Genomic DNA, 112,271 nt, shown 5'->3' on the forward strand with positions numbered 1-112,271 from the left:
GGCCTCCAGCAGGCGGCTGCGCGCCGCCGCGCGGCGCTCGCGCACCCAGCCGGCCTCGCCCTCGGGCAGCGCCAAGGCGTGCAGCAGCGCTTCGGCCGCCTTTCTCGTCGCGTCGCTTGCCATCCCGCGCATCCTCACGCCACCGATTTCGCGATGTCGGCATAGCCCTCGGTCTCGACCCGCAGGGCGAGCTCGGGCCCGCCGGTCTCGACGATCCGGCCATCGGCCATGATGTGCACCACGTCGGGCCTGATATGGTCGAGCAGGCGCTGGTAGTGCGTGATCACGAGGAAGCCGCGATCGGGGCTGCGCAGCGCGTTCACGCCGTCCGCAACCAGCCGCATCGCATCGACGTCGAGGCCGGAATCGGTCTCGTCGAGGATGCACAGCCGCGGCTCCAGCATGGCCATCTGCAGGATCTCGTTGCGCTTCTTCTCGCCGCCCGAGAACCCGACATTCACCGATCGCTTGAGCATCTCGTTGTCGATGTTCAGCGCCTTGGCCTTCTCGCGCACCATCTTGAGGAACTCTGGGGCCGAAATCTCGTCCTCGCCGCGCGCCTTGCGCTGCGCGTTCATCGCGGTGCGCAGGAAGGTCATGTTGCCCACGCCGGGCAGCTCGACCGGGTACTGGAACGCCAGGAACATGCCCGCCGCGGCGCGCTCCTCGGCCTCCAGCTCAAGCACGTCCTCGCCGTCGAGCGTCACACTGCCGGCGGTGACCTCGTAACCGTCGCGCCCCGCGAGCACATAGGAAAGCGTCGACTTGCCCGAGCCGTTCGGGCCCATGATCGCGTGCACCTTGCCGGCCTCGACCGTGAGGTCGACGCCCTTGAGGATCTCCTTGCCCTCTTCCTCGAGGGTTACCCTGAGGCCCTTGATCTCCAGCATCCCGTTACCCTTTGTTCTTGCGGCCGTGGCCGCGCGTGTTCCCCGGCGCCCTGCCCGTACGGCAGGTGGCGCCTCAAATCCCTTCCGCCACCACGGCGGTGCCCGAAGCCGACACCATCAGCATCGAGTCGCCGACCACCTCATAGTCGAGATCGACGCCCACCACCGCGTTCGCGCCCAGCCGTGCGGCGCGCTGCTCCAGCTCGCCCAGCGCCGTCTCGCGCGCATCCTGAAGCTTCGATTCATAGGCGCCCGAGCGGCCGCCCACGACATCGGTGATCGACGCGAAGAAATCGCGAAAGACGTTCGCCCCCATGATCGCCTCGCCCACGACGATGCCGCGATAGGCGGTGATGCGGTGGCCTTCCAGCGCTCCCGTCGTCGTGAGGATCATGCGTCACCCCGTTCCGTCCCGACGCGGCGCTCGCGCCGCAGCCGCTCGACCAGCCGCACCCACCCGATCATCAGGCAGCCCCACGCCACGAACAGCATGAGGCTGAAGGCGATCTCGAGCGGGAAGATCAGGCGGCTCGAAAGACCGAGCAGCGCGACCAGCGCCTCGACGGTCTCCTCGTCCTGGATCGCGAGGGCGAAGACCAGCAGATGACCCAGAACCAGCCAGCGCACGCCGTCGTCGCTGCGCAGCCGCGCCGAATGGCCAAGCCCCATCAGGAGACCCTGCCGGTCATGCCCGTCAACGTGTCGTCCGGATCTGTACATCCCTGGCTTCTCCGCCCCCGCGCGCCCGTCAGCCCGCCCTCGTCGAGTGGGCGACCACGCGCTCGATCATCTTCAGGAACATGTCCTCGCCGCCCAGCCCGGTCAGGGTCTCGCCGTTCGAGCGCACCATCTCCCAGCTCTCGCGGCCCAGCGCCTGCACGCGCACGATGCGCGCGCCCTCTTCCGCCGGGAACACGTCGAAGGCGGTCATGTCCTCGTTCGCCGCGACGCTCACCGCGTGGCCGTGCTCGCGCAGATGCTTTTCCGCACTCTCGGCAAGGCTCAGCAACGTCGCTCCTTCCTTGACATCCGTCAGCATGAATTCGTCCTTTCTCGTGGCGGGCCAAATCGGGGACGCCCGCAAACCCCGTTCGGCGGCGGACCGGAATGGCCCGCGCCGGTGATCGCACGCGGAAGCGCGCGGTGTTCAGATCAGCCGACCGACCCTTCGAGGGAGATCGCGACCAGCTTCTGCGCCTCGACCGCGAACTCCATGGGCAGCGCCTGCAACACCTCCTTGCAGAAGCCGTTCACGACCAGCGCGACCGCCTCCTCCTCGTCCATGCCGCGCGAGCGGCAGTAGAAGAGCTGGTCCTCGGCGATTTTCGAGGTGGTGGCCTCGTGCTCGCACCGGGCGGTCGGGTTCTTGACCTCGATGTAGGGCACGGTGTGCGCCCCGCAATCCGAGCCGATCAGCAGGCTGTCGCATTGCGTGTAGTTGCGCGCATTCGCCGCGCGCGGATGCATCGAGACAAGCCCGCGATAGGTGTTCTGCGCGCGCCCCGCCGAGATGCCCTTCGAGACGATCCGGCTTTTCGTGTTGCGACCCAGATGGACCATCTTGGTGCCGGTATCGGCCTGCTGCGCGTTGTTGGTGATGGCGATCGAGTAGAACTCGCCCTGGCTGTCTTCACCGCGCAGGATGCAGGACGGATACTTCCAGGTGATCGCGCTTCCGGTCTCGACCTGGGTCCACATCACCTTCGAGCGCGCGCCCCGGCAGTCGGCCCGCTTGGTCACGAAGTTGTAGATGCCGCCCTTGCCTTCCTCGTCGCCCGGGTACCAGTTCTGCACGGTCGAGTACTTGATCTCGGCGTCTTCCAGCGCCACCAACTCGACCACCGCGGCGTGAAGCTGGTTCTCGTCGCGCTGCGGCGCGGTGCAGCCCTCGAGGTAGCTGACGTAAGCGCCCTTGTCGGCGATGATCAGCGTGCGCTCGAACTGTCCCGTGTTCTCGGCATTGATGCGGAAATAGGTGCTCAGCTCCATCGGGCAGCGCACGCCCTCGGGCACGTAGACGAACGAGCCGTCCGAGAAAACCGCCGAGTTGAGCGTCGCGAAGTAGTTGTCCGAGTTCGGCACGACCGAGCCGAGATACTTCTTCACCAGGTCGGGATGCTCGCGCACCGCCTCCGAGATCGAGCAGAAGATGACGCCGGCCTTGGCCAGCTCGTCCTTGAAGGTCGTGACCACCGAGACCGAGTCGAAGACCGCGTCAACGGCGACTTTGCGCCCCTCGACCGGCGCCGTCTCGGCACCCTCGACACCCGCGAGGATCATCTGCTCCCTGAGCGGGATGCCAAGCTTCTCGTAGGTGCGCAGAAGCTCCGGATCGACCTCATCCAGGCTCTTGGGTTTCTCGCGGAAGCTCTTGGGCTGCGCGTAGTAATACTGTTCCTGGTAGTCGATGGGCGCGATGTTCAGCATCGCCCAGTCGGGCTCCTGCATCTGCGTCCAGCGGCGGAAGCTGTCAAGGCGCCATTCGAGGAGCCACTCGGGCTCCTCCTTCTTGGCCGAGATCAGGCGCACGATGTCCTCGTTCAGCCCCTTCGGCGCGTAGTCCATCTCGATCTCGGAGGCCCAGCCATACTTGTACTTGCCCATCGAGTGGACCGTCTCGATCGTCTCGCGATCGACGCCATCCTTCACATTGGTGTCCAGCGCGGTCATCTCGCCTCCGTCTGCAATTCCTGCGCGGCCCCGGGCCGCGGTTCCTGTGTCATGCCCCATCGCTGGGGTAGCTCTGCGCCCCCGGGCGTCAAGCCCCGGGGCCTCGTTTCGTCTGCCGCCGCCCCCAGGACCTGGTCCGGGGCCGCGGCGCAATTCTCAGGCGGCCCGGCTGGCGCGCCGCCGGCAAAGCGCCTCCCACGCGTCGGCGAAGGCCATCACCTCGGCCTCGGTGGTCGTCGGCCCCATCGAGACGCGGATCGCGCTCGAGGCCGTCACCTCGTCGAAGCCCATGGCCGTCAGCACCCGGCTCGCCTTCCTGACCTTGCCCGAACTGCAGGCACTGCCCGCGCTCACCGCAAAACCCGCGAGGTCAAGCGCGATCACCTGCGTCTCGCCCGCCCATCCCGGCACCGCGAAGCACGAGGTATTGGGCAGCCTCGGCGCCTCGCGCCCGAAGATGATCAGGTCGGGCGCGATGGCCTCGAGGCGTTCCTCGAGCCGGTCACGCAGCTTCTCGACGCGATCCCAGGCCCCGGCGTCGAGATCGCGCTGCGCCGCCTCGGCCGCAGCGCCGAAACCGGCGATACCGATGACGTTCTCGGTGCCGGAGCGGCGGTTCTTCTCCTGGCCGCCGCCTGCCAAGAGCGGTTCAATCTGAATACCAGAGCGAACGATCAAGGCGCCGGCTCCCTTCGGACCACTAATCTTGTGAGAAGAGATCAGTCGAAAGTCCGCAGGGGACTCCAAATCATTCCATGTCGTCCGCTTACCAAAATACTGAACCGCGTCGACAAGCGTGCGAAAACCCGACTCACGACCGTGAAACACGATATTGAATGCGTTCTGCTCCACCCCTGTTTCGCTATTTGCGGACTGAATGCACAGGAGCGCTTCACTCGCCAACGATGCCCCGAGAAATTCTCTCAAGTAGTCGTCGGCGGGTAGGTACCCACCATTGGCAACTGGAATCCTTACAATGGCGGCTGAAGGATGAGCGGCGACCGCCTTCTCGACACAGTCATGCTCAAAGCTGGGAAGCACAATTTGCGACCACCGTCCACGAATAACCGTGCCAGCCCCTTCCGTCGCCCCGCTGGTAAACACCACCTCATCCGGCTCGCAGCCGACCAGCGCCGCGACTTGCTCCCGCGCCTTCTCGACAATCGCGCGGGCCGCCCGGCCCTCGGCGTGAACGCTGGAGGGGTTCCCCACCTCGTCCATCGCGGCCAGCATGGCATCGCGCGCCTCCGGCCTCAGCGGCGCGGTGGCGTTCCAGTCGAGATAGACGCGGCGGCCGTCAAGACCTGTCACGCCGGCGCCTCCTCATCCAGCAGGAAGGCCGAGAAGTCGGGCACCGCGGGGCACGGTGTCAGCTTGTCCCTGATCACGTCGGCAATCGTCACCTTCGAGAGGAACACGTGGACATGAGCCGAGAGCTGTTCCCAGAGGTTGTGGGTCAGGCAGGCCTCCTTCGACTTGCCGCAGCCCATGCCCTCTTCCCACTTGCCGGCGCAGCCCATCGCGTTCAGGCGCTCGTCGACCGCGACCATGATGTCCGAGATCCGCGTCTCGCCCGGCTCCTTGGCCAGCAGGTAGCCGCCACCAGGGCCGCGCACCGATTCGACCAGCCCCGCGCGGCGCAACCGCACGAAAAGCTGCTCGAGATAGGCCAGGCTGATATCCTGCCGGGCCGAGATGTCGGCCAGCGTCACCGGCGAGGGTCCGCCGTTCAGCGCGATATCCGCCAGTGCCGTCACGGCGTAGCGTCCCTTGGTGCTGAGCTTCATCCTTCCGTCCGCCCCGGTCCTGTGGCGGCCGGGCGCCAGGATGGCGTACGACCGCGGTTGCAAGCCCGCGCGACAGGCTCCTGCCACATCCGGCAGTTGACCGCAGGCGCGCAAGTCCCTAACTCGGACAGGCGCCCGTGCACATCGTGTCGCGGCTTCTTTAGAATGTTTCTAGGTTTCCTGACAGAAGAAGTCAAGCAATCGGGAACCCCGCGCGAGGTAAGAGCAGGCATGCCAGAGGTGATCTTCCCGGGGCCGGAGGGCCGGCTCGAAGGGCGCTACCATCCCCAGCCCGAGAAGGACGCGCCGATCGCGCTGATCCTTCATCCCCACCCCCAGTATGGCGGCACGATGAACAACCAGGTGACCTATCACCTGCATTATGCCTTCAAGGACCTCGGCTTCACTGTCCTGCGCTTCAACTTCCGCGGCGTCGGCCGCAGCCAGGGCGAGTTCGACCAGGGCGTCGGCGAGCTGTCGGATGCGGCCGCGGCACTCGACTACCTGCAGGCGCTCAATCCGAATTCCAAGGGCTGCTGGGTCGCGGGTTTCTCGTTCGGCGCCTGGATCGGCATGCAGCTTCTGATGCGCCGGCCCGAGATCTCGGGCTTCGTCTCGGTCGCGCCGCCCGCGAACATGTACGACTTCTCGTTCCTAGCGCCCTGCCCGTCCTCGGGCCTGATCATCAACGGCGAGGCCGACCGCATCGTGCCGATGGTCGAGGTCGAGAAGCTCTCCACCAAGCTCAAGGCGCAGAAGGGCATCACCATCACCCACACCACCGTGCCCGACGCGAACCACTTCTTCGAGAAGGGCATGGAGGAGATGATCGACATCGTGAAGGGCTACGTCCATGCCCGGCTGATCGAGGGCGGGCGCTGAACCGCGCGGTTCGCAACGGCCCCCGTGCATGGTAGCCTGTAAAGCCCAGCGAGGGTGGCGCCTGAAAGGGGCATCACCATGGGCGACAGCGTCTACAAGATCATCGAACTCGTCGGCACAAGCACCGAGTCATGGGAAAAGGCCGCGCGCAGCGCGGTCGAGCGCGCGGCCAAGAGCCTGCGCGATCTGCGTGTCGCCGAAGTGACCGAGCAGGACCTCGTCATCAACGACGGCCGGATCGAGGCCTACCGCTGCAAGGTCAAGGTCTCGTTCAAGTTCGAAGGCAGCTGACGGCGCCGCCGCGCGCAGAGCGCGGACAAAAGCACGTCTCAGGGCTGCGCCAGCCGGCCGCCGCAGACCGGCGCGGCGCAGCCCGTCGTCGCGGGCGCCGAAGTCGGCAGCCCCCGCAGGACCCGCACCGCGAGCCAGGCGAAGGCCTGCGCCTCCAGCATGTCACCGTCCAGCCCGACGGCCTCGACCGGGTCGACCGGCGCGCCAAGCCGCTCGGCCAGCCAGCGCATCATCGTCGCGTTGCGCCGCCCGCCCCCACAGACCAGCCATCGCGTCGGGGGCGAGGGAAAATGCCGCGCGCCCTCTGCCACGGCCTCGACGGTCAGCATGGTCAGGCTGGCCGCCCCGTCCTCGGTCGAGAGCGCGCCGATCCGGTCGAGGACCAGCGCGAACTCGTTGCGGTCGAGCGACTTTGGCGGACGGCGCTCGAAGAACGCGCCGGCCGAGTTGAGGCCGACCGCCATCCAGTCAACCTCGCCCGCCGCAGCCGCGGCGCCGTCGCGGTCCAGCCCCTGCCCCGTGCGCCTCAGCATCCAGTCGTTGATCAGCGCATTGCCGGGCCCGGTGTCGAAGGCCAGCAGCGCGCCCTGCGCCTCGGGCGCTGGCTGCGAGGGATCGACCCAGGTCACGTTGGCGACGCCGCCGATGTTGAGGAAGGCGAGCGGCCGGTCCGCTCCGATCCGGCGCGCCAGCGCGAAATGGTAGAACGGCGCCAGCGGCGCGCCCTCGCCGCCCGCCGCCATGTCGGCCGAGCGAAAGTCCCACACGACCGGCCGGTTGAGTGCCCGCGCGAGCGTCCCGCCGTCGCCCAGTTGCCAGGTCCAGCCCGCCTCCGGGGCATGGGCGACGGTCTGGCCGTGAAAGCCGATTACATCGGGCATCCGTGCTGCGCGCGCGAGCAGCCGGACAACGGCCGCGGCGTGGTTCGCCACGACCTCGCCCTCGGCCTCGGCCAATTCGGTCGCGTGGCCCTCGCCGGCCGGGGGGCGATAGCGGCGCCAGTCGCGGAACACCAGCTCGGTGAAGGTCGTGTCGCCCGGCCGGTAGTCCATCGCGGCCGCGGGACCGAAGGCCTCGATCGTCTCGCCATCGGTCAGGACCATGGCCGCGTCCACCCCGTCCATCGAGGTGCCGCTCATCAGGCCGAGTGACCAGACGGGCCTTCCGCGCGCGACGTCCACCATCCCCTTCCCTTTCCCGCCCCTTGGGCTATAGACAGCGCCCGAGAATAGGAGTGGCCAAGATGACCTACCAGCCGAAATCCGACTTCCTGCACGCCGTCGCCGAGCGCGGCTTCCTGCAGGACTGCACCGATCTCGAGGGCCTCGACGAGGCGCTGCTGGAAGGGCCGCTCACCGCCTATATCGGCTTCGACTGCACCGCGCCCTCGCTGCATGTCGGCCACCTGACCGGCATCATGATGCTGCGCTGGTTCCAGAAGACCGGCCACAACCCGATCGTGCTGATGGGCGGCGGAACAACCAAGATCGGCGATCCGTCGGGCAAGGACGAGGCGCGCCAGCTTCTGACCGATCAGGTCATCGGCGAGAACATGGCCAGCATCCGGCGGGTCTTCACCAGCTACCTCGACTTCGCCGAGGCCGGCGGCAGCGCGGTGATGATCAACAATGCCGACTGGCTGGACGAACTGCGCTACATCCCGTTCCTGCGCGACTACGGCCGGCATTTCACCATCAACCGGATGCTGACCTTCGAATCGGTGAAGCTGCGGCTCGAGCGCGAGCAGCCGCTTACCTTCCTCGAATTCAACTACATGCTCCTGCAGGCCTACGACTTCCTCGAGCTCTACAAGCGCACCGGCTGCCGGCTGCAGATGGGCGGCTCGGACCAGTGGGGCAACATCGTCAACGGCGTCGACCTCACCCGCCGGGTCGAGGGCGTCGAGGTTTTCGGCATGACCGCGCCGCTGCTGACCACCGCCGACGGCAAGAAGATGGGCAAGACGGCGGGCGGCGCCGTGTGGCTCAACGCCGACCAGCTATCCCCTTGGGACTTCTGGCAGTACTGGCGCAACGTGGCTGACGCCGATGTCGGCAAGCTCCTGCGCCGCTTCACCGAGCTGCCGATGGACGAGATCCGGCGCCTTGAGGTGCTCAGGGACCAGGAGATCAACGAGGCCAAGAAGATCCTCGCCACCGAGGTGACCGCCCTCTGCCACGGCCGCGAGGCGGCGGAGGCAGCCGAGCGCACCGCGCGCGAGACTTTCGAGGCCGGCGGTCTCGGCGGCGACCTGCCCGAGATCGCGCTCTCGCCCGCCGATTTCGCCGAAGGGGGGCTCTCGGTCGTGCAGCTCTTCCTGCGCGCGGGCCTTGCGAAATCCGGCAAGGATGCCAAGCGCCTGATCGCCGAGGGCGGCGCGCGCATGGATGACGCTCCGGTCACCGACGCGAGCCTGATGCTGGGGACCGACGCCTTCGCGGCCCCGGTGAAGCTCAGCGCCGGCAAGAAGCGCCACGCCGTCGCTCGACTAAACTGAGCACAGGGATCGCGGCGCCTCCGCACGTCCGCGCCGCATCGCTTGGATGTACGTTGGAGAAGGTGCGTACTGGCATCCGCGAACTCGCCCATGGGGCTAACATGAGCATTGGCAGCACCGTTACCTTGATTGTCTTCGTCGCGCTCATCGTCGCCGTGATCCTCTTAGTACGGCGGCAACGCGACGAGGCCCGACAGCGCAGGCTTTCCCAGACGCATTCCAATGCATGGCGAGGCGGCGGCCATGACGAGCAGGCGCGCATCCGAGACGGCGGCATGGGCAATCATGGCCTCGAGAAATGACCGCTGGACGGACGCTGCTTCTCGGCGATCCCCACCGCGTCCAGTTCCGCCTCGGTCTAGGGCCCCGGTGCGCGCTCCTTCGCTCGCAACGCGCCCTTTCGCGGGACTGCCTGGCTGACCGGCTGCCGGTCGATCGGGAACTGCCCTTTCTGTGACATCTTGCTCATTGATCGCTCGAACTTCATCGGGCCGGAGCCTGGTTTGGCGCTCTTATCGAACCGGCATCGCCGTCTCGACCAGCTTCGCCCAGTAGGAGCACCCCACCGGGATCACCTCGTCGTTGAAGTCATAGGCCGGGTGATGCACCCCCGCGGTGTCGCCGTTGCCGGTGAAGATCATCGCCCCGGGCCGGGCCTCCAGCATGAACGAGAAGTCCTCGGCGCCCATCAGTGGCGCGACCTCGCGATCGACCTGCCCCTCGCCCGCGACCGAGGCGGCGACGTCGGCGGCGAAGGCCGCCTCGGCCCCGGTGTTCACGGTCACGGGATAGTTGCGGCGATACTCAAGCCGCGCCTGCGCCCCGAACGCCCGCGCAGTGTGATCGACGATGGTGGCGATGCGCTCCTCGACCTGGTCCTGGACCTGCCGCGACAGGGTGCGCACCGTCCCCTTCAGCGTCACCGTCTGGGGGATGACGTTGAAGGCGTCGCCCGCGGTGTGCAACGAGCAGATCGAGACCACCGCCGATTCGAGCGGATCGACCGTGCGCGCGACCACCGATTGCAGCGCGGTCATCATGTGCGCGGCCACCAGCGTCGTGTCGATGCAGCAATGTGGCCGCGCCGCGTGGCCGCCCAGCCCCTCGATCTCGATCTCGACATGGTCGGCCGCCGCCATCAGCGGGCCCGGGCGGATCGCGAACTGGCCCACCGGCAGGCCCGGCATGTTGTGCATGCCGAACACCTGCTGAACGCCGAAGCGGTCGAGCATCCCGTCATTGACCATCTCGCGCCCGCCGCCGCCGCCTTCTTCGGCGGGCTGGAAGATCACCGCCACGGCGCCATCGAAATTGCGGGTGTCGGCCAGATACTTCGCCGCGCCCAGCAGCATGGCGGTGTGCCCGTCATGGCCGCAGGCATGCATCTTTCCCGGGATGGTCGAGGCATGCGGCAGCCCCGTCGCCTCCATGATCGGCAGGGCGTCCATGTCCGCCCGCAACCCCACCACGCGGCCCGAGCCGGTCTCGCGCCCGCGGATCAGGCCGACGACGCCGGTGCGCCCGATCCCCTCGGCCACCTCGTCGCAGCCGAAGGCGCGCAGCTTCTCGGCGACGATCCCGGCAGTGCGCTGGACGTCGAACATCAGCTCGGGGTGGGCATGGATGTCGCGCCGCCACTCGGTGATCTCGGGGTGCAGGTCGGCAAATCTGTTAACGATGGGCATCTCGCTCTCCAATCAGGTCAGGCTGCAAGTCGGTCGATCAGCCGGCGCATGAAGCTCTCGCCTGCCTCGAACTGCTCGATGGTGATGTACTCGTCGGGCTGGTGGGCCTGCGCGATCGAGCCCGGCCCCACGATGCAGGCGGAATAGCCGCCCTGCTGGAACTGTCCCGCCTCGGTCCCATAGGACACGACATGCTCGGCATTGTCGCCGATCAGCGCGCGCGCCAGCGCCTCGGCCATGCCGCCCTGTTCGCGCTGGCAGCCCGGGACGTGGTGCTTGCGGGTGATCTCGATGCCGGCTCCCGGACAGACGGCCTGCATCCCGGCCTCGACCGCGTCGGCCTGCGCGCGGTAGCGCGCGATCCAGTCGTCGACGCTCTCCTCGGGCAGCACGCGGAAATCGCTGACGAACCGGCATTCCTTCGCGGTGATGTTGCGCGCCGTCCCGCCCGAGACCATGCCGACATGCAGGGTCGTGTAGTTGGGGTCGAACAGGCACGCCGGATCGGCGGCGGCTGCGTTGGCCGCGGTCTGCTCGGCATGCCACGCGATCAGCCGGGCCGCCGACATCACCGCCGAGACGCCGCGCGGCGCAAGGCTCGAATGCACCTCGAAGCCGTGGACGACCGTGTCGATGCCGACGCTGCCCTTGTGCTGGGTGACCACCTGCATCTCGGTCGGCTCGCCGACCAGCACGGCCTCGGCCGGCGGCAGGCTTCGCGCCATCTCGGCAACCATCAGCGGCGCGCCGAGGCAGCCCACCTCCTCGTCATAGGACAGCGCGATCTGGATCGGGCGCTTCAGCCCCGCCGCAAGCATCTCGGGCACCAGCGCCAGCGCCAGCGCGTCGAAGCCCTTCATGTCGACCGCCCCGCGCCCGAACAGCTTGCCGTCGCGCTCGGTCAGGGTGAAGGGGTCGGTGCTCCAGTCCTGGCCGTCCACCGGCACCACGTCGGTGTGCCCCGACAGCACGACCCCGCCGGGAACCTCGGGACCGACCAGGGCGTAGAGATTGGCCTTGGTGCCGTCCGGGCTGGGCACGAGCCGGCTCTCGACGCCATGCGAGGCCAGGTAGCTGCGGACGAAGTCGATCAGTTCGAGATTGCTGTCGCGCGAGACGGTGGGAAACGCCACCAGGCGCGCCAGCATTTCCTTCGGTGTCAGTCTCGCGCCCATGTCCTGTTTCCCCTTCTCTCGGCGCGCTCATCCTGCGGCCTGCGGCGGCCGCGTCAAGAGACCGGCGCAGGCCAATCGACACTAAAGTGTTGCACTTGGCCGAAACGCTCGTTCAACTCTGCGAACCACACTCTCGACAGGAGCCCCGGATCGGATGAACTCCGCCCCCGTACTCGAAGTCGATGGCCTCAAGACGGTATTCGGCACGCGCGCGCTCGCGATCCATGCCGTCAACGATGTCAGCTTCTCGCTCCGCGAGGGCGAGCTTCTGGGCGTCGTGGGCGAAAGCGGCTCGGGCAAGTCGGTCACGATGATGTCATTGCTGCGCCTGTTGCCCAGCCCGCCGGCGCGGATCGAAGCTGGCCGGGTCATGTTCGAGGGTCAGGATCTTGTGCAGCTGGACGACGCCGGACTGCGCCGCGTGCGCGGCCGCGGGATCGGGTTCGTCTTCCAGGATCCGATGACCTCGCTCAACCCGGTATTCACTGTCGGCTTCCAGTTGATGGAGCCGCTGCGCACGCATCTGGGGCTCGATCGCAAGGCCGCCCGCAAACGGGCGGCCGAATTGCTTGCACTGGTCGGCATCCCCTCGCCCGAGGCCCGGCTCGACGACTACCCGCACCAGTTCTCGGGCGGCATGCGCCAGCGCGTGATGATCGCCATCGCGCTGGCCTGCGACCCCAAGGTGCTGATCGCGGATGAGCCCACCACCGCGCTCGACGTCACCATCCAGGCCCAGATCCTCGAACTGGTGAAGGACCTGCGGCGCAAGCTCGGCATGGCCGTGGTCTGGATCACCCATGACCTGGGCGTGGTCGCGGGCATCGCCGACCGCGTGATCGTGATGTATGCCGGCCAGGTGGTCGAACGCGCCGAGGTCGAGGCGCTCTACGAGAACCCCACCCACCCCTACACCCGTGCCCTGATGGAGACGCTGCCCGGCGTCGACGGCGCGCGCGGCCAGCGGCTTCGGACGATCGCCGGACAGCCGCCGATCCTGACCGCGCCGCCGGCCGCCTGCCCGTTCGCGGCCCGATGCGCCCATGTGCACGACCGCTGCCGCGAGGCCAACCCGCCTCTCTTCGAGGTCGTCCCGGGCCACGCCGCCGCCTGCTGGCTCGCGAGCCCCGAGAGCGGAGCCCGGAATGTCCTTTGACCACGCACAGCCGCGCGAGACCCTGGTTTCCGTCAGCGGACTGAGCGTGCATTTCCCGATCTATGCGGGCCTGATCCGGCGCCAGGTCGGCACGGTGCGCGCGGTCGACGGCGTGACCTTCGACGTGGCGCGGGGCGAGACGCTGGGCCTCGTGGGCGAATCGGGCTGCGGCAAGTCCACCACCGGGCGCGCCATCCTGCGGCTGGTCGAGGCCACCTCGGGCAAGATCCTGATGGCGGGCCAGGACATCGCCAGCCTCGGCGCCGAGCCGCTGCGGCGCATGCGGCCGCGCATGCAGATGATCTTTCAGGACCCGCATGCCTCGCTCAATCCGCGCATGACCGTCGGCTCGATCATCGCCGAGCCGCTGACCGAGCACGGCACCCTGCGCGGCCGCGCCCGCCAGCGCCGGGTCGAGGAGTTGCTCGACGCCGTGGGCCTCAACCCCGACTTCGCGAACCGCTATCCGCACGAATTCTCCGGTGGCCAGCGCCAGCGCATCGGCATCGCCCGCGCGCTGGCGCTCGATCCCGACTTCATCGTCTGCGACGAGCCCATCGCCGCGCTCGACGTCTCGATCCAGGCACAGGTCGTCAACCTGCTCGAGGAGCTCCAGGAACGCCTCGGCCTCACCTACCTCTTCATCAGCCACGATCTGAGCATGGTGCGCCACATCGCCGACCGGGTGGCGGTGATGTATCTGGGCAAGATCATCGAGCTCGCGACGCGCGACGCACTCTATGACGCGCCCAAGCACCCCTACACACAGGCGCTGCTCTCGGCCGTGCCGATCCCCAACCCCAGGGTCGAGGCGACGCGCCGGCACATCATCCTCAAGGGCGACGTGCCAAGCCCCGCCAACCCGCCCTCGGGCTGCCGCTTCCGCACGCGCTGCCCGATCGCCGAGGCACGCTGCGCGGCCGAGGAGCCCGCATGGCGCAAGCTCGAGGATGGCAGGCACGTCGCCTGCCATTTCGCCACCTGACGGCGCCCGGTGCGCCGCCCGGCAAATGGAAACCGCAGCAGAGGGAGGACAGACACCAGACGACCAAGGGCAAGTGCCGAAACGAGCACGCAATGCTTACGCGAATAACAGGGAATTGATCATGACACCGCTTCGACGCCTACTGGTGGCCAGCGTGGCCTGCGCCGCCCTGACCGCCACCGCCGCCCAAGCCCAGCGCGGCGCGGACGGCCAGCTCAACATCATCTACTGGCAGGCACCCTCGACGATGAACCCGTTCCTGTCGGGCGGGACCAAGGAGGTCGAGGCCTCCTCGATGGTGCTCGAGCCGCTGGCAAGCTACGACAACGACGGCAACATCGTGCCGCGGCTCGCGGTCCAACTGCCGACCGTCGAAAATCGTGGCGTCTCGCCCGATCTCAAGACCATCACCTGGGATCTCAAGCCCGGCATTAAATGGTCTGACGGGACCGACTTCACCGCCGAGGACGCCGTCTTCACGTGGAAATACTGCACCGCGCCTGACGGCGGTTGCGCGCAGGCGTCGTATTTCGAGGGCGTCGCCAACATGGAGGCGGTCGACGCGCTGACGCTGAAGATCACCTTCGACGAGCCCAAGCCCTTCCCCTACACCGCGCTGGTCGGCGCCGAGTCGCCGATCATCCAGAAGAAGCAGTTCGAGAACTGCATGGGCGCCAAGGCCCCCGAATGCACCGCCCAGAACTTCAACCCGATCGGCACGGGCCCCTTTGTCGTCAAGGAGTTCCGGGCGAACGACGTGATCACGCTCGAGGCCAACCCGAACTACCGCGAGGCCGACAAGCCGCGCTTCCAGACGGTGCTGTTCAAGGGCGGCGGCGACGCGGCCTCGGCGGCGCGCTCGGTGCTCGAGACGGGCGAGTTCGACTACGCCTGGAACCTGCAGATCGAGCCCGAGGTGCTGACCCGGATGGAAGCCGCGGGCAAGGGCAAGGTCGTGAGCGCATTCGCCACGTCGGTCGAGCGCATCCTGATGAACTTCACCAATCCCGACCCCGCGCTGGGGCCGGACGACCGCTCGGTCTACAAGGCCGATGGCTCGAACCCGCACCCGATCCTGAACGACGTTCGCGTGCGCAAGGCGCTGTCGATGGCGATCGACCGCCCGCTGCTGACCGAGATCGGCTACGGCCGCACCGGGCGGCCGGTCTGCAACGTGCTTCCCGGACCGGAGCAATACGCCTCGACCGCCAATGACGGCTGCCTCGTGCAGGACATCGAGGGTGCCAAGAAGCTGCTCGACGAGGCCGGCTGGGTGCCAGGCGCGGACGGGGTGCGGGTGAAGGACGGGCGGCGGCTCTCGCTGCTCTACCAGACCTCGACCAACTCGGTGCGCCAGTCGTTCCAGTCGCTGATCAAGCAGTGGTGGGCCGAACTCGGCGTCGAGACCGAGCTTCGCAACATCTCGGCCAGCGTGTTCTTCGGCGGCGATCCGGCAAGCCCGGACACCTTCCAGAAGTTCTACTCGGACGTCGAGATGTACACGAACAACTTCTCGGGCGTGGACCCCGAGGCCTACATGGCCCAGTGGCGCTGCGACGACATTCCGGGACCCTCGACCCAGTGGCAGGGCTCGAACATCAACCGCTACTGCAACCCGGAATACGACGCCCTGACCGTGCAGATGTCGAAGACGGCCGATCTCAACGAGCGCGCCGAGCTGGCCAAGAAGATGAACGATGTGCTGATGCAGGACTACGTGCTGCTGCCGCTCATCTACCGCTCGGGCACCTCGGCGCACAGCAACACGCTGGGCGGCGTTCGCATGAACGACTGGGACAGCGAGCTGTGGAACATCGCTGACTGGCACCGCGTGAAGTGACCATCTGCGGCGGCCCCCGCACGGGGGCCGCCCCTCACCCTCCGGGGAGCCGCCGATGGCCCGCTATGCCTTGCGCCGCCTGCTGATCGCGATCCCGACGCTGCTGGCGATCAGTTTCATCATCTTCGCTCTGCTGGATCTTGCGCCCAGCGACCCGACGGCGAACCTTCCGCTCACCATCCCGCCCGAGGTGCGCGAGAAGATCCGCCTCTCGCTCGGCATGGGCGAGCCCTTCGTGGTGCGCTACTTCAAGTGGCTCGAGCAGTTCATGGTCAACGAGCCGCTCAACGTGCTTGAGCAATGGACCGGCTGGACCATTGGCGACAGCGAGAACCGGCTGCGGGTGCTGTCGTGGGCCACGCGCTCGCCTGTCGTCGACCTGATCGTCGAGCGCCTGCCCCAGACCCTCTGGGTCGTCGGCATGTCCTACGTGATCGCCGTGGTGATCGCGGTGCCGATCGGGGTGATCTCGGCCTACCGGCAGTATTCGCTGTTCGACCAGATCGGGACCTTCATCTCGATGCTGGGCTTCTCGATCCCGACCTTCTTCACGGGCCTCCTGCTGATCGTGATCTTCTCGGTCTGGCTCGGCTGGCTGCCCTCGATCTACGACACCACGCACGTAGTCCGCGACTGGGACAGCTTCGTCTTCCAGGTCAAGCAGATGATCATGCCGACCATGGTGCTGGCGCTGGCCAATGCCAGCCAGATCAGCCGCTTCATGCGCGCCTCGATGCTCGACAACCTCACGCAGGACTATGTGCGCACCGCCCGCGCCAAGGGCCTGCGCGAGCGCGTGGTGGTGCTGACCCATGTGCTGCGCAACAGCCTGATCCCGGTCGTCACGGTGATCGCACTGGGCGTGCCCACGATCTTCGGCGGCGCCATCATCACCGAGCAGATCTTCCGGGTGAACGGGATCGGCCAGCTGCTGATCATCGGCATCGAGGGCGCAGACATCCCGCTGGTCCAGACCCTGACCTTCATCTTCGCGATCCTGATCGTGCTCTTCAACCTGATCGCCGACCTGATCTACGGCATGCTCGACCCGAGGATCCGCTATGACTGAAGCGACGCTCGCCGAACAGGGGATGAAGGCGCACCACTCGCTGTGGGGCGATGTCTGGCGCCAGTTCCGCGCCCATCGCGGCGCCATGGCGGGCAGCGCCGTCTTCCTCTTCATCGTGCTCGGGGTGACGGTCGGGCCCTACATCCACTCGATCGATCCGCAGTATCTGGACATGCGCGCGCGGAATGCGGGGATCAGCTGGGCGCATCCCTTCGGCACCGACAATGTCGGGCGTGACATGCTGGCCCAGGTGATGGCCGGCGGGCGGGTATCACTCGCGGTGGGCTTCGCGGCGATGCTGGTCTCGATCGTGATCGGCGCGCTGGTGGGAGTGCTCGCCGGCTACCTGCGCCGCCTCGACGGGCCGCTGATGCGGCTAACCGACCTCTTCCTCGCGCTGCCCATCCTGCCGCTGCTGCTGGTGATCCTGCTGCTCTTCCGCGACACGCTGCGCTCGCTCTTCGGGCCCGAGGCCGGCATCTTCCTGCTGATCGTCTTCGTGATCGGCATCACCTCGTGGATGCAGACCGCGCGCATCGTCCGTGGCGAGGTGCTGGCCCTGAAGGAGCGTGAATTCGTGCTCGCGGCCAAGAGCATCGGCACCCGCGGCCATCGCATCATCACCCGTCACCTTCTGCCCAACGTGCTCTCGCCGATCATGGTCTCGGCCACCATCGGCATCGCCAACGCGATCATCACGGAAAGCGCGCTTTCCTTCCTCGGCCTCGGCTTCCCGCCAGACTTCCCGACCTGGGGGCGGCTGCTCTATGACGGCAAGGACTTCATGACCCTGACGCCCGAGCGCGTGATCTGGCCAGGGCTGGCGATCTCGCTCACGGTGCTCAGCGTGAACTTCATCGGCGACGGCCTGCGCGACGCGCTCGATCCCCGCATCCGCGGGCGCTGAGCGGGCTCAGATCGCCGGCTTCGTCAGCATCAGCCAGATGATCACGAGCACCGCGCCGCGATTGATCGCGGGTACCGGCACGGCGCCGTGGGAAGCCGAAGGGTCGCCGAATAAAAATGGCCGCCCCGAGGGGCGGCCATCCTAAGTCTGGCGGGGACGAGCGCCGGCTCGGGGGCCGGCGCTCGCGGCCTCACTGCTGCCAGCTTTTCACCAGCTCGTCGTAGTTGACCGTCACGGCCTGCGGCTTCTCGTTCTCGAGCTTCGGCTTCGGCGCACCCGGACGCTCGAGCCAGACGCTCGGGTCCTCCTCGGGGTTCAGCTTCGGACCGATGTCGCCCTGCACGCCGGCACGCTCGAGCCGCGAGAGCACCTGCTCCTGCGCGGCGCACAGCGCGTCCAGCGCTTCCTGCGCCGACTTCGCGCCCGAGGACGCGTCGCCGATGTTCTGCCACCAGAGCTGCGCGAGCTTGGGGTAGTCAGGCACGTTGGTGCCCGTGGGCGACCAGCGGACCCGGGCGGGCGAGCGGTAGAACTCGACCAGGCCGCCCAGCTTCACGGCGCGGTCGGTGAAGCTCGGGTCGTTGATGGTCGACTCGCGGATGAAGGTGAGCCCCGTGTGGCTCTTCTTGAGATCCACGGTCTTCGACACGGTGAACTGGGCATAGAGCCACGCGGCCTTGGCGCGGTCCTCGGGGGTCGACTTCATCAGGGTCCACGAGCCCGCGTCCTGGTAGCCGACCTTCATGCCCTCCTCCCAGTAGGCGCCGTGCGGCGAGGGGGCCATGCGCCACTTGGGCGTGCCGTCCTCGTTCACGACCGGCAGGCCGTCCTTGACCATGTCGGCGGTGAAGGCGGTGTACCAGAAGATCTGCTGGGCGATCTGGCCCTGGGCGGGCACCGGTCCCGCCTCGCCGAACACCATGCCGGCGGCCGAGGGCGGGGCGTAGTTCTTCAGCCAGTCGACATATTTCTCGACCCCGTAGACGGCTGCAGGCGAGTTGGTGGCACCCCCGCGCGCGACGCACGAGCCCACGGGGCGCGAGTTCTCGTCGACCCGGATGCCCCACTCGTCGACCGGCAGGCCGTTCGGCTCGCCCTTGTCGCCCATGCCGGCCATCGACATCCACGCATCGGTGAAGCGCCAGCCCAGCGAGGGGTCCTTCTTGCCGTAGTCCATGTGGCCATAGACCGGGCCCGAGACGCCCATGTGGCTGAGATCCCGGCCGGTGAAGAACTCGGCGATGTCCTCGTAGGCCGACCAGTTGTCGGGCACGCCGAGTTCGTAGCCGTACTTGGCCTGGAAGTCGGCCTTGTTCTTCTCGTCGTTGAACCAGTCGTAGCGGAACCAGTAGAGGTTCGCGAACTGCTGGTCCGGCAGCTGGTAGAGCTTGCCGTCCGGGCCCGTGGTGAAGCTCGTCCCGATGAAGTCGTCGACCGCGAGCGTCGGCAGCGTGACGTCCTTGCCCTCGCCTGCCATCCAGTCGGTGAGGTTGCGGACCTGCTGGTAGCGCCAGTGCGTGCCGATCAGGTCCGAGTCGTTGATATAGGCGTCGTAGATGTTCTGCCCCGACTGCATCTGCGTCTGGAGCTTCTCGACGACGTCACCCTCGCCGATCAGGTCATGGGTGACCCTGATGCCGGTCAGCTTGCTGAACAGCGGCGCCAGTGTCTTCGACTCGTACTCGTGCGTGGTGATGGTCTCCGAGACGACCTTGATCTCCATGCCCGCGAAGGGCTTGGCGGCCTCCATGAACCATTCCAGTTCGGCCCGCTGCTCGGCCTCGGACAGGACCGATGGCTGCATCTCGGCGATGATCTCGTCGATCGCGCTTGCGTCCTGCGCAAGGGCCGCACCCCCGGCGAGGAGAGCGACGGTCGCGACCGTTCCCAGTATCCCCAGTCTCATTTCGTTATGTCCTCCCTATCGGACGTTCTGGTGGTCAGCCGGCGGCGCTGATGCCCCGCCGGAAGTGGCGTCACACCCAGCGGAACACGGCTGCGGCGTAGACGAGCGAGAGAGCAAGCGCGGACCAGAGCGGCGGGCCGGCAAGGCCCAGCCAGGCAAGGTTGATGAACGCGCTGCCCAGAAGCGAGATGAAGAGGCGGTCGCCCGGCGTCGTCTCGATGCCGAGCACCCCGATGCGCGGCGGCTGCGGCCTCAGGGCCTGCCAGACGGTCATGGCGACCAGCAGGCAGGCAATCACGCCGAAGAAGGTGGCCCCCGCCCAGGTCCAGGCCATCCAGTTGCCCGGGGCGATCGGCTGGCTGAGATCAAGCGCGCCGAAGACCGTACCGATGAGCCCGGCATGGTGCAGGCCGCCGAGCACGAGCCCGAGCCCGACCAACGCGGCCGAGATCTCGAGGTTGCGCGCGATCCCTTTCATCACACCCTCCCCAGGGCGAAGCCCTTGGCGATGTAGTTGCGCACGAAATAGATGACCAAGGCGCCGGGGATGATGGTCAGCACCCCGGCGGCGGCCAGCACGCCCCAGTCGAGCCCCGAGGCCGAGACCGTGCGCGTCATCGTGGCCGCGATCGATTTCGCCTCGGTCGAGGCGAGCGTGCGCGAGAGCAGCAGCTCGACCCACGAGAACATGAAGCAGAAGAAGGCGGCCACGCCGATGCCGGACGCGATGAGCGGCATGAAGATCCGCACGAAGAAGCGCGGCCAAGAATAGCCGTCGATGAAGGCGGTCTCGTCAATCTCGCGCGGTACGCCGCGCATGAAGCCCTCGAGGATCCAGACCGCCAGCGGCACGTTGAACAGGCAGTGCGCCAGCGCGATCGCGATATGCGTGTCGAAGAGCCCGATAGACGAGTAGAGCTGGAAGAACGGCAGCGCGAACACCGCCGGCGGCGCCATCCGGTTGGTCAGGAGCCAGAAGAACAGGTGCTTGTCGCCGAGGAAGCGATAGCGCGAGAAGGCATAGGCCGCGGGCAGCGCCACGGTGATCGAGATCGCCGTGTTCATCACCACGTAGATGATGGAATTGACATAGCCCATGTACCAGCTCGGGTCGGTGAAGATCACCGCGTAGTTCCTGAGCGTGGGCTGGCGCGGCCACAGCGTGAACGAGGAAAGGATCTCCTCGTTCGTCTTGAAGCTCATGTTCACCAGCCAGTAGATCGGCAGCATCAGGAACAGGATGTAGAGCGCGCAGACGATCCCGCTGCGGCTGACGCGCAGGCCCGGCAGCGCGAGCGTCGGGCGGGCAGCGACGGCCTCGGTCATCGCTTGCTCTCCTTCGCGTCCTCGGCCGTCATCACCGTGTAGAAGACCCAGCTGAGCAGCAGGATCACCAGGAAGTAGATGATCGAGAACGCCGCCGCCGGGCCAAGGTCGAACTGCCCCAGCGCCATCTTCACGAGGTCGATGGACAGAAGTGTCGTCGAATTGCCCGGGCCACCCCCGGTGACCACGAATGGCTCGGTGTAGATCATGAAGCTGTCCATGAAGCGCAGCAGGATGGCAATCAGCAGGACGCCCTTCATCTTGGGAAGCTCGATGTAACGGAACACCGCCCAGCGGCTCGCCTGGTCGATCTTGGCGGCCTGGTAATAGGCGTCCGGAATCGATCTCAGGCCCGCATAGGCCAGCAACGCCACCAGCGACGTCCAGTGCCAGACATCCATCACGATGATCGTGACCCAGGCATCGATCGGGTTCTGGGTGTAATTGTAATCGATCCCCAGACCCGCCAGCGTCCTGCCCAGGAGCCCGATGTCGACCCGCCCGAAGATCTGCCAGATGGTGCCGACGACGTTCCAGGGGATCAGCAGCGGCAGCGCCATCAGGATCAGGCAAGCCGAGGCCCATACGCCCTTCTTGGGCATGTTCAGCGCGATGAAGACGCCCAGCGGCACCTCGATCGCAAGGATGATGCTCGAGAACAGGATCTGGCGCAGGAAGGCATTGTGAATGCGCGGATCGGTCAGCGTCTTCTCGAACCAGTCGGCGCCGGCCCAGAAGAACTGGTTGTTTCCGAAGGTGTCCTGAACCGAGTAGTTCACCACCGTCATCAGCGGCAGCGCCGCCGAGAAGGCGACCAGCGCCACGACCGGCAGCACCATGAACCAGGCGCGATGATTGACCGGCTTGTCGTTCATCACGCGGCCTCCCTCTCGCCGCCCGGGGCGACGCGCCAGCCATCGGCATACACATTGATGGCCTCGGGCTCGAAGCGCACGCGCGGCTCGGCGGGGATCTCCGCGCCTTCCGGCACCATGATGTCGATGGCCCGGTCGGCCAGGTCCGCACGAACGATCTTGTGACGACCGACGTCCTCGACCCGCCGGATCCGGACGGGGAGGCCGTCCCCGGTCACGCGGATGAATTCGGGGCGGATGCCGATCTCGACCTCGCCGCTCAGCGCTGGATAGGCCGCGCCCAGCGCGACCTCGCCGGCGGGGATCCGCGCGACGCTGCCCTCGACCTGGGCGGGCAGCAGGTTCATGCCGGGCGAGCCGATGAAATAACCGACGAACGTATGCGCGGGGCGCTCGAACAGCTCGGCCGGCGTGCCGATCTGGACGACCTCGCCCTCGGTCATCACCACGACCTTGTCGGCGAAGGTCAGCGCCTCGGTCTGGTCGTGGGTGACGTAGATCATCGTGTGGCCGAACTGGCGGTGCAGCGCCTTGAGCTGGGTGCGCAGCTCCCACTTCATGTGCGGGTCGATCACGGTCAGGGGCTCGTCGAACAGGATGGCGTTCACGTCATTGCGCACCATGCCGCGTCCGAGGCTGATCTTCTGCTTGGCGTCCGCCGTCAGGCCGCGCGCCTTGTCGTTCAGCCGGTCGTCCATGCCGATCATCCGCGCGATCTCGCGCACCCGGGCGTCCGCGGCCTCGCCCCGCACACCGCGGTTGCGCAGCGGGAAGGCAAGGTTCTCGTAGACCGTCATGGTGTCGTAGACGACGGGGAACTGGAACACCTGGGCGATGTTGCGCTCGGCCGTCGCCATGTCGGTCACGTCGGTGGCGCCGAAGAAGATCCGCCCCTCGGATGGCTGCAGCAGCCCCGAGATCATGTTGAGCAGCGTGGTCTTGCCGCAGCCGGAGGGACCCAGCAGCGCATAGGCGGCGCCGTCTTCCCACTCGTGGTCGATGCGCTTCAAGGCATAGTCCTTCGGCCCCTTGGGATGGGGCAGATAGGAATGCGCGAGGCCGGACAGGGTGATCTTTGCCATCTCGCCCTCCTCCTCAGGCCGCGACCGCGTAGGGCGCGGCGGCCACCAACCGCTCGTCCTCGCCGAAGACATAGACGTGAGCGGGATCGAGATAGACGGGCTGCTCGGCACCGGCCGGAAGCTCGCGCACGCCATGAACCAGCGCAACCCAGCGGTCGCCGCCGTGATCGACATGGATGTAGCTTTCCGAGCCCGTGATCTCGGTGATCGCCACGCGGGCGCTGAACTCGAGCAGATGCGCACCGCGCGGCTCGATCCCGAGGTGGTTAGGGCGGAACCCCGCGACGTAGCGCCCGTCCGGCAGCTCCGCCAGCGGGCCCTTCGCGTCGATCTCCTGCCCGCTGCCGAGACCGAGCCGCGCACCGCGCTTCTGGACCCGCAGGAAGTTCATCGGCGGGTCCGAGAAGACCCTCGCGGTGATCGCATCGCCGGGCTTGCGGTAGACCTCGGCCGTCGGCCCGAACTGGGTGATCCGCCCCTCCCAGAGGCAGGCCGTGTTGCCGCCCAGAAGCAGCGCCTCGTGCGGCTCGGTCGTGGCGTAGACGAATATCGAACCCGCCTCCTCGAAGATGGCCGGGATCTCGGCGCGCAGTTCCTCGCGCAGCTTGTAGTCGAGATTTGCCAGCGGCTCGTCCAGCAGCACCAGCCCGGCATTCTTGACCAGCGCACGCGCCAGCGCACAGCGCTGCTGCTGGCCGCCCGAGAGCTCGAGCGGCTTTCGCTGCAGCATCGGCGTGAGCTTCATCATCGCAGCGGCCCTGGCCACGCGCTCCTCGATCTCGGGACGCGACAGCCCCGCGATCCTGAGCGGCGAGGCGATATTCTCGAAGACGCTCATCGAGGGGTAGTTGATGAACTGCTGATAGACCATTGCGACGCCCCGGTCCTGGACGCGCAGGCCCGTCACGTCGCGGCCTTCCCACAGGATCCGCCCGCCGGTCGGCTGGTCGAGCCCCGCCATCAGCCGCATCAGCGAGGTCTTGCCACTCAGCGTCGGCCCCAGCAGCACGTTCATGCTGCCACGGCTCAGTGTCAGCGACACCGGGTGGATATGGGTCTCGCCCCGCACGACCTTCGAGACGCTTTCGAGCGTCAGGGTCATCGCCTCTCGTCTCCTCCGTCCGGCGCCGTTGACCGGCGCCTCGTCATTGCTGCCGGGAACGCATTCCGGCTTCTGTCGTTCATGCCGCGGCCGTGGACCCGGCAACAAGTGCACGATGCTCGACCATCCAGGCGTCGAGCGCGACCGCCTCGTCGGGCGTCAGCCGCAACCCCAGCTTACTCCGGCGCCACAGCACGTCATCAGCCGTTCGCGCCCATTCGCGCGTCATCAGCCAGCGCACCTCAGCCTCGGTGAGGTCGTGGCCGAAGTTGCGGCCGAGGTCAGCCTCGGTTTTCGCCTCGCCCAGAATAGCGCGCGCCTCGGTGCCGTAGGCCCGCACCAGCCGCAGCGCCCAGGCGCGGTCGAGGAACGGGTAGCTCGCGCACAGATCGTCGACGAGAGTGTCGCGCGCATCGACCGCGAAATCCCCACCCGGCATCGGCACGCGCGCGGTCCAGTCGGGCCCCATCCGCGGGAAAAAGGGCGCAAGCTTTGCCAGCGCGGCTTCGGCCAGGCGCCGATAGGTCGTGATCTTGCCCCCGAAGATGTTCAGAAGCGGCGCCTCACCCGGCCGCCCCTCGACCTTGAGCACATAGTCGCGCGTTGCGGCCGTGGCCGAGGTGGCCCCGTCATCGTAAAGCGGCCGCACGCCGGAATAGGTCCAGACCACGTCATCCGCGGTCACGGGCGTGGCAAGATAGTCGGACACCGAGGCGCAAAGATAATCGCGCTCCTCGTCCGTGCACCGCGCCGAGCCCGGGCCATCCTGGTGATCGCGGTCGGTCGTGCCGATCAGCGTGAAGTCGGTCTCGTAGGGGATGGCGAAGACGATCCGCCCGTCCGCGTTCTGGAAGATGTAGGCCCGGTCATGCTCGAAGAGCCGCCGCGTCACGATATGGCTGCCGCGCACCAGGCGGATGCGATCCGACACGTTCTCGCGCACGCGGTTGCGGATGACATCGTCAACCCAGGGGCCGCCCGCATTGACCAGCGCCCGCGCACGCACCTCATGCACCTCGCCGGTGACGGCGTCCTCCAGCGTCACGTCCCAAAGCTCGCCCTCGCGCGAGGCCGAGGTGCAGCGCATGCGCGTGAGCACCTTCGCGCCACGCGCCACCGCGTCGCGCGCATTCAGCACCACCAGGCGCGAATCCTCGACCCAGCAGTCCGAATATTCGAAGCCGCGCGCGAATTCGGGTTTCAACGGCTTGCCTGCCGGATCGCTGCGCAGATCGAGCGTCCGGGTCGGCGGCAAGAGCTTCCGCCCGCCAAGATGGTCGTAGATGAACAGTCCCAGCCGAAGCAGCCAGGCGGGCCTCAGCCCCTTGTGATGAGGCAGGACGAAACGCAAGGGCCACGAGATATGCGGCATCGCCACCAGCAGGGTCTCGCGCTCGATCAGCGCCTCGCGCACCAGGCGGAACTCGTAGTATTCGAGGTAGCGCAGCCCGCCGTGGAACAGCTTGGTCGAGGCCGAGGACGTCGCGCCCGCCAAGTCGCCCTGCTCGCACACCAGCACCGACAGCCCCCGCCCCGCCGCGTCACGCGCGATGCCGGTCCCGTTCACGCCACCACCGATGATGGCGAGGTCGAAAACCTCGATGTCCCGCGAGGCTGATGACGGCAAGGCATTGCTCCGCAGAGGCTGTCGGGCGCGAACTCCACGCCATGATCGACAGCGCGCGAAAGGAGTCAATGGGATTTTCGTTTTCGCGCATTTTTGTTCGATATTGATCGTGGCTCGAAGTGGCTATTGGCGGCATGCCACTTCCAGACTACTGTTTAAAAAAGATAATATCCCTCCTCCGAGATAGGGCGCCCAAAGTTTCACGCTTGATCGTCACGCTTGGCGGTGCAATTCTTGCGCGAAATCGAAATCGGGCATCGACCGCGCATGATCCTCTCCTTCCGTCAGCACGAGATCGTCGAGCTTGCGCGCCTCCATGGACGCGTGGTGGTCGAGGAGCTTGCCGAGCGCTTTGCCGTCAGCCCGCAGACGATTCGCCGCGATCTGGGTGAGCTTTGCGACGCGGGCACCCTGCAGCGCGTTCATGGCGGCGCAGTGCTCGGCTCGGGCGTCGCCAATCTCGGCTATGACGCGCGCCGGACCCTCGCCAGCGCCGAGAAGGAGGCGATCGGACGGCTCTGCGCCAGCGCGATCCCCGAGAACGCGTCGCTCTTCATCAACATCGGCACCACGACCGAAGCGGTCGCCCGCGCGCTCGCCGGTCATCGTGACCTGATGGCGATCACGAACAACCTCAATGTCGCGAACATCATGGCCGCGAACCCGAACATCGAGGTGATCGTGGCCGGCGGCGTGCTGCGCCGATCGGACTGCGGGCTGATCGGCGAGGCGACGACCGACTTCATCCGGCAGTTCAAGGTCGATCTCGCGATCATCGGCGCCTCGGCGCTCGACGAGGAAGGCTGGCTGCTCGATTTCGATTACCGCGAGGTGCGGGTGAGCCGGGCGATCATCGAGAATGCGCGCGAGGTCTTCCTTGTCGCCGACGCCTCGAAATTCGCGCGCTCGGCACCCGTGCGCATCACCGAGATCTCGGCCGTGACGGCCTTCTTCACCGACCGACCTCCTCCCGCCGCGTTCACCGCACGCTGCGCCGAGGCAGGGGTCAGAATCGAGATCGCGGAACCATCCGAACAGGCGGCGGGCTGACCGCGACGCCCGACGGCTCAGATCACGGCAATGTCGATCTCGCCCACGCCCTCGACCGAAGCGTGCAGTTGATCGCCGCGCTGCACCGGGCCGACCCCCGCAGGCGTGCCGGTAAAGATCAGGTCGCCCGGCGCGAGCACGAAGAACCGCGAGAGATAGGCAATCATCTCCGGCACCTTCCAGATCATCTGGGCAAGATCGCCCTCCTGCCGCCGCGTGCCGTTCACGTCCAGCGCGATCACGCCGCATTCGGGATGCCCGGTCTCGAACACCGACTCGATGGGACCGATCGGGGCGGAATGCTCGAAGGCCTTCCCGATCTCCCAGGGCCGGCCCATCTTCTTCGCCTCGCCCTGAAGGTCGCGGCGCGTCATGTCGAGCCCGACGGCATATCCCCAGACATGCTCGAGCGCCTCGTCCTCGGCGATGTTCACACCGCCCCTGCCGAGGGCGACCACCAACTCGATCTCGAAATGCACGTCCGAGCTCATCGGTGGATAGGGAAAATCTGCGCCGAACAGCAGGTTGTCGGGGTTCTTCTGGAAGAAGAAGGGCGGCTCGCGGCTGGGGTCGTGCCCCATCTCGATCGCGTGATCGGCATAGTTTCGGCCGATGCAGTAGACCCGGTGGACCGGGAAGAGCCCGCCGCCCCGCACGGGCACCGTCACAGCCGGCGGCGGCGCGATCACAAAAGGCTCGGGAGTTTCGGCCCCGGCTTCCTCGTTCTCGGCGCTCATGAGGCGGTTCTCCTCGCTTCTTGTCCGGCCCGGCATCGGGGGCGACTCGGCCCGAAACCGGCCGCAGTTTTCCATGGGATCCTGCCCGCGTATATCCCCGGCCGCGACCCGCACGAAGCCCTCATCGACGACCGAGCAGGGAAATCCATGCACATCGTGATGCCTGCCCCGGCGTCAGGGCACCGGTTCCGTTTGACACATCCGACAAGCTTGGTCAGCTATAGGCAGCTTAGCCGGGGATGCTCGACTGCAAGCGCCCCGATGTGACAGGGAGAAACAAGAATGAAACGGCTACTGGCCTCATTGATGCTGGGTAGCGCCGCGATCGCGATTGCGGCCACCGCGAACGCCGAGACGCTGCGCTGGGCGCGCGCGGGCGACAGCCTCACGCTCGACCCCCATGCCCAGAACGAGGGTCCGACCCACACGCTGGCGCACCAGATCTACGAGCCGCTCCTGCATCGCGACATGGCCGGCCAGATCGTGCCCGCGCTGGCTACCGAGTGGGCGCCGACCGAGGACCCCAGCGTCTGGCGCTTCAAGCTGCGCGAGGGCGTGACGTTCCACGACGGCGCGCCCTTTACCGCGTCGGACGTGGTGTTCTCGCTCAATCGCGCCATGATGCCCGACAGCGACATGAAGGAGCTGCTGGCCTCGGTGAAGGAAGTCACGGCGGTCGACGATCTGACGGTCGACATCACAACCGACGGGCCAAACCCGATCCTGCCGTCGAACCTCACCAACCTCTTCATCATGGACGAGGACTGGTCCAAGTCGAACGGGGTCGAGAAGCCGCAGGACTTCGAGGGTGGCGAGGAGACCTTCGCCGTGCGCAACGCCAACGGCACCGGCGCCTACATGCTGGCCGAGCGCGCGCCGGATTCGAAGACCGTGCTCAAGCAGAACCCCAACTACTGGGGCAAGGGCGAGTTCCCGCTGGAAGTCACCGAAATCGTCTTCACGCCGGTCCAGAACGCCGCCACCCGCGTGGCCGCCCTGCTCTCGGGTGAGGTCGACTTCATCCAGGACGTGCCGGTCCAGGATCTCGGCCGGGTCGAAGCCGCCGACGGGCTGGTCGTGCGCACCGCGCCGCAGAACCGCACGATCTTCTTCGGCATCAATGTCGGCGATGCCGACCTGAAGTCCGACAATGTCGACGGCAAGAACCCCTTCGCCGACAAGCGCGTGCGCGAGGCGATGAACATGGCGCTGAACCGCGACGCGATCCGCCAGGTCGTGATGCGCGGCCAGTCGCAGCCGACCGGCGTGATCATGCCTCCCTTCGTCAACGGCTGGACCGAGGCGCTTGACGCCGTGCCGCCGACCGACGTCGCCAAGGCCAAGGAGCTGATGGCCGAGGCCGGCTATGGCGACGGCTTCTCGGTCACGCTCAACTGCCCGAACGATCGCTACATCAATGATGAGGCGATCTGCCAGGCGGCCGTCGGCATGCTGGGCCAGATCGGCATCAAGGTTGCGCTCGATGCCAAGCCCAAGGCACAGCACTTCCCGCTGATCAACAATCTCGAGACCGACTTCTACATGCTCGGCTGGGGCGTGCCGACCTTCGACTCGGAGTACATCTTCAACTTCCTCGTCCACACCAAGGGCGAGAAGTACGGCTCGTGGAACGGCACCCGCTACTCGAACCCCGAACTCGACAAGATGATCGAAGGTCTCGCCTCCGAGACCGACCTCGCCAAGCGCGATGCCATGATCGCCGAAATCTGGAGCACGGTGCAGGGCGAGACGATCTACCTGCCGCTGCATCACCAGGTGCTGAACTGGGGCATGAAGACTGCGATCGACTTCCCCGTCCAGCCCGAGGACCAGCCGCACTTCAAGTACCTGACCTACGCGAAGTGAGCTGATCACGCGGGGGGCGCGCCCGGCGCGCCCCCTCAGCCTGCCCCTGCGGGGCGCGCGGCAGGAAAGGCCACCGCCATGGCACCGACACCCCAAGCCGTCGCCGAGATGGCCGCGCGCTACGCGGCAGCCTGGAGTGCCCATGTTCCGGCCGACGTCGCCGGCTTCTACGCCAGGGACGGGCACATCACCATCAACGACGGCGACCCCGTCGTCGGGCGCGCCGCGCTGACCGGGATGGTCGCGGGGTTCTATGCCGAGTTCCCGGATATCGTCGTGCATATGGACCTTGTGCGCACGGCCGGGACACACGCAATCTTCGCCTGGACGCTCGAGGGCACCCATGCGCAGACCAGAAATGCCGTGCGTGTCTCGGGCTGGGAAGCCTGGACATTGAACGACGACTGCGAAATTGCCGCCTCGCGCGGCCATTTCGACGCTGACGAGTACGAGCGCCAGATCGCCGAGGGCATCTGAGCCGCGCGCCGCCCCGTGGAGAGGACCCGATGCTCGCCTTCGTCATCCGCCGCGTGTTCCAGTCGCTGATCGTGCTCCTCGTGGTGGGGCTCGTCGCCTTCTCGCTGTTCCGGTTCGTCGGCGATCCCGTGGAAAACATGCTCGGCCAGGAACGGACCCAGCAGGACATCGACCGGCTGCGCACCCAGCTTGGCCTCGACCAGCCCTTCCCCGTGCAGTACTGGCGCTTCCTCAAGAATGCGGCCGAGGGCAATTTCGGCGTGAGCTACCGGCAAGGCCGGCCGGTCACGGATCTCCTGATCGAGCGCGCACCCGCCACGCTCGAGCTCGCCTTCGTCTCCGGCGTCTTCGCGCTGGTGGGCGGCATCGCGCTGGGCATCTATACCGCGATCCGAAAGAGCGGCTGGCTCGCGCAGTTCGTGATGACGGCCTCGCTCATAGGGGTCTCGCTGCCCACCTTCCTCATCGGCATCCTTCTGATCTGGATCTTCGCCGTCGAGCTTGGCTGGCTCCCCAGCTTCGGGCGCGGCGAGACGGTTGCGATCGGCTGGTGGACCACGGGCTTTCTGACCGCCAGCGGCCTCAAGGCGCTGATCCTGCCGTCGATCACGCTCGGCCTCTACCAGATGACGCTGATCATGCGCCTCGTGCGGTCCGAGATGCTCGAGGTGCTGCGCCAGGATTACATCCGCTTCGCGCGCGCACGCGGGCTCAGCGAGCGGGCCGTCAATTTCGGCCACGCCCTCAAGAACACCCTCGTCCCGGTCATCACCGTAACCGGCCTCCAGCTCGGCTCGATCATCGCCTTCGCGATCATCACCGAGACGGTGTTCCAGTGGCCCGGCGTGGGCCTTCTGTTCATCAACGCGGTCCAGTTCGTCGATATCCCGGTGATGGCGGCCTATCTGATGCTCATCTCGTTCATGTTCGTCGCCATCAACCTGATCGTCGATCTGCTCTACGTCGCGATCGATCCGCGCCTGCGCGTCGATCGCGCGGCTGCGGCGAAGTGAGGGTCCAGCGATGAACGCCATGCGCCGCGCCTGGGAAAGCGACCTCAGCTACTCCTTCCGCCACAGCCCGATCACCGTGCTTGCGGCCTTCATGGTGATCGTGCTGTTCGCCGGCGCGATCCTCGCGCCGCTGATCGCGCCCTACAGCCCGTTCGATCCGGCGACGCTCAACCTGATGAACGGCTTCACCCCGCCGATGACGCCCAACACCTTTACCGGCGAGACCTTCTGGCTCGGCACCGACGACCAGGGGCGCGACATGTTCTCGGCCATCCTCTACGGCATGCGGATCTCGCTCTTCGTCGGCTTCGCAGCGGTCCTGCTCGCGCTCGTTCTGGGTGTGGTGGCAGGGCTGGTCGCGGGCTATGCCGGCGGCTGGGTCGACACGATCATCATGCGCATCGCCGACGTGCAGCTGACCTTTCCCTCGATCCTCGTCGCCATGCTGATCTTCGGCATCGCCAAGGGCCTCACGCCGCCCGACATGCGCGACCAGATGGCGATCTGGGTGCTCATCGTCTCGATCGGCCTCAGCGACTGGGTGCAGTTCGCCCGCGTCGTGCGCGGCGCCACCTTGGTCGAGCGCAACCGGGAATACGTGCAGGCCGCGCGCCTGATCGGCCGCAGCCGGTCTGCCATCATGTTCCGCCACGTACTACCCAACGTGACCTCGCCCGTACTGGTGATCGCGACCATCGGGCTTGCGCTCGCCATCATCGCCGAGGCGACCCTGAGCTTCCTCGGCGTGGGCGCGCCGCCGACCCAGCCGTCTCTGGGCACGCTCATCCGCATCGGCCAAGGCTATCTGTTCTCGGGCGAGTGGTGGATCCTGTTCTTCCCGGCCGTGACGCTGCTGGTGCTGGCCCTATCGGTCAACCTGCTCGGCGACTGGTTGCGCGAAGCCCTCAACCCGAGGCTCAGATGACCGAGACGCCCATCCTGTCCCTGCGCAATCTCGTGGTCGAGATCCCGACCCGCCGCGACGTGCTGCGACCGGTCGACCGCGTGTCGTTCCAGATCGCGCGCGGCGAGGTGCTCGGCGTGGTCGGCGAATCCGGGGCCGGCAAGTCGATGACCGGGACGGCGGTGATCGGCCTGATCGACCCGCCGGGCCATATCGCTGGCGGCAGGGTCGAGCTCGACGGTCAGCGCATCGACAACCTGCCGGCGGAAAAGATGCGCCGCATCCGCGGCAAGCGCATCGGCATGGTGTTCCAGGACCCGCTCACCTCACTCAACCCGCTGATCCGCATCGGCGACCAGCTGACCGAGACGATTCTGGCCCATCTCGACGTCTCGGAAGCCGAGGCCCGCCGCCGCGCCGTCGCCGCGCTCGAGGAAGTCGGCATTCCGGCCGCCGCGCGGCGCATCGACAGCTATCCGCACGAATTTTCGGGCGGCATGCGCCAGCGCGTGGTGATCGCCCTCGCGCTGGCGGCCGAGCCGGACCTCGTGATCGCGGACGAGCCCACGACGGCGCTCGATGTCAGCGTGCAGGCCCAGATCATCGCGCTGCTCAAGCGCCTGTGTCGCGAGCGCGGGACCGCGGTGATGCTTATCACCCACGACATGGGCGTGATCGCCGAGGCCGCCGACCGGGTCGCGGTGATGTATGCCGGCCGACTCGCTGAGATCGGCCCGGTGGCCGAAGTCATCGCGCACCCGCAGCATCCCTACACGCGCGGGCTGATGGCCGCGACGCCAATGGCGACCCCGCCCGGCGAGCGGCTGAACCAGATCCCGGGCGCGATGCCGCGGCTCGACGCCATTCCCGCCGGTTGCGCCTTCCATCCGCGCTGCCCGGTCGCCGAGGCCGGATGCAGGGTGGGCGACCCGCCTCGCGTCGAGGAATGCGGCGGCCGCGCCGCCTGCTGGGTCGTTGCCCGCGAGGCGGGGCTCGTGCGCGCATGACCGCCCTTGTCCGTATCGCCGGCCTTGTGCGCCGCTTCGATGTCTCGAAGCCCTGGCTCAACCGCCTGATCGAGCGTGCGCCCCGCCAGATCCTCACCGCCGTGGCCGATGTGAGCCTCGAGATCCCCGAGCGCGGCGTCTATGCGCTGGTCGGCGAATCCGGCTCGGGCAAGTCCACCATCGGCAAGATCGCGGTCGGGCTGCTTGCGCCCTCGGAGGGCGCGGTCGAGATCGGCGGCGTCGACCTGCACCGCGAGCGCGACCCGGCCCGCCGAACAGAGACGCGCGCCCATATCCAGATGATCTTCCAGGACCCCTACGCCTCGCTCAACCCGCGCTGGCGGGTGCGCGACATCATCGAGGAACCCGTGCGCGCGCGCGGCGACCGGAGCGAGGGGCTCGCCGAGCGCCTGCTCGAGCAGGTCGGCCTCTCGGCGCGCGATGCCGACAAGTTCCCGCACGAGTTCTCCGGCGGCCAGCGCCAGCGCATCTGCGTGGCGCGCGCGCTTGCGTCCGAGCCGCGATTCATCGTGTGCGACGAGCCCACCTCGGCACTCGATGTCAGCGTGCAGGCCCAGGTGCTCAACCTGATGAAGGACCTGCAGGAGCGGCTCGGCCTGACCTATCTGTTCATCAGCCACGATCTCTCGGTCGTGCGCTACATGGCCGACCGCATCGGGGTTCTCTATCTCGGCCGGCTGGTGGAGGAGGCACCGCGCGACGCGTTGTTCGAGACGCCGCGCCACCCCTATACCCGGATGCTGCTCGAGGCCGCACCCCGCATCGACGCCTTCGGGCGCGAGGTCGATCCGCCCAAGGGCGAGATCCCCGACCCGATCAATCCGCCGACCGGCTGCGCCTATCACCCGCGCTGCCCCTTCGCCGACGAACGTTGCAAGCGCGAGCGCCCCGCGATGCGCGACGCGGGCGCGAGCCGCGCCGCGTGCCATGCCGTCGAGGAAGGCCGCCTCTGAGGCGCCATCGCGCACGGCCATTCACCGACGCCCGCTCGGCGCGCCTCACCCGCCGCGGCGCCAGCGTGCGTTGCGGCGCAGGACTTCGCCCATATCGCCCATTGCGGGAAGACGCGCGCCATGCGCCGCGGCCGCGCTGCTTCCTCCGGAAAGCCCGCCATGCTGGCCCGACGCGGCCTCGCGCCACCTGTCCTCCGCGGCCTGACGCGCCGCTTCGGCCTCGCGAAGGACCTCGGCCGAGCCGGCTACCCTGACCGCGCCAGGGCCGCCGATGCGCGCATCGGCAAGACTGAAGCTCGCGGCCGCCATCGCCTGGTGGGCCAGCATCCGCCCCGCCGTTGCCGCGGCCGCCCCGATCGTCGGCGCAAAGCGCAGGATCTCGCGATCCAGCACGATCGGTTCGGACAGCTGGCGCGCCACTTCCTGGGCGCGTTCCTCGAGCTCGGCATCGTCCAGGATGTCGGTGAAGACCACGGCATAGCTTGCGCCGTCGAGCCGCGCCACGATGTCGTCTCCACGGCACATGCCCGACAACCGCGCCGCGATCTCGGTCAACACGGCCTCGGCCGCGGCGCGCCCCCGCCGGCCCGTCTGCTCGTCGAATTGCATAAGCTGGATCTCCAGCACACCCACCAGCTGCCCGCCGAGACCCGGATCCTCCATGGCGAGGTCGAGTTGCAGCATCAGGCTGTCCCGGTTCGCAAGGCCGGTCAGCGGATCGTGGAACGCGGCGTGCTGAACCGCGTCATGCGCTGCGATCAGGCGCCGCATCTGCCCCCCGATCCGGGCGACCAGCGGCCTCAGCAGCAGCCCCGAGATGGCCGCCAGCGCCGCCAGCCAGCTGACCGCGAAGGCCTCGTTCAGGCGGCGCACGACCAGCGCCGCCCTGCCCGCCTCATCCGCCTGGACCGCGCGCGCCAGCGCCAGCCCATCCGCGACCCTGCGCAAGGCGGTGAGATCGACCGGCACCGCGCCGGGTCGCGTTGCCGCCTCGGCGTCTGCCATCGCATCGGACAGGCGATGCGGATCCGCGAACAGCATTGCCGCGAGCCGCCCGTCACCGGGAGCCGGGATGCCGCGCGCCGCATCGCCCTCGCTCAACGCCCGGCGATTCGCCGAGAACCGCGCCCGCGCGGCCGCGCGTTCCTCGGCCCCGGCTTCGTCGTATAGCCCGGCGGACAGCATCAGGCGCTGCGCCTGGATCTGCTGATCTGCCAGAATGGCCTCGAGCCGCGCCGCGTCCCTGGCGCTCGAGACCGCCCAGCGCCCTGCCAGCACGTCGGCAAGCCCGATCGCCAGCAGGATCCCCCCCGCCACCGCGAAGACTGCCACCATCCGGCGCTCGACCGCGCGGGGTTCCGCGTCAAGCGCGTGGGACAGTCGAGCCTCGCGCTTGTCGTCCATGCTCGTCATCACGCGCCCCCGCACCACACACCAACCGGACCGATCCTGCGGCGCGAGACGTAAAGGATCGGTTTGCGACGCTCGCTGTCGCAAGGCTCGATTGACAGGACTGCGCTGGCATTGTCTCACTGCGCGCATCGTCGCGGAGCCAGCGGCCAGAGAGGGGATTGCATTCATGAAAAGCCATGCGCGTGTCGTCGTGATCGGGGGCGGCGTCGTCGGCTGCTCGGTGCTCTATCACCTGACCAAGCTGGGCTGGACCGACGTGATGCTGATCGAGCGCTCCGAGCTCACCTCGGGGTCGACCTGGCACGCCGCGGGCGGCTTTCACACGCTGAACGCCGACACCAACATGGCGGCGCTGCAGGGCTACACCATCCGCCTCTATCGCGAGCTCGAAGAGATCACCGGCATGTCCTGCGGCCTGCACCACGTGGGCGGGCTGACGCTTGCCTGCGACCGCGACCGGCTGGATTTCCTCAAGGCCGAGCATGCCAAGCATGCCTACATGGGGCTCGACACCCGAATCGTCGGGCCCGAGGAGATCCGCGAGCTCTCGCCCATCACCAACACCGACGGCGTGCTGGCCGCGCTCTACGACCCGCTCGACGGGCATCTCGACCCGTCCGGCACGACCCACGCCTACGCCAAGGCCGCGCGCATGGCCGGGGCCGAGATCGTGCTTCGCACCCCGGTGATCGCGACCCGCCCCCGGGCGGGCGGCGGCTGGGACGTCGTCACCGAACAGGGCACCGTGACCTGCGAGCACGTGGTCAACGCCGCCGGCCTCTGGGCGCGCGAGGTCGGCGCGCTGGCCGGGGTCTACCTGCCGCTGCACCCGATGGAGCACCAGTACCTGGTGACCGAGGAGACGCCCGAGGTCTACGAGCGCGACACCGAGCTTCCCCACGTGATGGACCCCGCGGGCGAGAGCTACCTGCGCCAGGAAGGGCGCGGCCTCGTCATCGGCTTCTACGAGCAGGCGGCCGAGCACTGGGCCGTCGACGGCACCCCGCCCGACTTCGGGCACGAACTGCTCAACGACAAGCTCGACCGGATCGGCGACAGCCTCGAATTCGCCTTCCGCCGCTTCCCGGTGCTCGAGCGCGCCGGCATCAAGCGCGTGATCAATGGCCCCTTCACCTTCGCGCCCGACGGCAACCCGCTGGTCGGCCCGGTGCCCGGCCTCCCGGGCTACTGGACCGCCTGCGCCGTGATGGCGGGCTTCAGCCAGGGCGGCGGCGTCGGCCTCGCGCTGGCGCAGTGGATGGTCGAGGGCGAGCCCGAACGCGACTGCTTCGCCATGGACGTCGCGCGCTTCGGCGACTGGATCACGCCGGGCTACACGCGCGCGACCGTGATGCAGAACTACCAGCGGCGGTTCTCGATCTCCTACCCGAACGAGGACCTGCCGGCCGGGCGCCCCCACAACTGCACGCCCGCCTGGGGCATCTGGGACGCCCAGCGCGCGGTCTGGGGCGCAGGCTACGGCCTCGAGCATGTCAACTACTTCGCACCCGCGGGCGAGCCTAGGGCCGAGATCCCCTCGTTCCGCCGCTCGAACGCGCATCCGGTCGTGGCCGAGGAATGCCGCGCCGTGCGCGAGGCCGTGGGCATCAACGAGATCCACAACTTCGGCAAGTACGAGGTGACCGGCCCGCGCGCCGAGGCCTGGCTCGACCGCATCATGGCCGGCCGGATGCCCCGGCAGGGGCGGCTCACGCTGACGCCCATGCTCAGCCCGCGCGGCAAGCTGATCGGCGACTTCACGGTGACAAGGCTGGGCGACGAGCGCTTCCAGCTGACCGCATCCTATGGCGCGCGCGCGTTCCACATGCGCTGGTTCCTCGACCATCTCGAGGACGGCGTCGAGATCCGCGACATCTCGCTCGAGCGCATCGGCTTTCAGATCGCCGGCCCCCGCGCGCAGGAGCTGCTGTCGCGCGTCGCGCGTGGCGACGTGTCGACCGCCGCCCTGCCGTTCATGGCGGTGCGCGAACTCGACATCGGCACCTCGCAAGCCATCGTCCAGCGCGTGAGCTACACCGGCGATCTCGGCTACGAGATCTACGTCCCCGCCGCCGAGCAGGTCGCGCTCTACCACCAGCTTGCCGCCGCGGGCGCCGGGCTGGGCCTGCGCCCCTTCGGCATGCGGGCAATGATGAGCCTGCGGCTCGAGAAGGGCTTCGGCTCGTGGATGCACGAGTTCCGCCCCGACTACCTGCCGGCCGAGACCGGGCTCGACCGCTTCGTCGCCTACAACAAGCCCGCCGACTTCATCGGCAAGGCGGCGGCGCTGAAGGAGAAGGCCGAAGGCCCCGGCCGGCGCCTGTGCGTCTTCGAGGTCGATGCGCTCGACGCCGACGTCGTGGGCGACGAGCCAATCCGCGTTGACGGCGAGCTCGTGGGCTTCTGCACCTCGGGCGGCTACGCACATTACGTCGGCAAGTCGGTCGCCATCGGCTTCCTGCCGGTCGGGCTGATCGAGGAAGGCCGCGCGGCCGAGATCGACATCCTGGGCGAGCGCCGCGCAGCCCAGGTGGTCACGCGCCCGCTGTTCGACCCCGAGGCACAGCGGATGCGCGGCTGATCGGCGGCGGCGGCTCGCTCAGCCGCGGCCGACCGTCGCGCCGGGCGTGCCCAGTTCGCGCCCGATCTCGACCAGCCGCGGCCCGTGGCGCTCCATCAGCTTCTCGACCGGGGTCGAGAAGGACGGCCCGCCGCAGTTGAGGCCGTAGATGCGCTGTCCGTCGGGCGCCACCACGGGCACGCCGACGGCGTTCACATCACCCTTCCAGTCGCCGAACGAGGTGCAGAAGCCCTGCGACTCGATCTCGCGAATCGCCGCCGTCACGCCCTTCTCGATCGCGGGGAATTCGTCGGGTGTGCGCTCGCGCACCGCGCGCATCAGGTAGTCGCGCTCGCCGGCCGGCAGCACCGCCAGGATCGCCCGACCCATCGCCGTGGTCGCCAGCGGGATGCGCGAGCCCGCCTCGAGCGACAGCGTCACCGTCGCCGGGCCCTTGAAGCAGTCGAGATATACCACCGACAGCCGGTCGCGCGCGCCCAGCGCCACCGAGCAGGACGCCTCGTTCGCCAGCGCCTGCAGCATCGGCCGCGCCCGCTCGCGGATCTCAAGCCCCGCCAGCATGGCATAGCCCAGCGCCAGCACGCCCGGACCCAGCGAATAGGACCCCATCCGCCCGTGATCGACCAGGTAACCCAATTCCCGCAGGGTGTTGGTCAGGCGCGAGACGGTGGGCTTGGGCAGCCCCGTGCGCTCGGCCAGTTCCTGGTTGCCCAGGGCGACTTCGCCGGGGCGGAAGGCGCGCAGGATCGAAAGGCCGCGCGCCAGCGCGGTGACGAACTGGCGGTCCTTCGACGCGTCCTCACCTTCGGCTTCAGTCGGTCTGGGGGTCTCTTGACTGGTCATGATGTGGCCTCGCGATGGCGCGCACGGGCATAAAGGATCGGACCTGCCGCAAGCAAGAGGCCGATGCCGCTCAGCTCCCAGTGGCCCAGCCCGATCAGCTCCGACCCCGGCGCGGCGAAGAACAGCCCCGCCACGCCAAGAAGAACTCGCAGCGCGTAGCCCGGCGCGGTGCGGCCGAACCCACCAACCAGGCTCAGATGCCCCTGCAGCGAGGCCCCGATGAACCACACGCCGATCACAGCGGTCGCCAATACGGCCAGCACCTCGCCGGCCGGCGCCTCGCCCACCAGCGCGGGGTTCAGCACGAAGAAGAAGGGCGCGACATAGATGACGCCGCCCAGCCGCATCGCCTCCCAGCCGGCGCGGAAGGGGGTCGTGCCCGCCAGCGTCGCGGCGGCGAACGCGCCCAGCGCCACCGGCGGCGTGATGAAGCTGACCATGCCCCAGTAGAGGATGAAGAGATGCACCGCCAGCTGGTTGAGCCCCGCCTGCTCGAGCGCCGGCGCCAGCACCACGGCAAGGAAGATGTAGCAGGCGGTCACCGTCATCCCCATCCCGAAGACAAAGGCCGTGAGCGCCCCCATCAGCAGGAGTGCGATCGTCGAGTTGCCCGCCATGAACACCAGGTCGTTGACCAGCGTGCCTGCAAGCCCCGTGGCCGAGAAGGCGCCCACGATCAGGCCCACCCCCAGCAGCACGGCCGTGAGCTCGGTCAGGGCGCGGCCGACCCCCACGATCAGGTCGCCGGCCGAGCGCCAGGTGAAGCGGTGCCCGCGCATCATCTGGTTGATCGCCAGAAGCAGGGCTGTCGCGTAGAACGGGGCCAGCGTCTCGATGCGCCATGCCAGCATCAGGAAGATCAGCACGGCGAATACGGCGATGTAGACCCAGCCCTCGGCCAGCGCCGTGCGCATCGACGGCAGCTCTTCGCGCCTCATCCCGCGCAGTCCGCGCCGCGCGGCATAGGCGTCGATCTGAACGAACAGCGCCAGGTAATAGAGCAGCGACGGGATCGCCGCCGCCAGCGCGATGTCGATATAGGGCCGCGACAGGAACGAGGCCATGACGAAGGCCGTCGCTCCCATGATGGGCGGCATCAGCACGCCGCCGGTCGAGGCACAGGCCTCGGTCGCCGCGGCATAGCGCGGCTCGAAGCCGGTCTTCTTCATCGCCGGGATCGAGACGGCGCCCGTGGTCAGCACGTTCGAGATGACCGAACCCGACATCGAGCCCATGAAGCCCGAGGCGAAGATCGCGACCTTGGCCGCGCCGCCGCGATAGCCGCCCACCAGCGCCAGCGCCAGGTCATTGAAAAACTTGCCGCCGCCAGTCTTCTGCAGCACGGCGCCGAACAGGATGAACCCGATCACGAGATTGCCGAAGGCATTCATCGGAATGCCGAACGAGCTCTCGGCCGACAGGATGTGATAGGGGATCGCATCCCAGAACGGCTGCGAGAAGCCGTTCAGCGGGTCGGGCACCTTGTCGGCAAAGGTCGGGTAGAGCGAGACCAGCGTCACGATGACGAAAAGCGCCGTCCCCCCGGCCCGCCGCGTCGCCTCGAGGATCAGGAGCCAGACCACGACCGACAGCCACTGGGCCGTCTCGGGCGGCGCGTATTCCCAGCCGGATTCGAGGCTCGTCTCGGCGGTCCAGGCGAACCAGCCCAGCGCACCCAGCGCGACGGCCGCGCAGATCCAGTCCGGCAGCCGCGCGCCCTTCGACCGATTGATCGGAAACACGAGGAAGGCCGTCGACAGGAAGATCCCGCCCAGCAGGTAGAGATAGCGCCCCTCGATCAGCACGATCCCGCCGATGCGCAGGTTGAAGAGCTGGTGGATCGCCAGGGCCACCGCCACCAGCGTGGCGACGATCACGACCGCCCGGGCGGGGACCGACATGGGTGCGACGGCGGATTCGGCTGCGTTATCGCTCATCGGGTCTCGCTTGCGGCTTGAGCTGCGTCCGGGCCCGGTGTAACGCGCGCGGCCATTGCGGCCGGGATGCCGGCGGGGCGGCCCGTGCAGATCCGGGCGCCGGGGTTCGCGTCATCCCCGGCCCGTCCGCAACGGACCGGGGTGACCCAGGCGGTCCGCCGGAGAAGCGGGCCGCTTGCGGCGAGGCGGATCAGAAGACCACCTCGAAGCCGCCCTCCGTCAACGCCTCGCGCCGGCGCGCGTCCCACGCCGCTTCCCACTCCGCCGGCTTCTCGGCAGCAAGCTCGTCCCAGGCCGCGCGCAGCGCGTCCTGGCGGGCGACCAGGCGGTCGTTATGCGCCTGCGCGGCGTCCGACCACTTGCCCAGCTCCTTGAAATAGCGGATCGCACCGCCGTGATAGGGCACGACCCATTCGAAGTTCTGCTTGTCGATGTTCCAGCCGCCGATGCCCGGCGCGTTGCCGTCATATTCGGGGAACAGCTCCACCATCGCCTTGGTCATCTGGTAGACGAGTTCCTCGTCCTGCGTGTTCATGGCGATCAGCACCGGATAGGCATAGCCCGCCGTCGGTGTGCCCGGCCCGCCATCGATCGACGCCCCGACCGTCGCCGTCATCGGCGCGAAGAAGGGCGCGATGTCGCGCATCCGCTTCAACCCTTCGGCATTATCCGGGTCGATCGGCGGCCAGTAGAGACCGCGCGCGCTCGCCGCCGCCTCGTAGGCCTTGCCCGAGTTGGTCGAGGCGAAGGCCGCGTCGACCTCGCCACTTACCATCGCGGCCCAGGACGCACCGAAACCGCCGAACTCGACCATCTCGACATCGTCCCAGGTCAGCCCGCCATAGGCGAGGTAGGCAGTATTGTTCACGTTGAGCGCCGGGGCGCCCTTGACCCAGGCCACCTTCATGCCCTTGAGGTCGGAATACTCGAACCCCTCGCAGCCCGGCTTGCCGGCCTTCTCACAGACCTCGGCCGCGACGCCCATGGCCAGACCCACGGCGCCGCCATTGTTGGCCACAAGAACGCGCACGGGCTGCGGACCCCAGTTCTCGGCGCCGAACTCGAAGACGCCCTCCTGCGCCATGAACGAGCCGCCGACGCCGGTGGCCGAGAAGTCGACCTTGCCCTGCCGCAGCGGCTCGGAGCGTGCCACGTCGTTCTTGCCCGGCAGCACGCGCAGGTTGGTGCCCGTCGCGTTCTTCAGCGCGGCGCCGATCGCGACCGCCTGGTTGTAGCCGGCCGAGCCCGTGTCATAGGCGGTCCAGGCGAGTTGTCCGGGCAGCTTCAGCTCGGCCGCGCCCGCCGGCGCCGCGATCAGTGCCGCTGCGCACGCGCCAGCCAGTACGGAAGTGATCCGCGTCATGTGTCGTCCTCCCTGAGTTGACCCCGGCCATTGCTGCCGGGCCGCCCGCATCTCCGGGCTTGCGAAACAGGATTTCGCATTTGAGAGTGGTCGTCAAACACGAATACGGGGGAGATGCACGATGCGCGCGGCTGATCTGATGGTGGAATGCCTGGCGGCCCAGGGCGCAGACCGGATCTTCTGCGTCCCCGGCGAGAGCTATCTGGCGCTGCTCGACGCGCTGCGCGACGACGCGCGCATCGACACGGTCGTCTGCCGGCACGAGGGCGGCGCCGGACTGATGGCCGTGGCCGACGCCAAGCTCACCGGCCGGCCCGGCGTGGCCGCAGTCAGCCGGGGCCCGGGCGCGACCAACGCCTCGATCGCGATCCACCTCGCCCAGCAGGACGCGACGCCGCTCGTCGCCCTGATCGGCCAGGTCGCCCGGGACGAGCGCGGCCGCGGCGCCTTTCAGGAGGTCGATTACGCCGCCATGTTCGGCACCATCGCCAAGGCGGTGTGGGAGGTCGCGGATGCCGACCATCTGCCCGAGGTGCTGGCCCGCGCCTGGCAGACCGCGCAGGCCGGAACGCCGGGGCCCGTCGTCATCTCGCTGCCCGAGGACATGCTGGGCGACGAGACGTCGGTGCCCGTGGTGCCGCCGCTGCCCCTGCCCTCGGCCCGCCCGGCGGCCGACGAGGTCGCGCGCGCCGCGGCCCTGCTTGCCCGGGCCGAGCGCCCGCTCCTGATCGCGGGCGGAGCGCTCGCGCATGGCACCAGCAGGGCGGCGCTCGCCCGCGCGGCGGCCGCGCACCAGATCCCGGTCGCGCTGACCTTCAAACGGCAGGAGATCTTCGACAACGCATCGCCCCTGTTCGCGGGGCACCTGGGCTTCAAGATCCCGCGCGCCCATGTCGAGGCGCTGGCGCGCGCCGACCTGGTGCTGGCCGTCGGCACGCGGCTGGGCGACACGCCGACCCAAGGCTACACCTTCCCGCGCGCGCCCGTGCCCGACCAGCCGCTGATCCATGTCTACCCCGACCCCGGCGTGGTCGGGCGGCTGCACCGCGCCGAGATCGCGCTGGCCTGCGACCCCACCGCGTTCCTTGAGGCGCTGGCGGCCTCCCCCGCCACGCCGTCCGAAGCGCGAAGCGCCTGGGCGGCCGAGACCGGCGCCAAGGGTGCCGCAACCAAGGGGTACGCGCCCCGCAGCAATCCCGACGGGGTCGACTTCGGCGCCGTGGTGGCCGAGCTTGCCCGCAACGCGCCGCCCGACACCGTGATCACCACCGATGCCGGCAACTTCTCGAGCTGGGTGCACCGCGTTTGGCCCTGGGATGGCGGCAGCCTCGCGATCGGGGCCGCGGGCGGGGCGATGGGCCTTGGCATTCCCGGTGCCGTCGCGGCCTGCCTGCGGCTGCCCGACCGGCGCGTCATCGCCTTCTCCGGCGACGGCGGGGCGATGATGACCGGCAACGAGCTCGCCACCGCCCGCGCGGCCGGCGCGAGGCCCATCATCGTGATCGCGAACAACGGCAGCTATGGCACCATCCGCCAGCACCAGGAGCGCGCCTATCCCCACCGCACCGCGGCGACCGACCTCGCCAACCCCGATTTTGCCGCATGGGGCGCGGCCTTCGGGGCGCTGGGGCTCACCATCTCGCGCGACGACGAGGCGCCCGCGGCGGTCGCCCGCGCGCTGGCCCATGACGGGCCGGTGGTTATCGACGCTCGCACCTCGCTCGAGGCGATCTCGGCGAACGCCACCCTCACCGCGCTCCGGACAGGCTGAGGCCCGCTCTCGTCACGACCGCTGCAGGGCGAGGTTCGCCCCCAGCCCGATCAGAAGCGAGCCCCCGACCCAGCGCGCCGCGCGCTCGGCCCGGTGCGAGCGGCTCAGCCGCTGCGTCACCGCGCCGGCCAGCATCACGCAGACCAGATCGGCCGAGCTGAAGGTCAGGTTCACGATCGTGCCGAGCACGACGAACTGCGCCCAGACCGGCAGCGCGGCGGCAGGATCGACGAACTGCGGCAGGAAGGCCAGGAAGAACAGCGCCGCCTTGGGGTTCAAAACCTCGACCGTGACGCTCTCGAGGAATGCGCGGCGGCCCGTCTTCACCGCCACCTGCGGAACGGCATGCGCGGCCTCGCCCGCCACATGGGTGCGGATCACGCGAAAACCCAGCCACGCCAAGTAGATCGCGCCCGCCGTCTTGAGCACGACATAGGCCACCGGCACCGCGTGGAAGATCGCCGAAAGCCCGGCGGCCGCGGCCAGCACATGCACATAGCCGCCCGCATGGATGCCGAGCGCGGCCATCAGGCCCGCACGGCGCCCGCGCGCCAGGGTCTGCGCCGCGGTGTAGAGCATCGCGGGCCCCGGCATGTAGGCGAAGACCAGCGTGGCAAGGGCAAAGGCGACGAGAAGCTCGGCAGAGGGCATGGCAGGTGGCTCCGGCGGTGGGGTGCGCGATCATGCACCAGCGCGGGCGCGCAGTCACGCCCCCTCACGCCCCCTCACGCCCTGCGCCCGCCTGCCCGCCTCAGCTGCGCCAGGCCGGTGGCCACAGCGCCCAGTCATCGACCTCGAAGCGGCGCCGGATCGCCGGGCTCAGCGCCAGCAGCACCAGCCCGATCGAGAACAGGCACCAGATCGCGGGCATCTCGTTGGGGTTGTCCGTCAGCAGCCTGGCAAGGACCGGCCCCGCCAGCGCATGGAACAGGACGAAGCGCCAGGCGCCATAGAGCAGCGGTAATACGAAAACCGTGAGCAGATAGGTCGGGAAGGCCGAAGCCAGCATGTCCGGCAGTCCCAGCTTCATCAGCAAGCCGTTATAGGGAATGTCCCAGGCGATGTGCCATTCACCCGACACGAGGCAGAGCCGCGCACCGCACAAGATATCGCCCGGCCGGCAACGCCCCAGCGCCTCGATCGGCAGCAGTTGAGCCAGCATCACGCCTGCCGAAACGGCGCAGGCGCCGAAGACCAGCCACCGCATCCGCGCCTTCACCGGTGCGGGCACCAGTTCCATCATGAAGGCGTTGATGACGAAGGGCTGGAAGGCGATGTGCAGATACGACAGCAGCGTGATCGCCCTGTTCGCCGGGCTGCCGCAGTCGTCCACCACCTGGTAGCCGGCGAACTGCAGCGCCTCCATCACGGTGAAGTAGCCCAGCGCGACCGGGATCGCCGCCGGCTCGCGGCGCATCATCGTCACGCCTGTCGCAACCGCGCCGATCCCGACCATGCCCAGGGATGCCGCCTCGCTCCAGCACATCGGCAGGTCCTCCGATCGCCTGCACCACGCGCGGATCTTCCCCGGGCTTCCGCCGCGACGGAAACGCGGCGCCCATTCTGCTCGTTCTGCGCAAGGCGATCCGCATGGCCGACAAAGCCTTGCCGCGTTTCAGCATATACTGCCCGGCACCGTGCGGCAGCGCCTCGTGCGGATGTGCCGCAGGGCGGCGCCCCGCGGCATCCTCATTCGCCGCGAAACGCGGGGCGGCGCTTCTCGATGAAGGCCGCCATGCCTTCCTTGCGGTCCTCGGTCGCGAACAGCAATTGGAACGCCTTGCGCTCGAGCGCCAGCGCGGCATCGAGCGAGGCGTCCGCCCCCTTCACCACCGCCTCCTTGATTGCCTGCACCGCCAACGGCGGCATGCGCGAGATCGAGCCCGCCATCTTCAGCGCCGTGTCGAGGACCTCGTCGTCCGGCACGCAGTCGCAGGCCAGCCCCATGCGCAGCGCCTCGGGGCCGGTCACGGGCCTGGCGGTCAGGCACATCTTCATCGCGTTGAACTTGCCCACGGCACGGGTCAGGCGCTGCGTGCCGCCCGCGCCCGGCATGATGCCCACCCGCACCTCGGGCTGGCCAAGGCTGGCGCCCTCGCCCACCACGATCAGGTCGCAGGCCATGGCAAGCTCGAGGCCCCCGCCCAGCGCGTGGCCGCGGATGGCCGCGATCACTGGCTGGGGCGTCGCCGCCACGGTGTTCCAGTAGCGCTCGGACCGCCGTTGCATGATTTCGACCGGCGTCGCGGTGGCGAATTCCTTGAGGTCGGCTCCCGCGGCAAAGGCCCGATCGTCGCCCGTCAGCACCACCGCGCGCACGCCGGCGTCGTCGTGCAAGGCCGCGAATGCCTCGGCCAGCGCCTTGCGCGTCGCCATGTTCAGTGCATTCATTGCCTCCGGCCGGTTCAGCCGGACCAGCGCGACGCCGGGCTCGGGCCGCTCGGTGATGACAAGCTGGTCTGACATGGTTTCCCCCTTCCGCGTTTTGACTGGCAAAACACTATTCCATGTCTGCTTGGCTCTGCTAGTCTCCCGGGAAAACGGCCGACGGGAGGAAGGCGCAAGATGAAACCTGCGGATGCAGCCGATTACGTGCTGGGCGTCGCCGGCGCGGGCGCCATGGGCCAGGGCATCGCCCAGGTCGCGGCGGCGGGGGGCATGCGCGTGCTGCTGCTCGACGCGCGCGAGGGCGCGGCTGCGTCCGCGCGCGACACAATCGCCGGTCGGCTCGCGCGCCTTGCCGAGAAGGGCCGCATCTCGGCCGACGACGCCGAGGCCGCGGCGGCGCGCATCGAGCCGGTCGCAAGCGTTGCCGCCCTCGCCCCCTGCGATGCGGTGGTCGAGGCCGTGTTCGAGGATCTCGAGGTCAAGCGAAGCCTCTTCGCCCAGATCGAGGAAGCCGTCGCGCCCGACTGCATCATCGCCTCGAACACCTCGTCGATCCCGATCGCGCTCATCGCCCGCGCCTGCCGTTACCGCGCGCGCATCGCGGGGCTGCATTTCTTCAACCCCGTGCCACTGATGAAGCTGGTCGAGGTGATCCGCGCCGCCGAGACCGGCGACGAGGTGGTGGAAACGCTGGTCGGCCTCGGCCGGCGCATGACCCGCGTGCCGGTGGTGGTCAAGGACAGCCCCGGCTTCCTCGTCAACATGGGCGGGCGCGCCTTCACGACCGAAGGCCTGCGGATCGCGCATGAAGGCGTGGCCACGCCCGCCCAGATCGATGCGATCATGCGCGACTGCCGCGGCTTCCGCATGGGGCCGTTCGAGCTGATGGACCTCACCGGCATCGACGTGAACTATCCCGTGAGCCAGATCGTGTGGGAGGGCTATCAGCAGGACCGCCGGCTCGCGACCTCGGCCAATCACAAGGCGATGTTCGATGCGGGGCTGCTGGGCCGCAAGACCGGCGCGGGCTGGTACCGCTACGCCGGCGCCGACCAGGTCGACCCGCCCTCGCCCGATCACCAGACGCAGGCCGAGCCCGCCCGCACCGTCAGCCTCGCCGAGCAGGACGAGGCCCTCGCCACCTTCGCGGAATCCCTCGGGCTGCGCATCGCGCCGGACGACGGCACGGCACCGATCCTCGCCGCGCCCATCGGCGACGATGCAACCCATACCGCACTGGCCACCGGCGCGGATTTCCGGCGGCTCGTCTGCATCGACCTCGCCTGCGACACCTCGCGGCGCGTGACGGTCATGACCGCGCCCGGCGCGGACGCCGCGGCCCGCGACGCGGTCGCGGCGGCCATTGCCGCCTCGGGACGCAAGGTCACCGCGATCGGCGACAGCCCCGGCTTCGTCGCCCAGCGCATCGGCTCGATGATCGCAAATCTGGGCTGCCACATGGCCGAGATCGGCCTCGCCACGCCCGCCGACATCGAGACCGCGATGCGCCTTGGCCTGAACTACCCGCTCGGCCCGATGGGGCTCGCGGACGATCTCGGCCATTCGACCTGCCTGCGCATCATGGAGCGCCTGCAGGCGATCACCGGCGACGACCGCTATCGGCCCGCGCTGTGGCTCAAGCGCCGGGCCCTGCTCGGCCTGCCGATCGACACACCCTCCTGACGGGAGCGCATGATGTCCCGCGACCACGTCCTCGTCACCGGCGTCAGCCGCGGCATCGGCCGCGCCATCGCCGCGCGCCTCGCGGATGACGGCTTCACCGTCATCGGCATCTCGCGCCGTCCCGTCCCGGATTTCCGCGGCATCCATCGCGCCATCGACCTCACGGCCCCCGAGGCGCGCGAGGCCCTTGGCGCCATCGCCGCCGAGTTCGCGCCGCTGCGCCTCGTCGCCAATGCCGGCGTGGTCGAGGCCGCGCCCCTCGACGGCGTGACCACGGCGCAGTTCCAGCACGCGATGCGCGTGAACCTCGAATCCGTGATCTGGGCCATGCAGGCGCTGGCGCCGGCCATGCGCGGCGCCGGGTTCGGCCGGATCGTGACGCTGGGCTCGCGCGCGGCACTGGGCAAGGCCGAGCGCGCGGTATACGCGGCGTCGAAGGCGGGGGTTGCCGGCCTCACGCGGTCGATGGCGCTGGAACTCGCGCCGCACGGGATCACGGTGAACTGCGTGGCACCCGGCCCCATCGACACCGAGATGTTCGCCGAGAACCAGCCCGAGGGCTCGCCCGCGCGCCAGGCGCTCGTCTCCCGCGTGCCGCTCGGCCGGATGGGCGCGCCCTCGGAAGTGGCTGCCGCCGTCGCCTTCCTCGCGTCGGACCAGGCCTCCTACGTCACCGGGCAGACGATCTATGTCTGCGGCGGCTACAGTGTCGGAGGGGGTGCATGACCACGCTCGAGGACCTGCTCTGCCCGCGATCGATCGCCATCGTCGGCGCCTCGGACGACCCGACCCGCATCGGCGGGCGGCCACTCTCCCACATGATCAACCAGCGCTTCGACGGCGCGGTCTACCCGGTCAATCCCAAGCGCGAGACGGTGCAGGGATTGCCCGCCTATCCGACGCTGGCCGAGGTGCCGGGCGAGGTCGACTTCGTCCTCGTCGCCGTGCCCGCCGCGGGCGTGGCCGAGGTCGTCCGGCAGGCCGCCGAGAAACACGCCAGAACGGTCCTGATCTTCTCGTCGGGCTTCGCCGAGATGGGCGGTGATGGCATCGCCATGCAGGCCGAGCTCAGCCGCCTCGCCCGCGAGACCGGGGTGCGCGTCATCGGCCCCAACTGCCTCGGCGCCTTCAACTCGGCGACTCGGTTCTACCCGACCTTCACCTCGACCATCGACCGCGCGACGCCCGTGCCCGGCGGCATCTCGATCGCCTCGCAGTCGGGCGCCTATGGCAGCCACATCTACATGGTCAGCCACCTGCGCGGCCTCGGCATCCGCTACTGGCTGACCACCGGCAACGAGGCGGACCTGCACATCGCCGAATGCATCCGCCTGCTGGCCGAGAACGACGACGTCCACACCATCATGGCCTATGCCGAGTCGGTGAAGGACGGCCCCATGCTGTCCGAGGCGCTCGAGACCGCTCGCGCCGCCCGCAAGCCGGTGATCTTCATGAAGGTCGGCCGCTCGGCGGTCGGGGCGGCGGCGGCCTCGTCGCACACGGCCTCGCTGGCGGGCGAGGACGCGATCTACGACGCGGTGCTGCGGAGCCACGGTGCATGGCGGGCCAGGTCGACCGAGGAAATGCTCGACATCGCCTATGCCTGCCGGCCGCGCATCTATCCCGCCGGTCGGCGGCTGGGGCTCGTCACCATCTCGGGCGGCGCGGGCGTGCTGATGGCCGATGCCGCCGAGGATGCGGGACTCGACGTCGCCCCGATGCCGGCCGACGCGCAGGCCGAGATCAAGCAGGTGGTCCCCTTCGCCTCGGCCCTCAACCCGGTCGATGTCACGGCGCAATTCTTCAACGATCTTAGCCTTGTGCCTCGTTTTACCAAGGCGATGCTGGAGCGCGGCGGCTATGACGGCCTGATCGGCTTCTGGACCTCGGTCGCGGGCTCGCCGGTGCTGGCAACGCCACTGCTCAAGTCCCTGACCCAGGCCATGAAAGGCCGCGAGGACCAGATCTTCCTGCAATCGGTCGTCGCGCCCGACGAGATCCGCAAGGCCTACGAGGACGCGGGCTTTCCCTGTTTCGAGGACCCCACCCGCGCGGTGAACGCAATGGCAGCGCTGATGGCCTTTGGCATCGCGTTCGAGAAGGGGCGCGCCGATATGCCCGAGGCGCCGGCCCTGCCCCCACTGCCCGATGGCCCGATGGGTGAGCGCGAAGCCAAGCGCCTCCTGGCGGAGGCCGGCCTGCCGGTGGTCGAGGATCGTCTGGTGAGAAGCGCCGAAGAAGCAGCCGAGGCGGCCCGCGAGTTCGGCCGGTCGGCCTTCAAGATCGCCTCGCCCGACATCCTGCACAAGACCGAGGCGGGCGGCGTTCGCCTTGGCGTCACGGCCGATGATGCGGCGGCCGCCTTCGAGCGGATCATGGCCTCGGCCCGCGCCCATGACAGCAAGGCGCGGCTCGATGGCGTACTGGTCTCGCCCATGATCGAGGGAGGCGTCGAGATGATTCTGGGCGCCCGGATCGACCCGGTCTTCGGCCCCGTGGTCATGGCGGGTCTGGGGGGCGTCTTTACCGAGATCTTTCGCGACGTCAGCTTCCGCCGCGCGCCGGTCTCGGCCGACACGGCCATGGAAATGCTCGACGAACTCAAGGGCTCCGCCCTGCTCAAGGGCGCCCGCGGCCAGCCCGCGGCTGACGCGAGGTCATTGGCCCAAGCCCTTTCCCAGCTCTCGATTTTCGCCGCCGCACATGCCAACACGCTCGAGAGCGTCGAGATGAACCCCGTCCGCGCCCTGCCCGACGGCGCGGTCGCGCTCGACGCCCTGATCGTCACGCGAAAGGACCGAGCGTCATGACCCTGCCCCCCGCCCTCAGCCGGCTGCGCCTGCCGGTGATCGGCGCGCCGCTGTTCATCATCTCGAACCCCGACCTCGTGCTCGCGCAGTGCAAGGCCGGGATCGTCGGCGCGTTCCCCGCGCTGAACGGGCGCGAGGCGCCGGGCGACCCGATCGAGCTCGAGACCTGGCTGCGCCGCATCACCGAGGAGCTCGACCGCCACAACCAGGCGAACCCCGACAACCCGGCCGCGCCCTTCGCGGTGAACCAGATCGTGCACCGCTCGAACGCCCGCCTGCAGCGCGACATCGAGATCTGCCACAAGTGGCGCGTGCCGGTCTGGATCACTTCGCTCGGCGCCCGTCCCGAGGTGAACGAGGCGGCCCATGACTGCGGCGCCATCGTGCTTCACGACGTCATCAACGACCGCTTCGCCCGCAAGGCGATCGAGAAGGGCGCCGACGGGCTGATCGCGGTCGCGGCCGGCGCGGGCGGCCATGCCGGCACCACCTCGCCCTTCGCGCTGATCCACGAAATCCGCGCCTGGTTCGACGGGCCCGTGGCACTGTCGGGCGCCATCGCCACCGGTGACGCGGTGCTCGCCGCACAGGCCATGGGGGCCGACCTCGCCTATATCGGCTCGGCCTTCATCGCCACCCACGAGGCCCGCGCCTCCGAGGCCTACAAGCGCATGGTCGTGGAATCGAGCTCGGACGACATCGTCTATTCGAGCCTCTTCACCGGGGTGCACGGCAACTACCTCAAGGGCTCGGTCCGCGCCGCCGGGATGGACCCCGACAACCTGCCCGAGAGCGACCCCTCGAAGATGGACTTCGCCTCGGGCTCGTCGAAGCCGAAAAGCTGGAAGGACATCTGGGGCGCGGGCCAGGGCGTCGGCGCGGTGCACGAGGTCACGGCGGCGGCCCAACTCGTGGACCGGCTTGCCCGCGAATACGATGCGGCGCGCGCGCGGCTCGGCCTCTCGTCGGCCCGCGCGGCCGAGTGAGGCGCGACACGAGGAACATCGAGGCCGCGGCCCGGTGCCGGGGCAACGCAGGAAAGACCCAGACGGGCGGGAGGAAGACGATGGAAGCTGGCTATTTCGACGGTCCGGGCCCCGAGGCCCGGTTCAAGGCCTACCTCGCCGAGGGGCGCTTCATGATCCAGCGCTCGCGCTCGAACGGCGCACATGTCTTCTATCCGCGCGTCGCCATGCCCGGCACCGGCGAGGCCGATCTCGACTGGGTCGAGGCCTCGGGCCTCGGCACCGTCTATGCCACCACCTGCAACCGCGCGCGTCCCGAGCATGGCGGCGACTACAACATCGCCCTCATCGACCTCGACGAGGGCCCGCGTATGATGGCCCGGGTCGAGGGCATCGCACCCGACGCGGTGACCATCGGGATGCGGGTCCGCGCCACCATCGGCGAGATCAAGGGCGAGCCCGCCGTCATCTTCCAGCCGGAGGGCGCGTCATGAGCCTGCGCGGAAAAGCCGCCTGTGTCGGCCTCGCCACCGCCGGCTGCGGCGAGGCGCCCGGCCGCAACGCGATGGAGCTGATGGCCGAGGCCGTGGTCAGGGCGCTCGACGATGCGCAAATCCCGCTCGCCAAGGTCGACGGCCTCTTCGCCGCCACCGCCTTCCATTCCATGGCCGCGATGTCCCTGGCCGAGCATCTGGGGATTCAGCCCAAGTTCTCCGACGGCTCGAACATCGGCGGCTCGTCCTTCATGGCGCATGCGCTGATGGCCGCCATGGCACTCGATGCCGGGCTGATCGAGGTGGCGGTGATCGCCTACGGCTCGAACCAGCGCACGGCTGGCGGCTTCAAGTCGATCTCCGAGCCGATGCCTTTCGAGGCGATCTATGGGCCACGCAACCCGATCACGGCCTATGCTCTGGCAACCTCGCGCTATTGCCACGAGTTCGGCGCCACTCGCGAGGATCTGGCCGAGGTCGCGGTCTCGGCCCGCGCCTGGGCGAACCTCAACCCCGAGGCCTTCGCCCGCGGCCCTCTCGGTGTCGCTGACGTAACCGGCGCGCGAATGATCTCGGACCCGCTGGGCAAGCTCGACTGCTGCCTCGTCACCGACGGCGCCGCAGCGATCGTCCTGACCCGCCCCGAGCGCGCCAAGGACGGGCCGCGCACGCCGGTCTACCTGCTGGGCGCGGCGATGGAGCATCACCACCGCATGATCTCGGCCATGCCCTCGCTCACCACCACCGCGGCGGCGGCGTCGGGCCCGCGCGCCTTCGCCATGGCCGGCTGCACGCCCGCGGACATGGACACGGTGCAGCTCTACGACGCCTTCACCATCAACACGATCCTCTTCCTCGAGGATCTCGGCTTCTGCGCCAAGGGCGAGGGCAAGGACTTCGTCAGGCGCGGCCGCATCGCCCCGGGCGGCGCGCTCGCCGTCAACACCAATGGCGGCGGGCTTTCTTGCGTGCATCCGGGGATGTACGGCCTCTTCGTCACCATCGAGGCGATCCGCCAGATCCGCGCCGCCGCCGGCGACGACGAGGGGCCGCGCGAACCCGGCGGCTGGATCCCCGGCGCCAGGCTCAGCCTTGCCCACGGCAATGGCGGCGTGCTCTCGAGCCAGGTGACAAGCATCTGGGGCCACGGCGACACGCTCTGAGGAGAACCGCGATGGAACTCACCTACAGCCCCGCCGAGCAGGCGTTCCGCACTGAGGTGCGGGACTGGATCCGCGAGAACCTGCCTCCCGCCCTCGCGGCCAAGGTCAGGGGCGGCAAACGCCTCTCCAAGGCCGATTACGAGCTTTGGCACGCCCGGCTCCAGACCCGCAACTGGCTCGCCTGGCACTGGCCGGTCGAGCATGGCGGGCCCGGCTGGACCCCGGTGCAGAAGCACATCTTCGACGAGGAGATGATCGCCGCCGGCGCGCCGCGGATCATCCCCTTCGGCGTCAACATGCTTGGCCCGGTGCTGATCGAGTTCGGCACCGAGGCGCAGAAGGCCCGCTGGCTGCCGCGGATCCTGGACGGCTCGGACTGGTGGTGCCAGGGCTATTCCGAGCCGGGCGCGGGCTCCGACCTCGCCTCGCTGCGCACCCGCGCGGTGCGCCAGGGCGACCATTACGTCGTCAACGGCCAGAAGACATGGACGACGCTGGGCCACCACGCGAACATGATGTTCTGCCTCGCGCGCACCGACCCAGATGCGAAGCCCCAGGAGGGCATCAGCTTCCTGCTGATCGACATGGCCTCGCCCGGGATCGAGGTCCGCCCCATCGTCACCCTCGACGGCGAGCACGAGGTCAACGAGGTCTGGCTGACTGACGTGAAGGTGCCCGCCAAGAACCTCGTGGGCGAGGAGAACAGGGGCTGGACCTGCGCCAAGTACCTGCTGGGCTTCGAGCGCACCGGCATCGCCGGCGTAGCATTCTCGAAGGCCGCGCTGTCGCATCTCAAGCGCGTGGCGCGCGAGCGCCGCAAGGATGGCCGCCCGCTGGCTGAAAACCCTTTCTTCGCCGCCCGCATGGCGCGGCTCGAGATCGACCTGATGGCGATGGACATCTTCAACCTGCGCATGATCGCAGCGGCCGCGCAGGGCAAGTCGCCGGGCCCCGAGGCGTCGCTCCTGAAGATCAAGGGCACCGAGGTCCGGCAGGAGGCCTCCGACCTGATCCGCCGCGCGCTGGGGCCCTACGCCATGCCCTTCCTGCCCGAGGCGCTTGACGAGGGCTGGAACGGAGAGCCGGTCGGCCCCGACTACGCCAACACCGCCGCCACCCAGTATTTCAACCTGCGCAAGACCTCGATCTACGGCGGGTCGAACGAGATCCAGAAGAACATCTACGCCAAGCTCGCGCTCGACCTCTGAGGGGGACCCATGGACTTCACGCTCTCGGAAGAACGGCGGATGCTGGTGGAAACGGCCCAGCGCTTCCTGCGCGACCGCTACGACATGCCGACCCGCCACAAGGCCGCCGCCGCGCCGGACGGCTTCGATCGGGCTTTGTGGGCCGACATGGCCGAACTCGGCCTGATCGGTGCGCTGGTGCCGCCCGAGGCCGGCGGCTTCGGCGGCGCAGGCGAGGACGTGGCGCTGGTGTTCGAGCAGGTCGGGCGAGGCCTCGTGGTCGAGCCATTCCTCGCGTCGGGCGTGCTGGGTCTCTGGCCGCTGGTCCGCGCCGGCGAGACCGCTCTGGTCGAGCAGGTGATGGCGGGCGAGACCATAGCCGCCTTCGCCCATGGCGAGCCCGACGGGCGCTACGGCCTGGCCGAGGTGTCGACCCGGGCCGCCGAGGGCGACGGCTGGCGCATCACCGGCGCGAAGGCGGTCGTGCTCAACGGCGACGCGGCCGACGTCCTGATCGTCTCGGCCCGCGTGTCCGGCGATGCGGATGCCGAGGACGGGCTCGGCCTCTTCCTGGTCGAGGCGGCGGGCCCCGGCGTCACCCGCCGCGGCTATGGCACGGTCGATGGCGCGCGCGCGGCCGAGATCGTCTTCGACGAGGCGCCCGCCCGCCCGCTGGGCGAGCCGGGCCGCGGCTTCGCGCTGATCGAGGAGACCATGGGCCGCGGCGTCCTCGCCCTCGCCGCCGAGGCGGTCGGGCTCATGGAGGTCTGCAAGGACACAACGCTCGACTACCTCAGGACGCGCAAGCAGTTTGGAAGGCCGCTCGGCGCCTTCCAGGCGCTGCAGCACCGCATGGTCGAGATGGTGCTCGAGATCGAGCAGGCCCGTTCGGCGGTGATGCTGGCCGCCGGAACCTTCGAGGCCGACCGCCTCACCCGCGAGCGCAACCTCGCCGCCGCCAAGCACCTCACCGGCCGCGTCGGCCGGATGGTCGCCGAGGAGGCGATCCAGCTTCACGGCGGCATCGCCATGACCTGGGAGTACCCGCTGCCGCATTACGCCAAGCGGCTGGTGATGCTCGACCACCTGCTGGGCGACACGGACCATCACCTCGAGCGGTTCATCCGGTTGGGCCGGGAGGACGCGGCATGACCGAGGGGCGCATCGGGCTCGAGCGCAAGGACGCGGTCCTGACCGTCACCAACAACGACCCGGCCACGCGCAACGCGCTGAGCTGGGATTTCTACGACGGCTTCCGCGAGATCCTCGACGAGGCCGCCGATGACGCGCGCACACGCGCCATCGTGCTGACCGGCGCGGGCGGTTTCTTCTGCTCGGGCGGCAATGTCTCTGGCCTCGCCGAGCGCGCCAGAGCCACCCACGCGGTGCGCCGCTCCTCGGTCGAGCGGCTCCACGGCATGATTCGGGCGATGCGCGGCTGCCCAAAGCCCATCGTCGCCGCGATCGAGGGGGGCGCGGCTGGCGCGGGTGTCTCGATGGCGCTGGCCTGCGACCTGATCGTCGCGGCGCGCGAGTCCTATGTCTCGGTGGCCTATGTGCGCATCGGGCTCACGCCGGACGGGGGCGCCACCGCGATGCTGGGCCGCGCCCTGCCCCGCCAGCTGGTCACCGAGATGGTGATGACCGGCGATCGCGTGGGCGCCGAGCGGCTGCATGCGCTGGGCCTCGTGAACCGCCTGACGGCGCCAGGCGCTGCGCTGGCCGAGGCCCAGGCCCTCGCCGCGCGGCTGGCCGAGGGGCCCGCTGGCGCGCTGGCCGCGGGCAAGGCGCTGATCGGCGGCGCGGCCGAGGAAAGCCTCGACGGCCAGCTCGACGCCGAGGCGGCGGCGATCGCCGAGGCCCTTGGCGGGCGCGAGGCGGCCGAGGGGATCGCGGCGTTCCTCGAGAAGCGCAAGCCCCGCTGGTAGCCGCCACGGGCAGCCGCCCTACTGGTGCGGGGCGCCGGGCCCGCCCAGCGGCTTTTCGAAATGGAACCGCCGGATCCCGCCGCCGACGGTCTTGTTGCTCGCGGTGTCCGCGACCTCCTCGCGGGTCAGGCGGTAACCAGCGCGGCGATAGAACGCCAGCGCGGCCTCCTGCACCTCCGAGGTGCTCAGGACCAGCCAAACCGCGCCCGCTCGCCGCGCCTCCGCTTCGGCCCGCGCCAGCATCGACCGGGCGACCCCGCCGCGCCGGGCCGCGGGTGCGACATACATGCGCCGCAGCTCGAATGCGTCCGGCCCGGCCCGCTCGAGACCGAACATGCCGACGACCCCGCCGTCGCGCAGCGTGACCCAGAACCCGCCGTCGCGCGCCGCGTAATAGGCCCCGATGCAGCCGATCTCCTCGGCCAACGCGCGCTCGATATAGCGCTCGAACGCCGCCTCCTGCCCGCTCGGCGCAAGCTCGCGATTGATCGCGACGAAGAGATCGCGGACTGCGCCCGCATCGTCCTCGCGGAACGGCCGGATCACGGGGTCACCTGCCATCTTCGGCCCCTTGCCCTGCCGGCCGCCGAATGGCCGCCGCGCGCCCAGCATTGCATGGCACGCATCGCGCCCGCGATCACAACGTCGTGGAGCAACGCTATTTTTTGAAAATCCATTATTATCAACATATTGATCGTGCTTTCACGTGTGAAAGCCTTGGTCTTTCACACCGGTGGGCGACAGGTGGTTGCGCCGCTCGCGGTGGCACGCCATCATCGCGGCCCCATCATCCGCGGACCGGTCCGATGCGCCTGCGCCTCAAGATCTGCTGCATCGCCTCGCCCGACGAAGCCCGGCTCGCCGCGCGCATGGGCGCCGACCTGCTGGGGCTCGTCGGCCCCATGCCCTCGGGCCCCGGCGTGATCGACCTCGCCGCCGCGCGGCGCATCGCGGCCGCCGCTCCGCCCTGGGCACGGCCGGTCCTGCTGACATCCTCCGAGACCGCCGAGGCAATCGCCGCGGATGCCACCGAGGCCGGCATCGACGCTGTGCAGATCGTCCGCCACGTCGCGCCCGCCGAACACGACCGCCTCGCCCGCCTCGCCCCGTCGCTTGCCCGCATCCAGGTGATCCATGTCGAGGGCCGCGCCGCGCTCGACCTGATCCCGGCCTATGCCATGCGCGGCACCCAGGCCTTCCTGCTCGATTCCGGCCGCCCCGGTGCGGCCGAGCTGGGCGGCACGGGCCGGGTCCACGACTGGGAGGTCTCGGCCGAGTTCGTCCGCCGCTCGCCCCTGCCGGTCTTCCTGGCCGGTGGGCTTGGCCCCGCCAACGCCGCCGAGGCGGTCGCCCGCGTCCACCCCTTCGGCCTCGACATCTGCTCGGGCGTCCGCAGCGGGGGCGCGCTCGATCGGGGCAAGCTTGGCGCCTTCGTCGCCGCGGCGTTCCAGGGAGGGGCGGCATGACCATCGTCAACCTGGGCTCGATCAACATCGATCATGTCCACCGCGTGCCCCGCTTCCCGGCGCCGGGCGAGACCCTGGCCGATCTCGCCTACAGCGCGGGCCTCGGCGGCAAGGGCCTCAACCAGTCGCTCGCGGCAGCGGCGGCGGGGGCGCGGGTGATCCACGCGGGCGCGGTCGGCGCAGACGGGGTCTGGGCGGTCGAGAGGCTGGCGGCCGCAGGGATCGACACCTCCGGCATCGCCACCGTGTCCGAGGCCACGGGCCACGCCGTGATCCTCGTCGACCCCGAGGGTGAGAACCAGATCGTCATCCACGGGGGCGCGAACCGCACGGTCCCGGCCGCGGCAGTCGAGGCGGCGATCGCCGGCGCCCACCACGGCGACTGGTTCCTCGCGCAGAACGAGACCAACGGCACCGTCGAGGCCGCCGCGGCAGCGAAGGCCGCGGGCCTGCGGGTCGCCTATTCCGCCGCTCCCTTCGACGCGACCGCCTGCGCCGAGATACTGCCTCATGCCGACCTGCTCATGGTCAACGAGGGCGAGGCGATCAGCCTCGCGGCCCATCTCGGCCGCGCGCCGCAGGGTGTCGCCATCCTGGTGACCCTGGGCGCGCGCGGCGCGCGCCACATCGGCCCGGACGGGCGCACCGAAACCCCGGCCATCCCGGTCACACCCGTCGACACGACGGGCGCCGGCGATTGCTTCTGCGGCTATTTCCTCGCCGGGCTCGATGCCGGGCTGCCGGTATCTCGCGCCCTTCGCCGCGCGGCGGCGGCGGCGGCGATCTGCGTGACCCGCCCCGGCGCCGCCGACGCGATCCCAACCGGCTCCGAGGTCGACGCCTTCCTCGCCACCCGCGACCCGGAGGTCTCATGACACCCAACCGCATCATCATCGACACCGATCCGGGGATCGACGACGCCATGGCCATCCTGCTGGCCATGGCCGATCCGCGGATCGAGCTGATGGGCCTCACCTGCATCTTCGGCAACGTCCCGGTCGAACGCGCCACCCGCAACGCGCTCTGGCTGACCGAGATCGCCCGCCATCCCTGCCTCGTCGCCCAGGGCGCGCGCCACCCGCTGATGCGCCCGCCCCAGGACCATCCCGACTTCGTCCACGGCGTCGAGGGTTTCGGCGCCGAACCCGCGCCAGCCCCCCGCGCAACGCCCGACCCCCGCGGTGCCGCGCGTTTCCTGTGCGAGAGCGTGGCCGAGCACCCGGGCGAGATCACTCTCATCGCCGTCGGTCCGCTCACCAACCTTGCCGAGGCCCTGGCGCACGACCCCGCCATCGCCCGCGGGGTGAAGGGCGTGATCGTCATGGGGGGCGCTCTGCGGGTCCCTGGCAACGTCACGTCCCATGCCGAGGCGAACATCTGGCAGGACCCCGAGGCCGCGGCGGCGGTGTTCGCGGCCGACTGGCCCGTGACGCTCGTCGGCCTCGACGTGACCGAGGCCGTTCACGGCACGGCCGCGGACTTCGCCGCGATCGCCCGCGCGGCCCCCGAGGCGGGTGGCTTCCTCGACCGCGCGGTGCAGTTCTATTTCGCGTTCCACCGCGACGCGCACGGTCTCGACGGATGCCACATGCACGACCCCACCGCGGTGATCGCGCTCACCGATCCCGGCCTTTTCACGATCCACGAGACCCCCGTCCGCGTGATCACCGAGGGCGCCGAGGCCGGCCGCACGGTCGAGGGCGGCACCGGCCCGCGGCTGCGCGCCTGCCTGGGCGTCGATGCGGCCGCCGTGATGGAGGTTTACCGATCAACACTTTCCAATGGGCGCTTGCCGTGATGCCCCCGGGGGATAAACTGGCGCATTCATCCTGACGACCCGAGGCCCACCCGCGAGCGCCGATGTTCACGATCCGCACCGTCTCATACACCGACCCCGCCGCGCCGGCGGCCTTCGCGCGCTCGCTGCGCGAGACCGGCTTTGCCGTGCTCACCGACCATCCGATCACGCCAGACCGGATCGAGGCGACCTACGCGGCCTGGGGCCGCTTCTTCGGCTCGGACAGCAAGTTCGACTACAAGGTCAACCCCGAGCGGCAGGACGGCTACTTTCCCTTCAAGTCGGAAAACGCCAAGGACAGCCGGGTCAAGGACCTCAAGGAATTCTATCATGTCTACCCGGACGGCCGGGTGCCGCCCGAGCTCGAGGCGCTGACGCGAGGCCTTTATGACGACCTCGCCACGATCGGCCACACGCTGCTTGGCTGGATTCAGGACAACACGCCCGACGATGTCCGCGCGCGGTTCTCGGAACCTTTGCCCCGGATGCTCGAGGGCTCGCGCCAGAACCTGCTGCGCATCCTGCACTACCCGCCGCTGACCGAGGCGCCCGAGCCCGGCGCCGTCCGGGCCGCGGCGCATGGCGACATCAACCTGATCACGCTGCTCGTCGCGGGCTCCGAGCCCGGGCTCGAGGCGCGCGACACCGCGGGCAACTGGCATGCCGTGCCCTGCGATCCGGGCATGATGGCGATCAATGCGGGCGACATGCTCGAAATGGCGTCCGGGGGCCACTATCCGTCGACCGAGCACCGCGTCATCAACCCGCCGGCGGCGCGCAACGTCGCGCGGTTCTCGATGCCGATGTTCTGCCATCCGCGACCCGAAGTGGTGCTGAAGCCCGGCACCACGGCCGACGATTTCCTCACTCAGCGGCTGCGCGAGATCGGCCTCAAGGCGTGAACAACCAGCCGCGCAACGACGCGGCACCAGACAGGGAGCAACGAGATGCGTGTGATCAGCCTTCTTGCCGGCGTGGCGCTTGGCGTCGTCGCGACGGCCGCCAGCGCGGCCGACTTCAAGCCCGCGGTCGTGTTCGACATGGGCGGCAAGTTCGACAAGTCGTTCAACGAGGGCGTCTGGAACGGCGTCAAGAAGTTCATGGACGAGTCCGGCGTCGAGGTCATGGAGTTCGAGGTCACCAACGAGACCCAGCGCGAGCAGGCCATGCGCCGCATGGTCAGCCGCGGCGCCACTATCGTGCTGGGCGTGGGCTTTGCCCAGGCCGACGCGATCGACAAGGTCGCCGCCGAGCATCCGGACATCCAGTTCGCGATCATCGACGTAAGCTGGCTCGACCGGCCGAACCTGCGGCAGTACGCCTTCAAGGAGCACGAGGGCAGCTACCTCGTCGGCGTCGCGGCTGCGAACAAGTCCGAGACGGGCAAGGTCGGCTTCGTCGGCGGCATGGACATCCCGCTGATCCGCAAGTTCGCCTGCGGCTATGTCCAGGGCGCCAAGGAAACGGCTGACGGCACCGAGGTGCTGCAGAACATGACCGGCACCACGCCCACCGCATGGAACGACCCGACCAAGGGAGCCGAGCTTGCGCAGAGCCAGATCGACCGCGGCGCCGACGTGATCTACCACGCGGCCGGCGGCACCGGGCTTGGCGTGATCCGCGCGACGGCGGATGCCGACAAGCTCGCGATCGGCGTCGACTCGAACCAGAACGGCATTGCCCCGGGGCATGTGCTGACCTCGATGGTCAAGCGCGTGGACGTCGCCGCCTATGAGACCTTCAAGGACGCGATGGACGGCAATTTCACGAGCGGCGTGAAGATCCTCGGTCTCGCCGAGAACGGCGTCGACTGGGCGGTCGACGAGAACAACGCACCGCTTCTGACCGACGACCTGAAGGCGGCCGTCGAGGCCGCGCGCGAGGGCATCATCGCGGGAACCATCAAGGTCCATAACTACGAGGACACGGGCTCCTGCCCGTACTGAGTCGCAGGTGAACCCCGACGACCGCGCCGGGGGCACGCCCCCGGCTGTGCGGCTCAGCGGCATTTCGAAACGCTTCGGCGCGGTGCAGGCCAACCGCGACGTCGACCTCGAGGTCGCTCGTGGCTCGATCCACGGCATCATCGGCGAGAATGGCGCCGGCAAGTCGACGCTGGTCTCGATCCTTTACGGCTTCTACGAGGCCGACGCGGGCCGCATCGAGATCGACGGGCATGTGGTGGCGATCCGGTCCTCCGCCGCCGCCATCGCGCAAGGCATCGGAATGGTGCACCAGCACTTCATGCTGGTCCCGACCTTCACGGTGCTGGAAAATGTCATGCTCGGGGCCGAGGGCGGCCCGCTGCTTGCCCGAGGCGCGGCGGAAACGCGGGCCGAGCTTCTCGATCTCTCAACGGCTTACGGGCTCGAGGTCGATCCCGACGCGAAGGTGGGCGACCTCGCGGTGGGATTGCAGCAACGCGTCGAGATCCTCAAGGCGCTGCGGCGCGGCGCCAGGATCCTCATCCTCGATGAGCCCACGGGGGTCCTGACGCCTGACGAGACCGGCCGGCTGTTCGACATCCTGCGCGGCCTGCGGCGCGAGGGCGTCACGATCCTTCTGATCACCCACAAGCTGCGCGAGATCATGGCGGTGACCGACCGGGTCTCGGTCATGCGCCAGGGCGAGATGGTGGCCCATCGCGAGACGGCCTCGACCACGCCCGAGGAGCTAGCCGAGCTGATGGTCGGCCGCCGTGTCGCCGCCATGCCGCGGCGCGAGCTCGTCGCGGCCCTCGGGGTCGACGCCGGCGGCGGCGGCACGCCACGAGCGCGATCCCGGCCGCAACCCAATGCCGGCGCGCTCGAGGTGCGCGGCCTGGGATGGCGCGATGCTCGGGGCATCACGCGCCTTTCCGATGTTTCCCTGACCCTGCGCGAGGGCGAGATCCTCGGGCTCGCCGGCGTCGCCGGCAACGGGCAGTCCGAACTGCTCGACGTCCTGTCAGGGATCGCCACCCCACAATCGGGCGTGATCCGCATCGGCGAGAGGATCATCAACCGCGACCGCCCAGCGGGCCCGGCCGAACTGCGGGCCCTTGGCCTAGCCCATGTCCCCGAAGACCGCCACCGCCGCGGTGTCGTGCTGGGCTTCACGGCACAGGAGAACGCCGTTCTCGGCTACCAGCACGGCCCGGCCGCCGGCGACGGTCGGCTCCTCAGCCCGGCCGCCCTCGCCTGCCACTGCGCGGCATTGATGAAACGCTTCGACGTGCGCCCCGCCGCGCCGGGCCTGCGGATGTCGGGCTTCTCTGGCGGAAACCAGCAAAAGCTCGTGCTCGCCCGCGAGATCGAGGCCGAACCGCGTATCCTTCTGGTCGGGCAGCCCACGCGCGGCGTCGATATCGGGGCGATCGAGTTCATCCATGGCGAGATCCTGAAGCTTCGCGACCAGGGCTGCGCGATCCTGCTCGTCTCGGTCGAGCTCGACGAGATCCTCGCCCTCGCGGACCGCGTGGCGGTGATGAATGCGGGTCGCATCGTCGGCGAGCGCCGCCTCTCGGGCATCGACGCCGAGGACCGATCCGAGATCGGGCTGATGATGGCCGGCATCGCGCGCATCCGCGAACCGGCAGCTGCCCGCCCGGCCGCCAGTCCCGAGGCCGGGAGCGCCGAGGCATGACCGGGCTTCCGAAATGGGTCGACCTCGGGTTGCTGCCGCTGATGAACCTCGCGCTCGCCTTCCTGATCGCGGGCGGCGTGGTCGCGATCATCGGCGAGAGCCCCGTCGAAGCGCTGTCGGTGATGCTCAAGGGCGCCTTCGTCTATGACGGCGGGCTCGGCTACACGCTTTATTACACGACGAATTTCCTGTTCACCGGACTCGCAGTGTCGGTCGCCTTCCACGCCATGCTGTTCAACATCGGGGGCGAGGGACAGGCCGCGATCGGCGGCCTCGGCGCCATACTCGTCTGCCTCGCGCTCGACGCGGTGATGCCCGGCTTGATCGTCATCCCCCTCGCGATCGCGGCCGCAGCGGTTTTCGGCGGGGCCTGGGCCGTCGTCCCGGGGTGGCTGCAGGCCTACCGGGGCAGCCACATCGTGATCACCACGATCATGTTCAATTTCATCGCCGCCGGCGTGCTGGTGTCGCTTTTGTCCGGGCCTTTGATGCGCGCGGGTCAGAGCTCTCCCCAGAGCCGCGACATCGCCGAGGCGGCCCAGTTGCCCTTCATCCACGACATCGCCCGGGCTCTGGGGTTCCCCGCCACATCGACGCCGCTCAACCTCAGCTTCGTCCTCGCGCTGATCGCGGCAGTTGGGGTGTGGGTCCTGATCTGGCGCACCCGCTGGGGCTATGCCCTGCGCGCGGTCGGGCAGTCCGAGCCGGCGGCCCAGTATGCCGGCATTCGCGTGCCTCGGACGGTGGTGGCCGCCATGGCGATCTCGGGTGCGCTGGCGGGCTGCATGGCGGTAAACGAGATCCTGGGCGCACAACACAAGATGGTGCTGAACTTCACTGCCGGTTACGGCTTCACCGGCATCGCCGTGGCGCTGATGGGACGCAACCACCCGGTCGGCATCTTCCTCGCGGCGCTTCTGTTCGGCGCGCTCTACCAGGGCGGCGCCGAGCTCGACTTCGAGTTCCAGACCATCACGCGCGAGATGGTGCTGCTGATCCAGGGGCTCATCATCCTGTTCTCAGGCGCACTGAGCCTGATGTTCGTGCCCGCCCTTCAGCGCGTTTTCCGACCGGGGCCGGCGTGATGGACTGGGCGGCGCTCTCGGAACTCTGGATCGACACGCTGCGCATCCTCGACGGCAGCTTCCGGCTGGCGACGCCCCTCATCCTGTGCGCGATGGCCGGGCTGGTGTCCGAGCGATCGGGCGTGATCGACATCGGGCTCGAGGGCAAGATGCTCGCCGCGGCCTTTGCGGCGGCGGCCGTGGCAAGCCTTTCGGGCAGCCCCTGGGCGGGGCTCGTGGCGGCACTGGGCGTGTCGGCTGCGCTCGCGCTTGTGCACGGGTTTGCCTGCATCACCCATCGTGGCGAGCAGATCATCTCGGGCGTCGCCATCAACATCCTCGCCTCGGGCGGCACGGTCGTCGCGGGGATCGCTCTGTTCCGGCAAGGCGGCCAGTCGCCGCCCCTGATGGCGGACGAGCGCTTCCGCCCCATCGCCCTTCCGGGGGCCGAGGCGTTGTCGGGCATTCCCGTGATCGGGCCCTTCTATGCCGAGCTTGTCTCGGGCCACACGCTGCCAGTCTATCTCGCGCTGATCGCGGTGCCGCTGGTCGCGTGGATGCTCGCGCGCACGACCTTCGGCCTTCGCTTGCGCGCGACCGGCGAGATGCCGCTCGCGGTCGATAGCGCCGGCGTCTCGGTGGTGCTGATCCGCTACCGCGCGGTGCTGATCGCCGGTCTGCTCTGCGGTCTCGCTGGCGTCTTCCTCTCGACCGCACATGGTGCGGGCTTCGTGCGCGAGATGTCGGCGGGCAAGGGCTATATCGCGCTCGCGGCGATGATCTTCGGCAAGTGGCGGCCCTGGCCCGTGCTGGGCGCGTGCCTGCTGTTTGGCTTCCTCGAAACCGCGGCGGCGCGGCTCCAGGGGGTCCAGCTTCCGCTCATCGGGGAAGCCCCGGTCGAGCTGATCCTGATGCTGCCCTACGTCGCGACGGTGGTATTGCTGGCGGGCTTCTTCGGCCGGGCCATTCCGCCAAAGGCGCTTGGTGTCCCCTACCGCAAGGAGCGCTGAGGCCTGCAACCCAGGCTCGGCTCGCGCAGGGCGGACTGGACGTCACATTGCCGTTGCGCTAACCGGCGCCCGTCAGACACGGGCCGGAGAGGCGAATGATCCGAAAGGCACTCAAGCGATGGATGGCTCGGCATGCCTCGGGCTGGCGCTCGACGCGCCATCTCGAGGCGCGGCTTCGCTTTCCCGGCATGGACTTCCACGAAGCCCTGATCCGCGTGACCTACAAGCGCGTCTTCGGCGTCTGGCCCGATCTCGAAACACCGCGCACGATCTCCGAGAAGATGTGCTGGCTCAAGATCAACGACCGAAGGCCGGTCTGCGCCGAGATCACCGACAAGTACCGCATGCGCGGCTATGCCGAGCGGCTGGGGCTCGGCCACATGCTGAACGACCTGCACGCGGTCTGGGACAGCGCCGAGGCCGTGGATTTCCGCGCACTACCCGACGCCTATGCTCTCAAGGTCACGAATGGCAGCGCCTGGAACGTGATCAAGCGCCCCGGCGTCCCCATTGACGAGGGAGCAGCGCGCCGCCGGCTCGATCTTTGGATGAACACCAACATGGCCGATCACAAGGGCGAGTGGTATTACGCGGCCTCGCCCTCGCGCATCATCGCCGAGCACTATCTCGACAATGGCGGCGGCGACATCCCCGATTACAAGCTGTTCGTCTTCAATGGCGAAACGCGCTTCGTCCAGTTTTGCGAGGGCCGCTACCAGAACCTGCGCAGCATCTTCATGAGCCCGGAATGGGAGCCGCTGCCCTTCTCCTACAAGATGTTCAAACCGTTCGGCCCGCCGCCCGAGCGCCCCGCGCATCTCGAGGAGATGATCGCGGCGGCGCGCGCTCTGACCGAGGGGTTCCCGCTGGTGCGCGTGGATTTCTATGTCCATGGCGGAAGGCTGCTGCTGGGCGAGCTGTCGCTCAACCCCGTCGGCGGCTACACCGTCTTCCGGCCCGATGACTGGAACCTGAGGATCGGCGACTGGCTCGACCTGCCCGACAAGGCGTCGCTGGCGGCCTGAGCCAGGCCCTGGGCCATACCCTCGGCCCGACAACGCCGCGCCGTCAGATCAGGTCCGGGCGCTCCTCGGCGATCTCCGCGCGCGCGGCGGCTTCGCGCTCGGCCGCGGCCTCGGCGGCGCGACTGCGCCGGATCCGCTTCTTCAGAAGCCGCCGGCCGATGACCATGAACAGCACGAAATAGACGACCTGGAAGCCCAGCATCCCGAAGCCGATGGCAATCAGCCCCATCGGCCCCAGCAGCGGCAGAGCGATCGCGACGAAGACCGCCGTGGCAATCAGCTGGAGCACCAGCAGAGTGCCCGCCTTGTTGGCCGACAGGAAGGCGGGCTCGAGCGCGAAGCCCAGAACCCGCAGGAGAGAGCCCGCGATGAGCAGGTTGAAAAGCCAGATTTCGGCGACCAGCTCGGGCCCGAAAAGCACCTCGATCGCATAAGGCAGCACCGAGAACAGGATCGTGGCAAAAACCACCAGTGCCGCCCCCGTCATCACCAGCTGCTTCTTCATGATCCGGCGAATGCTGACCCAGTCGCCGCGCGCGGCAAGGCGCGAGAACTCGGGGAACAGCAGCGGCCCAAGCAGCCTCGTGGGCCGTGCCAGCGCCGTGGAAAACTGCCGAGCGATGTCGAAGATCGCGGCCGAGGCAGCACCAAGCTGCGCGCCGACCACCAGGACCGTGCCGTAGTTCACCACCAGAGGCGCGGCGCTGGCCAGGTTCGACATCCACAGATACCGCCACACCCCCGGGAACGCGGCAGCTGCACGGCTCCAGCGCAGCGTGAGCCTGGGCTTGAGCGCGCGACGGCGCATCTCGACGAAGCTCGCGACATAGACCAGCGCGCCGCTCAGGACCGAGGCGCCGAACCAGGCCAGTACGATGTGCAGCACCTCGCCCCCCAGGAGCCAGGCGAGCAGGACACCCAGGAACCGCAGGACCGAGTTCGACGCGTATTGCAGCGCCAGCATGTCGACCCGGTCGAACAGGCGCAGGACGCCGTTGGGCGTGGCATGCGTGATGAAGATGATCGACAGCATGTAGAACGGCGCGAAATCGACCACCCCGGGCGGCCACTCGAACCAGACGCGCGCCCAGGGAATGAAGACGATCGCCCCCGCGATGGCGATCACGAAGCTCACGACGTCGATCGACAGCGTGAAGCCCACCAGCTTGCGGAACTGGTTCCAGTCGCCCTGTTCCTCGAGGATCGCGCCGAAGCGCAGCACCGCCTGCCAGGACTGGAACTTGACGATCTCCGAGAACAGGCGCGCATAGCTTTGCAGCAGCAGGACGACGCCCAGGTCACCCAGCCCGAAGGCACGGGCGACCAGCACGTTGGTGCCAAGGTTCAGGAGCCCGAAAACCACGCGGCTGCCGATGATCATGCCGGCATTCTTCAGGAACCGCCGGTAGAGCTCGCGCAGATCCACCCTTGCCCCCTGACCCTTGGCCGCGCCGGCACCGGGTGCGGCCGGCGCGCCGTCGCTCATTCCAGCGGCGACGGGCTCGACGCGTCGAAGAAGGTGCGGTTCTTGCCGAACCTGCCCTTCTCGTCGCAAGCGAGCTTCCATTCAACGCCCGGATAGCGCCGCGCCGCCAGCACCATCTGCGTGTGCCACCAATAAGGCGGCTGCAGCGTCGTATGCGCGTTGCGCCCGTTGGGCAGCGACTTCTCGGCGGGGTAGCACGCCGCGACGACAAAGACGAACCGGCGCGCGCGGGCAAACATCTGATCGATGACCCAGGGCACGTCGAAGCTCGCCAGGTGCTCGACCACATCGGTCGAGATCACGCCGTCGAACTGCTCGTCGGGCAGGGTGGCAAAGGGGGGATGGCCGGGATCGTAGCAGCGCACCCGCACCCCGGGCCATGCCGTCACGGTACGCCAGGCGCTGTCCTCGGGCTCGCCCTCGATACGCGAATACTCCTTGCCCTTGCCCGAGCCGTAATCGAGCAGCGTCGCGGCACCGGTCTTCTTGATGAGCTCGGCGACCGTCTCGACATGCTTGCCCAGGCGATGCCCGGCGAAGGTCTCGGGCGTTTCGTGCATCTGCTGGTAGAGACGCACCAGCTCGGCGAACTCACGGCTCGGATGCTCGGCGGTGAACATCAGGTAGCCTGCCTCGTCCGCCGCCTTCTCCATGTCGTGCCAGAGATACCCCAGCGCATTCTCGCCATAGCGCAGCATCTCGGGGAAGGGTTTCCAGGGCTGCGTGTGAAGGGTGGTGTAATGCAGGCACCTGATCTGCGGCACCGGATGCTCACCGTCGCGCGAGTTCCAGACGCCGGGCAGCTCGCCGAACAGCCCCGTCGCGGACATCACGCCCTTGAAATGGGCATGCCCCTCGCCCGCCTTGACCGCGTCGAGCGTCCAGTGCGGCGCCATCACCTCGCAGTCGATCAGCATGACCGAGTTCTCCTTCTCGGAGATCGCGAGCACGCCCTTGCCCTGCATGTCCAGGTCGAACATCTCCGCCGGGTCGGACAGGTAGATCTGGTCCACGTCGTTGTAGATCCCCCGCCCGGCGTTACCGGCCAGGTGCGGGATGGCGTAGCGGTAGTTGGTGAAGCCGGTCTTCCATCCCTCGCGCGGGATGCCGTCGAGGTCGGACATCAGCGTGATCTCGTAGGCGCGCGCCGGGTCGCGGTGCTGCATCACCGACCACACGAAGATGCGCGTGGCGCGGTACTGGCGCGGCTCGGTCCCGAGGAAGATCCGCACCGGCGGCTTGCCCGAGGGCTCGTGCCCCTCGACCGGGTCGAGGCGGATCACCTCGGGCGTCTTGTTCGTGCCCATCGGCCGATGCGGATCACGGTCGAGCCAGAATTGCGGCTGCCGGTGATACCAATGGGTCTTGTAGGGGTTTGCCATGTCGCGGCCCTCTCTCGGATCGGCGCTGTTTTAGTGACGTATGGGGCAACCACGCAAGATGCCGGGAATGCCCCCCGGCGCGGCAGATGCGCGCCCCGTCATGAGGCGGATACATGGGGTTCCGGCTCGACCAGCCGGAAGCGGGCGGCGGGGACGCTCAGCGCCAGCTCGGCAAAGGCAGGACTCAGCGTGGCGATCTCGCCCTCGTAGGCGGCGAGGCAGCCGCGGATGAAGGCCGTGTCGGTCTCGAGGTCGTGGCTCGGGGTATAAGCGTTCTCGGCCGGACCGCCCCCCGGATAGGCGCCGGCCGGATGGCTGAACATGTCCATCCCGGCGACGATGATGCGCTCGGGCCGCAGCGCGACCGCGGCGGCGAGCATGTAGGCGCCTGTCGTCGGCCTGAGCGGCCCCTCGATCGCGGGGACCACGCCGGCCGCGATCTCCTCGATCACCGCGTAGCTGAAGGGGCCGTGCCAGAACTCCAGCAGCCGCGCCGCGAATAATGCCCGCTCCTTGCGCGCAGTGGCGACCCCGATCGGACCCCGCCCGGCCGCGCGCATCGACCGCTTTACCCCGGCGAAGATCATGTCGGGCGTCGCCAGAAACCCCTGTGACTTCCACTGGTGATTGACGCGGAAGAGGGCGTCATGGGCGATCTGCTCGAGCACAGGCTCGGCGCTGGTCGGACCGTTGCCGAGGCACAGGATCGTGCGCGGGGCACCCAGTCGGCGGGACAGGGCCTCGGCCGTATCGATGCGCGCGACGAACCGACCCAGCAGGCGCCGGGCCGGCGGCGTTGCCAGCGTCTTCTGCACCCGGCGCGAGGCCGCGTCGAGCAAAGGCCCCTGCCCGCGCTCGATCCCGACGGCACGCGCCAGATGACGCACCATCGCCTCGAAATCCGCGCCCGCCGCCGGCATCGTCTCGGCCGCGACCGCCGAAAGCGGCCGGAATCCACCATCCGCCTCGGCACCCGAGGCAAGCCGCTCCAGCGTATCGGGCGGCAGGGCATAGACCGGAAGGCCGCGCCGACGCGCCCCGGCGACGAGGCGCGCGAGTTCCCGGGGAAACGCCTCGGGCGCGCCCACGACCACCATCGCGCGCGCCCGCAGACCGGCAAGGACCGCGCGCACGGGCACCGCCGTTGGCAGACGAGGCACACGGATTTGCAAGCGGGGCAGCGACGAGAGCGGCTGCAGGGCGCCCGCGCTCTCCCGCCGGGAAACCGCGGCGACCACGTCCAGCCGGTGGCTGCCATCCGCCAGCCGGGCCAGAAGGCCGCTCGCCGCGCGCGCCGCATCCGCATCCGGCAGGACGACGACCAGCGCCTCCTCGGCCGGCTTGGGTCCGTCCGCCAGACGGCGAAGCAAGGCCTTCAGTGCCATTCTGGCCCCAGCTCACCGGTTTCCATGAAGGTCGCGATCGCCCGCGCCCCGCGCGCCGAGGCGGGCTCGGGGCCGCGCAGGAAGGCATCGTCGCGCGCCGCTTCCTGCACGGGGCGGAACTCGGCGTCGAAGCGCTCGCGCGCGCCGGCAAGGGCGGCGCCCAGATCATGTGCCCGGTCGATCACGGGCCCGAACCGCCACGAGCGGAAGGCGGGATTCTCCTGCCAGTCGAAATCATGGGCGTTGAGGAAGACACAGGGACGCGGCCAGTTGATGAACTCGTAGATCTGGCTCGACAGGTCGCCCAGATAGATGTCCGCAGCCATCAGGTAGCTCAGGTCGACCGAGGCGCGGCTGCCAAGATCGATCCGCATGTGCGGCCCCGAGCGGTAGCGCCGCGGCAGCCGCGCGCCGCGGCTCAGCGCCCGCTTGAACAGCAACACGTGAGGCGCGAATATCAGGTTGTAGTCTTCTGATTTATCAAAGAAATCCAGGATCTCTATGCCGAACTTCCGCCACGACGTCGCGGCTGGCGTCTGGGTCGGATTGTAGAGCACCACCGGCCGGTCGTTCGTGAACAGGCGCGGGCGCTTGTCGTCCATGTCGCCGATCTCGAATTTCGGATAACCGGCAATGGCATAGGGCGTGTTCTCGAAGCGGCCCAGCCCGGTCAGCTCGGCGGCGATCCTGCGGCCCTGCAGCAGCACCATGTCGAAGCGGTCGATCCGCGGATCGAACATCCCGACATTGTTGTTGTAACCATCGCCCGCACCATGCCCGGTAAAGATCAGCTTCACCGCCGAAAGCCTTGGATCGTCGCGCAAGCCCAGGCTGGTGAGTTCGGGCACGATCAGCGCGTCGAAGGTTGCGAAAAGCGCGCGGTTGGCCTTCTGCACCGCAAGCTTTCGCGTGAAGGCGACGTGGCGGGCGACAGGGTCGATCGCCTCGGCCCAGAGCGGCGCGCCGATCCGCTCGATCCGCGCCGAGTGGCCCGGATAGCGCGCGCCGATCTCGGCGGCGAACTCGGCCTCCGCGCGCGTCGAGCACAGGATGCGCACGCTCCAGTCGGGCTTCAGGCGCGACAGCGCGAAGCCGTACGGCACCACGTGAGGCACCTGGTGCGGCTCGTAATGGTTGAGGAGAATGCCGATCTGCATGGCCCTGTCGCGCAGCGGCGCGCAACCTGCCGCGCGCCCGCCGCACAGCAACCCGCCGTCGCCGGCGGAGCCCTAAAGCAAATCCTCCTGCAAGGCAATCTCGGGGCCCTGCCGCGAGGCCGGCACCGGCAAGCCGCGCAACGCCGCGGGCTTGCAGAGACGGACAGGTCTGCTATGAGAGCGCCGCAAAGGAAACCCGCGCCTCGCGGCGGCGGGACATTTCTCATTCGCACGAAACATCGGGAGAGGCAGCTCGGGCATGGAGCCGGCAGTTGAGCGGGTCGAAGGCAACTTGGCGCACCGGCGCGGCGATTTTCCCACGCTGACGGCTGCGCTCGACTACGCCGCGCGCGGCACGGGCAGCATGCGCTTCCATGGTCCGCGCGGCGAGCTGGTCGAGGACCTGAGCTACGCGCGCCTCGCCGACGAGGCACGCGAGGCGGGTGCCCGCCTGCTCGGCCTCGGGCTCGAGCCAGGCGACCGCGTCGGCCTGATCGCCGAGACCGACGGCGACTTCATGCGCGGGTTCATGGGCTGCCTGCATGCGGGCCTCATCCCCGCGCCGATGCCGCTGCCCGCGGCATTCGGCTCGCGCGAGGCCTATGCCGAGCAGATTCGCCGGATCGGAGCGGTGGCGGGCATTCGCGCCGTTCTGACCCCCGAGGTCATCCGCGATTGGGTGGTCGACGCCTTCGCCGGATCGGGCCTCGTCTACACGGGGACGCTCGGCGCAATCCCCGGCGAGCCGCGCCCCCTTCCGGCCGGCACGCCTGCCTCCGACGCCATCGCCTACCTTCAGTTCTCGTCCGGCACCACCAGCCTGCCCAAGGGCATCGCCGTGAGCCACGCCGCGATGATGGCCAACATCCGCGCGATGGCCGAGCACGGACTGGACATCACCGCGGACGACCGCGGGGTGAGCTGGCTGCCGCTCTACCACGACATGGGCCTTGTCGGCTGCATGTTCGTCCCAATCGCGGCCCAGATGCCGATCAGCTACTACGCGACTCGCGATTTCGTGCGCCGCCCAGGCCTGTGGCTCAAGCTGATCTCGGACACGCGCGCGACGCTCTCCTACGCGCCCTCCTTCGGCTACGATCTCGCCGCACGGCGGGCGAAGGTCGACGGGCTCGACCTCTCCAGCTGGCGCATTGCCGGGATCGGCGGCGACATGATCAAGACGGGAACGCTCGCCGCCTTCGCCGAGGCGTTTGCCTCGGCCGGCTTCGATGCGCGCGCCTTCCTGCCGAGCTACGGCATGGCCGAGGCGACGCTGGGCCTGACCTTCGCGCCGCTGGGCCAGGGCTGCCGCGCGGTCAGCGTCGAGCTCGCACGCCTCGATCGCGGCGAAGTCGCACCCGCCGAGGCCGGCAGCCCCGGCGCGCGCAGTTTCGCGGTTTGCGGGTCGGCCCTGCCGGAGCACGAGGTGATCATCGCCGACGAGACGGGCGCGCCGCTCCCCGCTGGGCGGGTCGGTCACATCCTCGCACGCGGACCCAGCCTGATGACCGGCTATTTCGGTGACGAGCAGGCCACCCGGGCCGCGCTCTCGGCCGATGGCTGGCTCGACACCGGCGATCTGGGTTTCTTCGACGGCGACGAACTGGTGGTCACCGGACGCGCCAAGGATCTGATCATCATCAACGGCCGCAACATCTGGCCGCAGGACATCGAGTGGGCGATCGAGAGCGGCGCCGAGGGTGTCCGCGCCGGCGGTGTCGCGGCCTTCGGGGTCACGCCGTCTGACGGCGACGGCGGCACTGCCGAGGAGACCGTTACCGTGGTCGCCGAGTGCCGCGTGTCGGACCCCAACGCGCGGGCCACACTGCGCGAGCATATCCATGCGCTGGTTCGCGAGCGGATCGGCATCGAGGTCGAGGTGACGCTGGCCGGCCCCGGCGTGCTTCCGCGCACCTCGTCGGGCAAGCTGAGCCGTGCGCGGGCCCGCGAGATGTTCCTCGCGGGCGTCTTCGCGGCGTGAGCGAGGCGCTCACGGGCGGCACGACCTCTGGGCTTGCGGCCGTCACCGGCGCGACCGGCTTTCTCGGCGCGCACGTCATCGAGGCACTCGCAACGCGCGGCTGGCGGCTCAGGGTTCTGACGCGCCGGCATCCCGCCTTCTCGCACGCCGGTGCCCCGGTCGAGGTCGTCCCGGGCGATCTCGCGGACGCGGCCGCGCTCGACCGGCTGGTCGAGGGGGCGGACGCGGTCATCCATCTTGCCGGCGCCGTGCGGGCGCGCAACCCGGCCGGCTTCCTGGCGGCGAACGCCGAAGGAACCGGCCGGCTCGCCGCGTCGTGGCGGCGCCTCTCGCCGCGGGCGCATTTCGTGCTCATTTCGTCGATGGCGGCGCGCGAGCCCGAGCTGTCGCCCTACGCAGCGTCCAAGCGTGAGGGCGAGGCGCGCCTCGTTGGCGAGGCCGGTGCCGAGGGCGGATTCACCATCCTCCGCCCCGCAGCCGTCTACGGTCCCGGCGACCGCGAGACCCTCGGCATCTTCCGCGCCGCGACATTGCCGGTGCAGCCGATGCTCAACCACCCCTCGGCCCGGCTCTGCCTGGTGCACGGTGCCGATGTCGCCCGCGCGGTTGCCGCGATCGCCGAAATGGCGCCAGCGCGGCAGGTGCTCGAACTCAGCGATGCGCGTCGCGAGGGATATTCCTGGCCCGAAATCGCCGCGGCCGCGGCCGTCGCGCTGGGACATCGCCCCCGACCGGTGCAGGCGCCGCGCGCGCTGCTCGCCCTCGTCGCCCGCATTGGCGACATCGCGGCAGCGCGGGGCGCGGGGACAGGCATGCTGACCACGGCCAAGCTGCGCGAGATGCGCCATCCCGACTGGTCCTCTGGCCCCGAGGCACAGCCGCCCGCGGCGATCTGGCAACCCGGAATCACGCTCGATCAGGGCTTCGCGACGACCATTGCGTGGTACCGGGAACGGGGATGGCTTTGACTGGCGCATCCCGATGAAATGGCGCGCCGATCCCGTCGCGCGCAGTCGATCACGCGTTTCATGTCAATTCGCGAATGAAATCGCTGCCATTTGTGAGAAGGCGTGAGCGGTTCGAGGCTTGAGTGGCGAAAAATTGTAACTATTCTGTCGTCAAAATTGAGGAGAGAGCGGTTCCTCCATGACAAATGCTGTGATCTTGAGCGCCGGGCAAGGCAAGCGTCTCGCCCCGCTGACGGATACGCGTCCGAAATGCCTCGTGAAGGTCGGCGGACAGCCGGTCCTCTATTGGCAGCTTCGCGCGCTTGCCGCCGCGGGGGTCGAGGACGTTACCATCGTGACGGGCTTCGGCGCCGAGATGGTCGAGACGGCCGTCCGCACGATGGACCTGCCGCAGCTGCCCGAGTGCCTCTACAACCCGTTCTTCGCGGTCGCCGACAACATCGGGTCGTGCTGGATCGCGCACGAGCGCTTTGGCGAGGACACGATCCTGCTCAACGGCGACACGATCGTCGACCCGCGAATCCTGCGGCGCGTGCTGTCCGAGGCGGTCGATCCGATCAGCGTCACCATCGACCGCAAGTCGGGCTATGACGACGACGACATGAAGATCCGCCGCGAGGGCCGCCGCCTCACCGCGATCGGCAAGACGCTGAGCGCGCCGGTCGATGGCGAGTCGATCGGCCTGCTGCGTTTCCTTGGCGATGGCGGCGAACGCTTCGTCTCGGCCATGCGCACGGCGCTGAGCGACCAGGCGGCGCTCAAGCGGTGGTATCTTTCGATCATCGATCAGGTGGCGCAGACTGGGGCTGTCGGTACCGTCTCGATCGAGGGCCTTCCCTGGACCGAGATCGACTTCCCGCGTGACCTGCCCATCGCGGAGAGCCGCGTGACCCGTTTCGACTGGAGCGGCGCACATGCCGGTGTCGGCGTTGCCGCGAGCCTTGGCTCACCGCAGGGCGGCGCCTGATCTGGACACGAGACGTGCGGAGCATTATCTGCGACGCCTCACGATCGTCGCTGGCCCGGGCGTTGGACGCCCCGGCCAGCGCAACACCTTTGGCTTAGCGGCGCGACCACGCGCGGGCTGCGCCTCATGAATTGAAAGACGATGGGCATGACCACGGCCGACGAGATCGAAGCGCGCATTCTTGATCTGCTCTCCGCCAAGGTGAAGTCGGAGACCGCGGTGACGCGCGAGACGAACATCGTCGCCGACACCGGCCTCGACTCGGTCAGTGTCATGGACTTCGTGCTCGAGCTCGAGGACGAGTTCGACATCAACATTCCGCTCGACCGGATCGCCGAGGTGAAGACGGTGGCCGATCTGGCGAAGGCAGTGCAGGACCTGGGCAAGACGAGCTGAGGGCGAAGAACCCCGGGCAGCGACCCGAAGTGGGGAAGGAACGAGACGATGGGACTCAAGGACAGGATTGCCGCGGTCGAGGCAAATTACGGGCGGTTGCGCGCACTGGGCCGCGACCCCAGCCGACTCGAGTTCCAGAACGTCTGGTCGCCGACCGAGGCAACGCTCGAAGGCCGCCCGATGATGTTGTTCGGAACCAACAACTATCTGGGCCTGACCTTCGATCCGAACGTGCTCGAGGCCGCCACCGCCGCGACCCGCGCCCTGGGTTCGGGCACCACCGGCTCGCGCATCGCCAACGGCAGCTATGGCGGCCACAAGGCGCTCGAGGCCGAGATCGCTCGCTTCTACGCCAAGCAGCACTGCATCGTGTTCTCGACGGGCTACGTCGCCAATATCGGCATGATCACCGCGCTCGGCGGCAAGGACGACGTGCTGCTGATCGACGCCGACAGCCATGCCTCGATCTATGACGGCTGCAAGATGGCCGATGCCGAGACCATCCGGTTCCGCCACAACAGCCCCGAGGACCTGGCCAAGAAGCTGCGCCGCCTCGAAGGGCACCCGGGCGACAAGATCATCATCGTCGAGGGCATCTACTCGATGCTGGGCGACACCGCCCCGCTGGCCGAGTTCGCGGCCGTCAAGCGCGAGGCCGGCGACAACGTCTACCTGATGGTGGACGAGGCGCATTCGCTGGGCGTGCTGGGCGAATCGGGCCGCGGCCAGTGCCAGGCAGCCCATGTCGAGGACGACTGCGACTTCATCGTCGGCACGTTCTCGAAGAGCGTGGGCACCATCGGCGGCTACTGCGTGTCGAATGTCGAGGGCTTCGACTGGATCCGCTCGTTCTGCCGCCCCTACATGTTCACCGCGTCGATGACCCCCGGCACGGTCTCGACCGCGCGCGCCGCCTTCCGGCGGATGGCCGAGCGACCCGAGCTTCGCGCCAAGCTGTGGTCGAATTCGGCCGCGCTCTTCCGCGGCCTGGGCGATCTGGGCTTCGAGACCGGCCCCGAGGTCAGCCCGGTCGTCGCCGTGAAGCTGCCGGCGCCCGAGGTTGCCGTGGCGCTCTGGAACCGCCTGATCGACGAGGGCGTCTACACCAACATCGCGATCCCGCCGGCCACGCCCAACGCGCTCTCGCTGCTTCGGGTCTCGGTCTCGGCCGCGCACTCCGAGGCGCAGATCGAGCGGGCCCTGGGGGTATTCGCCTCGGTCGGTGCCGAGCTCGGCATCATCGAGCCGGGCACGGCGCGCGGCGAGCGTTTCCAGGTGATCACCGGAGGCGCCGCTGCCAAAGAAGCCGGGCGAACACGAACGGCGCAGCAAGGATCGGCCAACGCCGCTGCCACCCGCTGAGCTCGACCGGGCGGCCGCTGTGCCGCTCGACCTTTGACAAGGCATAGGCAAGGCCGCCGCGGAACGTCGCGGCGGCCTTTGTCAATCGCACGGCATTGATCAGCTTGCCGACCCGACGTCGCCGCGCCCACATCCCCTCCGCGCGCCGACGCGCCGCCGCTTTCGGGAGGGGGGCGCCGGCGATCAGTGCGGCATACGCCCCCTCGAAGAACTCCGGATGCGCGTCCAGGATCGCGTCGGCCCGCGCCGCGCTTTCGACCCGCAGCTCGGCGCCATAGGTCCGCGCATAGAGGCCGGCCCAGCAGGCGCGCCACCCTGCCCCATCCTCGGCGAAGTGCCGCGCCCACCATGCCGCCGCACCAGCCGCGGCCGCCAGTGCGTCGAGCACGGCTTCTCGCGCCGCCGCGTCGCGGGCATATGCCAGCACGACCGGCTGCGAGAACCGCGCCCACAGCGTCGTATCCCAGCTTTCGGCCCGCATCCGCGCGCCGAAGGCGGCCAGGCGCATCACCGCGACCTTGGCATGGACCGGCCCATCCTGCCCCGGCAGCTCGACATGATAGACATTGGGCGGCAGCAGGCGGCACCCGAGCGCCGCAAGCCCCGGCCCGGACCAGTCGGCGTCGCGCTCGGTCAGGCAGTAGAAATCCAGCAGCCCGCCGGCCGCGGTGTCGCGCAGCATGTTGCCGTAGAAGAGCACCGCCAGCACGCCCGGCCGCGTGGCCAGATGCGCGGCCATCGCGGCCGCCGCGCCGTGCAGCGGCCGGTCGGCCGCAGCCGCGACAAGCGCGCGAAGCTCCGGCCCGGGCGGCTGCCCGGGTGCCGTCACTTGCGCTCGCTCATGCTCTCGAGGATCTGGTCGGCGCGCCGGGTGGCCGCCTCGAAACGATCCTCGAAATCGGCGATGTTCTTCTTCGGCTCCTTGTAGAACGCCGTGAACTTCATCGCCCGGATGAACAGCTGTGTCACCATCCGCGCCGGCCAGCGCATCGGCCGGTCGAAGTCGAACAGCAGGATGACGCGCTCCTCGTCGGTCTCGTTCCAGACCTCGTGCTCGTAGGTGTCGTCCAGCACGATCACCTTGCCCGCCGCCCAGGCGCGGATCTCGTCGCCGACGCGGATGCGGCACTTCTCGCGCTCCTGCGGGATGATCAGCCCCAGATGCGCGCGCACGATCCCCTTGGTCACGCCGGTATGCGCCGGGATGTGGTAGCCCGGCGCGAGGATCGAGAACCACGCCGTCTGGATCATTGGCACCCGCGACAGGATCTCGGCGGTCACCGGCGCCTGGCGGCAGTTGCGCTCGAGCCGCAGGCCGAAGCCATAGAGGATGAAGGTGCGCCAGTTCTTGGCCGTGGCGATGCGGTACTGGTCGGGCGAGATCTCCTGGAACGCCGGGATCGCCTCGCGAAACTTGAGGATCTCACGCGCTTCCGCCTCGATCTCCTGCCAGCGATCCTCGAACTCCTTCAGGAAGGGGAAATGCTCGTTGCCGATGAAGGGTGTGTCGGGCACCAGGCTCTGGCGCGCCTGGAACGACGCCATCCAGCGCGTGAGCCGCTTGCCGAGGCGCTTGACGCGCTTTCGGATCGGGCTCTTCAGGGTTGCCGGCTTGGCCCCCGGCGCGGGCGCGGGCTGCATCTGGTTCATGCGCGTCTCATATGCCCACGCCCGGGAAAAGTCGAGCGCGGGGGCGCTCAGGCATGCACGAATGTGACCGAGCGGGTCACCGAGAACCGAACGCGTCCCTGCGGGCCCGCGGCGAAGCGCTCGCCATCGATCACCAATCCGCCCTCGAGCGCGAGATCAAGCCGCTCGGCGCGGCCCGAGCGGTAGCCGGCCTCGCCCATCCACCGGCGCGGCCGGCCCATCAGCGCGAAGGGTGCGGCCAGCACCAGCCGCCGCGCCGGCGCCGCGACGTCAAGCCAGCGCAGGCCCCCCTCGCCCTCGCCCCAGAAGGGGTTGAGCCCCATCACCAGCCGGCCGGGCAGGCTCGTCACCAGCCCCGCGAAGCGCGGCCCGCCGGGCAGCTCTTGGCCATCCACCCGCAGCGAGGCGGGCACGCCGCGCCGGATCGCCGCCGCCTCGCGCCCGACCAGCGCACGACGCAGCATCGACAGGACGGCGAGCGCCACCTGACCGCCGCCGCGCGCCGCGATCTCCTCGGCGGCAAGCCGCGTGCCTGTCTCGTAGACGCCCCAGCCGGCGATGAAACCGCGGACCGTTGGCGCGCCCTCGCGCTCGATCTCCAGCATGTCGAGCCGGCGGTCGGACAGCTTTCCGCCACGCGCCGCCGCGATCAGCTGCGCGAGGCCCTCCTCCCCGCGCGCAGCGCCGGTCTTGCGGGCGATCAGGTTTGTGTTGCCATGCGCCAGCAGGCCCAGCCTCGGCAGAGCGCCGTTCCAGATGTCGGGAAGGCGCGTCACCACCTCGCGAACCGTGCCGTCGCCGCCATCGAGGATCAGCAGATCCGTCCCCGCCGCGTGCAGCGCGGTCAGCGCACCGGTCAGCTCGTCGAGGCTCCGCGTCTCGTGGAACAGGACGCCCGCGGGCGGCGCGCCCGAGGCGGCGCGCCGGTTGCGCGTGCTTGCGCGGTTGCGGATCAGGCCGATCGACAATGTCACGCGGCCGTCATCCACGAGGTGAGCGGTCCCTTGCGCCGCGCGATCTCGGCCTGCGCGACACGGACCAGGTGAACCGCGAAGCAGATACCGGTCCACCATGCCACGGCGATCAGCCCCTCGCGCGGCGCGCCGAAGATGGTGAACGCCATCAGGATCAGCAGGTTGGGATTGCGCCGCGCGGTGATCTCGCGGAACAGGCTGTCGAAGCGGCGCCAGATATGCATCTCGATGCCATAGCGCGCGATGAACCAGCCTTCCTCGAGCCGCTGCGCGACATAGCCCCCGACGATCACCCCCATCACCAGCGCGAAGTCCTCGATGGGGTCGCCGATCGCGGCGCAGCCCACCGCCCAGGCCCACCACCAGAACGGCGGGTGGATCAGGTCGATGCCGTGATCGAGCACATCGCCCAGTTTCGACGCGGTGACGGTCACGCGCGCCAGCTTGCCGTCGACCGTGTCGAGGAAGGTCATCACCCAGGCCACCACCAGCCCCAGCGCGAACTGCCCGGTCCAGAACAGCCAGAAGGCCAGGATCACCAGCGCGAGGCTCGCCCAGGTCACCTGGTTCGGCGTGATGCCCCTGAGCGCGCAAAAGCGCGTCACGGCCAGCGCGGGCCGCGGCCAGACATGCTTGGTGACGAGATCCGTGACCCCCTTGTAGGACGCCCCAAACAGCGCCCGCTCGACCGCCACGCGGTCCCGTGCCGGCATCACCAGCGGATCGGCCTTTTTCCTCAGCTTCTGGTCGTAGCGCCCGGCCAGCTCGACCCCGGTGAGCGCGCGCGCGCCCGGCGCCAGCCCCTCGGCCGCGCCGTGCCCGCCCACCAGCGCCCGGGCCCAGTCCCGGCTTTCGTCGTCGATGCGGGCGCCGACCGCGCGGCCCTCGGCGTCAATCAGCACCGTGCCCGGCGCCGCCTGCGCCAGCGCGGTCAGCACGCCCGCGCCATAGACGTGATCGGCGCGCAGCAGCACGCTGGCCTCGGCCTCGTCGCCGGGGCGCATGCCCGCGCGTGGCAACTGCCGCGCCAGCCGTGCCGCGCCGCTCAGCCCGAAGGCCGCCTGCCCCTCGGGACCAATGATCGCCGCGATCATCTCCGCCAAGGCTCGCCTCTCCCGTCCGTTCATCCTTGCACGCCGCTGCCCGCACGCCTAAGCCATGCGCGAACGGGCGGCGCATGACGGGCTCTTACCCGCTGTGCGCGGCCCGCGAAAGGCGGAGATTGCCCCATGGACGGCGAAATCGTCGTCGCGCATCTGACCGACCCGCATCTCGACCTCGGTAGCCCGCGGGGCGCCGAGTTCCTGTCCAAGCGGGCCCTGAGCTGGCTGAACTGGAAGCGCAAGCGCCGCCGCATCCAGTCGCCCGCGCTGTGCCGGATGATCGTCGACGACATCCACGCCCGGTCACCCGACCTGATCGCGATGACCGGGGATCTCGTGAACTTCGCGCTCGAGGAAGAGTTCCGCCGCGGCCGCGACTGGCTCGAACGCCTCGGCCCGCCCGAGCGGGTCGCCGCAGTCCCCGGCAACCACGAGGCGCTCGCACCCGGCATGGCCGACAGGCTCGCGACCGCCTGGGGCCCTTACCTCGCCGGCGACGATGGCCAGCCCGGCTTCCCTTGGCGGCGCGAGCTCGGCCCGATCACGGTGGTCGGCATCTCAACCGCCGTCGCCACGCCGCCCTTCTTCGCCACCGGCACGGTGGGGCCGGCACAACTCGCGCGGCTCGACGCCATGCTGGGGGCGATTGCGGCCGAGGGCCGCTTCGCCCTCGTCCTGATCCATCACCCGCCGACCCCGATCACGGTCTGGCGCAAGCGGCTCACCGACGGGCCCGCCGTCTGCGCCTGCATCGCGCGCCACGGCGCTGGGCTCGTGCTGCACGGCCACACGCACAAGCCCGAACTGTCGTGGATCGACAGCCCCGCAGGCCGCATCCCCGTCCTCGGCGCGCCCTCGGCCAGCTGGAAGCCCGGCCCCAAGCGCGACGGCGCCGCGTGGCGCTGCCTGCGGCTTTCCGCCGACGCCCGCGGCTGGCGGCTGACCATGGAGGAACGCGCGGCGACCGAGGACGGCATCGTCGCCCGCACCCCGCTCGAATTCGTGCTGCCCGCCCCGGCGGGACGCGACGCCCGCGCCCCCCTTGTGAGCGCCGAGCCAGCGGATAGAATGCCGCGCAACGCCGCCGGGCCACGGCCCTGACAACGCCGCGCGGCGCCCAGGTCCGAGCGAGCCGGGAGAGAGCATGCCCAACCAGACGATCCGCAACTTCGGCTGGCCCGAGACCCACATCGCCGAGACCGATCACTGGATGGTGCTGCTGCGCCCGGCCCAGCCGACGCTGGGCGCGCTGGTGCTGGCGGCGAAGTCCGACGCGACCGCATGGGGCGCCCTGCCCGCCGCCGCGCATGCCGACCTGGGCCGCGTCATCCCTGCGGTCGAGACCATGCTGCGCAAGGCCGTGGGTTACGAGAAGATCAACTATCTCATGCTGATGATGGTCGATCCTCACGTCCACTTCCACGTGCTGCCACGTTATCCCGGCAGCCACGAGGCCGAGGGGATCGAGGTCCCGGATGCCGGCTGGCCTGGCCCGCCCGCACTTGGTCAGGCGGTGACGCCGGACGCCGACGCACGCACCCGGCTGGTGGCCCGCCTCGTCGCCGCCTGGCCCGGCTGAGGCGCCGCGCTTGTCGCCCCTCCTCTCCCGCCGGCTGGTCGACCGCTACCTGCTGCGGCTGATGCTGCCGCGCATGGGGGCGGCGCTGATCGTGACGCTGGTCGCGCTCCTGCTCGAGCGCATGCTGCGCCTCTTCGACCTCGTGACCGGCCAGGGGGCGACCATCGGCCCGGCGCTGGGCATGGCGATCAGCCTCGTGCCGCATTATATCGGCCTCGCCATGCCGGCGGCCTTCTGCATCGGCGTGCTGACCTGCCTCGCCTCGCTCAGCCAGCAGAACGAGATCGACGCGCTCGAATCCGCTGGCTGGTCGCTGCGCCGCATCGGCGTGCCCTTCATCCTCTGCGCGCTGGTGCTGATGCTGTTCAGCCTCGCGCTCTTCGGCGTGATCCAGCCCTATAGCCGCTATGCCTATTACGAGATCCGCCACTCGGTCCTGACCTCGGCCTGGAACGGCCGGATCGAGCAGGGCGTGTTCGTCGAGGCGGGCGAGGACCTCACCCTCTCGGCCGCCGCCATCGACCCCACCGGGCGCGTGCTCGACCGTGTCTTCGCGATCCAGAAGGACGTCAAGGGCGAGGTCGTGCTCACCGCCCGGCGCGGCCTCGTGGTGCCGGAAGACGGCGGCAAGACGGTCCGGCTCCTGCTGAGCGACGGCGTCGCGATGACGCCGGACGGCGGGCGGCTCGACTTCAACGAACTGGCGCTCGAGCGCCGCTTCCCGGCCGACGCGAACCCGTTCCGCCCGCGCGGCGACTCGGAGCGCGAGCTCACCATGGCCGAGCTCTTCACCCTGATGCGCGGCGAAGGCGTCCTGCCCCCCGATCCGCGCTATGCGGCCGAGTTCCATGCCCGGCTGATCCGCGCCGTCTCGCTCATCGGCGTGGCGCTCCTCGCCGTGCCGCTGGGGGTGGCGCGCAAGCGCTCTCCCGCCTGGCCACGCATCGCCATCGCCATCGGGATCCTTGCCGCCTATGACAACGTCATCAAGATGGTCGAGAGCATGGCCGATCTCGGCAAGATCGACCCCGCGCTTGGCCTCTGGGGCCTCTGCGCGGGGTTCATCGCGCTGACCGGGCTCGTCTTCCTGCTGACGCCCGGACAGGGCGCGCTCTCGCCGGTGCGCAGCGTGCTGCGCCTGATCGACCTTGTCATCGGCGACGTGCGCCGCCTGCTGCGCCGGTCCGGCGACACGGATGAAAGCGAGGACTCCGCCGGGGCCCGCGGATGAGGCTCGCCCTCTACATCTCGCGCCAGGTGGGGCTCGCGATCGCCGGCGCGGGCGGCGTCCTGCTGGTGCTCGCGCTCGGGCTTGACCTCCTCGACACGGCGACCGAGCTGCTCGACCTCGGCGGCTTCGCGGCGCTCGCGCGCTACTCGGCGCTGCGGCTCCCGCTGATTGCGGTGACGGTGCTGCCGATCGCGGTGCTGACCGGCGGCGCCATCGCCTTCTTCGCCATGGCCGCGCGCAGCGAGTTGGTGGTGATCCGCGCCTCGGGCGTGAACACCTTGCGCATGATGCTCCTGCTCGCGCCGCTTTCGGGCCTGATCGGGCTCGGCTACGGGTATCTTTCCGACGCTCTCGCCGCGCGCGCCGAGCAGGCGCTCGTGCGCAGCTTTCCCGAGCTGGTCGGCACACCCACCGCGCGCATGGTCTGGGCGCGCGCGCCGAACGAGATCGTGCGCATCCGCAGCTCGATTCCCTCCGGCGGGACGCTCTCGGGCGTGTCGATCTTCGACCTCGACGACGACGGGCTGATCCTCGGCCGGACCGACGCCGAGGGGGCCGAGTTCCGCGGCGACGGCTGGGAGCTGACCGGCGAGGTCACCGTCACCGGCCTCGGCGGCGTCAACGGCCCCGGCGGCAACCGTCACTGGATCACGCGGCTGAGACCCGCCGACGTGCGCACGCTTGCGGCCAAGCCCGAATTCGTCGGGGCCCAGCGCGCGGCCCAGGTGCTGGCGGGCATCGCCTATGGCGCGCGCGGGGCGCCCTTCTACCAGACCCGGCTCTGGCGCGGCTATGTCGCCATCGCGGTGCCCGCGATCATGCTGCTCTTCGCCGCCGCCGCGGGCTTTGGCCTTATCCGCTCGGGCGGGCGCGGCTGGCTCGCCGCCGGCGGCGTGGCCACGGGGTTCCTGTTCATCGCGACCGACGGCTTCCTGATCTCGCTGGGGGCAAGCGGGGCGATGGACCCGATGCTCGCGGTCCTCAGCGCGCCGGTCCTCTTCGCCGGGCTCGGGCTGTGGAGCATCATCCTGCTCGAGGAATAGCCCCCTTGGCCCGCGGCGCCGCAGTCTGGTAACGCTGCGCTCGACGCGCCCCAATGGAGACCCCGCGCCCCGCATGCCCGCCGAGATCGAGATCCGCCCCGTCGCCACGCGGGCCGAGCGCGAGGCCTTCATCCGCCTTCCCGGACGGCTGATGGCGGATGACCCGGCCTGGGTCGAGCCGTTGCATGCCGAGCGGCGCCAGCACATCGACCCCGCGCGCAACCCGTTCTTCCGCCACGCCGAGGTCGAGCTCTGGCTCGCCTGGCGCGGGACCGAGCCGGTGGGCCGGATCAGCGCGCAGCTCGACCGCCTCGCCCCGCCGGTCGAGGGCCGGAGCGTCGGCTTCTGGGGTATGCCCGCCGCGTGCGACACCGAGACCCTCGGCGCCCTGCTCGCGACCGCCGAGCGCTGGCTCGCGGATCGCGGCGCCGGGCTCGGGCGCGGGCCGTTCTCGCTTTCGGTGAACGAGACCTCGGGCCTCCTGGTCGACGGCTTCGACACGCCGCCATACCTGCTGATGGCGCATGACCCGGCCTGGATGGGCGCCGCGGTCGAGGGCTGCGGCTGGTCGAAGGGCCGCGACCTCGTGGCCTATGTCATGGACGTCTCGCGTGGCCTGCCCGACCGGCCGCGCCGGATCGCCGAGCGCAGTCTTGCCGAGGGGGTGACGCTACGCCCGCTCGACCGCCGCCGCTTCGCCGACGAGATCCGCATGGTCACGGCGATCTTCAACGACGCCTGGGCCGGCAACTGGGGCTTCGTGCCGCTGACCGAGGCCGAGATCGACGCCATGGCCGCCGAACTCAAGCCGATCCTCGACTCCGAACTGGTGTGCATCGCCGAGATCGACGGCGCGCCCGCGGGCTTCATCGTGCTCCTGCCCAACATCAACGAGGCGATCGGCGATCTCGGCGGTCGCCTGCTGCCCTTCGGCTGGGCCAAGCTGCTGTGGCGGCTCAAGGTCCGCGGACTCAGGACCGGGCGCGTGCCCCTGATGGGCGTGACGCGCCCGGTCGCCGCGACCGTTCTGGGCAAGACGCTGCCGCTCCTGCTGATCTATGCGCTCGAGGAGCGGGCACGCGCGCGCGGCATCGACGAGATCGAGCTCTCGTGGCTGCTCGAGGACAACCTGCCGGTCCGCCGCCTGATCGAGTCGCTGGGCGGCCGTCTGACCAAGACCTGGCGCGTCTACGAGAAGGTGCTGGCATGAGCTGGACCGCGCTGATCCTCGCCGGCTCGCGCGGGGCCGCCGACCCGGTCGCGCAGGCCGCAGGTGTCAGCCACAAGGCCTTCGCCGAGCTGGAAGGCCGGACGATGCTGGCGCGCGTCGCCACGGCGCTGTCGGCGGTGCCGCAGGTCGGGCGCATCCTCGTCTCGATCGAGCCCGGCGCACCCGCCCTGCCCGCGGGGCTCGAGCGCCTCGATGCCGCCCCCTCACCCGCCCGGTCGGTGGGAGCGGCGCTCGCCACCGCCGCGCCCCCGGTGCTGGTCACGACGGCCGACCATCCGCTTCTGACCCCGGACATGGTGGCCGACTTCATCCGCGGGGCCGAGGCTGCGGGCGCCGACATCTGCGCGGGCGTGGCGACGCGGCCGGTGGTCGAGGCCGCGGGCAATCCCGCGCGCCGCACCTATCTGCGGTTCCGCGACGCCGAGGTCAGCGGCTGCAACCTGTTCGCCCTGCGCACGCCCCGGGCCGAGGCCGCGGTGCGGTTCTGGCAGCGCCTCGAGACCGAGCGCAAGAAGCCCTGGCGCATGGCCCTCGCGATCGGGCCGCTCACGCTTGCGTCCTACGCCGCGGGCCTGCTGACGATGGCGGGTGCGGCGGGCGCGATCGGGCGCGCCGCCGGGTGCAGCGCGGCTCTGGTCACTCTCGACCATCCCGACGCCGCGCATGACGTCGACAAGCCCGCCGATCTCGTATTCGCCGAGACGCGGCTGCGCGCGCGGAAGGCAGGCTAGAGGCCGCTGCCGTCGTCCGGCTCGCAGCCCGGCAACTCGCCATTCGCCCGGGTCCAGATCTCGGTCTTGCCCAGCAGCTTCACACCCAAATAGGCGCGTACCTTCAGCGTGTCATCGCCGTTCTGGCGCATCTCCAGATCAAAGGTCTTGCCTTCCTTGGGGTAGTAGAAGCTGCCATCCTCCCAGTCGCGGCCGTCGGGGCGCAGGCCGCTGATCACCTCGATGCCGCACCAGGGGCGCTCGCGCAGGGCGGGGTCGGGATTGCGCTCGTCGCGCTTGAGGGTGCCCTCGCTCCAGCGCGGCTTCTCCAGCCAGACGATCTTGCCGCACATCCGCTCGCCACAGGGATAAAGCTCGACCGCGACTTTCCCCTTCTCGGTCAGCCAGACGCCCTCGACGCCGGCCGCTTGCGCCGCGGCGCTGCCAAGGCCCAGCGCGGCGGCAAGCGCGAAAACTGCGGAAAATCGGGTCATGTCATCCTTCCTCCCGGCCCGGCCGGGGACGTGGCGACGGTCGTGATCCTGCGGCGCGCGCCGCAAGCGTTCAAGTCCTGCAACGGGAGGCCGGCCCGTCTCCGTCGCCGCTTGACGCGGTTGCCGCACCTTGCAACGCTCGACCGCGCATCACCGCATCTGGAGGCATCCGCATGGCACGCCCCGTCCTCATCGCCACCGTGCTCGTTCTTGGCGCCGTCGCCGCACCGGCCCGCGCCGACTACAGCCTGACGATCCTGCACACCAACGACTTCCACAGCCGTGTCGAGCCGATCAACAAGTATGACTCGGCCTGCGGCGAAAAGGATGCGGCCGAGGGCGCCTGCTTCGGCGGCTCAGCGCGGCTGGTGACCGCGATTCGCGCGCGGCGTGCGGCGCTCGCGAACTCGATCCTGGTCGATGGCGGCGACCAGTTCCAGGGCTCGCTGTTCTACACCACCTACAAGGGCCGGGCCGCGGCCGAGCTGATGAACGCGCTGGGCTACGAGGCGATGACCGTCGGCAATCACGAGTTCGACGACGGGCCCGAGATCCTGCGCGACTTCATGGCGGCGGTCGAGTTTCCGGTGCTGCTGGCCAATGCCGATGTCAGCGCCGAGCCCGCGCTCGCCGACGTGCTGCACCCCTCGGCCGTGATCGAGAAGGCGGGCCAGCGCATCGGCCTGATCGGGCTCACCCCGGCCGACACCGCCGAGCTGGCCGCGCCCGGGCCGAACGTCACCTTCTCGGACCCGATCCCGGCGCTGTCGGCCGAGGTCGCGCGCCTCACCGCTGATGGCATCGACAAGATCATCGTGCTCAGCCATTCGGGCTACCGGCGCGACCTCGAGATCGCCGCCGCCGTGCCGGGCGTCGACGTGATCGTGGGCGGCCACAGCAACACCTTCCTGTCGAACACCAGCAACAAGGCCGACGGCCCCTACCCGACCTGGGTCGACGGCCCCGACGGCACCCGGGTGCCGGTGGTGCAGGCCTATGCCTATGGCAAGTTCCTGGGCGAACTGGCGGTAACCTGGGACGACGCGGGCCGCGTCGTCTCGGCCGAGGGCGAGCCGATCCTGATGGACGGCCAGATCGCCGAGGACGCCCCCCTCAAGGCCCGCATCGCCGAACTCGCCATGGCCTTCGACGAGATCCGCAACAAGGTGGTGGCCGAGACCGCGGCCCCGATCGATGGCGAGCGGGACACCTGCCGCGCCGCCGAATGCCAGATGGGCAACCTCGTGGCCGACGCGATGCTCGACCGGGTGAAGGGCCAGGGCATCCAGATCGCCATCGCCAATGGCGGGGGCCTGCGCGCATCGATCGAAGCGGGCCCGATCACGATGGGCGAGATCATGACCGTGTTGCCGTTCCAGAACACGCTCTCGACTTTTGCGCTGACCGGCGCCGACGTGATCGCGGCGCTCGAGAACGGCGTGAGCCAGGTCGAGGACGGCGCCGGCCGCTTCCCGCAGGTCGCGGGCATGCGCTACAGCTTCCAGCGCTCGGCGCCTCCGGGCGCGCGCATCCGCACGGTCGAGCTGCGCGAGGGTGACGCCTGGGTGCCGCTCGATCCCGCGCGGACCTATGGCGTCGTGTCCAACGATTACGTCCGCCGCGGCGGCGACGGCTATGCCGTGTTCGCCGAGCGTGCGATCGATGCCTACGACTACGGTCCCGCGCTCGACCTCGTGGTGGCCGAATTCCTGATCGCCGGCGGCCCCTACCAGCCCTATATCGACGGCAGAATCACGCCGCTCGACTGAGCCCGCGGCCCGTCCGAGCCGGGCTCACTCGGCGGCGCGGGCTGCCTGCCCGGGGCGCCCAGCCGCACGATCTCGGCCGCCAGCGCGTCCATGGCGTCAAGCACCGGCGCGCCGGGCGCGATCGCGCCGGCGATCACGGATAGCTCGGTGCAGGCGATCAGCACGGCGTCGGTTTCGGCCCGCAACTCCTCGGTCACTGCCGCCAGGGCGGCGCGCTCGGCTGGGCCCGTCTGCCCGCGCTTGACGGCGCGGATCAGCTCCATCACCGCCTCCTGCCGCGCGGGGAAGACCGGCTCGAGCCCCGCCTCGTCCAGCGCGCGGTCATAGAGGCCCAGCATCCGCACCGCGGTCGATGCCAGCAGCCCCACCCGGCGGACGCCGGGCATCGCCGCCAACCGTGCCGCGCTCAGGCCCAGCATGTCGAGCACCGGCACGCCGACCGCTGCCCGGATCTCGGCCAGGTAGGCGTGCGCGGTGTTGCAGGGCATCGCCAGCGCGACCGAGCCCGCCGCCTCCAGCCCGCGCGCCATCGCCGCCAGCACGGGCGCGGGGCTCTCGCCCGTGCCCTCGATCACCGCCTTGATGCGCGAGGGCACCTGCGGGTTCTGATCGACCAGAAGGTGGACGTGATCGGCGTCGTCCGCCGCGGGCGTCGCGGCGATGACGCGCGCCATCAGGTCGACCGTCGCCTCGGGGCCCATTCCGCCGAGGATTCCGATCACCGGCCGTTGCTGCATGCCCGCTCTCCGTCGCGCGGGGGCCTTCGCCGCCACCGGCCCGGCCCGTCACCTTCGATCCGGCCCGAGGATAGTGCGCGACGCCCGGCCCGCGCAAACCCGTTCGCGGCCCGGCCCGGCCGCCGCGCGCTGCCTCGCGCCTTTGCGCAACGCCCGGCGCACCATGCCTATCCTCGGCGCACTCCGTCCCTCGAAAGCGTCCGCGGGGCGGCGCGGGCCTGCCCCACACGCCAGCCCGCGCCTTCGCGCCCCGCGGACGCCGAGACATCCCCAGATCGCAGGAGCCCCCATGACCTTGCCAGGACCCTCACGCCACCTCCGCGCCGCCACCGCCATTTCTCTCGGCATCGGCGCCCTCGCGCTCGGCGGCTGCGCCACGCTCGCGCCGACCCTGAAAACCGCCGCCGAAGGGGTGCGGGTGACCGCGATCACCGCCTCGGGCGGCGACGACCGCACCGCGGCCACGCGCGTCGCCCAGGGCATCGCCGCGGGCCAGGCCGCCGTCACCATCGGCTGCGCCATGGTCAGCGACGCGGCCGAGATCGCGCTCTTCGACGGGCTGCGCGACTACTGCGCCGCGCGGGACTGACGCCCGCGCCCTTCAGCCACCGCCGCGCCGCCAGGGCTCGAGCAGGGCCTCCGCCGCGCGGCGGCCCTCGTCGGTCAGCAACAGGGCCTCGCCCTCGCGCCGGACCAGTCCCGCGGCGACACCCTTGACCAGCACCTCGCGCGCCCGGCGGTCGGGCCAGTCGAGGTGCAGGCGCAGCGCCGCGGCGACGTTCTCCTCGCGCCGCGCCGCGGTGTCCTCGTGCGTGGCCAGGTGGACGACCAGCGCGCGGGTCTCGTTCTCGCGCCGGCTCCGTGCTCGGCGCAGCATGGCCGCGACCACGCCATGGCGCGGCGCGGCCAGCACGGCCAGCCCCAGGCATGCGCCCGTCACCACAGCCATCATGCCCGAGATCGACACGTCCCACTGCAGGGCCAGCCCATAGCCGCCCAGGCTTGCGATCCCGGCCACGGCCACGCCGATCGGCACCATCCGCTCGAGCCGGTCGGTCAGCAGGTAGGCGGTGGCGGGCGGCATCACGATGAAGGCGATGAACAGGATCGCGCCCACCGCGTCGAAGGCCGCGACCGCAGTGCCCGATGTCAGGAACAGCAGAACGTAGAACAGCGCGCGCGGCGCCAGGCCCATCGCATGCGCCAGCACCGGGTCGAAGGTGCCGATCTTCAGCTCCTTCCAGAACAGCGTGATGAATGCGAGGTCCGCCGCCGCCGCAGCCCCCATCCACACCAGCGCGCGCGGCACCGACAGGCCCGCCACCTCCAGCGTGTCGAGCCAGACGAAGCCGATCTCGCCCAGCAGAACGGTATGCGTGTCGATATGGACGTCCGACGCATAGAGGTTCAGCAGCAACACCCCCGCCGCGAACAGCGCGGGGAACACCAGCCCGATCGCGGCGTCGCTCTTAACCCGACCGGTGGCGGCGATCATCTCGGTCAGGACCACGGTCAGCACGCCGGTCAACGCGGCTCCCAGGATCTGCAGCGGCCCCGATACCGCGCCTGTGAGCAGCCAGACCGCGACGATGCCAAGCACGATCGAATGGCTGATAGCGTCCGACAGCATCGCCGCGCGGCGCAGGATCAGGAACGGGCCCAGCATGGCCGCGGCCGCCCCCACCAGGAAGCCGGTGGCCATGATCGAGAAGCCCGGATCGTCGAACAGCGCCTGCATCACGGCCGGTCTCCCTCGCCGCCTGCAAGGATGTCCTCGGCCTCGGCCTGGCCCTGGGGCGTCAGCACCCAGTGCACGCCCTCGGTGCGGAAATGCGCCGCACGCCTGACCGCGCCGCGGGCCTCGAGCCGGTCCAGCGCCGCCGCGGTGCCGCCGCCGAAATACACGTCGAGCATGCTCTGCTCGGCCGGGTACTCGGGATCGCCATGCTCGGCCGCCAGCGCGTGGATCGCGGTCAGCACCCGCTGCCCGCCCAGCGCGCGCCGCTCGGCCCGCCGCTTCATCCAGTCCCAGATCACCCCGCGCCCCGGCGCCAGCAGGATCGAGACCAGCACCGCGGCCGACGCCGCCAGCACCACCAGCGGCCCCGTCGCAAGGCCCCGGCCCATCGCGCTGATCAGGGCGCCGGTCACGCCCGCGCCCATCCCGATCGCGGCCGAGATCACGACCATTGGCCCCAGCCGCGTGACCCACTGCCGGGCCGCCACCGCCGGCGCCACGATCATCGCGGCCATCAGCACCACGCCGACCATTTGCAGCCCGATCACCACCGCGACCGCCACCATCACGGTCAGCACCGCCTCGAGCGCGACCACCGGCAGGCCCAGCGTGCGGGCGAAGACGGGGTCGAAGGTGACCAGCTTGAACTCCTTCCACAGCAGCGCCACCGCGCCCAGCGAGGCCAGCGCCAGCACCCCCATCACCTGCAGGTCCTCGCGCAGGATCGCCGCCGCCTGCCCGAACAGGAAGGCCTCGAGCCCCGCCTGCCCCGCGCCCGCCTGCCGCTGGATCAGCGTCAGCAGCACGATGCCGAGGGCGAAATAGAAGCTCAGCACCGAGCCCAGCGCCGCATCGGTCTTGAGCCGCGTCAGCCGGGTCATCGCCATCACCGTCAGCGCGGCCAGCGCCCCCGCCGCCAGAGCGCCGCCCAAGATCGCGCCCAGGTCGCGGCTACCGGCCCAAAGGAACCCGAGGCAGATCCCCGGCAGCGCGGCATGGCTCAGCGCATCACCCATCAGCGACTGCTGGCGCAGCACCGCGAAGGCGCCGAGCACGCCCGACACGGCGCCCAGGATGGCCGCACCGATCGCCACGGTCTGCAGGGTGTGATCGCTGAGGATCTCCACGAGGCCCACGGCGCGCCTCACATCGTCCCGGCGCCGGCGGGCGCCTCGGGCGCGGCGTCGATCAGCGCGATCTGTCCGCCATAGGCTCGGCGCAGGTTCTCGGCGGTGTGCACCTCGGCGACTGGCCCCTGGGCAATGACCCGCACGTTCAGGATCACCATCCAGTCGTAGTAGCGACGGACGGTCTGCAGATCGTGATGCACCACGACCACGGTCCGGCCGCGGTCCCGCAGCCCCTGCAGCAACTTCACGATCGCGCGCTCGGTGGTCGCGTCGACCCCGGCCATCGGCTCGTCCAGCAGGTAGAGGTCGGCCTCCTGCACCAGCGCGCGCGCTAGGAACACGCGCTGCTGCTGGCCGCCGGAAAGCTGGCTGATCTGGCGGTCGGCATAGGCGGCCATGCCGACCTGCCCGAGCGCCGCCATCGCCTGCGCGCGCGTCTCGCGCCCCGGGCGGCGCAGCCAGCCCAGATGCCCGTAGCGGCCCATCATCACCACGTCGAGCGCGGTGGTCGGGAAATCCCAGTCGACCGAGCTGCGCTGCGGCACATAGGCCACGCGCTTGCGCGCCCGGGCATAGGGCGCGCCGAACACGCGCACATGCCCCGCCGTCTTGGGCACGAGCTCGAGCACCGCCTTGATCAGCGTCGACTTGCCCGCGCCGTTGGGCCCCACGATCGCAGCCATCACGCCGGGCGGAACGTCGAGGTCGATGTCCCACAGCACCGGGCGCGCGTGATAGCTGACCGTCAGGTCCTCAACATGAAGGGCAAGGCCGGGCTCGTGCAGCCGGCCCTGGACCTCGGCGCGGGGACGGAAGAACACCGGCCTGCCCCCTCAGCCCGCGACGCCCCAGCGCACCGCCCAGGCGCCAAGCGCCTCGGGCAGCGGCGCGGGAGTGCCGCCCAGCGCGCCCACGATGGCGCGGACATTGGCGTGGATCATGCCGATATAGGTGCCCTCGCCCGTGCCCGCCCCGCCCATCGCGTCGGCATAGAGCTCGGCCCCCACCGTGACCTCGTGCCCCTCGCGGCGCGCGGCCTCGATCACGGCCTCGACGGTGCGCGGGCTGATGGTCGACTCGACGAACAGCGCGGGCACCTTGCGGCTGACCACAAGGTCCACCACCGCGCGGATGTCGGCAATTCCCGCCTCGCTCTCGGTCGAGACGCCCTGGATGCCGACGACCTCGACGTCATAGGCACGGCCGAAATACTCGAAGGCGTCATGCGCCGTGACCAGCAACCGCGCCCCTTCCGGCACCGAGGCCAGGCTCTCGCGCACCCAGCCGTCCAGCGCCGTCACGGCGCGCGCGGCGTCCTCGGCCCGTGCGGCCATGTCCGCGGCGCAATCGGGTGCAAGCGGCGCCAGCGCCTCGGCGATCACACCGGGCACCCGCGACCAGAGGCTCGGGTCCATCCAGACATGGGGGTCGACGCCATAGCCCTCGCCGGTCAGGATGCGCTCGGCCTCGGGCACCGCGCGCTCGGCGACGGCGACGGTCACGACCCGGCCCGACAGCCGGTCCAGCACCTCGCCCAGCTGCCCCTCGAGATAGAGGCCGCTGTAGAGTATCGCGTCGGCACCCGCGAGCCGGCGGACATCGCCCGCGCTGGGCTTGTAGAGATGCGGGTCTACGCCGGGCCCCATCATCACTGTCACCTCGGCGCAGCCACCGGCCACCTCGGCCGCAAGATCGCCGATCATGCCGGTCGTGGCGACCACCTGCACGGGTTCCGCGGCGCGCGCCGGCAGCGCGGCACCCAGCGCAAGCGCCATGGCAAGCGGGGCCGCGCACAGCACGCGGGCGGTGAGGGGGGCGCGGTCTTTCGATCGCATGTTGGTCTCCGGGCTCCTGTTGTCTCCTTCGAGTCAGAGCTAGGCAGAGGCTCAAATTTCGTCAACGGGCTATAAATTTTAGCTTGCACTAAATTTTGTCATCAGTCATTGCATTGCTTCGCGTCCGGAGGATCACATGCCCGCGAAACGTCCCAGCCCGACCGTCCTGCGCGAGGCCACGCGCCAGGCGCGCAGCTTCGAGCGCGTGCGCCAGGCCCATCAGCGCGAGGTGGCCGAGGATTACGTCGAGCTGATCGCCGACCTCATCGACGTCACCGGCGAGGCCCGCGCCGTCGACCTGGCCGAACGCCTCGGGGTCACCAACGCCACGGTGAACGCGGCCCTCAACCGCCTCGCCCGCGACGGGCTGGTGACGCGCCAGCGCTACCGCTCGATCTTTCTCACCACCGAGGGGCGAAGGCTGGCCGAGGAATCGCGCGCCCGCCACCGCATCGTGCGCGATGCGCTGATCAAGCTGGGCGTGGACAGCGAGACCGCCGAGATCGACGCCGAGGGGATCGAGCATCACATCAGCGCCCGCACCTTGGCCGCGCTGAGGGAATTCCTCGAAGGCGCCGGGACGCCCTGACACGCAAGCCCGCGCGGCATGCGCCGGATGCGGCGTTGCGCCCCGCCCGGGCACTCCTGGGCAGTGGTAGAATGACCACGCGGGCGATCCATGGAATCATCGGCGCAGTCCGCCGCCGAAATTCGTGCCGAGGTGAAGATGATTGGTCGCGTCGCAACCGCCATGGCCCTAGCCTTCCTATCGTCACCCGCCGCCGCAACCGGCGTCGGAGCCGACGCCGGCGCCAAGCAGTATGCCGAGCACTGCGCCATCTGCCACGGCGCGGCGGCGAAGGGTGACGGCCCGCTGGCCGAACTTCTCATCGCGCCGCCACCGGACCTCACCGGGCTCTCGGCCCGCAATGGCGGCACCTTCCCCGAGGAAAGGGTCTACCGGACCATCGACGGCCGGGCCGACATCCGCGCGCATGGCACGCGCGCGATGCCGGCATGGGGCTCGGCCTTCCGCGCCAAGGCCGAGGAAGCCGCCGATCCCTCGACGGGCCCGGTCAACCCCGAGAACGTGGTGACCGCGCGCATTCTCTCGCTGGTCCGCTATCTCGAGAGCATCCAGGAGTGACACCCCGCCCAGCGTGGCACGCAATCGTGATGCGCGGCGGCGTGGCGCCCGGCTAATCTCGCGCCCCGGCCACGCGGCCCCGGACACACTGGGATCCGCCGGCACCGGCCGATCAACGCCCGCCACGGTATCGAGATGGACCGCCCGCCAGACCCCCGGCCAGAATTCCGGAGATCCACCCGCAAGCCCGGCGCCCCCCGGATCAGCTTCACCCGGCTGACCGGGATCGCGCTGGACGAGATTGTGACCCACATGTCCGACCCGCGGCTGGCCGCGCACATGCCGCTCCTGACCGGCCCCTGGGACCGCGACGCCGCCGCCAGCTTCGTCGCCGCCAAGGAGGCATGCTGGCGCCGCGACGGCCTTGGCCACTGGGCGATCCTTGCCGACGGCCGTTATGTCGGCTGGGGCGGCTTCCAGAGGGAGGGCGCCGACTGGGATTACGGCCTCGTGCTCAGGCCCGAGGCCTTCGGGCTCGGCGCGCCCATCACGCGCAAGGCGCTTGCCTTCGCCAGGGCCGACGCGCGCATCCCGCATGTTACGTTCCTGCTGCCCCCCTCGCGTCGCAAGCTCGGCGCGCTGGGGCGCCTCGGCGCCCAGCTGGTGGGCGAGGTCGATTACGACGGCGCCCGGTTCAGGAAATTCCGGCTCGAGACGGCCTGATCGCCGCTCCGGCAAACACCGCGTTGTCCGCCTCGGGCCCGCGATGCTAGAGTGCCGCGCGATCCGGACGCAGAACCATGGGACCGGCAAACCGCATGTTCAGCAAAGTCACCACCGCAGGGCTTGCCCTGCTTCTCGCCATGCTCGCCCCGCGCGAGGCCGCCAGCGCGCCCCAGGAGGGCGAGGACATCATCGGCGAGACCGGGTATTACGTCACGCGCTACGAGGACACGATCCCGCAGCTCGCGCGGCGCTTCGACCTCGGTTTCGTCGAGCTGATGGCTGCCAATCCCGGTGTCGACCCGTGGCTGCCGGGCGCGGGCCGCCAGCTCCTGCTGCCGCTCAGGCGCATCCTGCCGGACGTGCCGCGCAAGGGGATCGTCATCAACCTCGCCGAACTGCGCCTCTATTACTTCCGGCGCGACGGCAGCGTGGTCACCCATCCCGTGGGTATCGGGCGCGATTACTGGCAGACCCCCGAGATCAGGTCCACCATCTCGCTCAAGCGCAAGGATCCGACCTGGACCCCGCCTGCCTCGATCCGCGCCGAGCGCCCCAACCTGCCCGCCCAGATCGGGCCGGGCCCGGATAACCCGCTGGGCGACTACGCGATGAACATCAACTACGGCGCCTATGTCATCCACGGCACGAACAAGCCGCTGGGCGTCGGCCGCCGCGTCAGCCACGGCTGCATCCGACTCTATCCCGAGGACATCGAGGCATTGTTCGCCGAGGTGCCGACCGGCACCCCGGTCCATATCATCGATCACGAGATCAAGCTCGGCTGGTCGGGCGGCGCGCTCTATCTCGAGGCGCATCCCGGCCAGAAGCAGGCCGACGCGATCGAGGCCGGCGAGACCCCCGACTACCATGTCGACATTCCGGGGCTGATGATCCGGCTGCTCGAGATCCCCGGCGCGAGCGACCTGCAACTCGACTGGACGCTGATCGAGGCCACGCTGCAGGAACGCCGCGGCGTTCCCGTGCGCATCTCGCTGGCCCCGGTGGGCGGGGACGTGATGCCCCTGCCCCCGCTCGATTAGATTACTTGCGCAGCGACTCGCGATAGATCCGGTCGGCACGCTCCTGGGCCGCAAGCGCGGCAGCCTCGGCCGAGGCCGCGCGCTGCTTCGCCTCGGCGGCGTCGGCCTGCGCCTGCGCCACATCGGCCCTCAGGGCATCCACGTCGGATTTCGAGGCGCAGGCGCTCAGCAGGGCCAGCGCGGCGACGGCCGCGACACGCGGCATCGTATGCCTGAAGGTTCGCATTCGGTGATCTCCCAGAATTGGCTGCCTCGGCGTGGCCGCGGCGCAGCGAAATATCTGCCCGGGGCCGGGGGGATCATACGACAATCGGCATGCCAGTTGAAGCGCCAGCCCCGGCGGCGCGGCAGCGCGTCACGGTCGGATCTCGATCGGCGTGCCGTCGTCCACCATCGCCCAGATCTCGTCCATCTCGGTATTGGTCACGGCGATGCAGCCCTCGGTCCAGTCGAATCGGGCGTGGTCCGCGCCAATCCAGCCCCGCCCGTTGGGCAGGCCGTGGATCATGATGTCGCCGCCCGGATCGACCCCCATCGCGCGCGCGCGCTCGCGATCCTCGGGGCCGGGATACGAGACGTGGATCGAGCGGTAGAAGCTGCTGTTGGGGTTGCGCCGGTCCAGCAGGTAATGACCCTCGGGTGTGCGCCCGTCGCCGCTTTGCCGCTTGGGCCCCTCGGGAGCGAAGCCCAGCGCGACGGGGTAAACCCGCAGCGTCTGCGACCCGGCCAGCAGGTGCAACTCGCGCTCGCCCTTCAGCACCACCACCCGGTCGGCCTTGTCCGGCAGCGGCGCGGGCGCGACGTCGGGCTGCGGCTTCTCGCAGCCGACCAGCAGCACCAACGCCGCGAGCCCCGCCAGAACTCTTGCCTTCGACATTCGCCGTCTTCCGCTCGAAACCTTGCCTCGGCGGCCAGTCTACCCGCTCCCAACGCGCGGCCCAAGCCGAGACGCGCGCGCATCGGCAGGCGATACGGATTTCTACATTAAATCATACGCTTGATGTGGATTTCACGCGTGAAAACGGTGCCATTCTCGCGCGCAGGGGGCCTGCGTCACTCCGGCAAGGTCACCTCGAACTTGATCGACGCATACCAGGCCGCAAGATCCGCGATATCCTCGTCGCTCAGGTCTTTGGCGATCACCGACATGATCTCGTGCTCGCGCTTGCCCGACCGGAAGGCCTTGAGCTGGGTCTCGAGATAGACCGAAGTCTCGCCCGCGATATGCGGCGCGATCGGGATCCTGGCGACGCCGTCGATCCCGTGGCAGACGGCGCATTGCTTCGCCTTGACCTTGCCCGCGGCGGCATCGGCCGCGTCGGCAGGCTTGGCAAGGCAGACGGCGCCGAGCACGGCGAGGCTGGCCGCAAGGCCGCGGAAGAAAGGGATCATGGGGTCTCCGGGTCCGGGAAATGGCGAGGGCACCGCGCGCCCCCGCCCCGTCCCTCCCCGGTAGGGGAGGGAAATCTGCATGCAGTTCGCCGCGCCTCAGCCGCCCGTGTACGAGATGCGGTAGAGCGCACCCGCCAGGTCGTCCGAGACGATGATCGAGCCGTCAGGCAGCTGCGCCACGTCGACCGGCCGACCCAGGTACTCACCATCTCCGGTCAGCCAGCCCTCGGCGAAGGGCTCCATCGTGGCCGAGCCGTCCTCGCCGATGAAGGTCACCATGACCCGCGCGCCGACCGGATCGGTGCGGTTCCACGACCCGTGCTGGGCCGAGAAGATGGCGTTCTTGTATTTCGACGGAAACTGCTTGCCGGTGTAGAACATCATGCCCAGGTCGGCGGCGTGGGCGACGGTTTCGACCGCCGGCATCACGACGTCCACGGGAACCTCCTGGCCCTCGTACTCCTTGGTCCGGACCGAGCCGCCGCCATACCACGGGTGTCCGAAATGCTGCCCGGCCGCGGTCTGGTGGTTCAGCTCGCCCGGCGGGATGTCGTCGCCCATGCCGTCGACCTGGTTGTCGGTCCACCACAGCTCGCCGGTCTCGGGGTGGAAGTCCTGCCCGACCGAGTTGCGCACGCCATAGGTATAGACCTCGCGGCCGGTGCCGTCGGTGTTCATGCGGATGATCCCGCCGATGCCGACCTCGCGGTAGAGGTCGAGCTTTTCAGGCGGGGCCACGTTGAAGGGCTGGCCGAGCGAGATGTAGAGCTTGCCGTCGGGGCCCACGTCACAGACCCGCGCGGTGTGGTTGTAGCTCGCCTCGTCCGGCGGGATCAGGTTGCCCTCGGCCACGACGTTGAACGCGGCGACGTCGGGGCTCTCGTAGAAGAACTCTGCCGCTGGAAAGACGAGCACGCGGTTCTGCTCGGCGATGTAGAGGAACCCGTCCCTCGAGAAGCAGGGCCCGTTCGGGATGGTGAAGTCGAGCGAGGGGGCGAAGTCCTTCACCTCGTCCGCCACGCGGTCCTTGTCGCGGTCGGTCACGGCCCAGACCTTGGTCTTGCGGGTACCGACGAAGGTCACGATGCCTTGCGGCCCCACCGCGATGTGCCGCGCGTCCGGCACCAGCGCGTAGAGCGAGATCTCGAAGCCGGCGGGCAGCTTGATCGCCTTCAGGGTCTCGCGGATCTGGTCGGCGCGATCGCCGCCCTGATCGACGTATGTGAACTCGGTAACGCCGGTGGACTTGAACTGGCCCAGCTTTTCGAGGTTCGACTGAGCCGCGGCCGTCCCGGCGGCAAGCGCCATCATGGCCGTCGCCCCAAGCAACGATTTGAGCATTATTCTCCTCCCCATGGTCGCGGGCGGTTCATTCTTCGCCCGTCCTGCGACACTAGAACCGAGAATCGGCGGTCAGTAAAGCAGACCAATTGCGACAATCTCTCGCCGAGCACCCGGACGCCGTCTCGCACGCGCCAAAGGCCGAAGAACGCGGCCCGGACAAGCGACCGGGGAGAGCGCAGAAGGCCGGCAGGACATCAAGAGGCGAACTTGTCCTCGTCGAGCTGAAGCATCGGGCGGCCCCCGCGCGTGATCGAGCTTCCAAGGCCGTCCTCGATCACCGTCGCCCCGCGCTCGCGCGTAATGGTAAGATCGTCGATCGACGGGGCGTCGTTGCCCGGCAGATCGAGCGGCAGCAGGATGCGGTCGATGACATGCACGATGCTGTTCGTTGCCGCGATGTCCGTCGCAACCAGCGAGGGGTCCGCGATATCGGGCTCCAGATCCACGAGCACGGGCAGATCGGTCGAGATCACCTCGCCCGCCAGGGTGTCGATCTCCTCGAGATCCGAAACCGCGATCGCGTCCTTGGCACCTGTCGACACCTGGTAGAGCAGGACCTGCTCGAGTACAGCCGCATCGACATTGGCAAGCAGGTAGTCGCGCGATCCGGTCTCGTCATCGCCCACATCGCCAAGGTCCTGGGCCAGCTGGACGAATGCCGCATCCGTCGGCGCAAAGACCGTGAAATCGCCCGATAGGTCGTCGAGGTCGTCGTCCAGTTCGAACGCTGCAAGGGCCTGACCGAGAAGCTCGAAATCGGCCGAGCCCTCGACAATTCCAGTGATCGTCTCCGCGGGCATGTGCTGCTACCTCCCGCGTTCGCCGGAGGTCCGCTCCGGCCTTGTGTGCGGCGCTAGGCGGCGCCGCGGGAAGTCACGAAAAATCCGAGGATTCCGTTAAGTCATTTCACCCTGCAGCTGCGCATCCCGAAATGCGGAATGGGATCGACGCATCTCGAGACGAGTAAACGCTGGTCCGCCAGGCCACGAAGTGAGCGGCGAGAAAAGCCTCGTTCTTCAGCGTATGTCACGGCGCTCCTCCCTCTCTTGTTTTGTTTCCTGGCAGGTCCGGAATGCTTTTGTTGCACTGCAGTCCGGTTGCGCTATCCCCAACTTGAATAAGGCACGATGAACTCCAAAAAAATAGGTTTGGCTGTCTCTCGACGGCACTAGGGAATCACATAAGATGGCGTTTGGTGGTCCGCCGAAAAACTTGAGATCAAGTATGTACTTTGCTTTGATACAGCGGAGCTTTCGGCCGACCAGAAATTGCCTTAGAGCCTCGGCATTGATGGCCTGGACCGCAAACAATTCATAGCCCCACAATCCCCACCAGATTTCTTTAAAGTAGACTGTCCCACCGTCACCCACACTCTCAACAGTGCCTTCGAAGGATTCGGGGGGGGGCAGTTTCCAAATACGTGGCAGAAATTGGCGTTGCAAACAACAACGAGACCAAAAAGCAAAGCCAGGCCGATATTTTTCTCGGTCGACTATACCGGTCGCGGCCTTTCGATCGACCTGCGTATGCGATCTGGAGTTTGGGATTCCGGTCCACCAATTTCTTCACCAAGCGTTCTGTTTAGCGCAGGTACTATACCTCACTCGGAACTTGCCTTGCCCGAACAGCACCCTCCCATCAAAGTATCATGACCGATGGATAGAAATATCCGAAAGGATCCGGCGCCATCACGGCCAGGACGTCAGGCAGCCACCGCCGCGCCCGAGGCGATCATCCCGGCGATCTCGTCGGCGGTGTAGCCGGCCTCGGCCAGGACCTCGCGGGTGTGCTGTCCCAGAAGCGGCGCGGGCGCCGTCGCCCCGCCCGGGGTCGCCGAGAACTTGACCGGCAGCCCGATGGCCTCAACCCGCCCGGCGACCGGGTGATCGGTCGACACCACCATGTCGCGCGCCCGGGTCTGCGGATCGGCATGCATCTGGCTCACGTCCAGCACCGGCCCCGCGGGAAGTCCGCCCGCGTCGAAGGCCTCGAGCCACTCCGCGGTGGGGCGCGTGCGCAGGATCGCGTTGAGTTCGGCCTCCAGTTCACCGCGATGCGCCATGCGCTCGGCATTGGTCGCGAAACGCGGGTCGGCGGCAAGCCCGGGCGCGCCGATGATGGCGACCAGGCGCTCCCAGTTGCGCTGGTTCGCGGCGCCGACATTCACCCAGCCATCCGCCGTCTGGAAGGCCTGGTAGGGGGCGTTGAGCGGATGCGCCGAGCCCATTGGCCCCGGCGCCTCGCCGGTGGCAAAGGCGATGGCCGACTGCCAGTAGGTATGCGTGATCGCGGCCTCGAAGAGCGAAGTGTCCACCACCTGCCCCTCGCCCGTCCGCAGCTTGTGGGCATAGGCCGCCGCGACCCCCATCGCCGCCAGGATCCCCGCGGTGATGTCCGAGACCGGCGCGCCGACCTTGACCGGCGGCCGGCCGGGCCCCTCGCCGGTAATCGACATCAGCCCGGACATGCCCTGCGCGATCAGGTCGAAGCCGCCCCGGTCGGCATAGGGCCCGGTCCGCCCGAAGCCCGAGATCGAGACGTAGATCAGCCCCGGGTTCAGCGCCCGCAGGGACTCGTAGCCGAGACCCAGCTTCTCCATCGTGCCCATCCGGTAGTTCTCGATCACCACGTCCGCGTCGCGCAGCAGGCGGCGCAGCGCCTCGGCCGCCTCGGGCGCCTTGAGATCGAGCGCGACGCCGCGCTTGCCCCGGTTCATCATCAGGAAGGCGGCGCTCTCGCCGTTGACCGTGGGCGGCACCATGCGCCGCGTGTCGTCGCCGTTCGGCTTCTCCAGCTTGATCACGTCGGCGCCCATGTCGGCCAGCATCAGCCCGCAGACCGGACCCGCCATCACATGCGCCAGCTCGACGACCCTGCACCCCTCGAGCGGCCCCATCACCGGCCCTTCCAGTTCGGCGCGCGCTTGCCGAGGAAGGCCTCCATCCCCTCGCGGAAGTCCTCGGACATGTAGGTCATCAAAATCAGGTCGGCGTCGTCGGCCTTGGGGCCGTGGTAGAAGACGCGACGTAGCCCCTCCTTGGTTGCGCGCATCGTCAGCGGCGCGTGCCCGGACAGCAGCCGCGCAAGCTCGTGCGCCCGCGCCCGCACCGCCTCGGCATCGGGCAGCACCTCCGAGACCAGGCCGATCATGTTGGCCTCGTCGGCCTCGATCAGGCGCGCGGTCAGAAGGATCTCGCGCGTGCGCGCCGGCCCCAGCAGCGAGGCGAGCCGCGCGAGATTTCCGACCGACAGGCAGTTGCCAAGCGTCCGCGCGATGGGAAAGCCGAACTTCAGCCGCGCGTCCGAGATCCGCAGGTCGCAGCAGGCGGCGATCGCCGCCCCCCCGCCGGTACAGGCGCCGGTGATCGCGGCGATGGTCGGCACGGGGCAGGACTCGATCGCCTTCAGCACCCCGTCCATCTTGTGCTCGTAATCCAGAGCGTCCTGGTCGGCGCTGAAGCCGCGGAACTGCGTCATGTCAGTTCCGGCCGCGAAGGCACGGTCGCCGGCGCCCGTCACGATGATCGCCTTGACCGAGCCGTCCGTGGGCGCCGCGGCGCAGATCGCGGCCAGCCCCTCGTACATGGCGAAGGTCAGGGCGTTGCGGCTCTCGGGCCGGTTGAAGGTGACGGTCGCGATTCCGCCCTCGACTGCGTAAATCAGTTCGTTCGTCATGCTCTGCTCCGGTCGGTCGCCTGGCCGGCCCTTCCGGGCCAGGGCGGACGCGCGGCGCCCGTCCCGGCCGCGGGAATCAGCCGTAGAAGTAATGCACCAGGAACATCGGGATCGCGGGGATGTAGGTGCACATCATCAGGACCGCGAGCAGCACCAGCACGAACCAGATGTTGACCTTGGACACCGCCCAGATGTTCGCCCGCGCCACCGCGCAGGCGGTGATCAGGACCGAGGCCACCGGCGGCGTCTGCTGGCCGATCGCGAGGTTCAGTGTCACCACCAGCCCGAAATGGATGGGGTCGATCCCGGCCGCGTTGATCAGCGGGATCACGATCGGAACCACCAGGATGATGGCGGCGGCCGAGTGGAGGAAGAACCCGATGATCAGGAAAAAGATGTTCAGGATCAGCAGGATCATCCACTTGTTCGAAGTCAGGTCGAGGATCCCCTGCGCCAGGTCCTGCGGCAGCTGCGCGCGCGTCAGGAACCCGCCCATCACCACCGAGGCCGCGACCAGCAGCATCACCACCGCCGTCTGCATGCCGCCGTCGAGCATCGAGCGCCGCAGGTGCCGCAGGTCCAGCTGGTTGTACCAAAGCCCCACGACGAAGGCCGCGAGCACCGCCAGCCCCGCCGCCTCGGTCGCGGTGACGAAGCCGCCGAAGATGCCGCCCAGGATGATGACAGGAAGCGAGAAGGCCGGCAGCGCGTCCCAGAAGGTCTCGCGCAGGCGCGCGACGTTGAACGCCTCCTCGGTCGGCAGGTCGTAGCGGCGCGCGAAGATATAGGCGACGAACATCAGTCCCGCGGCGCCCAGCAGGCCCGGAATGATACCCGCCACGAACAGCTGCTCGACCGAAGTGCCCGCCGATGTCGCGTAGAGGATCATCGGGATCGAGGGCGGGATGATGATCGCGAGCGAGGCCGAGGACGATGTGACCGCCGCCGCGAGCGGCCCGGAATAGCCGCGCTTCTTCATCTGCGGGATCAGGACCGACCCCATCGCGGCGACATCGGCAACCGCCGAGCCCGAGATCTCGGCAAAGAACAGCGACACGCCGATATTGACCATCGCGAGCCCGCCGCGGACGAAGCCGATCAGGGCCGAGACGAAATTGATCAGCCGGTCGGTGACCCCGCCGGCGTTCATGATCGCGCCCGCGAGCACGAACATCGGGATCGCGATCAGCGAGAACTTGGTCGCGCCGTCATACATGTCGAGCGCGATGGTCACGAGGCTGCCCCAGCCCTCATAGCCCAGGAGCCCGATGATGCCGCCCACCGCCAGTGCGATGGCGATCGGCACATTGATGCAGATCATCAGGATGATTGCAATGACGATGCCAATGATCAGCATGTCAGTCGGCTCCCCTCACTTCGCGCCCGCCTTCTTCATCTCGCTCTCGACCTCTTCCTCGATCTCGGCGTGCTCGAGCGAAACGCCCCGGATCGTCATGCTCCAGTAGTGCGGCAGGCTCAGCAGTTCGGCGACGATGAACAGGATCGCCCCGATCGGGATGACCGACTGGGTGAACTGCACCGGCACCCAGCGCAACGAGACCAGCCGGTCGCCCTCGAGCACCGACAGCACCTCGAGACCGGCCCAGGCCAAGGCGACGAAGAAGCCGATGACGACGACCTCGGCCACGATCACCGATGCCATCCGCAAGGGGCGCGAGAGCGACAGCAGGACCGTGTCGAACCCGATATGGCGCCGCTTCAGCGCCGCGAGCGCCGAGCCGTAATAGGTGATCCACGCAAGCATGATCGCCGCAACCTCGTCGTACCACGAGAAGGACGAGCCCCCGATACGGAACAGGACGGCGACGATCACGACCACCGTGAGGGTGATCATCAGGAAGATCACCACCCATTCGAGCAGCCATTCGAGAAGGCGTGACGCGCGCAAGATCATGATGTCTGGCTTTCGGAAGGTTCGGAGCCTCGGCCCCGGCGCCGCCATCGGCCGCGCCCCGGGATGCGTCCCTCTCCCGCGTGGCGGGAGAGGGCATGGCCTGTCGGCGGTTTACGAGCCGGCGGCGAGCCCGCTGATCTTCTCGACCAGCACGGGGCCACCCTCGACGGTCGCGGCAAACTCGTCATAGATCGGCTTCGACGCGGCGATGAAGGCATCCTTGTCGGCCTCGTTCACCTCGACGCCCGCGTCCTTGATGACCTTGAGCAGGTCGGTCTCGAACTGGGCCGCGATCTCGTAGACCTTCGCGCGGCTCTCCTCGCCGCACTGCAGCAGCGCGGCCTGAACGTCCTCGGGCAGGTTGCCGAAATGCTTGTCCGACACCAGCACGTAACCCGGCGTGTAGACGTGGCCGGTGATCGAGAGGTACTTCTGCACCTCCTGGAACTTGGCCGAGGCGATCTGCGCGTAGGGGTTCTCCTGCCCGTCGATCACGCCGGTCTGCAGCGCCGTGAAGACCTCCGAGAAGGCCATCGGCGTCGGGTTCGCGCCATAGAGCTGGAACATCTTCACGCGCCACGCGCCCTTCGGGGTCCGCAGCTTGATGCCGGCCAGGTCCTCGGGCTTGTTGATCGGCCGCACGTTGTTGGTGATGTGGCGGAAGCCGTTCTCCATCAGCCCGATGATGCGGTACCCGTTCTTCTGCGCCGCCGCCTGGAAGGTCGGCTCCATCTCGGCCCAGACCCGGGTCATGTGGTCGCGGTCCTTGATGATGTAGGGCATCTCGAACACGCCGAAGGTGTCGTCGACCGACGACATGATCGACGACGGCAGCGCGAAATCGACCTGGCCCAGCTTCAGCTTCTGCAGAAGCTCCTTGTCGTTGCCCAGCTGCGACGAGCCGAACACCACGACCTCGGCCTTGTCGCCCAGTGCGGCGTTCGAGCACGAGGCGAAGGCCTCGGCGCTGGCCTGGAACAGCGAGCCCGGCTCGCCCACATGCCCGAATTTCAGCTCGAGCGCATGAGCGCCGGTGCTGATGCCTGCGGCAAGCGCTACGCCCGCCAGAAGCGTCGAAATCTTCATGCTACGTTCCTCCCGTTGAGGGACAGGCTGCGCCCGTCCGGTTGTCTTCCGCCCGGGATCTTGCCGTCCCGGTGCGCTTCCCTCGTCCGACTCAGGCCGCCGCGTTCGCGCCGGCCGCGCCGTTTCCGGTCAGATGGCGCATCGCCACCATCACGCCCCCCTTCTCGTGGGGAACGCCTGCCAGTTCCAGTCCCATCTCGACACCCGAGAGCGTGCCCATGAGCATCAGTTCGTTGAAATCGCCAAGGTGCCCGATCCGGAACACCTTGTCAGCGACCTTCGAGAGCCCGTTGCCCAGCGACATGTCGAAGGCCTCGAGCGTAATGCGCCGGAAGCGGTCGGCCGAATGCCCCTCGGGCATCATCACCGCGGTCAGCACGTTCGAGCGGTGACCCGGCTCGGCGCACAGGATCTCGAGCCCCCAGTGCTCGACCGCCGCGCGCGCCGCCGTGGCCAGCCGCGCATGCCGGTCGAAGACGTTGTCGAGCCCTTCCTCCAGCAGCATGTCGATGGCCTCGTTCAGGCCATAGAGCATGAGCGAGGCGGGCGTGTAGGGGAAATAGCCCTTCTCGTTCGGGCCCTTCATCTCCTCCCAGTCCCAGTAGGAGCGCGGCAGCGTTGCCTTCTTGCTGGCCTCCTTCGCGCGGGCACCGACGGCGTTGAAGCTGAGGCCCGGGGGCAGCATCAGCCCCTTCTGGCTGCCCGTGACGGCGACGTCGATGCCCCACTCGTCGAACCGGAAGTCGATCGAGGCGAGGCCCGAGATGGTGTCGACCATCAGAAGCGCGGGGTGCCCCAGATCGTCGATCGCCTTGCGGATCTGCGGGATCTGGGTGACCGAACCGGTCGAGGTCTCGTTGTGGACGACGCAGACGGCCTTGATCTCGCGCGCCTTGTCGGCGGACAGCCGCTCGGCGATCGCGACCGGATCGGCGCCGTGGCGCCAGTCGCCAACGATCACCTCGGCGTCGAGGCCGAGGCGCTTGGCCATGTTCGACCACAGGAAGGCGAAGTGGCCGGTCTCGTACATCAGCACCTTGTCGCCGGGCGAGCAGGTGTTGACCAGCGCCGCCTCCCACGCACCGGTGCCCGAGGCAGGATAGATCACCACGTCCTGGCGGGTCTTGAAGATCTTCTTCATCCCCTCCAGCGACTTCGCACCGATGTCGCCGAAGCCCGGCCCCCGGTGGTCGGGCACCGGCTGGTCCATCGCACGGAGGATACGGTCCGGCGTGTTCGAGGGCCCCGGGATCTGAAGAAAATGCCGACCGGCCATGATGAACCCTCCCCGTCGTTTCCGTCTCATCTGCGGACTTGTCCCGCCGCGCCGTGGCGGCTAGAGATTTGTATACAGAATACAGATCGGAAGGCCTGTCAATGACCCGAATTGCAACTCCCGCCGATGACGCGCTCGTGCGCAAGCTCAGCGCGGCGGTCGAGGGGACGGTGATGGGTGACGCCTTCTCGCGCGGCCGCTATGCGACCGACGCCTCGATCTACCAGATGATGCCCAAGGCGGTGGTCGTGCCCCGCAGCATGGGCGATGTCAGCGCCGCCATGCAGGTGGCGCGCGAGGCCGGGGTGCCGGTGCTGCCCCGCGGCGGCGGCACCTCGCAGTGCGGCCAGACGGTCAACGAGGCCGTGGTGCTCGACCTCTCGAAGCACCTGAACGCCATCGTCTCAATCGACGCCGAGCGGCGCGAGGCGGTGGTCGAACCGGGCCTCGTGCTCGACCATCTCAACGCCGCGCTCAAGCCGCACGGGCTGTGGTACCCGGTCGACGTCTCGACGTCGTCACGCGCCACGCTCGGCGGCATGACGGCGAACAACTCCTGCGGCTCGCGCTCGCTGCGCTACGGCACCTCGCGCGACAACGTGCTCGCCATCGACGCGCTCATGGCCGACGGCACCCGCGCGCGTTTCGGCGAGGTCCAGCCCGGCGCGAACCTGCCTGGGCCCATCGGCGAGCTCGCCCGCGACCTGCTGGCCATCGGCGCGCGCGAGGCGGACGAGATCGCCGCGCGCTTCCCGGACGTCTATCGCCGCGTCGGCGGCTACAATCTCGACGCGCTGGTGGCGAATGGGCGTCCCGTGAACCTCGCGCATCTGCTGGTGGGATCGGAAGGCACCCTCGCCTTCTCCGAGCGCATCACGCTCAAGCTCTCGCCCCTGCCCCGCAACAAGGTGCTGGGAGTTTGCCACTTTCCCAGCTTCTACAAGGCGATGGATGCGGCGCAGCACCTCGTCAAGCTCGACCCCACCGCGATCGAACTGGTCGACGCCACCATGATCGCGCTGGCCCGCGACATCCCGATCTTCCGCCCCGTCGTCGAGGAATTCGTCCGTGGCGCGCCGGAGGCGCTGCTGATCGTTGAGTTCGCCGAGGACGACCAGGCCGAGAACCTCCGCCGGCTTGCCGCGCTGCACGACGTCATGGCCGATCTCGGCTTCCGTTGGGACGACCCGGGCAAGGCACCGGGCGGCGTCGTCGAGGCCATCGACCCCGCCTTCCAGTCCCGCATCATCGAGGTCCGCAAACAGGGCCTCAACATCATGATGAGCATGAAATCCGAGGGGAAGCCCGTGAGCTTCGTCGAGGATTGCTGCGTGCGGCTCGCGGACCTGGCCGAATACACGGACCGGCTGACCGCGATCTTCCGCAAGCACGGCACCAACGGCACCTGGTATGCCCATGCCTCGGTGGGCACGCTGCATGTGCGCCCCGTCCTGAACCTCAAGCAGGACCTCGGCGTCAGCACGATGCGCGCCATTGCCGAGGAAGCCTTCGAGATGGTGCGCGGCTACAAGGGTAGCCATTCCGGCGAGCATGGCGACGGCATCGTGCGCTCGGAATTCCACCGCCAGATGTTCGGCGAACGCATCGTCGCAGCCTTCGAGGAGGTCAAGGATCGGCTGGACCCGGGCGGGCTGATGAACCCGGGCAAGATCGTCCGCCCGCCGAAGATGGACGACCGCAGCCTGATGCGGTTCGACCCCGGCTACACGGTCCCCGAGTTCGATTCGGTGTTCCGCTGGGAGGGGCACCACGGCGCCGGGCGTGGCCTGCAGGGCGCGGTCGAGATGTGCAACAACAACGGCGCCTGCCGCAAGACGCTCGACGGCGTGATGTGCCCGAGCTATCGCGTCACCCGCGACGAGCGGGATCTCACGCGCGGCCGCGCCAACACCCTGCGCCTCGCGATCTCGGGCCAGCTTGGCCCCGACGCCTTCACCTCGGACGAGATGGCCGAGACGATGAAGCTCTGCGTCTCGTGCAAGGCCTGCCGGCGCGAGTGCCCCACCGGCGTCGACATGGCCAAGATGAAGATCGAGGTGCAGGCAGCCCGTGCGCGCCGCAACGGCGTGCCGCTGCGCGAGCGCCTTGTCGGGCACATGCCGCGCTATGCCCGGATCGCCGCGCGCCTCGCCCCGCTCGTCAATCTCAGGAACCGCATCCCCGCCCTGCGCCGCCTGTCCGAACGCGCGCTGGGCTTCGCCGCCGAGCGCGACTTGCCCGAGTGGCGCGGCGACTGGTTCCGGACGGAAAGCTCGGCCTCCGAAATGTCGGCGGCCGATGTCGTGCTGTTCGCCGACTGCTTCAACCGCTATTTCGAGCCCCAGAACCTTCGCGCCGCCGAAGCCGTGCTTAAGCGCGCGGGGCTCAGGGTCGCGCATGCGACGGCGCCCGACGGCAGCCGCCCGCTATGCTGCGGGCGCACCTATCTCTCGGCCGGGATGGCGACCGAGGCGAAGGCCGAGATGGCCCGCACCGCCGCGGCCCTGCGCCCGGCGCTGGAGAACGGCGCAAGCGTCGTGGGGCTCGAGCCCTCGTGCCTGCTGACCTTCCGCGACGAGGCCCCCGCCCTCCTCGACGACTGGAGCGCCGAGTTCGGCGCGCGCGTGATGCTGTTCGAGGAATTCCTCGCGGCCCGCGCGGCCGAGGGCCGGCTCGCACTTCCGCTCGCGCCGCTCGACGCGCAGACCGCGCTGCTCCACGGCCACTGCCATCAGAAGGCGATGAACGTCATGGGGCCGGTGCAGAAGGTGCTGGGCCTCGTGCCGGGACTGAAGGTCGAGCTCATCGCCTCGTCCTGCTGCGGGATGGCGGGTGCCTTCGGCTACCAGGCCGAGACAGTCGGCACAAGCCGTGCCATGGCCGAGCTGAGCCTGCTGCCGAGGGTGCGCGCGGCGGGCGATGACGCTATTGTCGTGGCCGACGGCACATCCTGCCGCCACCAGATCGCCGACGGGGCGGGACGCGCGGCGCTGCATGTCGCGCGGGTTCTGGAGGAGAGTTCGAAGAGGGCCCTGACGTGAACGAAAGCTTCACCCCGATGCAGCGGCTCCTGCCGGATGCGCTCAGCGACCGCCTGCGCGAGATGATCGTCGAGGGCGAACTTTCCCCTGGCGAGAAGATCAACGAGCGCGAGCTGTGCGAGAGCTTTGGCGTCTCGCGCACGCCGCTGCGCGAGGCGGTGCAGGCCCTCGCCAAGGAGGGGCTGATCCAGATCACGCCCCGCCGTGGGGCGCGCGTCGCACCGATGACGGTCGAGGACCTCGACGAGGTCTTTCCGATCATGGGCGCGCTGGAATCGCTGGCGGGCGAGCTTGCCTGCGCCCGGATCGCGCCGAACCAGGTGTCCGAGATCAGGGTGCTGCACAACGCGATGGTCACGGCCTACGAGCGCGGCGACCGCCACAGCTATTTCCATCTGAACGAGGAAATCCACGATCGCATCTTCAAGGCCGCAGGCAACCAGACGCTGATCCAGATGCGCCGCGGCCTAGCCGCCCGTGTGCGCCGGGCGCGCTTCCGCGCCAACCTCTCGGCCGCCCGATGGAAGAAGGCGGTCTCCGAGCACGAGGAAATCGTTGCCGCGCTCGAGGCTCGTGACGGGCCGCGCCTGTCGCGCCTGCTGCGCGACCACCTCGCGGGCAAGCTCGACACCGTGCGCGCCGCGATCAGGGCCGAGATGGCCGAGCGCGAGGGCGCGGCCGACTGACGCCGGGCCCGCCCGTCAGGCGCAGTTGCGGCAGCGCGGGGCGTGGGGCACGAGTTCGAGGCGTTCCTCCGAGATCTCCTCGCCGCAATTGACGCAGTAGCCGAAGCTGCCATCCTCGATCCGCGCAAGCGCGGCCTCGATCATCCGCATCTCGGCCACGCCGGCCTGCCCCAGCCCCTCCAGCACCTCGTCGCCCTCGCGCTCGGTCGCGCGCTCCTCGAAGTCGGCCGATGCGGGCTCGTCAAGCTGCGCCTCCACGCCGGTGACCCGGGTCGTTAGCTCGGCGAGCCGAGCCCGCAACCGCGCTTCGTAATGGCTGACGTCCTTCACCCGGTGTTCCTCTTCGTTGTCTGTCCGGCGCGGCCCTGGCGGCAGCGATCCTGCCAGCCTATGCAGAAGCGT

108 protein-coding genes (1 of these 108 cut by a window edge) are annotated in these 112,271 nt (G+C 69.1%); 55 read left to right on the plus strand and 53 right to left on the minus strand.

The features are described 5' to 3' along the window. The 8 genes from H0I76_RS13530 to H0I76_RS13565 form a co-directional block, all read right to left on the minus strand. On the minus strand, positions 1-123 hold the start of the coding sequence (locus H0I76_RS13530; RefSeq protein ID WP_200610699.1) for a SufB/SufD family protein. The gene continues 1,149 nt to the left of window position 1, outside the view; 123 of the gene's 1,272 nt are visible here — the first part of the coding sequence; it begins with the start codon at positions 121-123; its stop codon lies beyond the left edge, outside the window. Between the two features lie 11 nt (positions 124-134). Next, a complete protein-coding gene (gene sufC, locus H0I76_RS13535; RefSeq protein ID WP_200610702.1) occupies positions 135-890 on the minus strand; it encodes a Fe-S cluster assembly ATPase SufC in 756 nt (251 codons plus the stop codon). A 73-nt stretch (positions 891-963) separates the two neighbouring features. Next, on the minus strand, positions 964-1,284 hold the full coding sequence (locus H0I76_RS13540) for a heavy metal-binding domain-containing protein (protein ID WP_200610705.1): 321 nt from the start codon (positions 1,282-1,284) through the stop codon (positions 964-966). Next, a complete protein-coding gene (locus H0I76_RS13545; RefSeq protein WP_200610707.1) occupies positions 1,281-1,610 on the minus strand; it encodes a hypothetical protein in 330 nt (109 codons plus the stop codon). Before H0I76_RS13545 ends, H0I76_RS13540 begins: the two co-directional genes overlap by 4 nt. Before the next feature lie 28 nt (positions 1,611-1,638). Then, entirely contained in the window at positions 1,639-1,929 is a 291-nt protein-coding gene (locus H0I76_RS13550; RefSeq protein ID WP_200610710.1) for a hypothetical protein, read from the minus strand. Between the two features lie 113 nt (positions 1,930-2,042). Next, positions 2,043-3,560, minus strand: coding sequence for a Fe-S cluster assembly protein SufB (sufB, locus tag H0I76_RS13555; protein WP_200610713.1), 1,518 nt, complete (start codon positions 3,558-3,560; stop codon positions 2,043-2,045). Positions 3,561-3,716: 156 nt separating this feature from the next. Continuing rightward, positions 3,717-4,871: a cysteine desulfurase family protein gene (locus H0I76_RS13560; RefSeq protein WP_200610716.1), complete on the minus strand. Its 1,155-nt coding sequence runs from the start codon at positions 4,869-4,871 to the stop codon at positions 3,717-3,719. After that, entirely contained in the window at positions 4,868-5,347 is a 480-nt protein-coding gene (locus H0I76_RS13565; protein ID WP_200610730.1) for an Rrf2 family transcriptional regulator, read from the minus strand. The genes H0I76_RS13560 and H0I76_RS13565 overlap by 4 nt, the downstream gene beginning before the upstream one ends. A gap of 231 nt (positions 5,348-5,578) precedes the next feature. Between H0I76_RS13565 and H0I76_RS13570 the strand changes: the two genes are divergently transcribed. Both H0I76_RS13570 and H0I76_RS13575 read left to right on the plus strand, forming a co-directional pair. Then, entirely contained in the window at positions 5,579-6,229 is a 651-nt protein-coding gene (locus H0I76_RS13570) for an alpha/beta hydrolase (protein WP_200610731.1), read from the plus strand. A 78-nt stretch (positions 6,230-6,307) separates the two neighbouring features. Further along, entirely contained in the window at positions 6,308-6,520 is a 213-nt protein-coding gene (locus H0I76_RS13575; protein ID WP_200610732.1) for a dodecin family protein, read from the plus strand. Between the two features lie 38 nt (positions 6,521-6,558). Here the strand turns inward: H0I76_RS13575 and H0I76_RS13580 are convergent, their stop codons facing one another. Then, the gene (locus tag H0I76_RS13580) at positions 6,559-7,704 is read right to left on the minus strand and encodes an anhydro-N-acetylmuramic acid kinase (RefSeq protein WP_200610733.1); all 1,146 of its coding nucleotides are present in this window, start codon (positions 7,702-7,704) and stop codon (positions 6,559-6,561) included. Positions 7,705-7,763: 59 nt separating this feature from the next. Between H0I76_RS13580 and tyrS the strand changes: the two genes are divergently transcribed. After that, positions 7,764-9,017 carry a tyrosine--tRNA ligase gene (tyrS, locus tag H0I76_RS13585; protein ID WP_200610734.1) on the plus strand — a complete coding sequence of 418 codons (1,254 nt, stop codon included), beginning with the start codon at positions 7,764-7,766 and terminating at the stop codon, positions 9,015-9,017. A gap of 101 nt (positions 9,018-9,118) precedes the next feature. Further along, the gene (locus tag H0I76_RS13590) at positions 9,119-9,319 is read left to right on the plus strand and encodes a hypothetical protein (protein WP_200610735.1); all 201 of its coding nucleotides are present in this window, start codon (positions 9,119-9,121) and stop codon (positions 9,317-9,319) included. 210 nt (positions 9,320-9,529) lie between these two features. Here H0I76_RS13590 and H0I76_RS13595 read toward each other — a convergent pair whose 3' ends face one another. Next, on the minus strand, positions 9,530-10,702 hold the full coding sequence (locus H0I76_RS13595; protein ID WP_200610737.1) for a M20 aminoacylase family protein: 1,173 nt from the start codon (positions 10,700-10,702) through the stop codon (positions 9,530-9,532). Between the two features lie 17 nt (positions 10,703-10,719). Next, positions 10,720-11,877: an acetylornithine deacetylase gene (gene argE, locus H0I76_RS13600; protein ID WP_200610740.1), complete on the minus strand. Its 1,158-nt coding sequence runs from the start codon at positions 11,875-11,877 to the stop codon at positions 10,720-10,722. A gap of 154 nt (positions 11,878-12,031) precedes the next feature. On the opposite strand from argE, the gene H0I76_RS13605 reads away from it, so the two are divergent. The 5 genes from H0I76_RS13605 (at position 12,032) to H0I76_RS13625 (ending at position 17,834) form a co-directional block, all read left to right on the plus strand. Beyond that, positions 12,032-13,033, plus strand: a complete 1,002-nt coding sequence (locus H0I76_RS13605; protein ID WP_200610742.1) for an ABC transporter ATP-binding protein — start codon at positions 12,032-12,034, stop codon at positions 13,031-13,033. Next, a complete protein-coding gene (locus tag H0I76_RS13610) occupies positions 13,023-14,018 on the plus strand; it encodes an ABC transporter ATP-binding protein (RefSeq protein WP_200610753.1) in 996 nt (331 codons plus the stop codon). The genes H0I76_RS13605 and H0I76_RS13610 overlap by 11 nt, the downstream gene beginning before the upstream one ends. 121 nt (positions 14,019-14,139) lie before the next feature. Next, positions 14,140-15,858: a peptide ABC transporter substrate-binding protein gene (locus tag H0I76_RS13615; protein ID WP_200610754.1), complete on the plus strand. Its 1,719-nt coding sequence runs from the start codon at positions 14,140-14,142 to the stop codon at positions 15,856-15,858. A gap of 55 nt (positions 15,859-15,913) precedes the next feature. Continuing rightward, entirely contained in the window at positions 15,914-16,927 is a 1,014-nt protein-coding gene (locus H0I76_RS13620; RefSeq protein WP_200610755.1) for an ABC transporter permease, read from the plus strand. Then, the gene (locus tag H0I76_RS13625; protein ID WP_200610759.1) at positions 16,920-17,834 is read left to right on the plus strand and encodes an ABC transporter permease; all 915 of its coding nucleotides are present in this window, start codon (positions 16,920-16,922) and stop codon (positions 17,832-17,834) included. Before H0I76_RS13620 ends, H0I76_RS13625 begins: the two co-directional genes overlap by 8 nt. A 190-nt stretch (positions 17,835-18,024) precedes the next feature. On the opposite strand, the gene H0I76_RS13630 is transcribed toward H0I76_RS13625, so the two are convergent. From H0I76_RS13630 to glpD, 7 genes are all read right to left on the minus strand, one after another. Next, positions 18,025-19,740 (minus strand): ABC transporter substrate-binding protein, encoded by a 1,716-nt coding sequence (locus tag H0I76_RS13630; RefSeq protein ID WP_200610761.1) that lies wholly within the window; start codon positions 19,738-19,740, stop codon positions 18,025-18,027. A 70-nt stretch (positions 19,741-19,810) separates the two neighbouring features. Further along, positions 19,811-20,218 carry a DUF2160 domain-containing protein gene (locus tag H0I76_RS19475; protein WP_234455318.1) on the minus strand — a complete coding sequence of 136 codons (408 nt, stop codon included), beginning with the start codon at positions 20,216-20,218 and terminating at the stop codon, positions 19,811-19,813. Beyond that, the gene (locus H0I76_RS13640) at positions 20,218-21,066 is read right to left on the minus strand and encodes a carbohydrate ABC transporter permease (protein WP_200610763.1); all 849 of its coding nucleotides are present in this window, start codon (positions 21,064-21,066) and stop codon (positions 20,218-20,220) included. The genes H0I76_RS19475 and H0I76_RS13640 overlap by 1 nt, the downstream gene beginning before the upstream one ends. Further along, positions 21,063-21,941, minus strand: a complete 879-nt coding sequence (locus tag H0I76_RS13645; RefSeq protein WP_200610765.1) for a carbohydrate ABC transporter permease — start codon at positions 21,939-21,941, stop codon at positions 21,063-21,065. The genes H0I76_RS13640 and H0I76_RS13645 overlap by 4 nt, the downstream gene beginning before the upstream one ends. Continuing rightward, positions 21,941-23,023: an ABC transporter ATP-binding protein gene (locus tag H0I76_RS13650; RefSeq protein ID WP_200610767.1), complete on the minus strand. Its 1,083-nt coding sequence runs from the start codon at positions 23,021-23,023 to the stop codon at positions 21,941-21,943. The genes H0I76_RS13645 and H0I76_RS13650 overlap by 1 nt, the downstream gene beginning before the upstream one ends. A 13-nt stretch (positions 23,024-23,036) precedes the next feature. Continuing rightward, positions 23,037-24,125, minus strand: a complete 1,089-nt coding sequence (locus H0I76_RS13655; protein WP_200610769.1) for an ABC transporter ATP-binding protein — start codon at positions 24,123-24,125, stop codon at positions 23,037-23,039. A 79-nt stretch (positions 24,126-24,204) separates the two neighbouring features. Beyond that, positions 24,205-25,752, minus strand: coding sequence for a glycerol-3-phosphate dehydrogenase (gene glpD / locus H0I76_RS13660; protein ID WP_200610770.1), 1,548 nt, complete (start codon positions 25,750-25,752; stop codon positions 24,205-24,207). A gap of 267 nt (positions 25,753-26,019) precedes the next feature. Between glpD and H0I76_RS13665 the strand changes: the two genes are divergently transcribed. Continuing rightward, positions 26,020-26,802, plus strand: a complete 783-nt coding sequence (locus tag H0I76_RS13665; protein ID WP_200610772.1) for a DeoR/GlpR family DNA-binding transcription regulator — start codon at positions 26,020-26,022, stop codon at positions 26,800-26,802. A 17-nt stretch (positions 26,803-26,819) separates the two neighbouring features. On the opposite strand, the gene H0I76_RS13670 is transcribed toward H0I76_RS13665, so the two are convergent. Continuing rightward, entirely contained in the window at positions 26,820-27,539 is a 720-nt protein-coding gene (locus H0I76_RS13670) for a fumarylacetoacetate hydrolase family protein (RefSeq protein ID WP_200610774.1), read from the minus strand. A 282-nt stretch (positions 27,540-27,821) separates the two neighbouring features. Between H0I76_RS13670 and H0I76_RS13675 the strand changes: the two genes are divergently transcribed. The 6 genes from H0I76_RS13675 to H0I76_RS13700 all read left to right on the plus strand — a co-directional run bounded on the left by H0I76_RS13675 (position 27,822) and on the right by H0I76_RS13700 (position 33,780). Further along, on the plus strand, positions 27,822-29,405 hold the full coding sequence (locus H0I76_RS13675; RefSeq protein WP_200610775.1) for an ABC transporter substrate-binding protein: 1,584 nt from the start codon (positions 27,822-27,824) through the stop codon (positions 29,403-29,405). A 78-nt stretch (positions 29,406-29,483) separates the two neighbouring features. Then, on the plus strand, positions 29,484-29,882 hold the full coding sequence (locus H0I76_RS13680) for a nuclear transport factor 2 family protein (RefSeq protein WP_200610776.1): 399 nt from the start codon (positions 29,484-29,486) through the stop codon (positions 29,880-29,882). Positions 29,883-29,911: 29 nt separating this feature from the next. Then, a complete protein-coding gene (locus H0I76_RS13685) occupies positions 29,912-30,895 on the plus strand; it encodes an ABC transporter permease (RefSeq protein ID WP_200610777.1) in 984 nt (327 codons plus the stop codon). Between the two features lie 10 nt (positions 30,896-30,905). Further along, entirely contained in the window at positions 30,906-31,820 is a 915-nt protein-coding gene (locus H0I76_RS13690; protein WP_200610778.1) for an ABC transporter permease, read from the plus strand. Beyond that, complete coding sequence (locus H0I76_RS13695; RefSeq protein WP_200610779.1) at positions 31,817-32,806, plus strand: ABC transporter ATP-binding protein; 990 nt, start codon at positions 31,817-31,819, stop codon at positions 32,804-32,806. The genes H0I76_RS13690 and H0I76_RS13695 overlap by 4 nt, the downstream gene beginning before the upstream one ends. Next, the gene (locus H0I76_RS13700) at positions 32,803-33,780 is read left to right on the plus strand and encodes an ABC transporter ATP-binding protein (protein ID WP_200610781.1); all 978 of its coding nucleotides are present in this window, start codon (positions 32,803-32,805) and stop codon (positions 33,778-33,780) included. Before H0I76_RS13695 ends, H0I76_RS13700 begins: the two co-directional genes overlap by 4 nt. Positions 33,781-33,825: 45 nt before the next feature. Here H0I76_RS13700 and H0I76_RS13705 read toward each other — a convergent pair whose 3' ends face one another. Further along, entirely contained in the window at positions 33,826-35,193 is a 1,368-nt protein-coding gene (locus H0I76_RS13705) for a GGDEF domain-containing protein (protein WP_200610794.1), read from the minus strand. Between the two features lie 166 nt (positions 35,194-35,359). On the opposite strand from H0I76_RS13705, the gene H0I76_RS13710 reads away from it, so the two are divergent. Then, on the plus strand, positions 35,360-37,774 hold the full coding sequence (locus H0I76_RS13710) for a GcvT family protein (protein ID WP_200610796.1): 2,415 nt from the start codon (positions 35,360-35,362) through the stop codon (positions 37,772-37,774). A gap of 18 nt (positions 37,775-37,792) precedes the next feature. Here the strand turns inward: H0I76_RS13710 and H0I76_RS13715 are convergent, their stop codons facing one another. The 3 genes from H0I76_RS13715 to H0I76_RS13725 all read right to left on the minus strand — a co-directional run bounded on the left by H0I76_RS13715 (position 37,793) and on the right by H0I76_RS13725 (position 41,917). Next, a complete protein-coding gene (locus tag H0I76_RS13715) occupies positions 37,793-38,617 on the minus strand; it encodes an IclR family transcriptional regulator (protein ID WP_200610798.1) in 825 nt (274 codons plus the stop codon). Then, on the minus strand, positions 38,614-40,554 hold the full coding sequence (locus H0I76_RS13720) for a TRAP transporter permease (protein WP_200610801.1): 1,941 nt from the start codon (positions 40,552-40,554) through the stop codon (positions 38,614-38,616). Before H0I76_RS13720 ends, H0I76_RS13715 begins: the two co-directional genes overlap by 4 nt. Before the next feature lie 190 nt (positions 40,555-40,744). Further along, positions 40,745-41,917: a TAXI family TRAP transporter solute-binding subunit gene (locus H0I76_RS13725; RefSeq protein WP_200610804.1), complete on the minus strand. Its 1,173-nt coding sequence runs from the start codon at positions 41,915-41,917 to the stop codon at positions 40,745-40,747. Positions 41,918-42,038: 121 nt separating this feature from the next. Here H0I76_RS13725 and H0I76_RS13730 point away from each other — a divergent pair, with 121 nt between their 5' ends. Then, complete coding sequence (locus H0I76_RS13730; RefSeq protein ID WP_200610807.1) at positions 42,039-43,688, plus strand: thiamine pyrophosphate-dependent enzyme; 1,650 nt, start codon at positions 42,039-42,041, stop codon at positions 43,686-43,688. 12 nt (positions 43,689-43,700) lie between these two features. On the opposite strand, the gene H0I76_RS13735 is transcribed toward H0I76_RS13730, so the two are convergent. The 3 genes from H0I76_RS13735 to H0I76_RS13745 form a co-directional block, all read right to left on the minus strand. Then, complete coding sequence (locus H0I76_RS13735) at positions 43,701-44,339, minus strand: LysE family translocator (RefSeq protein WP_200610810.1); 639 nt, start codon at positions 44,337-44,339, stop codon at positions 43,701-43,703. 100 nt (positions 44,340-44,439) lie between these two features. Then, the gene (locus H0I76_RS13740; RefSeq protein WP_200610813.1) at positions 44,440-45,174 is read right to left on the minus strand and encodes a DUF5765 domain-containing protein; all 735 of its coding nucleotides are present in this window, start codon (positions 45,172-45,174) and stop codon (positions 44,440-44,442) included. 203 nt (positions 45,175-45,377) lie between these two features. Next, the gene (locus tag H0I76_RS13745; RefSeq protein WP_200610816.1) at positions 45,378-46,154 is read right to left on the minus strand and encodes an enoyl-CoA hydratase-related protein; all 777 of its coding nucleotides are present in this window, start codon (positions 46,152-46,154) and stop codon (positions 45,378-45,380) included. A gap of 99 nt (positions 46,155-46,253) precedes the next feature. On the opposite strand from H0I76_RS13745, the gene H0I76_RS13750 reads away from it, so the two are divergent. The 9 genes from H0I76_RS13750 to H0I76_RS13790 all read left to right on the plus strand — a co-directional run bounded on the left by H0I76_RS13750 (position 46,254) and on the right by H0I76_RS13790 (position 56,306). Then, positions 46,254-47,759: a 3-hydroxyacyl-CoA dehydrogenase gene (locus H0I76_RS13750; RefSeq protein WP_200610819.1), complete on the plus strand. Its 1,506-nt coding sequence runs from the start codon at positions 46,254-46,256 to the stop codon at positions 47,757-47,759. Between the two features lie 12 nt (positions 47,760-47,771). Next, positions 47,772-48,485, plus strand: a complete 714-nt coding sequence (locus H0I76_RS13755; protein WP_200610821.1) for an SDR family NAD(P)-dependent oxidoreductase — start codon at positions 47,772-47,774, stop codon at positions 48,483-48,485. Further along, positions 48,482-50,569 (plus strand): acetate--CoA ligase family protein, encoded by a 2,088-nt coding sequence (locus H0I76_RS13760; RefSeq protein ID WP_200610822.1) that lies wholly within the window; start codon positions 48,482-48,484, stop codon positions 50,567-50,569. Before H0I76_RS13755 ends, H0I76_RS13760 begins: the two co-directional genes overlap by 4 nt. Beyond that, the gene (locus tag H0I76_RS13765) at positions 50,566-51,555 is read left to right on the plus strand and encodes an NAD(P)H-dependent flavin oxidoreductase (RefSeq protein ID WP_200610823.1); all 990 of its coding nucleotides are present in this window, start codon (positions 50,566-50,568) and stop codon (positions 51,553-51,555) included. Before H0I76_RS13760 ends, H0I76_RS13765 begins: the two co-directional genes overlap by 4 nt. Before the next feature lie 80 nt (positions 51,556-51,635). Beyond that, positions 51,636-52,028, plus strand: a complete 393-nt coding sequence (locus H0I76_RS13770; RefSeq protein ID WP_200610826.1) for a Zn-ribbon domain-containing OB-fold protein — start codon at positions 51,636-51,638, stop codon at positions 52,026-52,028. Then, positions 52,025-53,191 carry an acetyl-CoA acetyltransferase gene (locus H0I76_RS13775; RefSeq protein WP_200610828.1) on the plus strand — a complete coding sequence of 389 codons (1,167 nt, stop codon included), beginning with the start codon at positions 52,025-52,027 and terminating at the stop codon, positions 53,189-53,191. The genes H0I76_RS13770 and H0I76_RS13775 overlap by 4 nt, the downstream gene beginning before the upstream one ends. Before the next feature lie 11 nt (positions 53,192-53,202). Then, the gene (locus H0I76_RS13780; RefSeq protein ID WP_200610830.1) at positions 53,203-54,399 is read left to right on the plus strand and encodes an acyl-CoA dehydrogenase family protein; all 1,197 of its coding nucleotides are present in this window, start codon (positions 53,203-53,205) and stop codon (positions 54,397-54,399) included. Between the two features lie 9 nt (positions 54,400-54,408). Then, complete coding sequence (locus H0I76_RS13785; RefSeq protein WP_200610832.1) at positions 54,409-55,530, plus strand: acyl-CoA dehydrogenase family protein; 1,122 nt, start codon at positions 54,409-54,411, stop codon at positions 55,528-55,530. After that, positions 55,527-56,306, plus strand: a complete 780-nt coding sequence (locus tag H0I76_RS13790; protein WP_200610834.1) for an oxepin-CoA hydrolase, alternative type — start codon at positions 55,527-55,529, stop codon at positions 56,304-56,306. Before H0I76_RS13785 ends, H0I76_RS13790 begins: the two co-directional genes overlap by 4 nt. Positions 56,307-56,324: 18 nt before the next feature. Here H0I76_RS13790 and H0I76_RS13795 read toward each other — a convergent pair whose 3' ends face one another. Then, positions 56,325-56,867 carry a GNAT family N-acetyltransferase gene (locus H0I76_RS13795; RefSeq protein ID WP_200610837.1) on the minus strand — a complete coding sequence of 181 codons (543 nt, stop codon included), beginning with the start codon at positions 56,865-56,867 and terminating at the stop codon, positions 56,325-56,327. 245 nt (positions 56,868-57,112) lie between these two features. On the opposite strand from H0I76_RS13795, the gene H0I76_RS13800 reads away from it, so the two are divergent. From H0I76_RS13800 to H0I76_RS13840, 9 genes are all read left to right on the plus strand, one after another. Continuing rightward, positions 57,113-57,772 carry a phosphoribosylanthranilate isomerase gene (locus tag H0I76_RS13800; RefSeq protein ID WP_200610843.1) on the plus strand — a complete coding sequence of 220 codons (660 nt, stop codon included), beginning with the start codon at positions 57,113-57,115 and terminating at the stop codon, positions 57,770-57,772. Continuing rightward, positions 57,769-58,647, plus strand: a complete 879-nt coding sequence (locus H0I76_RS13805; protein ID WP_200610844.1) for a ribokinase — start codon at positions 57,769-57,771, stop codon at positions 58,645-58,647. Before H0I76_RS13800 ends, H0I76_RS13805 begins: the two co-directional genes overlap by 4 nt. Then, positions 58,644-59,570, plus strand: a complete 927-nt coding sequence (locus tag H0I76_RS13810) for a nucleoside hydrolase (protein ID WP_200610845.1) — start codon at positions 58,644-58,646, stop codon at positions 59,568-59,570. Before H0I76_RS13805 ends, H0I76_RS13810 begins: the two co-directional genes overlap by 4 nt. A 62-nt stretch (positions 59,571-59,632) precedes the next feature. Further along, positions 59,633-60,472 (plus strand): isopenicillin N synthase family dioxygenase, encoded by an 840-nt coding sequence (locus H0I76_RS13815; protein ID WP_200610846.1) that lies wholly within the window; start codon positions 59,633-59,635, stop codon positions 60,470-60,472. A gap of 45 nt (positions 60,473-60,517) precedes the next feature. Continuing rightward, the gene (locus H0I76_RS13820; RefSeq protein WP_200610848.1) at positions 60,518-61,516 is read left to right on the plus strand and encodes a BMP family lipoprotein; all 999 of its coding nucleotides are present in this window, start codon (positions 60,518-60,520) and stop codon (positions 61,514-61,516) included. Between the two features lie 7 nt (positions 61,517-61,523). After that, the gene (locus H0I76_RS13825; RefSeq protein WP_200610849.1) at positions 61,524-63,194 is read left to right on the plus strand and encodes an ABC transporter ATP-binding protein; all 1,671 of its coding nucleotides are present in this window, start codon (positions 61,524-61,526) and stop codon (positions 63,192-63,194) included. Continuing rightward, entirely contained in the window at positions 63,191-64,279 is a 1,089-nt protein-coding gene (locus tag H0I76_RS13830) for an ABC transporter permease (RefSeq protein WP_200610850.1), read from the plus strand. The genes H0I76_RS13825 and H0I76_RS13830 overlap by 4 nt, the downstream gene beginning before the upstream one ends. Then, the gene (locus H0I76_RS13835; protein WP_200610851.1) at positions 64,279-65,268 is read left to right on the plus strand and encodes an ABC transporter permease; all 990 of its coding nucleotides are present in this window, start codon (positions 64,279-64,281) and stop codon (positions 65,266-65,268) included. The genes H0I76_RS13830 and H0I76_RS13835 overlap by 1 nt, the downstream gene beginning before the upstream one ends. 95 nt (positions 65,269-65,363) lie before the next feature. Then, complete coding sequence (locus H0I76_RS13840; protein WP_200610853.1) at positions 65,364-66,293, plus strand: ATP-grasp fold amidoligase family protein; 930 nt, start codon at positions 65,364-65,366, stop codon at positions 66,291-66,293. 43 nt (positions 66,294-66,336) lie between these two features. Here H0I76_RS13840 and H0I76_RS13845 read toward each other — a convergent pair whose 3' ends face one another. The 4 genes from H0I76_RS13845 to H0I76_RS13860 form a co-directional block, all read right to left on the minus strand. Further along, positions 66,337-67,779, minus strand: coding sequence for a lipopolysaccharide biosynthesis protein (locus tag H0I76_RS13845; RefSeq protein ID WP_200610855.1), 1,443 nt, complete (start codon positions 67,777-67,779; stop codon positions 66,337-66,339). Beyond that, on the minus strand, positions 67,776-69,161 hold the full coding sequence (locus tag H0I76_RS13850; protein WP_200610857.1) for a class I SAM-dependent methyltransferase: 1,386 nt from the start codon (positions 69,159-69,161) through the stop codon (positions 67,776-67,778). The genes H0I76_RS13845 and H0I76_RS13850 overlap by 4 nt, the downstream gene beginning before the upstream one ends. A gap of 98 nt (positions 69,162-69,259) precedes the next feature. After that, positions 69,260-70,546, minus strand: coding sequence for a serine/threonine-protein kinase (locus H0I76_RS13855; RefSeq protein WP_200610859.1), 1,287 nt, complete (start codon positions 70,544-70,546; stop codon positions 69,260-69,262). Next, positions 70,537-71,703: a hypothetical protein gene (locus H0I76_RS13860; RefSeq protein WP_200610860.1), complete on the minus strand. Its 1,167-nt coding sequence runs from the start codon at positions 71,701-71,703 to the stop codon at positions 70,537-70,539. Before H0I76_RS13860 ends, H0I76_RS13855 begins: the two co-directional genes overlap by 10 nt. A gap of 259 nt (positions 71,704-71,962) precedes the next feature. Between H0I76_RS13860 and H0I76_RS13865 the strand changes: the two genes are divergently transcribed. The 5 genes from H0I76_RS13865 to spt all read left to right on the plus strand — a co-directional run bounded on the left by H0I76_RS13865 (position 71,963) and on the right by spt (position 77,377). Further along, positions 71,963-73,684, plus strand: a complete 1,722-nt coding sequence (locus H0I76_RS13865) for a fatty acyl-AMP ligase (protein WP_200610862.1) — start codon at positions 71,963-71,965, stop codon at positions 73,682-73,684. After that, positions 73,681-74,652 (plus strand): NAD-dependent epimerase/dehydratase family protein, encoded by a 972-nt coding sequence (locus tag H0I76_RS13870; protein ID WP_200610863.1) that lies wholly within the window; start codon positions 73,681-73,683, stop codon positions 74,650-74,652. The genes H0I76_RS13865 and H0I76_RS13870 overlap by 4 nt, the downstream gene beginning before the upstream one ends. A 178-nt stretch (positions 74,653-74,830) precedes the next feature. Continuing rightward, positions 74,831-75,619: a phosphocholine cytidylyltransferase family protein gene (locus H0I76_RS13875; protein WP_200610864.1), complete on the plus strand. Its 789-nt coding sequence runs from the start codon at positions 74,831-74,833 to the stop codon at positions 75,617-75,619. A 147-nt stretch (positions 75,620-75,766) separates the two neighbouring features. Beyond that, positions 75,767-76,015, plus strand: coding sequence for an acyl carrier protein (locus H0I76_RS13880; protein ID WP_200610865.1), 249 nt, complete (start codon positions 75,767-75,769; stop codon positions 76,013-76,015). Positions 76,016-76,063: 48 nt separating this feature from the next. Further along, complete coding sequence (gene spt / locus H0I76_RS13885) at positions 76,064-77,377, plus strand: serine palmitoyltransferase (protein WP_200610866.1); 1,314 nt, start codon at positions 76,064-76,066, stop codon at positions 77,375-77,377. On the opposite strand, the gene H0I76_RS13890 is transcribed toward spt, so the two are convergent. The 4 genes from H0I76_RS13890 to H0I76_RS13905 are packed head-to-tail and all read right to left on the minus strand — an operon-like array spanning position 77,295 to position 81,095. Next, the gene (locus H0I76_RS13890) at positions 77,295-78,206 is read right to left on the minus strand and encodes a hypothetical protein (RefSeq protein WP_200610868.1); all 912 of its coding nucleotides are present in this window, start codon (positions 78,204-78,206) and stop codon (positions 77,295-77,297) included. The genes spt and H0I76_RS13890 overlap by 83 nt on opposite strands. Then, complete coding sequence (locus tag H0I76_RS13895; protein ID WP_200610870.1) at positions 78,203-79,027, minus strand: aspartyl/asparaginyl beta-hydroxylase domain-containing protein; 825 nt, start codon at positions 79,025-79,027, stop codon at positions 78,203-78,205. Before H0I76_RS13895 ends, H0I76_RS13890 begins: the two co-directional genes overlap by 4 nt. Before the next feature lie 47 nt (positions 79,028-79,074). Next, positions 79,075-80,001 carry a diacylglycerol/lipid kinase family protein gene (locus tag H0I76_RS13900; protein ID WP_200610873.1) on the minus strand — a complete coding sequence of 309 codons (927 nt, stop codon included), beginning with the start codon at positions 79,999-80,001 and terminating at the stop codon, positions 79,075-79,077. Then, positions 79,998-81,095: a CDP-alcohol phosphatidyltransferase family protein gene (locus H0I76_RS13905; protein WP_234455332.1), complete on the minus strand. Its 1,098-nt coding sequence runs from the start codon at positions 81,093-81,095 to the stop codon at positions 79,998-80,000. Before H0I76_RS13905 ends, H0I76_RS13900 begins: the two co-directional genes overlap by 4 nt. Before the next feature lie 135 nt (positions 81,096-81,230). On the opposite strand from H0I76_RS13905, the gene H0I76_RS13910 reads away from it, so the two are divergent. From H0I76_RS13910 to H0I76_RS13935, 6 genes are all read left to right on the plus strand, one after another. Beyond that, positions 81,231-82,205: a metallophosphoesterase family protein gene (locus H0I76_RS13910; protein WP_200610879.1), complete on the plus strand. Its 975-nt coding sequence runs from the start codon at positions 81,231-81,233 to the stop codon at positions 82,203-82,205. Positions 82,206-82,248: 43 nt separating this feature from the next. Then, the gene (locus H0I76_RS13915) at positions 82,249-82,683 is read left to right on the plus strand and encodes an HIT family protein (protein ID WP_200610882.1); all 435 of its coding nucleotides are present in this window, start codon (positions 82,249-82,251) and stop codon (positions 82,681-82,683) included. Between the two features lie 10 nt (positions 82,684-82,693). Next, positions 82,694-83,914, plus strand: a complete 1,221-nt coding sequence (locus H0I76_RS13920; RefSeq protein ID WP_200610885.1) for an LptF/LptG family permease — start codon at positions 82,694-82,696, stop codon at positions 83,912-83,914. Next, positions 83,911-84,957, plus strand: a complete 1,047-nt coding sequence (locus H0I76_RS13925; protein ID WP_200610887.1) for an LptF/LptG family permease — start codon at positions 83,911-83,913, stop codon at positions 84,955-84,957. Before H0I76_RS13920 ends, H0I76_RS13925 begins: the two co-directional genes overlap by 4 nt. Positions 84,958-85,030: 73 nt before the next feature. Further along, positions 85,031-86,167 carry an N-acetyltransferase gene (locus H0I76_RS13930; RefSeq protein WP_200610889.1) on the plus strand — a complete coding sequence of 379 codons (1,137 nt, stop codon included), beginning with the start codon at positions 85,031-85,033 and terminating at the stop codon, positions 86,165-86,167. Next, complete coding sequence (locus tag H0I76_RS13935; protein WP_200610891.1) at positions 86,164-86,919, plus strand: nucleotidyltransferase family protein; 756 nt, start codon at positions 86,164-86,166, stop codon at positions 86,917-86,919. Before H0I76_RS13930 ends, H0I76_RS13935 begins: the two co-directional genes overlap by 4 nt. Here H0I76_RS13935 and H0I76_RS13940 read toward each other — a convergent pair. Then, positions 86,916-87,392, minus strand: coding sequence for a DUF2147 domain-containing protein (locus tag H0I76_RS13940; protein WP_200610892.1), 477 nt, complete (start codon positions 87,390-87,392; stop codon positions 86,916-86,918). The two genes, H0I76_RS13935 and H0I76_RS13940, sit on opposite strands and share 4 nt — an antisense overlap. A 173-nt stretch (positions 87,393-87,565) precedes the next feature. Between H0I76_RS13940 and H0I76_RS13945 the strand changes: the two genes are divergently transcribed. Continuing rightward, a complete protein-coding gene (locus tag H0I76_RS13945; RefSeq protein ID WP_200610893.1) occupies positions 87,566-89,161 on the plus strand; it encodes a bifunctional metallophosphatase/5'-nucleotidase in 1,596 nt (531 codons plus the stop codon). Here the strand turns inward: H0I76_RS13945 and cuyB are convergent. Next, positions 89,128-89,898, minus strand: a complete 771-nt coding sequence (gene cuyB, locus H0I76_RS13950; protein WP_200610894.1) for a cysteate racemase — start codon at positions 89,896-89,898, stop codon at positions 89,128-89,130. The two genes, H0I76_RS13945 and cuyB, sit on opposite strands and share 34 nt — an antisense overlap. A 289-nt stretch (positions 89,899-90,187) precedes the next feature. Between cuyB and H0I76_RS13955 the strand changes: the two genes are divergently transcribed. Then, positions 90,188-90,487 (plus strand): hypothetical protein, encoded by a 300-nt coding sequence (locus H0I76_RS13955; RefSeq protein ID WP_200610895.1) that lies wholly within the window; start codon positions 90,188-90,190, stop codon positions 90,485-90,487. A 12-nt stretch (positions 90,488-90,499) separates the two neighbouring features. Here the strand turns inward: H0I76_RS13955 and H0I76_RS13960 are convergent, their stop codons facing one another. From H0I76_RS13960 to H0I76_RS13975, 4 genes are read right to left on the minus strand one after another with little or no spacing between them, the layout of a single operon-like run. Continuing rightward, a complete protein-coding gene (locus H0I76_RS13960) occupies positions 90,500-91,636 on the minus strand; it encodes a metal ABC transporter permease (RefSeq protein ID WP_200610896.1) in 1,137 nt (378 codons plus the stop codon). Continuing rightward, positions 91,636-92,772, minus strand: a complete 1,137-nt coding sequence (locus H0I76_RS13965; protein ID WP_200610898.1) for a metal ABC transporter permease — start codon at positions 92,770-92,772, stop codon at positions 91,636-91,638. The genes H0I76_RS13960 and H0I76_RS13965 overlap by 1 nt, the downstream gene beginning before the upstream one ends. A gap of 8 nt (positions 92,773-92,780) precedes the next feature. Further along, on the minus strand, positions 92,781-93,587 hold the full coding sequence (locus H0I76_RS13970) for a metal ABC transporter ATP-binding protein (RefSeq protein WP_325166452.1): 807 nt from the start codon (positions 93,585-93,587) through the stop codon (positions 92,781-92,783). A gap of 12 nt (positions 93,588-93,599) precedes the next feature. Beyond that, positions 93,600-94,601, minus strand: a complete 1,002-nt coding sequence (locus H0I76_RS13975; protein ID WP_200610907.1) for a metal ABC transporter solute-binding protein, Zn/Mn family — start codon at positions 94,599-94,601, stop codon at positions 93,600-93,602. Between the two features lie 136 nt (positions 94,602-94,737). Between H0I76_RS13975 and mntR the strand changes: the two genes are divergently transcribed. The 4 genes from mntR (at position 94,738) to H0I76_RS13995 (ending at position 97,454) form a co-directional block, all read left to right on the plus strand. Next, a complete protein-coding gene (gene mntR, locus H0I76_RS13980) occupies positions 94,738-95,190 on the plus strand; it encodes a manganese-binding transcriptional regulator MntR (protein WP_200610910.1) in 453 nt (150 codons plus the stop codon). Positions 95,191-95,328: 138 nt separating this feature from the next. Next, positions 95,329-95,748, plus strand: a complete 420-nt coding sequence (locus H0I76_RS13985) for a c-type cytochrome (protein ID WP_234455319.1) — start codon at positions 95,329-95,331, stop codon at positions 95,746-95,748. 135 nt (positions 95,749-95,883) lie between these two features. After that, positions 95,884-96,411: a GNAT family N-acetyltransferase gene (locus H0I76_RS13990; RefSeq protein ID WP_325166453.1), complete on the plus strand. Its 528-nt coding sequence runs from the start codon at positions 95,884-95,886 to the stop codon at positions 96,409-96,411. Positions 96,412-96,506: 95 nt separating this feature from the next. After that, positions 96,507-97,454, plus strand: coding sequence for a L,D-transpeptidase family protein (locus tag H0I76_RS13995; protein WP_200610913.1), 948 nt, complete (start codon positions 96,507-96,509; stop codon positions 97,452-97,454). Between the two features lies 1 nt (position 97,455). Here H0I76_RS13995 and H0I76_RS14000 read toward each other — a convergent pair whose 3' ends face one another. The 11 genes from H0I76_RS14000 to H0I76_RS14050 all read right to left on the minus strand — a co-directional run bounded on the left by H0I76_RS14000 (position 97,456) and on the right by H0I76_RS14050 (position 108,142). Then, entirely contained in the window at positions 97,456-97,680 is a 225-nt protein-coding gene (locus tag H0I76_RS14000; RefSeq protein ID WP_200610915.1) for a hypothetical protein, read from the minus strand. A gap of 129 nt (positions 97,681-97,809) precedes the next feature. Then, the gene (locus tag H0I76_RS14005; RefSeq protein ID WP_200610917.1) at positions 97,810-98,331 is read right to left on the minus strand and encodes a L,D-transpeptidase family protein; all 522 of its coding nucleotides are present in this window, start codon (positions 98,329-98,331) and stop codon (positions 97,810-97,812) included. Positions 98,332-98,507: 176 nt separating this feature from the next. Then, positions 98,508-98,846 (minus strand): c-type cytochrome, encoded by a 339-nt coding sequence (locus H0I76_RS14010; RefSeq protein WP_200610919.1) that lies wholly within the window; start codon positions 98,844-98,846, stop codon positions 98,508-98,510. A gap of 96 nt (positions 98,847-98,942) precedes the next feature. After that, positions 98,943-100,187 carry a PQQ-dependent sugar dehydrogenase gene (locus tag H0I76_RS14015; RefSeq protein ID WP_200610921.1) on the minus strand — a complete coding sequence of 415 codons (1,245 nt, stop codon included), beginning with the start codon at positions 100,185-100,187 and terminating at the stop codon, positions 98,943-98,945. A 197-nt stretch (positions 100,188-100,384) separates the two neighbouring features. Further along, complete coding sequence (locus tag H0I76_RS14020) at positions 100,385-100,990, minus strand: fasciclin domain-containing protein (protein ID WP_200610923.1); 606 nt, start codon at positions 100,988-100,990, stop codon at positions 100,385-100,387. Between the two features lie 902 nt (positions 100,991-101,892). After that, a complete protein-coding gene (locus H0I76_RS14025) occupies positions 101,893-103,086 on the minus strand; it encodes a CaiB/BaiF CoA transferase family protein (RefSeq protein WP_200610925.1) in 1,194 nt (397 codons plus the stop codon). Then, positions 103,086-103,865: an enoyl-CoA hydratase/isomerase family protein gene (locus tag H0I76_RS14030; protein ID WP_200610927.1), complete on the minus strand. Its 780-nt coding sequence runs from the start codon at positions 103,863-103,865 to the stop codon at positions 103,086-103,088. Before H0I76_RS14030 ends, H0I76_RS14025 begins: the two co-directional genes overlap by 1 nt. Before the next feature lie 76 nt (positions 103,866-103,941). Next, entirely contained in the window at positions 103,942-105,222 is a 1,281-nt protein-coding gene (locus H0I76_RS14035) for a TRAP transporter large permease (RefSeq protein ID WP_200610929.1), read from the minus strand. Positions 105,223-105,237: 15 nt separating this feature from the next. After that, entirely contained in the window at positions 105,238-105,780 is a 543-nt protein-coding gene (locus H0I76_RS14040; RefSeq protein WP_200610931.1) for a TRAP transporter small permease, read from the minus strand. Between the two features lie 111 nt (positions 105,781-105,891). Continuing rightward, positions 105,892-106,866 carry a TRAP transporter substrate-binding protein gene (locus H0I76_RS14045; RefSeq protein WP_200610934.1) on the minus strand — a complete coding sequence of 325 codons (975 nt, stop codon included), beginning with the start codon at positions 106,864-106,866 and terminating at the stop codon, positions 105,892-105,894. 91 nt (positions 106,867-106,957) lie between these two features. Next, positions 106,958-108,142 (minus strand): pyridoxal-phosphate-dependent aminotransferase family protein, encoded by a 1,185-nt coding sequence (locus H0I76_RS14050; RefSeq protein WP_234455320.1) that lies wholly within the window; start codon positions 108,140-108,142, stop codon positions 106,958-106,960. A gap of 101 nt (positions 108,143-108,243) precedes the next feature. Here H0I76_RS14050 and H0I76_RS14055 point away from each other — a divergent pair, with 101 nt between their 5' ends. Both H0I76_RS14055 and H0I76_RS14060 read left to right on the plus strand, forming a co-directional pair. Beyond that, positions 108,244-111,183 carry an FAD-binding and (Fe-S)-binding domain-containing protein gene (locus tag H0I76_RS14055; protein WP_200610939.1) on the plus strand — a complete coding sequence of 980 codons (2,940 nt, stop codon included), beginning with the start codon at positions 108,244-108,246 and terminating at the stop codon, positions 111,181-111,183. Next, positions 111,180-111,869: a GntR family transcriptional regulator gene (locus H0I76_RS14060; RefSeq protein ID WP_325166454.1), complete on the plus strand. Its 690-nt coding sequence runs from the start codon at positions 111,180-111,182 to the stop codon at positions 111,867-111,869. The genes H0I76_RS14055 and H0I76_RS14060 overlap by 4 nt, the downstream gene beginning before the upstream one ends. A gap of 15 nt (positions 111,870-111,884) precedes the next feature. Here the strand turns inward: H0I76_RS14060 and H0I76_RS19480 are convergent, their stop codons facing one another. Beyond that, on the minus strand, positions 111,885-112,199 hold the full coding sequence (locus H0I76_RS19480) for a TraR/DksA family transcriptional regulator (protein WP_325166455.1): 315 nt from the start codon (positions 112,197-112,199) through the stop codon (positions 111,885-111,887). Positions 112,200-112,271: the final 72 nt, after the last annotated feature.

Origin of the sequence: Thermohalobaculum xanthum, from assembly GCF_016623495.1 — a bacterium.
Lineage (GTDB): Bacteria > Pseudomonadota > Alphaproteobacteria > Rhodobacterales > Rhodobacteraceae > Thermohalobaculum > Thermohalobaculum xanthum.

Coding starts and splice junctions, on each gene's coding strand:
- sufC (WP_200610702.1), bottom strand. CDS start 890: ATGCTGGAGATCAAGGGCCTCAGGGTAACCCTCGAGGAAGAGGGCAAG.
- H0I76_RS13540 (WP_200610705.1), bottom strand. CDS start 1,284: ATGATCCTCACGACGACGGGAGCGCTGGAAGGCCACCGCATCACCGCC.
- H0I76_RS13545 (WP_200610707.1), bottom strand. CDS start 1,610: ATGTACAGATCCGGACGACACGTTGACGGGCATGACCGGCAGGGTCTC.
- H0I76_RS13550 (WP_200610710.1), bottom strand. CDS start 1,929: ATGCTGACGGATGTCAAGGAAGGAGCGACGTTGCTGAGCCTTGCCGAG.
- sufB (WP_200610713.1), bottom strand. CDS start 3,560: ATGACCGCGCTGGACACCAATGTGAAGGATGGCGTCGATCGCGAGACG.
- H0I76_RS13565 (WP_200610730.1), bottom strand. CDS start 5,347: ATGAAGCTCAGCACCAAGGGACGCTACGCCGTGACGGCACTGGCGGAT.
- H0I76_RS13570 (WP_200610731.1), top strand. CDS start 5,579: ATGCCAGAGGTGATCTTCCCGGGGCCGGAGGGCCGGCTCGAAGGGCGC.
- H0I76_RS13575 (WP_200610732.1), top strand. CDS start 6,308: ATGGGCGACAGCGTCTACAAGATCATCGAACTCGTCGGCACAAGCACC.
- H0I76_RS13580 (WP_200610733.1), bottom strand. CDS start 7,704: ATGGTGGACGTCGCGCGCGGAAGGCCCGTCTGGTCACTCGGCCTGATG.
- tyrS (WP_200610734.1), top strand. CDS start 7,764: ATGACCTACCAGCCGAAATCCGACTTCCTGCACGCCGTCGCCGAGCGC.
- H0I76_RS13590 (WP_200610735.1), top strand. CDS start 9,119: ATGAGCATTGGCAGCACCGTTACCTTGATTGTCTTCGTCGCGCTCATC.
- H0I76_RS13595 (WP_200610737.1), bottom strand. CDS start 10,702: ATGCCCATCGTTAACAGATTTGCCGACCTGCACCCCGAGATCACCGAG.
- argE (WP_200610740.1), bottom strand. CDS start 11,877: ATGGGCGCGAGACTGACACCGAAGGAAATGCTGGCGCGCCTGGTGGCG.
- H0I76_RS13605 (WP_200610742.1), top strand. CDS start 12,032: ATGAACTCCGCCCCCGTACTCGAAGTCGATGGCCTCAAGACGGTATTC.
- H0I76_RS13610 (WP_200610753.1), top strand. CDS start 13,023: ATGTCCTTTGACCACGCACAGCCGCGCGAGACCCTGGTTTCCGTCAGC.
- H0I76_RS13615 (WP_200610754.1), top strand. CDS start 14,140: ATGACACCGCTTCGACGCCTACTGGTGGCCAGCGTGGCCTGCGCCGCC.
- H0I76_RS13620 (WP_200610755.1), top strand. CDS start 15,914: ATGGCCCGCTATGCCTTGCGCCGCCTGCTGATCGCGATCCCGACGCTG.
- H0I76_RS13625 (WP_200610759.1), top strand. CDS start 16,920: ATGACTGAAGCGACGCTCGCCGAACAGGGGATGAAGGCGCACCACTCG.
- H0I76_RS13630 (WP_200610761.1), bottom strand. CDS start 19,740: ATGAGACTGGGGATACTGGGAACGGTCGCGACCGTCGCTCTCCTCGCC.
- H0I76_RS19475 (WP_234455318.1), bottom strand. CDS start 20,218: ATGAAAGGGATCGCGCGCAACCTCGAGATCTCGGCCGCGTTGGTCGGG.
- H0I76_RS13640 (WP_200610763.1), bottom strand. CDS start 21,066: ATGACCGAGGCCGTCGCTGCCCGCCCGACGCTCGCGCTGCCGGGCCTG.
- H0I76_RS13645 (WP_200610765.1), bottom strand. CDS start 21,941: ATGAACGACAAGCCGGTCAATCATCGCGCCTGGTTCATGGTGCTGCCG.
- H0I76_RS13650 (WP_200610767.1), bottom strand. CDS start 23,023: ATGGCAAAGATCACCCTGTCCGGCCTCGCGCATTCCTATCTGCCCCAT.
- H0I76_RS13655 (WP_200610769.1), bottom strand. CDS start 24,125: ATGACCCTGACGCTCGAAAGCGTCTCGAAGGTCGTGCGGGGCGAGACC.
- H0I76_RS13665 (WP_200610772.1), top strand. CDS start 26,020: ATGATCCTCTCCTTCCGTCAGCACGAGATCGTCGAGCTTGCGCGCCTC.
- H0I76_RS13670 (WP_200610774.1), bottom strand. CDS start 27,539: ATGAGCGCCGAGAACGAGGAAGCCGGGGCCGAAACTCCCGAGCCTTTT.
- H0I76_RS13675 (WP_200610775.1), top strand. CDS start 27,822: ATGAAACGGCTACTGGCCTCATTGATGCTGGGTAGCGCCGCGATCGCG.
- H0I76_RS13680 (WP_200610776.1), top strand. CDS start 29,484: ATGGCACCGACACCCCAAGCCGTCGCCGAGATGGCCGCGCGCTACGCG.
- H0I76_RS13685 (WP_200610777.1), top strand. CDS start 29,912: ATGCTCGCCTTCGTCATCCGCCGCGTGTTCCAGTCGCTGATCGTGCTC.
- H0I76_RS13690 (WP_200610778.1), top strand. CDS start 30,906: ATGAACGCCATGCGCCGCGCCTGGGAAAGCGACCTCAGCTACTCCTTC.
- H0I76_RS13695 (WP_200610779.1), top strand. CDS start 31,817: ATGACCGAGACGCCCATCCTGTCCCTGCGCAATCTCGTGGTCGAGATC.
- H0I76_RS13700 (WP_200610781.1), top strand. CDS start 32,803: ATGACCGCCCTTGTCCGTATCGCCGGCCTTGTGCGCCGCTTCGATGTC.
- H0I76_RS13705 (WP_200610794.1), bottom strand. CDS start 35,193: ATGACGAGCATGGACGACAAGCGCGAGGCTCGACTGTCCCACGCGCTT.
- H0I76_RS13710 (WP_200610796.1), top strand. CDS start 35,360: ATGAAAAGCCATGCGCGTGTCGTCGTGATCGGGGGCGGCGTCGTCGGC.
- H0I76_RS13715 (WP_200610798.1), bottom strand. CDS start 38,617: ATGACCAGTCAAGAGACCCCCAGACCGACTGAAGCCGAAGGTGAGGAC.
- H0I76_RS13720 (WP_200610801.1), bottom strand. CDS start 40,554: ATGAGCGATAACGCAGCCGAATCCGCCGTCGCACCCATGTCGGTCCCC.
- H0I76_RS13725 (WP_200610804.1), bottom strand. CDS start 41,917: ATGACGCGGATCACTTCCGTACTGGCTGGCGCGTGCGCAGCGGCACTG.
- H0I76_RS13730 (WP_200610807.1), top strand. CDS start 42,039: ATGCGCGCGGCTGATCTGATGGTGGAATGCCTGGCGGCCCAGGGCGCA.
- H0I76_RS13735 (WP_200610810.1), bottom strand. CDS start 44,339: ATGCCCTCTGCCGAGCTTCTCGTCGCCTTTGCCCTTGCCACGCTGGTC.
- H0I76_RS13740 (WP_200610813.1), bottom strand. CDS start 45,174: ATGTGCTGGAGCGAGGCGGCATCCCTGGGCATGGTCGGGATCGGCGCG.
- H0I76_RS13745 (WP_200610816.1), bottom strand. CDS start 46,154: ATGTCAGACCAGCTTGTCATCACCGAGCGGCCCGAGCCCGGCGTCGCG.
- H0I76_RS13750 (WP_200610819.1), top strand. CDS start 46,254: ATGAAACCTGCGGATGCAGCCGATTACGTGCTGGGCGTCGCCGGCGCG.
- H0I76_RS13755 (WP_200610821.1), top strand. CDS start 47,772: ATGTCCCGCGACCACGTCCTCGTCACCGGCGTCAGCCGCGGCATCGGC.
- H0I76_RS13760 (WP_200610822.1), top strand. CDS start 48,482: ATGACCACGCTCGAGGACCTGCTCTGCCCGCGATCGATCGCCATCGTC.
- H0I76_RS13765 (WP_200610823.1), top strand. CDS start 50,566: ATGACCCTGCCCCCCGCCCTCAGCCGGCTGCGCCTGCCGGTGATCGGC.
- H0I76_RS13770 (WP_200610826.1), top strand. CDS start 51,636: ATGGAAGCTGGCTATTTCGACGGTCCGGGCCCCGAGGCCCGGTTCAAG.
- H0I76_RS13775 (WP_200610828.1), top strand. CDS start 52,025: ATGAGCCTGCGCGGAAAAGCCGCCTGTGTCGGCCTCGCCACCGCCGGC.
- H0I76_RS13780 (WP_200610830.1), top strand. CDS start 53,203: ATGGAACTCACCTACAGCCCCGCCGAGCAGGCGTTCCGCACTGAGGTG.
- H0I76_RS13785 (WP_200610832.1), top strand. CDS start 54,409: ATGGACTTCACGCTCTCGGAAGAACGGCGGATGCTGGTGGAAACGGCC.
- H0I76_RS13790 (WP_200610834.1), top strand. CDS start 55,527: ATGACCGAGGGGCGCATCGGGCTCGAGCGCAAGGACGCGGTCCTGACC.
- H0I76_RS13795 (WP_200610837.1), bottom strand. CDS start 56,867: ATGGCAGGTGACCCCGTGATCCGGCCGTTCCGCGAGGACGATGCGGGC.
- H0I76_RS13800 (WP_200610843.1), top strand. CDS start 57,113: ATGCGCCTGCGCCTCAAGATCTGCTGCATCGCCTCGCCCGACGAAGCC.
- H0I76_RS13805 (WP_200610844.1), top strand. CDS start 57,769: ATGACCATCGTCAACCTGGGCTCGATCAACATCGATCATGTCCACCGC.
- H0I76_RS13810 (WP_200610845.1), top strand. CDS start 58,644: ATGACACCCAACCGCATCATCATCGACACCGATCCGGGGATCGACGAC.
- H0I76_RS13815 (WP_200610846.1), top strand. CDS start 59,633: ATGTTCACGATCCGCACCGTCTCATACACCGACCCCGCCGCGCCGGCG.
- H0I76_RS13820 (WP_200610848.1), top strand. CDS start 60,518: ATGCGTGTGATCAGCCTTCTTGCCGGCGTGGCGCTTGGCGTCGTCGCG.
- H0I76_RS13830 (WP_200610850.1), top strand. CDS start 63,191: ATGACCGGGCTTCCGAAATGGGTCGACCTCGGGTTGCTGCCGCTGATG.
- H0I76_RS13835 (WP_200610851.1), top strand. CDS start 64,279: ATGGACTGGGCGGCGCTCTCGGAACTCTGGATCGACACGCTGCGCATC.
- H0I76_RS13840 (WP_200610853.1), top strand. CDS start 65,364: ATGATCCGAAAGGCACTCAAGCGATGGATGGCTCGGCATGCCTCGGGC.
- H0I76_RS13845 (WP_200610855.1), bottom strand. CDS start 67,779: ATGAGCGACGGCGCGCCGGCCGCACCCGGTGCCGGCGCGGCCAAGGGT.
- H0I76_RS13850 (WP_200610857.1), bottom strand. CDS start 69,161: ATGGCAAACCCCTACAAGACCCATTGGTATCACCGGCAGCCGCAATTC.
- H0I76_RS13855 (WP_200610859.1), bottom strand. CDS start 70,546: ATGGCACTGAAGGCCTTGCTTCGCCGTCTGGCGGACGGACCCAAGCCG.
- H0I76_RS13860 (WP_200610860.1), bottom strand. CDS start 71,703: ATGCAGATCGGCATTCTCCTCAACCATTACGAGCCGCACCAGGTGCCT.
- H0I76_RS13865 (WP_200610862.1), top strand. CDS start 71,963: ATGGAGCCGGCAGTTGAGCGGGTCGAAGGCAACTTGGCGCACCGGCGC.
- H0I76_RS13875 (WP_200610864.1), top strand. CDS start 74,831: ATGACAAATGCTGTGATCTTGAGCGCCGGGCAAGGCAAGCGTCTCGCC.
- H0I76_RS13880 (WP_200610865.1), top strand. CDS start 75,767: ATGACCACGGCCGACGAGATCGAAGCGCGCATTCTTGATCTGCTCTCC.
- spt (WP_200610866.1), top strand. CDS start 76,064: ATGGGACTCAAGGACAGGATTGCCGCGGTCGAGGCAAATTACGGGCGG.
- H0I76_RS13895 (WP_200610870.1), bottom strand. CDS start 79,027: ATGAACCAGATGCAGCCCGCGCCCGCGCCGGGGGCCAAGCCGGCAACC.
- H0I76_RS13905 (WP_234455332.1), bottom strand. CDS start 81,095: ATGATCGCGGCGATCATTGGTCCCGAGGGGCAGGCGGCCTTCGGGCTG.
- H0I76_RS13910 (WP_200610879.1), top strand. CDS start 81,231: ATGGACGGCGAAATCGTCGTCGCGCATCTGACCGACCCGCATCTCGAC.
- H0I76_RS13915 (WP_200610882.1), top strand. CDS start 82,249: ATGCCCAACCAGACGATCCGCAACTTCGGCTGGCCCGAGACCCACATC.
- H0I76_RS13925 (WP_200610887.1), top strand. CDS start 83,911: ATGAGGCTCGCCCTCTACATCTCGCGCCAGGTGGGGCTCGCGATCGCC.
- H0I76_RS13930 (WP_200610889.1), top strand. CDS start 85,031: ATGCCCGCCGAGATCGAGATCCGCCCCGTCGCCACGCGGGCCGAGCGC.
- H0I76_RS13935 (WP_200610891.1), top strand. CDS start 86,164: ATGAGCTGGACCGCGCTGATCCTCGCCGGCTCGCGCGGGGCCGCCGAC.
- H0I76_RS13940 (WP_200610892.1), bottom strand. CDS start 87,392: ATGACCCGATTTTCCGCAGTTTTCGCGCTTGCCGCCGCGCTGGGCCTT.
- H0I76_RS13945 (WP_200610893.1), top strand. CDS start 87,566: ATGGCACGCCCCGTCCTCATCGCCACCGTGCTCGTTCTTGGCGCCGTC.
- cuyB (WP_200610894.1), bottom strand. CDS start 89,898: ATGCAGCAACGGCCGGTGATCGGAATCCTCGGCGGAATGGGCCCCGAG.
- H0I76_RS13955 (WP_200610895.1), top strand. CDS start 90,188: ATGACCTTGCCAGGACCCTCACGCCACCTCCGCGCCGCCACCGCCATT.
- H0I76_RS13960 (WP_200610896.1), bottom strand. CDS start 91,636: ATGCAGGCGCTGTTCGACGATCCGGGCTTCTCGATCATGGCCACCGGC.
- H0I76_RS13975 (WP_200610907.1), bottom strand. CDS start 94,601: ATGCGATCGAAAGACCGCGCCCCCCTCACCGCCCGCGTGCTGTGCGCG.
- mntR (WP_200610910.1), top strand. CDS start 94,738: ATGCCCGCGAAACGTCCCAGCCCGACCGTCCTGCGCGAGGCCACGCGC.
- H0I76_RS13985 (WP_234455319.1), top strand. CDS start 95,329: ATGATTGGTCGCGTCGCAACCGCCATGGCCCTAGCCTTCCTATCGTCA.
- H0I76_RS13990 (WP_325166453.1), top strand. CDS start 95,884: ATGGACCGCCCGCCAGACCCCCGGCCAGAATTCCGGAGATCCACCCGC.
- H0I76_RS13995 (WP_200610913.1), top strand. CDS start 96,507: ATGTTCAGCAAAGTCACCACCGCAGGGCTTGCCCTGCTTCTCGCCATG.
- H0I76_RS14000 (WP_200610915.1), bottom strand. CDS start 97,680: ATGCGAACCTTCAGGCATACGATGCCGCGTGTCGCGGCCGTCGCCGCG.
- H0I76_RS14005 (WP_200610917.1), bottom strand. CDS start 98,331: ATGTCGAAGGCAAGAGTTCTGGCGGGGCTCGCGGCGTTGGTGCTGCTG.
- H0I76_RS14010 (WP_200610919.1), bottom strand. CDS start 98,846: ATGATCCCTTTCTTCCGCGGCCTTGCGGCCAGCCTCGCCGTGCTCGGC.
- H0I76_RS14015 (WP_200610921.1), bottom strand. CDS start 100,187: ATGCTCAAATCGTTGCTTGGGGCGACGGCCATGATGGCGCTTGCCGCC.
- H0I76_RS14020 (WP_200610923.1), bottom strand. CDS start 100,990: ATGCCCGCGGAGACGATCACTGGAATTGTCGAGGGCTCGGCCGATTTC.
- H0I76_RS14025 (WP_200610925.1), bottom strand. CDS start 103,086: ATGGGGCCGCTCGAGGGGTGCAGGGTCGTCGAGCTGGCGCATGTGATG.
- H0I76_RS14030 (WP_200610927.1), bottom strand. CDS start 103,865: ATGACGAACGAACTGATTTACGCAGTCGAGGGCGGAATCGCGACCGTC.
- H0I76_RS14035 (WP_200610929.1), bottom strand. CDS start 105,222: ATGCTGATCATTGGCATCGTCATTGCAATCATCCTGATGATCTGCATC.
- H0I76_RS14040 (WP_200610931.1), bottom strand. CDS start 105,780: ATGATCTTGCGCGCGTCACGCCTTCTCGAATGGCTGCTCGAATGGGTG.
- H0I76_RS14045 (WP_200610934.1), bottom strand. CDS start 106,866: ATGAAGATTTCGACGCTTCTGGCGGGCGTAGCGCTTGCCGCAGGCATC.
- H0I76_RS14050 (WP_234455320.1), bottom strand. CDS start 108,142: ATGGCCGGTCGGCATTTTCTTCAGATCCCGGGGCCCTCGAACACGCCG.
- H0I76_RS14055 (WP_200610939.1), top strand. CDS start 108,244: ATGACCCGAATTGCAACTCCCGCCGATGACGCGCTCGTGCGCAAGCTC.